Source organism: Kitasatospora papulosa (assembly GCF_000717245.1).
GTDB classification, from domain to species: Bacteria; Actinomycetota; Actinomycetes; order Streptomycetales; family Streptomycetaceae; genus Streptomyces; species Streptomyces papulosus.
In genome coordinates this window covers 1-111,586 of record NZ_JNYQ01000006.1, presented here as the reverse complement: position 1 = coordinate 111,586, position 111,586 = coordinate 1, and the positions used below count along the sequence as shown (strand labels likewise).

Sequence of the window (111,586 nt, the reverse complement as noted above, 5' to 3'; positions counted from 1 at the left end):
AGGACAAGTTCTTCCAGGCGCTGGGCGGTGTCCTGCTCGTCGCGCTCGGGGCCGCCGCCGCGTTCTTCCTGATCACCATGCCGCTCACCGGCTTCCTGGCCCTCTACCTCCGCGCCGCGGCGATCGCCCCGCTGATCGGCTGGCTGCTCGCCAAGCGCGTCGCGGAGGCCTCCGTCAAGGACCTGCGGGCCCGTTGGGAAGGGCTCCTCTCGGGCGGGGGCGTCAGCGCGAAGATCCCCGAGGCCGTGCCCAAGAACCCCAACGAGACCGCGCGCGAGGCGCTGCGCCAGGGCCTGGAGAAGCTCTCCGCCGAGCAGCAGTCCAACTCGGTCTTCTACGCGGGCCCCAAGGGCATCCTCGGGATGGGGACCCGTTGGGGCAGCTGGCAGCTCGCCGAGGAACTCACCCCGCAGGATCCTTCCAAGGAGATCCACCAGTTCCGCAGCTGGGACGTCGTGCGGGCCATCCACGACCAGCTGAAGATGCTGGAGCGCGGTCCGCTGAACACCGGCGGGTTCCCCACTCCGTCCGTGAAGCACTGGATCGTCTCCCCGGTCGGCGAGAACGCGGGTTCCGTCTCCCGGCCCGAGGGTGAGGACGTCGCCACCTTCCAGGTCAAGCCCCACGAGATACAGCGCATCTGCAACCACCAGCAGTTCGGCAGCGGCGACCGTCACTACCTGGGTGTGCAGTTCACCCTCTGGGACGGCCAGCTGGTGATCACGATGCTGATCACCGTCACCGTGCTCCACGAGACGCTGCGCATCGAGGTCACGGGACACGCTCTGGGCCCGGTCCACGGTCTCTTCCTGACCAAGCCGGAGGCACCGACGAAGACGGTCAAGAAGGCCGTCCGCTTCTGGGAGACCCGGAGCATCTCGCTGCCGATCGTCAAGGCGAGCGAGGTCGTCCGGCTGGCGTTGCGCGCACCCCTCACCTGGTACCCGCCGCTGCTGGACTACCTGGGCGGCAAGATCGTCCTGCCCGAGCCCTTCGGACTGCGCCACGCCTGGGCGGCCAAGCCCTGGGGCCACCGCTTCATGGCCGACGACGCCATGCGGACGGCCACCCCGGTCCTGCGGGTGGTCCACTCCGCGACGATGCGGGTCCTGAAGGAGCACGGTGTCGACACCGAGCGCTTCGACAACCGTTCCATGGTCCTCAGCGGCCAGGTCCAGGACCCCTCCCCGAAGAAGGCCGACGTCTACGACGCGTGAGGTGGCCAGCCGGCCTTCCCCGGGCCCGGCGGCGCGCCCGGGGCCGGTCCCCGGGCGCTACAGCGGTGGGTTGCCGTGCTTGCGGGGTGCCGCCTCGGCGGTCTTGGTCCGCAGCACGGTGAGGGCCGCTGCCAGGGTCTCCCGGGTGGCGGCGGGGTCGATGACGTCGTCCACCAGCCCACGTTCCGCCGCGTAGTAGGGGTGCATGAGTTCGGCCCGGTACTCCTTCACCAGCCGGACACGGGCCTCGTCCGGGTCCTCCGCCTCGGCGATCTGCCTCCGGAAGATGACGTTGGCCGCGCCCTCGGCACCCATCACGGCGATCTCGTTGGTGGGCCACGCGAAGGTGAGGTCGGCGCCGATGGACTGCGAGTTCATGACGATGTACGCGCCTCCGTACGCCTTGCGCAGGATGACGGTGATCCTGGGGACCGTGGCGTCGCAGTAGGCGTAGAGCAGCTTGGCGCCGTGCCGGATGATTCCGTCGTGCTCCTGGCCGACGCCGGGCAGGAACCCCGGGACGTCCACCAGGGTCACCAGGGGGATGTTGAACGTGTCGCACATCTGGACGAACCGCGCCGCCTTCTCGGACGCCTTGATGTCAAGCACCCCGGCCAGCGACAGCGGCTGGTTCGCGACGACACCCACGACCTCCCCGGCCAGTCTGATCAGGACGCACAGGATGTTGGGGGCCCAGCGCTCGTGGACCTCCAGCACCTCTTCGTCGTCCGCCAGTTCGGCGATCACCTCGCGCATGTCGTACGCTCTGCTGCCCTCGGCGGGAACCAGGTCCAGCAGCCTCGGCGAGCGCCGTCCGGCCGGGTCGCCGGTCTCGGCACGGGGCGGGCGTTCCCGGTTGTTCGCCGGCAGCAGTCCGAGCAGGTAGCGGACCTCGACGAGGCAGGACTCCTCGTCGTCGTAGGCGAAGTGACAGACCCCGGAGGTCTCCGCGTGGACGTCCGCGCCGCCGAGGCCGCTCAGGGTGACCTCCTCACCGGTGACCGCCCTCACCACGTCCGGACCCGTGATGAACATCTGGGACGTCCCCCGCACCATGAACACGAAGTCGGTGAGCGCGGGGCTGTACGCGGCGCCGCCCGCACACGGTCCGAGCATGACGCTGATCTGCGGGATCACCCCCGAGGCGCGGGTGTTGCGCCGGAAGATCCCGCCGTAGCCCGCGAGCGCCGAGACGCCCTCCTGGATGCGGGCACCGGCCCCGTCGTTCAGGGAGACCAGGGGCGCTCCCGCCGCGAGGGCCATGTCCATGATCTTGTGGATCTTCGCCGCGAGGGCCTCGCCGAGCGCGCCCCCGAACATGCGGAAGTCGTGTGCGTACACGAAGACGGTCCGCCCCTCGACCTCCCCCCAGCCGGTGATCACCCCGTCCGTGTACGGGCGGTTCGTCTCCAGGCCGAAGCCGGTGGCCCGGTGCCGGCGGAACCGCTCCACCTCCTGGAAGGTGCCCGGGTCCAGCAGGAGGTCGATGCGCTCCCGGGCGGTCAGTTTGCCGCGGGCGTGCTGGGCCCCGGTCGCCTTCTCGCCCGGCCCGGCGTGCACCTGGGCGCGCAGGGCGCCGAGTTCACCGACGCGGCGGCGCATGCCGGAGGCGGCGGGCGGGGCGGGTAACGGTCCGGCTGTCGGCGCCGGGGAGTCCGTGGTCGTCATCGGGTCGGCCTTTCTGCTCTGCGGGGTCGGTCCGGCCGGTGGCGGCCCGCCGGGACGGAGGGGCACCGGTCAGGCGCTGTGCGCGGTCAGGAAAGAGCGGGCGGCGGCCAGGTCGTCACGGGTACGGGACGCGTCGGCCGGGCCGGCGGGCAGGAGCGGAAGGACCCTGCTGCGCCCGGCCAGTACCGCGGGGTGGCGCCGGGCGAGGGCGGACAGCCCCCGGCCGGGCCCGCATTCGACGAGCTGCCGCCCCGGGCCGCCCAGCAGGTGGTCCAGCGCCGGCCAGAACCTCACCTGCGCCACCGGATGGGAGGACCACCAGGCAGGGTCCGCGGCCTGGCGCGCGGTGAGCGGGGCGGCGGTGTAACCGGAGATCAGCGGGAGGGCGGGTGGCCGGGCACGGACCGCCGCGAAGGCCGGTTCCGCCCGGGCGGCGAGTGGGGCGAGCACCGGACTGTGGAAGGGCGTCGAGGACGGCACGGTCCGGCAGACGAGCCCCTGCTCGCGCAACTCCCGGGTGACCTGGCCCAGGTGCGGTTCGGGGCCGGCCAGGATCGTCTGGCGGGGCGCGTTGTGCGCTCCCACCACGACGTCGTCGCGGAGGTAGGGCGTCAGCGCGTCGGGGGCGGCCGCCACCGCGACCATCCCGCCGGCCGGGCCGTCGGCGAGGCGGGTCACACGGTCCCACATCAGACGCGCGGCGTCGGCGAGGGTGAACACGTCGGCCAGGACGGCCGCCGCCATCTCGCCGACGCTGTGGCCGAGCAGCACCGCCGGGCGGACCCCCCATGACTCCACGGTCCGGCCGAGGGCGTAGTCGATCGTGAACAGCAGGATCTGAGACCGGGTGACATGGTCCATCGGTACGCCGGGCCGCTCCCCCAGCCAGTCGTCGCGTACGTGGGTGCCCGGGGCGCCGAGAGCGTCGAACACCTCGTCCGCCGCACCGGTGAAGACCTCGTCGTGCCCGTAGAGTCCGGTGGCCATGCCGGGGTGCTGGGCTCCCTGACCAGGCAGCAGGAGCGCGACGGGCAGCGGCTCGGCGGCGGGCGCCGGCGTCGGGTTCGTCATCGTTTCCCCTCCCGCGTACCGCGAAGGGCGGTCCGCGGGGCCGATCCTCGCCGTGCCCGCTACAGGCACGCTCGACCGCGGATCGAGGTCCTCCAGCAGTCCTCGATCGGCGGTCGAGAAGCGGGCCGGACGATCTGAGGGGCGCCCGTGGGTGCGGGCCCGGAGAGGATGTCCATGAGGTGCGATCAGCTCTACGTCGCCGGTCTCGGCACCTGGCTGCCGCCCGCCGAGCCGGTGGCCGAGGCGGTGGCCCGGGGTGATGTGGACGAGGCCGCGGCACGGCGGAGCGGCATGCGGTCGGTGACGGTGTGCCAGGACGACGCGCCGGCCCCCGCGGAGATGGCGGTACGGGCCGCGGGCCTCGCTCTGCGGCGCGCGGGAACGGACGGCTCGGACGTGCGGATGCTGCTGCACGCCAGTCTGTACGACCAGGGCAACGCCCTGTGGGGCACCGCGTCGTACGTCCAGCGGCGGTCCGTCCGCGCCGGCTGCCCGGCGCTGGAGGTGCGCCAGGTGTCCAACGGGGGCATGGCGGCCCTGCTGCTGGCGTCCGCGGTGCTGGCCCAGGGGGGCGGGGAGGTGCTGCTCACCACCGCCGACCGGTTCTGTCCGCCGGGCTTCGACCGGTGGCGCAGCGACCCGGGGACGGTCTACGCCGACGGCGGGACGGCGATGCTGCTGTCGGCGGGGGGCGGCTTCGCGCGGGTGCGTTCGCTGGCCGTGGTCTCGGACCCCGAACTGGAGGGGATGCACCGGGAGGGCGACCCCTTCGGCGAGGCCCGGACCGCGCCGGCGGGTGTCCTGGACCTGGAGGCGCACAAGAAGCGGTACGTGGCCCGGGCCGGGATGTCGTTCAGTGTGGCGCGGGTGACCGCGGGGCAGCGGGACGCCGTCAAGGAGGCGCTGGCCGACGCGGGGGTCGAGGCCGCGGACATCTCCCGGTGGGTGCTGCCGCATTTCGGGCGCCGCCGGCTGGAGACCAACTGCCTGCGTCCGCTGGGGATCGGGGCCGACCGGACGACCTGGGAATTCAGCAGCCGGGTGGGACACCTGGGCGCGGGTGACCAGACGGCCGGGCTGGAGCATCTGGTCCGCTCGGGCGCGCTCGGGCCGGGCGGCCTCTGTGTCCTGATGGGCGTGGGCGCCGGATTCACCTGGTCGTGCGCGGTGGTGGAGATCCTGCGCGTGCCCGGCTGGACGGCGTGAACGGGCGCTGAGCCGGAGCCGGGAAGCGCCGCGGCCCGTCGCGGCGGAGGGACGGCACCCTTCCGCCGCGACGGGCCGGCACGCGTCAGCTCTGGTCGATCGTCCGCATGAAGTGCGCGGGGTAGCGCAGTCCGGCGGTGGCACCGGCGGGGAAGAGGCCGGAGAGCCGGGCGACCTCGTCCTCGGTCAGCCGCACGTCGGCGGCCGAGACGTTCTGCTCCAGGTGGGAGACGCGCCGGGTGCCGGGGATCGGCACGACGTCGCCGCCCTGGGCCAGCACCCACGCCAGCGCGAGCTGGGTGAGGCTGACGCCCTTCTCCTTCGCCATGTCCTCGACCGTGCGCACCAGGTCGCGGTTGTGGTCGAAGTTCTCGCTCTGGAAGCGCGGGTGGTTGCGGCGCTGGTCGTCCTCGGCCAGGTCCTCGGCGCTGTCGAAGGCGCCCGTGAGGAATCCGCGGCCGAGCGGGCTGTACGCCACGAAGCCGGTGCCGAGCTCACGGCAGGCGGGCAGGATCTCCGCCTCGACGTGCCGCTCCCACAGCGAGTACTCGGTCTGCAGGGCGGCGATCGGGTGGACCGCGTTCGCCCTCCGCAGGGTGCGTGCGGAGACCTCGCAGAGCCCGATGTGCCGGACCTTGCCCTCGGCGACGAGCTCGCCGAGGGCTCCGACGGTCTCCTCGACGTCGACCTTGGGGTCGAGGCGGGCGAGGTAGTACAGGTCGATGTGGTCCAGCCCCATGCGCTGCAGGGACGCCTCGCAGGCCTCGCGGACGTACGCGGGGCTGCCGTCGACGAACGGCGGGCCGGCCGCCGGGCGCCGCATGCCGAACTTCGTGGCGACCACGGCCTCGTCGCGGCGTCCCTCGAGTGCCGTGGCGACGATCTTCTCGGCGGTGCCCGGCCCGTAGAAGTCGGCCGTGTCGATCAGGGTGACCCCGAGGTCCAGCGCCCGGCGGACCGTGGCGACTGCCTCGTCCGTGTCCGCCGTGCCGTACGCGCCGGCCATGCCCATGCAGCCGAGGCCGAGGGCCGAGACGCCGAGGCCGGCGGCGCCGAGCTTCCTGTTCTCCATGAATGCCTTTCCATAGCCCGCCCGATGCGGGCGGTGCGAAGGGAACCGGCGCCGAATGCGCCGCGAGGGACGCGAGTTGGAGCTCGCGCCGGTCAAAATATAGCCGACTAACTAATGACCTGACAGGCGATCGCACGGCACGCCGGACGACGCCCCCGGACGTCGGCCGGTGTTCACTCGTCGAGCAGCGCCACCACCCTCGACCAGCCCGCTCCGGCTCCGGCGATCTTCACGGGGAGGCAGCTGACGGTGAACCCGGTCGACACCGGCAGGTCCTGGAGGTTGGCGAGCCGTTCGAGCTGGCAGTACTCCTCACGGCGCCCGGCGAAGTGGGCGGGCCACAGGACCGCCTTGTCCCCCGTGCGGTGGAACTCGCGGATGATGTGGGTGAACGGCGCGTCGAGGCTGAAGGCGTCGGTGCCGATGACCCGCACCCCCAGTTCGAGCAGCAGGCGGGTGGCCGGCCCGTCCAGGCCGGTGAACTCGGTGAAGTACTCCGGTTTGCCGAGGTTCCGGTCGGCACCGGTGTGCAGCAGCACCACGTCCATCGGCCGGGGCCGGCGCCCCACCCGCTCGAACTCCCGCTCCAGATGGGCGACTCCGGCTGTTCCCGTACCCACGTCCCGGAGGTCGAGGACCATTCCGGGCCGTACGAACCAGTCCAGCGGCATCCGGTCGATGGTCCGGGGCGTGTGTGACCCTTCCGCGGGACCGTAGTGCGCGGGGGCGTCGACGTGCGTCCCGGTGTGGGCGGTGAGCGTCAGGTAGTCGTTGGTGAGGAAGGCGCCGTCCGGGAAGACCTCGGGATCCAGCTCCAGCCCGAAGTGCTCCTTCATCTCGTCCCGTACGTGCACGGCGGCCTGGTGGGCGTCGAGCACGCGGTGCACCACCTCGTCCGGTTCCCAGAACGACGCGTCGACGGGTGAGGACAGATCGATGATCCTCATGCTCCGGCCGCCTCTCCGCGCAGGGGTTCCGCCTCGCCGAACAGATCCGAGCGCACGGTGATCGGCCGGGCGCCGAACGCGATGGCACGGAGGATCTTCCCGTAGAGCGGGGTGTGCGCGAGGGCGCGCGCCGCCAGGGGCCGTACCGCCCCGGCCAGCCGGCTCCCGCCCCCGAGCATGGCCTTGCTCTGTCTGGCCTGGAGGGTGAAGACGGCGTCGATGTCCTTCCTGCGCTCGGGCACCCAGCGCGAGAGCGCGGACTCGCCGAAGTCACCGCTGTCCAGGGCGTCCATCAGGACCGGGTGCAGCAGTGCGGCGTCCTGCAGGGCGAGGTTGATCCCCTGCGCCCCGATCGGACTGTGGGTGTGCGCGCTGTCCCCGACCAGGACCAGTCCGTCGTCCGCCCACCGGTCCGCGTAGCCGGAGAAGACGTCGAGCAGGGTCAGGTCGTTGAGCGTCTTCACCTGGTCGAGGACCTGCTCGGCGTAGTCGGGCACCGCGTGCGCGATCCGTGAGCGCAGCGACTCGACTCCCTCCTCGGCCAGCCGCCGGTACCCGTTGTGGGGCAGGGTCCATCCGATCTGCACGCAGTCGGGGTACGAGTCGTAGATGAGCACCGGTGTCCCTCCGGTGCGGTGCACCCGCACCGAGCGGTCCGTCCTGCCCCCGGCCGGAACCCTGAACCACAGGATGTCGTGGGCGAAGGCGTCCAGCCGGTGCTGTTCGATGCCCGCCAGCCGGCGGGTCCTGGAGTAGCGGCCGTCCGCGGCGACGGTGACCGGGGCGGTGATCCGGCGGCGGTCGTCACCCCGGCCGCACACCACGCCGGTGACGGCGCCCCCCTCCCGTACGAGTTCCCGGATGCCGCAGCCCTCCAGGTAGGTGAACTCCGGGTACCGGGAGCAGGCCTCGAACAGCTCGGTCAGCAGGTGCCGTTGGGGCAGGCTGAGCAGGAAGCCGTAGGGCGGTGGAAGGGTGCCGTAGTCGATGTCCATCAGCAGGCGCTCGTTCTCGACCAGCTGGAACCGGCCGAGCTCGTACCCGCCGCGCGCGCGTGCCCCGTCGAGCACCCCGAGACGGTCGAGCAGGGTCATGGCGCCGGGCTGGAGGATCTCGCCGCGGTACTCGCGCTCGAAGGAGCGGGTGCGGTCCAGGACCGTGACCCGGGCGCCCGAACGCAGCATCAGCAGGGCCAGGGTGAGACCAGCCGGGCCGGCCCCGACCACGCAGATGTCGGTGGTGATGTCCATGTCCGCCTCCTCAGGCACGCAGGCCGAGACCGCCGTCGGCCACGACGACCTGTCCCTGGATCCAGGCGGCCTCCGGTGCGCACAGCAGGGCGATCACGTCGGCCACGTCCTCCGGCCGGGTGAGACGCCCGTTTGGGGTGCGGGAGGCCAGCAGGCCGGCGATGGCGGGGTTGGAGGTGTGCTCCCCCTTGTCGAGGAGATGGGTGGAGACGGCGTTGACGGTGATCCCGAACGGCGCGAGGTCGACGGCCAGGTAGCGCACCAGGTTCTCCAGGGCCGCCTTGGCGACACCGGTCGCCAGGTAGTGCGGGATCACCTCGAACGCCCCGTTGCCGGAGACCGCGACGACCCTGCCGCCCTCCGGCATGAGCTTGGCGACGGTGGCGGCGCCGTGCAGCAGGGGGTTCAGGGCGAGGGCGATCTCGTCGAAGAGGGGGGCGACCTCCGGGGCCACGGGAAGCATCGGGTGCATGGTCGCGGCGTTGTGCACGAGGATGTCCAGCTGTCCGTGATCGTCCCGGATCCTGTCGAGGAGCCCCTCGAGGAAGTCCGCCGAGCGGATGTCCCCCTTGACGGGGGTCGTACTGCCCGGGAGGCCGGCCGCCGCCTCGACCGCGTCGGCGGCGGCGGCGTCGTCGTGGGCGTAGTTGAGGTAGACGTGGCAGCCGTCCGTGCGCAGCCGGTGCGCGACGGCTCGGCCGAGGCCGCGGGAGGCTCCGGTGACCAGGGCGATCCGGCCGGGCGGGAGGAGGCCCGGATGCCTCTCGGGACGAGGACTGTGGTGCGTGAGGGGCGCGTTCATGCTGTGTGACCGCCTTCGTGTGGTCAGGGCCGCCCGCCGTTGACCACCTGGAGGTGGCCGGTGACGGGGCTGGACAGGTCGGAGGCGAGTGCGACGACGCAACCCGCCACTTCGTCGGGGGTGTTGGGCGCGACGCCGGGCCCCAGCGGGCCGGCGTGCGCGACGCCGGGCTCCTGCACGGGGCCGGGTGCGACGCAGTTGACCCGGACGCCCTGGCCCGCCAGGTCGTGGGCCAGAGCCAGCGTCAGGCCCGCCACCCCCGCCTTCGCGGCGCAGAGGTGGGCGGCGGCCGGCCGGCCGCGGACCCCGGCGAGCGAGGACAGCAGCACCACCCTGGCCCGGCCGGACGCGACGAGCAGCGGGAGGGCGGTGGCGACCAGCGTGTGCACCGCCACCAGGTCGGTCTCCAGCACGGCGCGGAACTCCTCGGCCGTCAGGTCGGCCGCGGACCGGGGCAGTCCGTCGTACCCGGTCACGCAGTTCACCAGGACGTTCAGCCGTTCCACGCCGGCCGCCGCGAGTCCCGCGCGCAGCGCCCGCGGCGCGTCGGGTGAGGTGAGGTCCGCGGTCAGCGGGTGCGCGCGGACGCCGTACCCGGCGGTGAGGGCGTCGGCGAGGGTCTTGGTGCCCCCGTCGCTCCGGCCGTGCACCAGCACCTCGGCCCCCCGTGCGGCGAAGGCGCGGGCGACCGCGCCGCCGACCCTGCCGGTCGCCCCGGCCACCAGGACCGGGACGCCCGCCAGGCCCAGCGGGTCAGCGCTCAACGTGCGACACCACGGTGTGCAGCTGGGGGGTCGCCTTGGCGACGCCCGCGAGTTGCCGGATGTGGTCCTGGAAGCCCTCGGACCGGACGACCTCGATGTGCGCGGCGGCATCCTCCCAGCGCGCGATGTTGATGTAGGTGTTCGGGTTGGTCATGGAGCGGACCAGGGTGTGGTCGATGAAGCCCGGCTGCTCGCGCATGTACACCGAGCTGGCCTCGAAGACCTTCTCGAACTCCTCGGGTGCCGAGGTCAGGATGAACTCGTTGATCAGGATCACCATCGGGGAACCTCCGTCGAGTCGTGCGTGGAAGGAAGCCCGCAGTTCGCGCCGCGGGATCTTGCCGTTGGGGGTACGGGGGATCCGAGCGACCACGTCGTGGCTGCGGATCCGCTTGTAGTAGGGCAGGCGGGCGTTGAGCCGGCCGAGTGCCTCCTCCGCCTCCCCCGGGGAGTCCGGGTCGGCGAGGACGAGGAGCGCGTGGGCGACCGCGCCGGACACCGGGTCCGGCCTGTCGAGGACGACGCTGTCGGCGACCGCGGGGTCCTCGGCCAGCAGCGCCTCGATCTCGCTCGGTGCCACGAGCCAGTTGTCGCACTTGAAGACGTCCTTGATCCGGTCGGTGAGATGCAGCCGGCCGTCCCCGTCGATGCGGCCGACGTCACCGGTGGCCAGCCAGCCGTCGGCGTCGACGGCCGGGCCGTGCGCCGGATCGAGGTATCCGCGCATCACCTGCGGCCCCCTGACCTGGATCTCCCCGTGCTCCCCGGGCGGCAGTCCGGAGCCGTCCTCCAGCGAGACCGCACGGTGCTCCGTCCCTTCGACGGGTCTGCCGACCGATCCGGGCAGGTGGTCGCCCGGCCGGTCGAAGTGGGTCAGCGGGGACGCCTCCGCGAGCCCGTACCCCTGGACCACGGGAACGCCGAAGTGCCGGGAGAGGGTGCCGGCGAGGGCAGGTGCCAGGGCGGAACCCCCGGAGGCGATCATCACGGCGTCCGGCAGGCGCATTCCGGAGAGCCGGGGGTGCGCCGCCAACCGGGCCAGCCGGGCGGGCAGCGAGTAGACGAACGCGGCACCGCACGCACGGGCCCGTTCCATCGCGTGGGCGGGGTCGGCCTCCGGCACCAGCACCTGGGTCGCCCCGGCGGCCAGCGCGGAGTTCATGTGCATGGGGTGGTAGCTGGGGAAGTGCACGAGGGTGACGGAGCCGGCCTCCAGCCCGTGCGCCCGCGCGGTCTGCACGGCGTTGACCGTCACGTTGCGGTGGCTGAGCACCACGGCCTTCGGCAGTCCCGTGGTGCCGCTGGTGAAGTGCAGCGCGGCCGGGGCCTCCGGGTCGGCGTGCCACTCGGGCACCCCGGGCACCGCGCTCTCCAGCAGCCCGGCGAGGCGGGGCGCTCCGGGGGCGGCGTCGGCGGGCTCCTCCCCCAGCACGGCGACGAGCTCCAGCCCGGGCAGCCCGTGCCGCACCCGGTCCAACCGGTCGTACAGCCCCGCTCCCACCAGCGCGGCCCGCGCCCCGGACGCCTCCAGCACGTACTGCAGTTGCTGCTCGCGCAGCAGCGGGATCACCATCAGCGCCTGGTTACCGCTGCGCAGGGCGCCGTGGTAGGCGACCACCACGTCGGGGTGCAGGTCTGCTCCGATCGCCACGACCGCTCCCCCGCCGCCGAAGCGTTCCCGCAGGACGGCGGCGCACCGGTCCACGGCGGCGTCGAGCTCCGCGTAGGTGACCGTACGGCTGCCGAGGACGAGCGCGGGCCGGTCCCCGCGGCGCTGCGCGGCGGCGCGCAGCAGCAGGTCGGCGCGGGCGGGGAGCCCGTCCAGGAGGTCAGGCACCGGACGTCCCCTCGGCGAAGGCCTTGGCCTGCCTCAGCGTGGCGGAGCTGTTGCGGCCCAGGGCGTCCCGGACGAAGGCCCGGGCCTGCCGCACGTCGGCGTCCGGACCGAGCACCTGGGCCACGGCGGCCGTCTCCAGGACAACGGTGTGCTCCGCGACGACCGTGACGCCCCGGTCGTCCTCCGTCAGGAGCCAGCTGCCGGTGTGCACCCGGAGCAGGGCGGGAGTGACGAGCTGCTTGTAGTGGATGCTGCGGGACGCCCGGCAGATACGGACGGACCGGGTGGTGTGGGACGACCCGTCCGCGGTCCGGGTGTCCATCTCCAGGATCTGCACACCGGGCAGGTCCTCGGTCAGACGCACCCGCGCCACGTGCGGCAGGCGCTGCTCCCAGCGTTCCGCGCGGTCCAGGAAGCCGTAGACCTCGGCGGCGGTGCTCTCGATGTGCAGGCTGTCGCGGAAGGTGAAGGCCGTCTCCAGGCCCGCCTCCTTCTCCCGCGCCGCCTCGGCGAGGGCGCCCAGTTCGGCACGGCTGTTGCCGTCGACCGCCTTCTCCAGCCAGCCGAGCGTCTCGGCGTCGTCCCCGACGGCCGCGTACGTGTGGGTGAGGACCACCTCGCTGCCGGCGTCCGCGGGGCTGACGATCCACTCCCCGCCCATGGCGGCGACGGGACTCTGCGGGCGGTCCTGCCCGAAGGAGATGCGCCGGCGTACGGGGTCGACGAGGCGGCGGGACGTCCAGGTGCGTACGCCGCCGTTGGCGGTGGCCCACAGCTGGAGCCGTTCCGGGCCGCCTTCGTCCGGAGCCCGCTCCAGGAACCGGGCGTGCACGGTGGGCGGGAAGATCAGCGGCCATCTCTCGACATCCGCGAGCAGGGCGAAGACGACGTCCGGCGCCGCCGGCACGGTGACGGTGTGCGCCACGTCGACACGTGCGGGGTCGCCGGGGCGCTCGCCCGGTGTGCGCGTCGAGGGACTGCCGACGACGTCCGGGCCGGTGGGCGGGGTGGTGGTGCGGGGGCTGGTCTGGGACACGGGTGTGCACCTTCCGAAGGGGGCGGCGGGGGTCAGTGGCTGCCGAGACCGCCGCAGACGTTGAGCGCCTGCGCGGTGACGGCGTCCGCGGCGGGCGACACGAGGTAGCCGACCATGGCCGCCACCTCCTCGGGCGTGGTGTAGCGGCCGAGCGGGATCTTGGCCTCGAAGCGTTCGCGGACCTGTTCCTCGCCGGTGTCCCAGGCCTCGGCGTACGCCTTGCGCACCCGCTCGGCCATGGGTGTCTCCACGTAGCCGGGGCAGACCGCGTTGACGGTGGTTCCCGAGGAGGCGAGTTCCAGCCCGACGGCCTTGGTCATGCCGATCACGCCGGCTTTGGACGCGGAGTACGGGGCTGCCAGGACGACCCCCTGCTTGCCCCCGGTGGACGCGATGTTGATGATCCGTCCGCGCGGCCGCTCCAGCATCCCGCCGGCCGCCAGCACCTCCCGGGTCACCAGGAAGACACTGTTGAGGTTGGTGTCGACGACGTCGTACCAGATCTCGTCGGGGAGCTGGGCGGTGACTCCGCCGCCGTTGCGGCCGGCGTTGTTGACCAGGACGTCGACCGGTCCGAACGCCGCGACGGCGGTGGCGACCAGGTCGGCCACCTCCGCGCGGGACCGGACGTCGCAGGCCGCGCCGTCCGCCTCGTAGCCGTGGTCGCGCAGTTCCTCGACCGTCGCGGCCACGTCGTCCGCGGAGCGGGCGCACAGGAACACGCGGAGTCCGGAGGCGGCCAGGGCGCGGGCGACCGCGAGTCCGATTCCACTGGTGGCGCCCGTGATCAGGGCCGTACGCGGGTCCGCCGGGGTGCTGGGGGCGCTGGCAGGCATCTCACTCCTCGTTCCTGGCCGCTGTGCGGCGTCTCGTGGCACGGGCCGGAGGCGTGGGCCCGTGTCCGGCGTCGCCAGAGAGGCTTGCCGGGCACGGTCGAGTCCGGCTCGAACACGGCTGGAGCGTCCGGGACGTCACCACCGGCCCGTGGACTGGCCCTCAAGTGCTTCTCCAGCCGCCGCTCCTACGTTGTGCAGGTCTTGGCGACTGCCGGGGCCCGTGGGGGCCCTGAAAGAGGAGTGACGATGGAATTTCCTGCCGACCAGCCGATGCGGGTGCAGGCCACCCAGGAGGTCGTCGACTACGTGGTCGCGAGCGGCATCGCACCGCTGCCCGCCCACCACGAGCTGGTGGCGCGCACCGAGAAGGAGACCGGCGACAAGGCCGGCATGCGGATCGCCCCCGAACAGGGGGCTCTCATCACGCTGCTGGCCAGGACGGTCGGAGCGCGGCGGGCGGTCGAGGTGGGCACCTTCACCGGCTACTCGTCGCTCTCCATCGCCCGGGCGCTGCCGGCCGACGGGCACCTGCTCTGCTGCGACACCAGCGAGGAGTGGACGCGCATAGCCCGGGACGGCTGGGAGTCCGCGGGGCTGGCCGGTCTGATCGAGCTGCGCCTCGGCCCGGCCCTGGAGACCCTGCGGGCGCTGCCCGTCGATGAGGACATCGACTTCTCGTTCGTGGACGCGGACAAGACCGGTTACGCGGCGTACTTCGAGGAACTGGTGGTCAGGACCCGGCCGGGGGGCCTGATCGTCTTCGACAACGTCCTGTACGGCGGCCGTGTGCTCGGTGACGAGCCGGTGACCGGAAACGCCGCCGCCTTGCGCGAGTTCAACCCCGCGCTCGCCGCCGACCCCAGGGTAGATGTGGTCATGCTGCCGCTCGCCGACGGTCTGACCATCGCGCGCAAGCGCTGATCCGGTGCCCTCCCGCCCGTCCCGCTCGCTCCGGGCCGCCGTGGCGGGGAGGTCACCGTACGCGGGGGCGCGTCCCGCGGGCCGGTTTCCGGCCTCGGCGCGCCCCCTGCCGTAGTCCTTCGCTCAACACGAGGAGTGGAATGTCAGGCAGAAAGTCGCTCTCCCGTCGGCGGTTCCTCACCGGCGTCGCGGCAGGTACGGCGCTCGGGGCGCTGCCGCTGCGGTCCGCCGTGGCGTCCGCCGCGGAGCCCGTGGAGATCCTCATCATCGGCAGTGGGTACGCGGGCAGCGTCGCCGCCCTCCGGTTCGCCCAGGCGGGCCTGCACTCGGTGGTCCTCGAACGAGGCAGGCGCTGGCCGGTCACGGCGCAGGGCGGTACGTTCGCCACCCCCGCGGCGCCTGACGGCCGGGCGTCCTGGCTCAACTCCTGGAGTCCGTTCGTCCCCCAGCAGCTCGACGTCTACCCGGGTGTGCTCGAGGCCTTCCGCGCCGACGGCGTCATCGCTCTCGCCGGCGCGGGTGTCGGCGGTGGCTCCCTGGTCAACAACGCGGTGATGCTCAAGCCGTCCGAGGCGGCGTTCAACCGGGCGTTCGGCACCGACATCGACTTCGACGAGATGAGCGAGCGCTGGTACGCGCGGGCCCGCTCCCTGATCGGTCCGGCCCCGATGCCGGACGACGTCTACGCCTCGTCGCACTACACGGCCGCCCGTTCCTTCACCGCCGAGACCGCGGCGGCGGGCCTGGCCCCGTTCCGGGCGGACATGGCCGTCGACTGGCAGGCGGTGCGGGAGGAGCAGGCGGGCACCCGTGAGGCGTCGCTGATCATCGCCCGTTCCATCTGGGGTGCCAACAGCGGGGCCAAGCGCAGTGTCGACCGGACCGTCCTGGCCGCCGCCGAGGCGACCGGCCGGGTGTCGGTGGAGACACTGACGCGGGTGGTGGACGTGGTGCCCTCGGGCGGCCGCTACGTGGTGCGGTGCGAACGCATCGACGACACGGGGGCCGTGGTGGCCCGGCCCGACTACAGCGCGAAGCGCGTGTTCTTCGCCGCCGGTTCGCTGGGGACCAGCCGGCTGCTGGTGGCCGCGCGGGGACGCGGCAGCCTGCCCGCGCTCCGCGCCTCCGTCGGCAAGGGCTGGGGCACCAACAGCGACCGGCAGACGGTGCGGGTGGGGATGCCCTGGAACAACTCCACGCAGGGAGGACCGTCCGGCATCGTCGCCCAGGACCTCGACAACCCGTACGAACCGGTGACGATGATCAACTTCCCGTGGCCGGTGCCGCCCGCGGACGGGACCGGAGCGCTCGGCGCCCTGGCCATGACCACGTGCGCCGCGGACGGGTTCTTCAGCTACGACGCGGCGACCGACGGGGTCTCCCTGACCTGGCCGGCCACGGGAGCCTCGGCCGTACGCGCCACCCAGGCGGTGACGGCCACCGTGAACCGCATCAACGCCGCCAACCCCGGTACCTCGACCCTGCGCGTGAACGCCGACACCACGTCGCACACGCTCGGTGGAGCGGTCCTCGGCAAGGCGTGCAGGCTGGACGGCCGGCTGTACGGGTACGACAACCTGCACGTCATCGACAGCTCGCTGATACCCGGCACGATGGCGACGGTTCCCCCCGCCCTGACCGTCACCGCTCTCGCCGACCGCTGCGTGCACAAGGCGCTGGACCGCATGCTGAACTGACGCCGGGCCCCACGCCCTTCCCCGCTCCGGCAGGGAAGGGCGGACCACCCGCGGACCCCTCCGGGAGATCCGCCGGCCACCGTCTAGCAGCACCTCATGAACAGTGCAAGCGCCTTCAGGACAATTCGCGCCGAGCCTCGACGCGTCCATTCGACAGTACCCACGGCCCGTCTGGGTAGCGTTCGGGTGCATCACAGGCACTACACACAAAGCGGCCAGGTCGCACCGGTACTCGGGGGAGTCCGTCATGACCACGGCAATGCAGATCTTGGGGGGAAATGATGGACATTTCCGTCGTCATACTGGGGATCCTGGATTTACGGTTCGGTGACATCGTTTGCGTTCCCAGCGCACCGAAACCGAAGAAGGTGCTGGCACTTCTCCTCATCTACCGCAACCAGATCGTCCCCGTCTCCGCGCTGGTGGAGGAGCTGTGGGGCAACCGCCCGCCGGCCAGCGCCAGGACGACGCTCCAGACGTACATACTGACGCTCCGCAAACTGCTGCAGGCCGCCGCACCCTCGGCGGGGGAACTGCTGGTGACGGCGGGTCCCGGATACATGCTCCGGATCCCCGACGACGCCGTCGACCTGCACCGCTTCGGCCGGCTCGCCAAAGAGGGGCGCGAGGCCATCAGCAGGGGGGACGACGAGACGGGCGTGGTGCTCCTCTCGCAGGCCCTCGACCTCTACCGCGGGCAGGTGCTCGCGGACGTGGACACGGGCCAACGCGTCACGGCCCACGTCACCCGGCTCGAGGAGCTGCGGCTGACCACTCTGGGGCTCTGCATCGACGCCGAGATGAGGCTCGGCCGGCACCAGGAACTCCTGGACGGGCTGGCCGCGCTGACCGCCCATCACCGCTTCCACGAGAACCTGCACGCCCAGTACATGAGGGCACTGTGGCGGTCGGGGCGCCGCTCGTGCGCCCTGGACGTGTACCAGCGGCTCCGACGCGCCCTGGCCGAGGAACTCGGCATGGAGCCCGCCTGGTTCCTCCAGCAGCTCCAGCGCGCCATACTCTCGTCGGCCTCGCCGCAGCCCCAGATGCTGGCGGGCGGAATGCCGTACGAGACGGCCGGCTGAGCCCGGCCGGGCGGCCTTGACGGTCCGCGGGGCCCCGGGAGGGGCCCCGCGGCATGCCGTCAGGCCAGGTCGTCGCGGCTGACCTGCCGGTGCCGGACCAGCCAGGCGTCTCCGTCGCGCACCAGCACGTCCTCGCACACGGTGCTGCGGTGCAGCGCCGGGGTCCCGCCGAGGTGGGTGGCGACGACCAGGGCGTAGCAGCGGGCCACGACGCTTCCGTCGGGCCTGGGGTCCACCGTCAGCATGCCGAGCCAGTGCCGGTGCGTGACGCCCTGCTCGGCGAGCGCGGCGCGGGCCTTCGCGCTGCTCGCGGCGAGCGCGGGGCGGCCCTCCGCCCGGTCGTGGCCGCCGTGCAGGAGGAAGACTCCGTCCTCGGTGAACGTCCGCGCCCAGTCGTCGGTCCTGCCGTCGTCGAGGGCCTGCATCTGCCGTGCGTAGAAATGGGTGATCTCGCCGTGGAGCCCGGCGGTGCCGGGTCGGGCCGGGTCGAGCGGTGCCGTGCCGGTGTGCGGCATCGGACCTCCTTCGCGCTGTAGGGGCCACCAGCGTGCTCGGCCGGTCTGGAAGGCGGCTGGAGCCCCGCTGGAGCGCCGGGCGCTCAGTCCGCGCGGCTTCCGCCGGTGGCGTCCGGGCCGGTGCCGGTCCCGTCCGCACCCGGTCCGTCCGCGGGGAGGGACGTCTCGTAGAGCCGCAGCAGCAGCGACATGAACTGCTCCCGTTCCGGCTGCGTGAAGGGCGCGAGTAGATCCCGCTCCAGCTCGGCGAGCGCGGCGGTGACCAGCGGCCACGTCCGCCGCCCGAGCGGCGTCAGCCACACCCGGCTGCGCCGGGCGTCCTGCTCGTCGGGGGTGCGGCGCACCATCCCGGCCGCCTCCATGCGCTTGACCGCCTGGGTCGCCGTCGGTGCCTCCACCCTGACGCGCCGGGCGAGGTCTCCGACCGTGCTCCCGTCCTGCTCCCAGAGACAGCGCATGAAGAACTGCTGACCGACGTGGAGTCCGAAGTCGTTGAGCAGACGTTCGGACCGGAGGCGGGTGGAACGCCCGGCCAGGGCGAACAGGGTGCTGAAGTCCCCGAGGGACACGGCGGGCCGAACAGCCATGCGGAAGTGACCTTCGCGGGTTGCGGGCGGTGTACGGGCGGGCTCACGACACGACGGACCGCACGCCCCCCGGGATGATACGCGGCCCGGAATCCCGGGCCGCTTCCCGGTTCCACCGGTTCCCAAGCCCCCCTCCAGCGGCGCGGCCAAGGATGATCCGCGTCCCTCCACGGGGGATGCGTCACGCCACCGGCCGAGTACGGGAAAGGGTCGATCAGATGGACAGCGCACAGCGTGCGACGGGGGCCGCCCAGCACAGGGCGGAGACCGCGCAGAATCTACCGGACCACTGGAAACCATCTGTTTTCGCTTGGTGCAGATCCGGCCATTCCGTGGACGTGCCGAGGTGAACCGCAGGGTCGCCGTCACCGGAATCGGCGTGGTCGCACCCGGCGGCACCGGGACGAAGGAGTTCTGGTCACTGATCACTTCCGGCCGGACCGCGACGGGCCCCCTGACGGCCTTCGACGCGACGCCCTACCGTTCGCGCATCGCCGCGCAGTGCGCCTTCGACCCGCTGGCCGCCGGCTTCTCCGCGCGTGAGGTCCGCAGACTGGACCGCGCGGCCCTGTTCGCCGTGGCCTGCGCCCGGGAGGCGCTCGCGGACGCCGGGCTCGCGTCCGGCACTTCCCCGGTGCCCGAGCGGACCGGTGTGTCCCTGGGCACCGCGGTCGGCTGCACGACGAGCCTGGAGAACGAGTACGCCGTCGTCAGCGACGGCGGCCGCGACTGGCTCGTGGACCACCGCCACGCCGTGCCGCAGCTGGTGGACTACCTCGTCCCCAGCAGCCTGGCCCGGGAGGTGGCGTGGGCGGCGGACGCCCTCGGCCCCGCCGCGGTGATCTCGGCCGGCTGCACGTCCGGGCTCGACGCCGTGGGGCACGCCTGCGAGATCATCCGCGAGGGCACCGCCGACGTCATGCTCACCGGCGGGACCGACGCGCCGATCTCCCCCATCACCGTCGCCTCCTTCGACGCCATCAGGGCGACCTCCGCGCGCAACGACGACCCGGCGACCGCCTCGCGGCCGTTCGACCGCACCCGGGACGGCTTCGTCCTCGGTGAGGGCGCCGCCGTGCTGGTGCTGGAGGAGTGGTCGCACGCCGTGGGCCGGGGTGCGCACGTCTACGCCGAGATAGGCGGTCACGCCTCGCGCGGCAACGCCTACCACATGACGGGTCTGCGGCCGGACGGCCGGGAGATGGCGGAGGCGATCACCCGGGCCCTCGACGAGGCCCGGCTGGACCCGACCGCGGTCGACTACGTCAACGCGCACGGCTCCGGAACGCTGCAGAACGACCGGCACGAGTCGGCCGCCTTCCTGCGCGCGCTCGGCGAGCACGCCCGGGGCATTCCCGTCAGCTCCATCAAGTCGATGATCGGCCACTCGCTCGGCGCGATCGGGGCCATAGAGATCGCGGCGTGCGCCCTCGCCCTGGAGCACGGAGTCGTGCCTCCCACCGCCAACCTCCACGAACCGGACCCCGACTGCCCGCTGGACTACGTGCCGGTCACCGCCAGGGAGCAGCGCCTGGACGCCGTCCTCACGGTGGGCAGCGGTTTCGGCGGCTTCCAGAGCGCCATGGTGCTCACCCGGCCCGAAGGGACACGCCGATGACCGCCCCCGCACCCGCGTCCACGGCACCCGGAACCCGGCGGGGCACAGCCCTGGTGACCGGCCTCGACGTGCGGGCGGCCAACGGGGACGGCACCGAGGAGTTCTGGCGGAGCCTGCTGGAGGGACGCGGCGGCATCGGCCCGATCACCCGCTTCGACGCCTCCGGCTACCCGAGCCGGCTGGCCGGCGAGATCGCACGCGACCCCGGCGAGGACCTGCCCGGCCGCCTGCTGCCCCAGACCGACCGCGTCACACAGCTCGCGCTGGCCTGTGCCGCCGAGGTGCTGAGGGACTCGGGCCTGGACCCGGCCGGGGCGCCGGAGTACGGGATCGGGGTGGTCACCGCCAATGCCGCCGGCGGGTTCGAGTTCGGTCAGCGGGAGCTGGAGAACCTGTGGGCGAAAGGCCCCCTGTACGTCAGCGCCTACCAGTCGTTCGCCTGGTTCTACGCCGTCAACACCGGCCAGATCTCCATCCGGCACGGCCTGCGCGGCCCCAGCGGCGTCCTGGTCACCGGCCAGTCCGGCGGCCTGGACGCGGTGGGCCACGCGCGCCGCATGCTGCGCAAGGGCACCCCGGCGGTGCTCACCGGGGCGATGGAGTCGGCGCTGTGCCCCTGGGGGCACGTGGCGGAGCTGACCGGCGGCCGGCTGAGTACCGCCGACCGGTCCGAGGACGCCTGCCTGCCTTTCGGGGAGCGCGCCGCCGGTCATGTCGTCGCGGAGGGCGGCGCGCTGCTGATGCTGGAGGACGAGGCCTCGGCTCACGCCAGAGGAGGCATCCGCCCGTACGGCGAGGTGGCGGGTTACGCGGCCTGCTTCGACCCTCCCCCGGGCTCGGGGCGGCCCACGGGCCCGGCGCGGGCCGCGCGCGCGGCGCTGGCCGACGCGGGAGTGGAACCGGCGGACATCGGCGCGGTGTTCGCCGAGGGAGCCGCGGTTCCGGATCTCGACGCGCAGGAGGCCGGGGCGATCGCCGGGGTCTTCGGGCCGGACGCCGTGCCGGTCACCGCGATCACCTCCCGCACCGGACGCCCGGGGGCCGGCGCCTCCGCGCTCGACCTCGCGGCGGCGCTGCTCGCGGTCCGTGACGGGCTGATCCCCCCGACCGCCGACGTCGGCCGGGTCCCGGCGGCGTACCGGATCGACCTCGTGACCGGCCGGCCCCGGCCGATGGCCGGCGACGCGGCACTGGTGCTGGCGCGTGGGTACGGCGGCTTCAACAGCGCCGTGGTCGTGCGCCGGTGCGGACCGACACCCCGATGACCCATCCCTGGACAAATCCCCAGTGAAAGGTGACCACCATGAAGGGCTTCACCCTCGCCGACCTGAAGCGCGTGATGCGGGAATGCGCCGGGGAGGACGAGAACGTCGACCTGGACGGCGACATCCTGGACGCGCCGTTCGAGAACCTCGGCTACGACTCGCTCGCGCTGCTCGAGACGGCGACCCGGATCGAGCGGGAGCTCGGTGTGCGCATGCCGGAGGAGGTGCTGAGCGGGGCCAGGACGCCCCGGCTCCTGCTGGACGCCGTGGCATCCGCCCGCTGACCGCTGCCGGTGGCCGCCGTCAGGAGCGGCGGTCACCGGCTCGGCGAACCGACCCGAAGGTGAGCAACCATGACCGACAGACCCCTCGTCCTCGTCACCGGGGCCACCGGGGCCCAGGGCGGGTCCGTCGCCCGCCACCTCCTGCGGTCCGGCCGCTGGACGGTGCGGGCCGTGACCCGCGACCCCCGGTCGGCGGCCGCCGCCGCGCTCACGGCACGGGGCGCCGACGTCGTCGCCTGCGACCTGACCGACCCCGGCCAGGTGCGCCGGTCGGTCGCCGGCGTCGACGCGGCGTTCCTGGTCACGGACTACTGGTCCCTGAAGGAGCGTGAGTACGAGGTGGCCCGCCGGACGGCGGACGCCGTCCTCGCCGCGGGCGCCGGGACGCTGGTGCACAGCAGTCTGCCCGAGGCGCACCGCCGCAGCGGCGGCGTGCTGGCCCTCCCGCACCACTACGGCAAGGCGCGGCTGGAGGAGGAGCTGCGCGCGGGCGGCTCGCCCGTCGTCACCGTCCATCTGTCCACCTACTACGAGAACTGGCCGGCGCGCCGGCTGCGCAGACAGGAGGACGGCACGTTCGCGTTCACGCTGCCCCACGGGGGCACCCCGCTGCCCGCCGTGTCCGTCGCCGATCTCGGCCCGCTGGTCGGGGCGGTGCTCGACGCGGGACCCGCACTCCACGGGGACGTGGTCAAGGCCGTGGGCGATCTGCTGCCGCCCGCCGCCTACGCCGCCGCGCTGACCCGGTCGCTCGGTGTCCCGGTCGCCTACCGGGACGTGCCCTACGAGACCTACCGGGAGCTGCCGTTGCCGCACGCCCGCGCCGTCGCGGACATGCTGGAGTTCACCAGGCGCCACCCGGACGTCACCGCCGCGGACGTGGCGCGTGCCCGGGGCCTCCACCCGGGGATGCGGACCTTCGAGTCCTGGGCGGACTCCGCGCCGGAACAGTTCGCCCGCCTGCTGCGGTGAGGAGGGCCCGGATGTGCCCGTCGGGAAGACCGTTCGCCCTGCGCCTGTTGCGTGCGCTCCGCCGCTCGCTGACGGCTTACGGGGCGCCGTACGCGGGGGTGGACCCCTGGAGCACGGACACCGGGGCGTGCGGGCCGCCCCCGGAGGGGAGCGGGCCCGGTGCGGCCCACCCGGAGCGGGTGCGGCCGGACATACCGCTCACACCGTCCGAGCGGGCCCATGCCAGGGAACTGGGCTCCCCCTGAGTCCGCCGGTGTCCGGGGCGGCGGGCACCGTCGCCCCGGAGGAGGTCAGCCGGCCGGCAGCTCGGCCGGCCAGACACCGGCCAGCATCGACCGGGTGTCCCCGAGCAGCTGCGGGAGCACCTTGGTGTGTCCGACGACCGGCATGAAGTTGGTGTCCCCGCCCCAACGGGGCACCACGTGCTGGTGGAGGTGGGCGGCGATGCCGGCGCCCGCCTCGGCGCCCTGGTTCATCCCGATGTTGAAGCCGTGCGCACCCGAGGCGGCCCGCAGCGCGACCATGGCCCGCTTGGTGAAGTCGGCCAGCTCGGCGGTCTCCGGGCCGTCCAGCTCCGTGTAGTCGGCGACGTGCCGGTACGGCACCACCATCAGGTGCCCGCCGTTGTACGGGTACAGGTTGAGCACGGCGTAGACCTTCTCGCCGCGGGCGACGACGAGCCCGTCCTCGTCGGACTTCGACGGAATCTCGCAGAACGGACAGCCGTCGCCGGCTCCCGGGCCGCTCGGCTTGCTCTCACCCTGGATGTAGGCCATCCGGTGGGGCGTCCACAGGCGCTGGAACGCGTCGGGCGTCCCCACTCCGATCTGCTGTTCCGGCTCACTCGTCATGCCCGTCAGCATATTGCGTCGCTCCCGGCGCGCGTGTCGCCGGGGGCGAGCCCGCCGGCGCACCGGGATGCTGGCGCCATGAGCGACCGCGCCACGGCCCCCGTCCCCCCTCGGCTCCAGGAGTGGGAGCAGCGCACGGAGGTACCGCTCTTCGTCGCGGGCCTGGTCTTCCTCGTCGGCTACGCGTTCCGCGTCCTCGCCCCGCCCGACACCGGCGCCGTACGCGACCTCGCCCTCGCCCTGGTCTGCGCGACCTGGCTGGCCTTCGTCGTGGACTACGGGGTGCGGTTCCGTCTGAGCGGGCTGGGGCGGCGCTTCGTGCGCGCCCACTGGCTGGACACGGTGGTCCTGCTGCTGCCGCTGCTGCGCCCGCTGCGTCTGGTGCAGGTCTACACGGCGGTCCAGAAGCGCCGGGAGCAGCCCCGGCTGAGCCTGTACGCGCGGGTGATGTCGTATGCGAGCCTCACGGCCGTCCTCCTCGGCGTCTCCGCCGCGCTGGCGGTCTACCACCAGGAGCACGACGCCCCGGGCGCCTCGATCCGTACCTTCGGCGACTCGGTGTGGTGGGCGTGCGCGACGCTCACGACGGTGGGCTACGGGGACGCGGTCCCGGTCACCTTCGGCGGCCGGGTCGTCGCGGTGGGCCTGATGGCCTGCGGGCTGGCCCTGCTGGGGGCGGTGACGGGGTCGTTCTCCTCGTGGCTGGTCCAGGTGTTCCGGCGGGAGGACGAGTAGAGGCCCCCGGGGGACGCGCAGCGCTCCCCGGGGGCCTCCCGCACGGCTCGGATCAGACCTGGACGCGGTCCCCCACGGCCTTCGCGATCTTGGCGATGGCCTCGTCGACCGGGATGCCGTTCTCCTGGGAACCGTCGCGGTAGCGGAAGGAGACGGCGCCGTTGGCCATGTCCTCGTCGCCCGCGATGATCATGAACGGCACCTTCTGCTTCTGCTGGTTGCGGATCTTCTTCTGCATCCGGTCCGAGGAGGCGTCCACGTCGACCCGCAGCCCCTGCTTGCGCGCCTTGGCGGCGAACTCCTGGAGGTAGGGGATGTGGGTGTCGCCGATCGGGATGCCGACCGCCTGCACCGGGGCCAGCCACACGGGGAAGGCGCCCGCGTAATGCTCGAGCAGCACCGCGAAGAAGCGCTCGATGGAGCCGAACAGCGCGCGGTGGATCATGACCGGACGCTGCTTCGTGCCGTCCGGGCCGGTGTACTCCAGGTCGAAGCGCTCCGGCAGGTTGAAGTCGAGCTGCACGGTCGACATCTGCCAGGTGCGGCCGATGGCGTCCTTGCACTGCACGGAGATCTTCGGACCGTAGAACGCGGCGCCGCCCGGGTCCGGGACGAGCGGGAGGCCCTGCTTCTCGGCGACCTGGCGCAGCGTCTCGGTGGCCTCCTCCCAGATCTCGTCGGAGCCGACGAACTTCTCCGGGTCCTTGGTGGAGAGCTCCAGGTAGAAGTCGGTCAGACCGTAGTCGCGCAGGAGGTTCAGGACGAAGGTGAGCGTCCTGTCGAGCTCCTCCGCCATCTGCTCCTTGGTGCAGTAGATGTGCGCGTCGTCCTGGGTGAAGCCGCGCGAGCGGGTCAGCCCGTGCACGACGCCCGACTTCTCGTAGCGGTAGACCGTGCCGAACTCGAAGAGGCGGAGCGGGAGCTCACGGTAGGAGCGGCCGCGCGCGTCGAAGATCAGGTTGTGCATCGGGCAGTTCATCGGCTTGAGGTAGTAGTCCACCCCGTCGTCGAGCTGCATGGGCGGGTACATGCCGTCGGCGTACCAGTCCAGGTGGCCGGACTTCTCGAAGAGCTTGCCCTTGGTCGCGTGAGGGCTGTAGACGAACTCGTAGCCCTCCTCCTCGTGGCGGCGCCGCGAGTAGTCCTCCATGGCCCGGCGGATGACGCCGCCCTTGGGGTGGAAGACGGCGAGGCCGGGGCCGATCTCGTCGGGGAAGGAGAAGAGGTCCAGCTCGTTTCCGAGCTTGCGGTGGTCGCGCTTGGCGGCCTCCTCGAGGAACTCCAGGTGCGCCTTCAGCTCGTCCTTGGTCGGCCACGCGGTGCCGTAGATGCGCTGGAGCATCGGGTTCTTCTCGCTGCCCCGCCAGTACGCCGCGGCGTTCCGCATCAGCTTGAAGGCGGGGATGAACCGGGTGGTGGGCAGGTGCGGACCCCGGCAGAGGTCCTTCCAGCACAGGTCACCGGTCTTGGCGTCCAGGTTGTCGTAGATGGTCAGCTCGCCGCCGCCCACCTCGACGTCCGCGCCGTCGTCGGAGGACGCGGAACCCTTGATCCCGATGAGCTCCAGCTTGTACGGCTCGTCGGCGAGCTCCTCACGGGCCGCCTCGTCGGTGACGACCCGGCGGGAGAACCGCTGCCCTCGCTTCTGGATCTCCTGCATCTTCTTCTCGATGGCCTTGAGGTCCTCGGGCGTGAACGGCTTCTCGACGTCGAAGTCGTAGTAGAAGCCGTCCTTGACCGGCGGGCCGATGCCCAGCTTGGCCTCGGGGTGCAGTTCCTGCACGGCCTGCGCCATGACGTGCGCGGTCGAGTGCCGCAGGATGTTCAGGCCGTCCTCGGAGGAGATCTCGACGGGTTCGACGACCTCGCCGTCCTTGAGCTCGTACGCGAGGTCGCGCAGCTCGCCTCCGACCCGTGCGGCGACGACGGTGCGCTGCCCGGGGAAGAGCTCGGCGGCCGTCGTGCCCGTCGTCACCACGTGCTCTTCCCGCTCGGAATCGCGTTGGATGATCACACGGACGTCTGACACCGGTCTCTCCTGACTGAGGGGGTGCGCCGCCTTCCTCTTGCGCGCGCAAGAGGAATCGTACCGAGCCGGGGGGCCTCGACGCGAAAGGGATACCGCGGCTAGCCCTCCTCCCCCGTACAGGCCTCCTCGAAGAAGTCGACGTTCTCCTGGAGCGACTTCATCATCCGGTCCCGTTCGGCCTCGTCGACCTGGACCGGTGTCACCTGTGAGGCACCACCGAGACGGCGGAACCCGCCGCGGTTCTCCAGCCTGCCCTCCACGCTGAGCGGAAGCCCGACCAGATGGGCGTGGGCCGCGATCCGGTAGGCCTCCTCGTCGAGCTCGATCCGGACGTGCGCGACCTCCGCCCCGGCCAGCACCCGCAGCCGCACGACACCCGGGCCGCGCGGCCCCGAGCGGCGCAGCCGCACGACCGCGCCCGTGAGCCGCACCGGCACCGCCGGTTCGTCCCGCAGGTAACGCGCTCCGGCCAGCCTGAGGGCGGGCAGGTCACCGGGCGAGAACTCGACGGGCTCGGGGCCGGCCGGGCAGCCCTCCGGGGTGCCGGCGGCGGGGGCCCAGGCCAGGGTGATCCTGACGCCCTCCGCTCCCCGGACAAGCGCCACCACCGCCTCGGTGAGCTCACGGCTGACCCCTGCGGCGACGGCGGTGTCGAACGCCTCCATGCCCCCGGTGGCCCGCTGGTAGTCGACGGCTTCCCGGGCCGCGTGCAGCGCCGCGTACAGCTGCACGGCGACGGCGCGTCCCGCGGCCACGGGAACGAACGCGGTGAGGCCGCGGCCGTCGGTGGTGGACCCCACGAGGGTTCCGTCCAGTGCGCTCCGCGCCTTCCTGCGGTGCCGTGCGCCGTGGTACCCGGCCCGGCCCCGGACGGCGAGCGAGCCGGCGAGGAGGATCTGGCGGGCGGCCGCGCGCAAACGGTCGGCGTCGGTCCACCCGACGGCTCCCGCGGTTCCCTCCGGGACGTCGCGCCACCAGTGGATCTCGTCGCTGGGCACGGTGAGGGCGACCAGGATGTCGCGCGCGGAGGGGGCCGCGCTGCGGGTGAGCGCGGTGAGCGCCTCGGCGAGCAGGTCCTCGCTGTCGGGGAGGGTCACGGTGTCCGGCACGAGCAGGCTGGTCCCGGTGGCGGCCGGGCCCGGCGGGGTCCAGCGGCTGTAGCGGCCCTGCGCGCCTCCGCGGCGGTGCCAGCCGTGGCGGCGCAGCAGCACGCCGAGGACGCGCGGGTCCACGCGTGCGGGGTCGGGGGCCGGTCCGGGGCCGGGGCCGTCGGCGTACGGGTGTGCGCGGCTGCCCGCCGGGGCCGTCCCTCCGGCCGGGTCGTCCGTCGACCGGTGCATCAGGGTCTCCCTCCCGCTCCGACCCGGGCCATGATCCCGCACAGTGCGCGGTCGTCGAAGATCCGCGAGGTCGGGATCCGCACGGTGGTCCGGTGCCGGCCCGTCACCGGGTGGCCGGCCAGATTCGTCCAGTAGCAGCAGTACCGCAGGTCCAGCCCGTCGTGTCCGGCCCGCAGCCAGTCGTCCTGGCTGCGGGGCACGAGCATCACGACGAGGATCTTGTGCACCGACACGGGGGTTCTCGCCAGCTTCACCAGATGGGCGTTGTCGAGGGTGAAGGAGAACGTGGCGCCGGGTGGGTTCGGGGCGATCTGGTAGGTGCACTTGAGCTGCACCTTGACGGTCACCTCGTCGTCGACGGTGTGGCCGGGGGCTCCGTGGCTGACGTGCCAGTCGATGCCGTTGTCGGGAAAGGGCTGCGAGAGCGAGCAGCCCGCCGCGGCGGCGACGGCGTGGAGGTAGCCCACCTGGAGGGTCTCCATGCAGGCGGTGGTGGCGAGTGTGCCGCGCACCGGTGGCGTGTTCCGCTGCTGCGGCGGCGTTCCCCCGTGGTCCTCGGTGCGGGCGGGACTCCCTGGGTTCGGCTGCGCGAGCGCCATGGCTCCGTGCCTTCCGGGCTGTGCCGACCGGTCGCCCGGTCTCCGCTGGCGGGCTGGTCAACTTCCTTGCCCGTCACTTGTGTTGTCACCGCAGGAGCCCGCCCGTAAACGGCGTATCAGGCATAGGGTGCGGGTATCACCGAACCGGGCGGAGGAATCCCGCCATCTGCCGCGCACGCGCGAGGAGTTCGGGGATGACGCATTGGTTCGAGGGGCCGCTGGCGGCTTTTGACACCGAGACGACAGGTGTGGACGTCGAGGAGGACCGGATCGTTTCGGCCGCCCTCGTCGTCCAGGACGCGGCGGGCGGACGGCTTCGCGTCACCCGCTGGCTGGTCAATCCGGGGATCCCGGTGCCGCCCGGCGCCACCGAGATCCACGGTCTGACGGACGACCATCTGCAGCGCAACGGCCGGTGGCCCGCACCGGTCGTCGAGGAGATAGCCAGGTCGCTGGCGGAGCAGTGCGCGACGGGGCGGCCGCTGGTCGTGATGAACGCGCCGTTCGACCTGACGCTGCTGGACCGGGAGCTGAGGCGCCACCGGGCCTCGTCACTGGCCGGCTACCTGGGGAAGAAGCCGCTCTGCGTGCTGGATCCGCGGGTGCTGGACAAGCACCTGGACCGCTACCGCAAGGGCCGCCGCACCCTGACGGACCTGTGCGAGCTGTACGGGGTCACCCTGGACGGCGCGCACGACGCGTCGGCCGACGCCGCGGCGTCCCTCGAACTGGTGCGGGCGGTGGGACGGCGGTTCTCGGCCCGGCTGGAGCGGCTGTCACCGGCGGAGGTCCACTCGCTGCAGGCGGTGTGGCACGCGGCTCAGGCCCGCGGGCTGCAGGCGTGGTTCGAGAAGAACGGTGCGCCGGAGGCGGTGGACCCGGCGTGGCCGCTGCGTCCGGAGCTGCCCGCGGCCGCCTGATCCGGACCGGGTACGCGAAAGCCGGCCCGTCGATGACACTGACGGACCGGCTTTTCCCGGGTGGGCGATACTGGGTTCGAACCAGTGACCTCTTCGGTGTGAACGAAGCGCTCTCCCACTGAGCTAATCGCCCGGGAACGGGTTGAACCATACAGGGATCGGAGCCCTGGGTTCAAACTCCTACTCAGGTGCGGAACTGAGTAGGTGAGCGCATGCCGCCGGGTGTGTCCGCCGCCACACTCCCCTACATGAGACATGTGCCGCCGCCCGCCGAGGAATTGGCCCTCCTCGATCATGAACTGGCCCGGCTGGACGCCCGCCGGCTCCAGTTGCTGAGCCGTCGCGCCTGGCTCCTGAGCGTCCTGCGCGCACCGGCCGCTCCGCCGCAGCCTCCCCGGGCACCGTCCCCCCGGCCCTACGCCCGGACCGCACAGGCGCCCGTACGCACGCCCGCGCGCGGCACGCAGAACGTCCTGCTGGTGCTCGGCGGTCTGCTGCTGGCGGTCGCCGCGATCGCCTTCACTCTCTTCAGCTGGGGTGAGATGGGCATCGCCGGCCGTTCGGCGGTGCTGGCGGTGGTGACGGCGGGTGCGCTGGTGGCGCCCGCGCTGCTGCTGGGCCGCGGGCTCCCCTCGACGGCGGAGGCGGTGGCCGTCCTGGCGTTGCTGCTGACGGTGCTGGACGCGATCGCGCTGCACGCGGTCGCGGCGCCGGGGACCGACGGCATCGCCTTCTCGGCGGTGGCGTCGGCGGTCCTGGTGGCGGTGTGGACCCTGTACGGGTCGCTGCTCGGCCGGCTGCGGACGCCGTTGCCCTCGGCCGTGGTGGCGGGGCAGTTCCCGCTGGTGTTCACCGCGTGGGCCGTGGAGGCCTCCGCGACCGGCTTCGCCTGGGCGCTCCTGGTGACGGCGGCGGCGGACGTCGCGGTGGCCTCGTGGGGCCGCGGGCCCGCCGTCCGGGTCACGGCGTACACGGGTGCGGTGCTGACGGGGCTGATCTCCCTGGCTCTGGGGCTGGTGCTGTCCGTGTCGGCCGACGGGGTGTCCGGGGCCGTGGGCCCGGGCGCGCTGCTGACGGCCGGAGCGGTGGTGGCGGTGGCAGGGGCCTGGCGCGCGCCCGGGGTGACGGCCGTGCTCGGGGGTGTCGTGGGGGGCCTCGCGGCAGTGGCCGCGGTGGGCGGCGTGCCGGCTGCGGCGCTGCCGTGGCACTGGGCGGTCCTGGTGTACCTGCTGTGCGGCGCGGCCCTGTCCGCCGTGCTGCGTCCGGCATTCCCGCGGCCCGTCATGTGGGGAGTCCTGGGCGCGTCGGCCTCGGTGGTGGCGGGCGCGGTGCTGTGGGCGGCGCCCGTGGTCGCCGCCGCACTGCTGGGTCCCGCGTCCGTGCCGGCCGGCGTGTGGTCCGGGGCACCGGGCGGTTTCCGGGACGCGGTGGGACCGGCGGTGCCGTGGTCGGGGTCGGTTTCCGCCCCGGTGGTGCTGGCGGTGGCGGCGGGACTGGCGGCGGCGCTCCACCTCGGGTGGCCGCGAGTCCTCCCGGAGAAGGGTTGGCGCGTCGCGGCGGCCGCCGGCACGGCGGTCCTGGGCTGGGGCGCGGTGCTCGCGCTGCTCGCGGTGACGGATGCGCCGTACGCGGTCGCCGTGGGCGTGGAGCTCGTACTGGTCGCGGTGCTGACGGCCCTGGCCGCACGTCGCGCGGCCGACGCGCTCGCGGTGACCTGTGTGGTGTGCGCGCTGGTCGGGGCCCTGGGTGTGGGACTGCTGGCGCTGGCCGCCGAGCCGGCGACACACGCCGTGTCCGTGGCGCTGGTGCTGCTGTTCGCCGCGTCGGCGGCCGTCGCCCGGGTGCCCGCCGTGCGTTCGGTGCTCGCCTGCGCCTCGGTGCTGTGCGGGGTCGCCGTCACCTGCGCGGCGGGGGCGTCCCTGGGATGGAGCGCCCCGCACACCGCGCCGCTGGTGCTGCTGGTGACGGCGGCGACGGTGCTGCTGGGGGCGCGGCTGAAGGAGCCCGAGGTCGCGCTCCCGGCCGAACTCGCCGGGGCGTTCGCCGCGGTGGTCGCGCTGGGCCTCTCGGTGACGGACGGGCCGTTCCTGGCGCTGGTGCTGGGGCTGTGCGGGGTGTTGGCGTCGGCCACGGCGCTGCGGCCGGAGCGCCGGAGCGTGGCGGGAGGACTCGCCGCCGCGCTGTTCGTGACTGCCGCCTGGGTGCGCCTGGCGGCTTCCGGGGTGACCGACCCCGAGGCGTACACGCTGCCGGTGTCGGTGGCCGCGTTCGCGGTGGGGCACGTGCGGCGGCGCCGGAATCCCGCCACCTCGTCCTGGGTGTCCTACGGTCCGGCCCTGGCGATGACGATGGTGCCGAGCCTCGTGGTGGCCTGGGGCGACCCGCACTGGCTGCGCCCCCTGCTGCTGGGGGTCGCGGCGCTGGCCGTCACCCTGGCCGGCGCCCGGCTACGGCTCCAGGCGCCCCTGGTCCTGGGCGGTTCGGTCCTGGCGCTGGACGGCCTGCACGAGCTGGCCCCGCATGTGGTGCAGGTCTTCGACGCCCTCCCGCGCTGGGCGCCCCCGGCGCTCGCCGGGCTGCTGCTGCTCGCGGTCGGTGCGACCTACGAGCAGCGGCTGCGTGACGCGCGCCGGGTGCGGGAGAGCTTCGGACGGATGCGTTAGAGCCAGGGCGTCACGGCATCCTGTCGCCGACGAGCGCGAGGTTCTGGATGGCCGCCAGGCCGTACAGGGCCGTGGTGTTGGTGCTGACCCAGGCCGCCTCACTGCCCGGTACGGGCCCGGTCGGCCCGTCGACCTTCCGGGTGTTCCAGTCGGTGCTCTCCTTGTAGTCCCAGGTGTCGGCGCTGCCGTAGAACTGCTTCCACGCCCGGGTGGCCAGGGTGACGTCCCCCGTCCGCACGGCGGCGTAGGCGTCCAGGCGCGAGTGGCCCTGGAACAGCAGGAGCGTGCCGAAGTTGCTGCCGTAGCGGGCGGCCTGCTCGGCCTTGGTCGCGTTGAAGTAGCGGCAGTAGTCGATCCAGGCGGCCTCGAACGCCGGCATGTCGATCATGTCGATGAGTTCGGCGTTCAGCTCGACCAGACCGAACATGGCCGACAGGTGGGAGACGCCGACCTCGGGCTCCTCGGCGATCGCGAACGTGCCGGTGTCGAGGTCGTAGAGCCCTACGCCCTGCACGAAACCGTTGGGCTGGGCGGCGATGGTCTCCATGGTCGACAGGACGCGGCTCCTGGCCTTCTCCCACTTGGGCCCGCGCCGCTCCCACTCGGTGAGCCAGGCGGAGACGAGGCCGCTCCAGTCCGTGCCGAAGCCGATCGACAGCGCGTGGCGGTCCGGGGTGTAGGGCTCGGTGCGGATCTTGCGGATCGGGTCGAGGGCCAGGAAGGTCTCGTCGGAGTCGACGTTGGCGTGCATGAGGTCACCGACCCGTTCGTCGGCGGTGAGGAAGTAGAACATGCGCCGGTAGGTGGTGTTGGCGATGCGCTGCTGCTTGGCGCTGTCGGCGTAGTGCTGGACACCGTGGCGGGTGCCGAGTCCGGCCCATGTGCCCAGGTGGTAGACGTCGACCTCACCGGTGTGCCGGGTCATGGCCTCGGCGAAGCGGTAGATGTCCGCGCGTCCGGAGCGCATGTAGGCGTACCAGAGCCAGAGGTCGGGCGAGAGTTCGGAGTTGTCCCAGGCGTAGCCGCCCACGTCGTAGCACCACTGGTGACGGGTCGGGTCGTAGGTGTGCATGATGTCGCCGTAGTCCCAGAAGCCGTACCAACGGCGCATCTCCACTTGGTCCTTGTAGTAGGTGAAGAGGAAGTCCAGGTGGTCCTCGATCCTCGACCTGGCGGCGGTGGAGCGGTCGGGTTCGGCGAACAGGCCGCCGAAGACCTTGGCGTTGACGAGCTGCTTCGGCGGGGCGGCGAGCTGGGGCGGGGTGCGTACGGCTTCGACCTGCCGGGCGAGCGTCTCGGGGGCCGGCGTCGACGCGTTGGCCCAGAAGAGGAGTTCGCTGGTCCGCGCGATGCCGTACGGGGTACCGAAGCCCGGTTCGTAGTCCTCGTAGGTGATGTTGAGGCCTTCGAGCTGTTCGGGATAGGTCTCCTGTCCCATGCCGTGGTGGTAGAAGCGCAGGTCCATGGGCTGGGCCTCGGGGGACCAGAGCCAGAGGGTGACCTCGGCCTCGTCGGTGTGGGCGTCACGGATGTCGAGCTGGGCGGGGTGTTTCTCCCAGAAGTCGCGGAGCCCGAAGGAGAATCCCCCGCTCGCTCCCCCGACGTACCCGAATCCCGATGCCCTCCGGCCACCGCCCGCGCCGATCCAGCCGTGCCCCCTCCTGGTGCGCTTGCGGAGCCCGAAGCCGTCGGCGGACAGCTGGGAGAGGGTGTAGTCGCCCCATTCGGGTATGTACGGAAGCCGGGTGGTGACCCGCTGGTCCCAGGTGGCGGGGTCGGGGAGCTTCCGGCCCGCGAACTGCGCCTCGCGCACCGCCGCCCCGGGGTCGCGGCGCAGCCCGGTGACGCCCTTCACGGCCTCGCGCAGCAGGCCGGTGCCGTCACCGCCGATGCGGATGTGCCGGTCGTAGGCCTCGTCGCGCAGGGGCACGGCGAAGCGGACCCCGAGGCCCCGCACGAAGTCACCGCTCGCCTTGCCGGGCTCGACGGTGCCGTCGTAGGTGATGGTGTGCACCATCCGGAAGGAGTCGGCGCCGGCGTAGAAGTAGAGGCGTACGGAGAACGGCATCCAGGACCGTGAGCCCTTGCGGTGCCTGCCGTCGATACGGACGACGGCCCGGACGGGCCCGTCCTGTTCGACCACGGTCTCCTCGACGACGCTCTCGAAGCGTTCGTACTTCTCGGTGCCCTGGTCGCCGTCCTCGATCTCGCCCTGGCGCACGAGGACGAGCCGGCCGTTCCGGGCGATCTCGGTCGAGCCGCGGGTGACGGTCTTGACGAGGGCGGAGCCGTTCGTGCCGAGCCTGGCGGTGATCACTCCGGTGGAGACGGTGACGGTGCCGCCCGCGCGGACCGCTGTGACCCGTTTCGCGGGCGCGGCGGGGGCGCCGGCGGTGAGCGAGAACGTCTGGGCGGTGGCCTCGGGGCCGACCGCGTGCGCGGTCCACTTGAGCGAGCCGTCGGGCCAGTAGCCGATCGGCCAGGTCTGGACGGGGACGTCCTCGCCGTCCTCCGTTGCCAGGGAGAACGTCTGGTCCCCGGGGTACTGCCCCTTGGGCCAGGGAACGCCGAGCGTGGAGCCGGGGGCCGCTCCGAGGCCGCCGGACTCCAGCCAGGTCAGGGCGACCGGTTCGTCGGTGTGCTCCGCGCTCCGGGTGGCCGCCGACGCGGGGGTGGCGCCGGGGGTCCAGCCGATCTGTGCGGCCGCGCCGGCTGCTGCCGCGGCCTTGAGGAGCGTTCTGCGGGGCATCCTGGACATGGTTGTGCCTCTCTCCGTGCGGGATTCGGGACAGGAATCGGACAGGGACGGGACGTACCGGAGCCGGTGGGTCCGTGCGAGGGGTGCGGTCAGCGGGAGAGCCCGCGTGCCCGCACCGCGGTGGCCGCGGCGGCGACGGCCCCGACGACGGGGACGGCCAGTGGCAGGACCAGCGAACCGGAGAGCACGACGACGGCCATCCCGCAGACGAGCAGGAGCGAGCCGGCCGGGTCGCGGACCGTGTGCCGCGCGGCCTCGGCGAGGAGGGTGCGCCAGAGGGCGCCGGGCTCCCAGCACGAGGCCGCGCGGACCACGGCGACGAGGTACCCGATCATGGCCAGGATGCCGACGGCGCCCACGAACGGCCCGCCGGGCAGTCCGGCCCGGACGGCCGCCAGATCGAGAGCGAGCAGAGCCGCCGCCGCCCATACGGACGCACCGGCGACCCATCCGCCCCGGGCGGCCGCCCGGAGGTCCCGGGCGAACTCGCGCAGGCCGCCCTGCTCACCGTCGAGGTGCCGGCGCAGGTGCCGGGTCCCCGCGGCGAAGGCCGCGGGGAAGGTGACCAGGGGCAGGGCGGCGACGGCGATCCAGACGCCGGTGAGCAGGCATTCGGAGAACAGGGCGAAGCGGTCCATGAAGCGCGGACGCCTGTCCGGGGTACGGGTCCTCGTCGCCACGGCGCGTCAGCCCTTCAGGCCCGAGGTGGCCATGCCGTCGATCAGGTACCGCTGGAAGGCCACGAAGAAGGCCAGCACCGGGAGGAGGGCCACCAGCGACATGGCGATCATGCCGCCGTAGTCCGCCACCGCGTCCTGGTCGATGAACATCTTCAGCCCCATGGAGACGGTGTACTTGTCCGGCTCGTTCAGGTACAGCAGGGGGCCCATGAAGTCGTTCCAGGCGTTGATGAACGTGAAGATCGCGCTGGTGACGAGCGCGGGACGGCAGAGCGGCATGACGATGGACCAGTAGGTCCTGAGATGCCCGCAGCCGTCCAGCCGGGCGGCCTCGTCGAGTTCCTTGGGCAGTCCGCGCATGAACTGCACCATCAGGAAGACGAAGAAGGCGTCGGTGGCCAGGTACTTGCCGATCAGCAGCGGGGTGAAGGTGTTGATCAGCTCCAGCTTCTGGAACAGGACGTACTGCGGGATGATCAGTACGTGGTACGGCAGCAGGAGGGTGCCGATCATGACGGCGAACATGATGTTGCGGCCGGCGAAGCGCACCTTCGCGAAGGCGTAGGCGGTCAGCGAGCACGACAGCACCACGCCCACGACGGAACCGACCGCTATGTAGGCCGAGTTCAGGAAGAACGTCGAGACCGGGATGTCGGCGATGCCCTCGGTGAGCCGGGTGTAGTTGTCACCGATCGGGTCGGCCGGGAACAGGTCCAGGGCGCCGATGATGTCCGCGCTGGGCTTGAACGAGGCACCGATCGTCCACGCCACCGGGTAGAGGACCACGGCGAGGACGACGAGCGCGCCGAGGTGCCAGGCGAGCGCGCCGGGTCCCCGGCGGCGTACGGCTGCGTACAGGAGACTCATCGGCCGCCCTCCTCGTAGTGCACCCAGCGCTTCTGGGACCGGAACAGCACGGCGGTGACCAGGCCCACGGCGACCAGCAGCAGCCATCCCATGGCCGAGGCGAAGCCCATGCGGCTGTTCACGAAGCCTTGTTCGTACAGGTAACAGGTGTAGACGAGCGTCGCGTCGGCCGGTCCGCAGCTGCCGTTGCTGACGATGTAGGCCGAGCCGAAGATCTGGAACGAGTGGATGGTCTCCAGCAGGACGTTGAAGAACAGGACCGGAGAGATCATCGGAAGGGTGATGTGGAAGAACTTCCGCCGGCGGCCGGCTCCGTCCATCTCGGCCGCCTCGTACAGTTCCTGCGGGACCTGTTTGAGGCCGGCGAGGAAGATGACCATCGGAGCGCCGAACTGCCAGACGGTGAGGGCGATCAGTGCGTAGATGATCATCTCGGGGTCGCCGATCCAGCCGCCGGCCTCGAAACCGAGCACCTTCTGCGTGCGGTCGACGATCGCGTCGTCCGAGAACAGCGCGCGCCAGACGATGGCCGCCGAGACGCTCGCACCGATCAGGGACGGTGCGTAGAAGGCCGCCCGGTAGAAGGACTGGCCCCACCGCTTCTGCGCCAGCAGCATGGCGACGGCGAGCGCGGCGGCCAGCTTGACCGGGGTGCCGATCAGTACGTACCAGGAGGTGACCTTCACCGACTGGCGCCAGCGCGGATCGGCGAACATGTCGGTGAAGTTCCGCAGGCCGATCCAGCGTGGCGCCTCGAACAGGTTGTACTCGGTGAACGACAGGTACAGCGAGAACACCATGGGGCCGGCGATCAGGAACAGGAAGCCCGCGATCCAGGGCGACATGAACAGGTAGCCGGCCAGGTTCTCGCCGCGGCCGGTCCCCTTCGCACCGTTCGGAGGAGGGCCGTCCCCCGGGCCGCTCCGCTCGGGGACGGAGCGGCCGTCCCAGGGGGCCACGGCGCCCGGGGAGATCTGGATGTGAGTCACCGCAGCCCCTCTCAGTTCGCGGCGAGGGCGGTCTTCGCCTCGGAGAAGAACTGCTTCACGGAGTCCTTCGGCGAGGTCTTGCCCAGCGCCAGGTCGGCGCCGATGCGCAGGAAGGCCGCCTCGATGACGTCCGCGCCCGCCGGGTGCGGGGTGATGGGCTCGAGGACGCCCGCGTCGGCGATCGAGGTCTCGTACGCGGCGATGGCCTTGCTGGGGGCGTCGGTCGGCTGGAAGGCCTCGAACTGCGCGGTGGTGGCGGGAACGCCGCGGTCGTATCCCATGATCCGCGCGACCTCGGGGTCGTGGGTCATGAAGCTGATGAAGGTGGCCACCTCGGCGGGGTGCTCGGTGCGGGCGGTTCCGCTCAGCATGAGCGACCCGAGGTACTGGCCGGTCTTCTTCCCGTCGGTGCTCGGGATGGGCGCGAGGCCGTAGCTGCTGCTGCCCTCCGCGCTGTAGCGGACGGAGAAGTTGTCCCAGGTGAACTCGCCGGCGGAGAGGCCCTTGGCGGTCGCCGAGGCGGGCTTGATCTGCTCGACCTTGCCGGGGTCGGCGTAGAGTCCCGCCTCGACCCGCTCGAGGGCCTCGGTCCAGTACGGCAGCAGTTCGGCCTCGCCGAAGCCCATGCCGTCCTCGGTGAAGAAGGCCTTGCCGTTCTGGCGCAGGATCAGGTCGTACAGGTACATCACGCCGTACGGTCCGGCGTCACCGGCGATCTTCTGGCCGTCCTTGATCTTCCGGAGGGCGGCGTACCAGTCGTCCCAGGTCCAGCCGGCCTCGGGTGTGATCCCTGCCTTCTCGTACACCTTCTCGTCGATGACCAGGGCCATCGAGTTGCTGCCGACCGGCACGCCGAGGAGCTTGCCGTCGATCTCGGCGAACTTCTCCAGCCCGGAGCGGAAGCCGCCGAGGTCGAGGTTGCCCTTCTCCGCCTGGGGGCCGAGGTCGAGGAGGACGTTCTTCGCCTCGTACTTGCGCAGGAAGGTGACGGCGTTCTGGATGACGTCCGGGGGGTTGCCGCCCGCCGCCTGCGTGTTGAACTTCTTCCAGAAGTCCGGGTACTGCTGGAAGTCCGTCTTGACCTTGATCTTCGGGTGCTTCTTCTCGAAGAGGCCGACGCACTGCTGGACCTTCTTGGCTCGGTCGTCCGCTCCCCACCACGCGTGACGGATGGTGACCGGACCACCGGAACCGCCGCTGCCCGAACCGCAACCGGCCGCGGTCAGCCCGAGACCGGCCGCCGAGAGGCCGGCCAGCTTCAGCAGCTGCCGCCTGTCCATGCCGTTGTTACGAGACATAGCTCGCCCCCACCGTTCGCATTGAATCGTTTTAGAAAGCGCTTGCCGGGCAAAAGTATGGAGCGGCAGGGGGCGCGTCAACGGTTAGGACGAAATTTCGGTGGCGTGACGACGGGCCGAACGGTCGGCGGAGATCACGGTGCGGGACACGGCACGGAAACGCCTAGGGCCCGGAAGCTTCTGAGAAGCTTCCGGGCCCTAGGACCGGGGTGGGCGATACTGGGTTCGAACCAGTGACCTCTTCGGTGTGAACGAAGCGCTCTCCCACTGAGCTAATCGCCCCGGCGCACCGCAAACATTACCCCATGTCAGGGGTGCCGCCGGACCACCTCCGGGTCACTGATCGATCTTCCAAGGCATCACGATGCCGAACTTCCAGACGTAGATCCCGACCAGCACCGCGATGATCACGAGCCCCACCGTGGTGAGGATGATGTTGCGGCGCCTGACCTTGGGATCGAGGGCGCGCTGCGCCGCCTCGGTGACCTTGCGCCGGGTCCAGCGCAGGACCAGCTGCGCCCAGACGAACTCCGTCGCCCAGATCGCCATGCCGCCGAAGATCACCAGCCACCCCGGGCCGGGCAGCGGCAGCATCACGATGCCCGCCCCGACCACGGCGAGGCCGACGACGAAGATCCCGACCTGCCAGCTCAGATGGAGAACCCTCGAACCCTTGATGAACCCGGGCGCCCGTGAGCCCAGCTCACGCTCCGCCGTGTTCCCGTCCCCCGCAGCGGACCCCGGGGCCACCGTCGCGGCGACCTCTTTCCGCTCGTCACTCTCCGCGTTCATGAAGCCCAACCTACCGGAACGTCGATCGTCACCGGAATGGACGCATGACGCAAAGTTACACACCGCTGGACGAGGGACCTGAAGCATCACAAATAGGTCAGAGGGGTTTACAACGCCACCGTAGGTGGCATGTCGATTTCGCCGACGTGCGAATCCCCGAGCGCACACTGAGCGAAAGGCCCTGGCGCTTATGAACACCACGGTCAGCTGCGAGCTGCACCTGCGCCTCGTTGTGTCGAGCGAGTCCTCACTGCCTGTACCCGCGGGCCTGCGGTATGACACGGCCGATCCCTATGCCGTGCACGCCACCTTCCACACCGGAGCGGAGGAGACGGTCGAATGGGTTTTCGCCCGTGACCTCCTTGCCGAAGGGCTGCACCGGCCCACCGGCACCGGAGACGTCCGCGTCTGGCCATCTCGAAGTCACGGCCAAGGCGTCGTCTGCATCGCACTGAGCTCCCCGGAGGGAGAAGCCCTGCTGGAGGCCCCGGCAAGGGCCCTGGAGTCGTTCCTTAAGAGGACCGACGCCGCGGTACCGCCCGGCACCGAGCATCGTCACTTCGACCTCGACACGGAGCTCTCACACATCCTGGCCGAGAGCTGAGCCAGGCCGAGAGCTGCGGGACGCCGTCCGACTCGGGGAGACGGCGTCACGCGGACAACCTCATAGGGCAGACACCGGCGCCGTCGCCGCGGAACCCACCGCGGCGGCGGCGCGGGTGTGCCGCCGGGCGGGACATGGGCTCCTGCCCGGCCGGCCCTCACGGGGCGCCGCACCGCTGACGGCGACGGCCGCGAGCGGCGTCGCCACATCCGCACCACCCATCTCTTGCGCCCCACGCCTCCCGCCCGACGGCCCCTGGAGCCGCCAGGCGGCCCTCCAGGCGCCGGCGGGTGCGGGAGAGGTCTCGACGGCCCCGCCGGGCCCGCACCGGGCCCTGAGCGCCTCCGCCGAGCCAGTAGAGTCAGCCGGCATCGGCGGACGCCCGTCCGCCGGAGGCCAGGGAGCGAAACGTGCTGATCCCTCACGACACCCGGATCGCCCTCGACGTGGTGGTCGATCTGGTGAACACCGCATCCGAGGAGGGTTCGGGCGACGGACTCGCGGACCTCACGGCGTTGTACGCCTTCGCGGAGCGCCACCACATCAGCGGCGTGGGAGCCCTCGGCGACAAGGACCTGCGGGCCGTGCTGGACGTCCGGAGCCGCTTCGCCGAGATATTCGCGGCACCCGACGCCCGCACCGCCGCCGACCTGGTCAACGCTCTGGTGGCCGCCGCCGGCACCACGCCGCAGCTCACGAACCACGACGGCTACGACTGGCACATCCACTACTTCGCGCCGGACGCCTCCGTCGCGGACCACCTCGCGGCCGACTGCGGGATGGCCCTGGCCTTCATCGTCGTGGCGGGAGAGCAGGACCGGCTGCGGCACTGCGAGGCTCCGGACTGCCGGGACGCCTTCGTCGACCTGTCGCGCAACCGCTCCCGCCGCTACTGCTCCAGCCGCACCTGCGGCAACCGGCTCCACGTCGCCGCCTACCGTGCCAGGCGCCGGGAAGCGGCGGGCTGACCGGCTTCGCGCCTCGTGGCGGCGGTACGCCGCCGGGAGGGGGCCGGCCCTGCGGGGCGGCCGGCGTCCGGGCCCGGCGTCCACCCGCGGGAAGCCGGCCGCTCGTCGGAGGCCGGCCGCTCACAGGAGGAAGAGATCGTGCAGGGCGGCCATCAGCAACAGGCCGCCGACCACCGTCAGGAAGATCATCAGCGGCGGCTGGGAAAGCGCGAAGAGGCAGCCACGGGGCTCTTCGGCAGGGGATGCGGGGGCGTCGCCCCGGGAGGTGTCCACCATCTCGTAGCGATCATGACGCAGAGTCGCCCCTGTTGGCGATCAACAGACCCCTTCGCAGGGGTAGTTCACCCGCTCCGGGTTGTACGGATTCGCTCCCCCGTCCGAAGTCCCCGCACACGTTCGCCCCGCACACCCCTCACCGGCCGCTTGGGCCTGTCGCACCGCTCGGTCAGACACGCGCACGGGGCTCACGCGTCGGGCCCGCGCGTCAGGCCCGCGACGTCAGCGCGGGGCGGCGCTGGAGGCGCGTACGACGAGTTCCGGCTGGAGGACCACACTCCGGTGCCGGTGGCCGCCGTTCTCGTCGTCCGCCTCCTCCAGGAGGAGCTCCGCCGCCATCCTGCCCATCACCACGGCGGGCTGCCGGACCGAGGTGAGGGGCACGGCCGCGGCCGCGGCGAACTCGATGTCGTCGTAGCCGACGATGGCGACGTCCTGCGGCACCCGCACACCGGCCGCGTACAGCGACTGCAGCACACCGAGCGCCAGCAGGTCGTTGGCGCAGAACACCGCGGTCGGCCGGGGGACGAGGCCGAGCAGCCTGGCCCCCGCGTCGCGGCCCGCCGCCACGTCCAGACGGTCGGAGGGGATCTCCACGAGTGCCTCGGGGCCGAGGCCCGCCTCGGCGAGGGCCGCGAGGGCGCCTTCACGGCGGTCCCGGATCTGGTGGAGGTCGCCGGGCCCGCTCACATAGGCGACGGAACGGTGGCCCGCCTGGACGAGGTGCCCGACGGCGAGCGTCCCGCCCCGCACGTCGTCCACGGAGACGGCACAGCTGTCGGTGGACGCCGCCACACGGTCGACCAGCACGTACGGGATCCGGTGGCGCGCGAAGGCCTCGAGGTTGCCACCGCCGGCGTCGGCCGGGGTGATCAGCACCCCGCAGACCCGCTGCTCGGCGAACAGCCCGAGGTAGTCGGCCTCCTCCTCCGGGCTCTGGCCGCTGTTGCAGACCATCACGCCGAGACCGGCGTCGCGGGCCGCACGCTCGGCGCCGCGGGCGATGTCGACGAAGAACGGATTGCCCATGTCCAGCACGAGCAGCGCCATGATGCGGCTGCGTCCCGCCCTGAGCTGCCGGGCGGACTCGCTGCGCACGTATCCCAGGTCCTCGATCGCCGCGAGCACACGGGCCCGGGTGTCGGGAAGCACCGCCTCGGGGCGGTTGATCACATTGGAGACCGTGCCCACCGAGACTCCGGCCTGCCGGGCCACGTCCTTGATCCCTGCCACACGCCCCACTTGCCCTGCCCCACTGATGCTTGTCGCCGCCGCGCACCGGCGCCGGGCCGCTGGCCCGTCCACCGACGCGCGACGTGGTCCGCGCACATGGTGCCGCCCGGACCGAGCCCCGTAGGATTGAATTGTTTCAATCCTTTTGCGACGCTAACCGGACCTCCGGGATACCGTCAAGATCAGCGCGGCGCGACCCGAATATACCGAGCCAGGGGACCCGGGCGGGGGCTTCGGTGAGCCGATCCGCCATGAATCGATTCACCCTCCGGACACCACCCCGCTTCCGCACGAGGCGCCGCAGCGGCGCGGTCCCGAGCCCTCCGTCAGATCCCGTGCTTCTTCAGGATGGCCTCGATGTCGCTGAAGTCGTCGCCCGGCGCGGCCCCCTGCCCCTTCTCGGGCCGCCCCTGCCTCTGCGGGGCCGTCGCTCCGGCCGCGGAGGCGGGTGAGGGTGACGACGCGGCCGGCGCCACCGCGGCCCTGCTTCCGGCCGCCCTCGCCGCCTTGCGCTCCTTGCGGGTCGAACCGCTGCGCCGCTCCACGGCGCGCGTGGTCATGAAGAGCAGCCAGGCCGCGGCCAGCAGGCCGAAGCCGATCCAGACGCTCGGCTTGAAGGCGATGTCCGACACCCACTGGACGACACCCGTCATCACCAGACCGACGGGCACCAGGGAGTAGGCGAGGATGCGGGTCGCCGTCAGGAACCGCTTCCGGTAGGCGGTGATCGCGGCGATGCCGAGGCCGGCCGCCGACACCGCGGAACAGATGGTCTCGGCAAGCATCGGAACCTCCAGCGATCGGGACACGTCCCTTCCATCCTGCACCGGTCACCGCCCCGGGAGCCACGGTGCCGGGCCACATCAGGGACTTTTCAGGGCCGCACTCCTCCCCAGGTCCCGATTGGGAGGCGCCGGTACGGCCTGGAAGACTGGCCGCATGAGCGATTCCTCCTCCGCAGCGCCGGTCGTCCTCGACGTCTGGTGCGAGCTCGAGTGCCCCGACTGCCACCTGGCCCTCTCCGACGTCCACGCGCTGCGCGCACGCTACGGCGACCGGCTGGAGGTCCGGCTGCGTCACTTCCCGCTGGAGAAGCACAAGCACGCGTACGCGGCGGCGCAGGCCGCCGAGGAGGCCGTCGTCCAGGGCAAGGGCTGGCCGTACATCGAGGCCGTACTGGCACGGACCGCCGAGCTGGCCCGTTCGGGCGAGCCCCTGCTGATCGAGGTGGCGGCCGAACTGGGCCTGGACGCCGAGGAGTTCGACACCGCGCTCATCGACGGCCGGCACCTGCTCATCGTGGACGCGGACCAGGCCGAGGGCAAGGCGATCGGCGTCACCGGCACCCCGACCTATGTGATCGGGGACGAGCGACTGGACGGCGGGAAGAGCCAGGAGGGGCTGCGGGAGCGCATCGAGGAGATCGCCGACCGGCTGCTCGCCGGCCAGGGCTGACCGGCGAGCCCCGCTCCGCTACAGCGCCTTGGCCAGGTTGTACTGCGTCACCTCGTAGCCGAGCGACTCGTACAGGCGCAGCGCCGGGGTGTTGGAGGCGAAGACGTGCAGGCCGAGCAGTCCGAGGCCGGCGTCGAGCGTGACGTCCTCGGCCAGGTGCATCAGCGCCCGCCCGTAGCCGCGCCCCCGGTGCTCCTCCCGCACCTCGACGTCGAAGACGTAGCCGAGGTCCTGGCCTTCCGGCTCCTCGCGCCGTGCCACCCAGACGTGGCCGACGACGGCGCCGTCGTGGACGAGGACGTGGAAGTACATGCCGGGGGTGGCCAGCCCGTCCGGCAGGTTCGCGGCGTGGTCCGTCTCGGACTTGCGCCGGGCCTGCTCCTGAGGCACACCGCGCTCCATCCAGCTCCGCGCGTACGTCCCGACGCTGACGGCCGCCCACGCGTCGAACTCCCTCTGCGTCATCCGGCGCCCGGTGACCCCGGGAGGCAGCGCGGGAGCCGTTCGCCGGAGGGTCTTCAGCATGTTCCGGCTGCGCTCGGTGTAGCCGAGCACGGCCGCCAGGGACCGGGCGGCGCCGTTGTCCGCGGGGGCAACCAGGCGGACCTGGGTGCACCCCCAGCCGCGGAGCACCTCCTCGGCCGCGAGGGCGGCGATGGTGCCGCGCCCGCGCCGGCGGTGCGCCTCGTCGATCCCGAGCGACCGGAGTATGCCCGCCGACGGGCCGAACGCCGGGTCGGTGGAGATGCCGACGGCTCCCACGGGCCGCCCGTTGTCGCACACGTCGTACGTGCGTGCCCGCGCGCCGTCGGCGCCTTGCTGGACCGGCCCGGCCGGCCGGATGGTCGTGGTCATCAGGGTGTTCTATCCGCTGGGCGGCGGGCCGTCACCCTCTTTACGGGATCCGTTCCCCCGGGCCGGCCCGCCTCACGGGTCGAGATCACCCGCCGCACGCTCCTCGAAGACCCGCATGGCCTTCGCCGTCACGGGTCCGGGAGCGCCGGGCAGCTCCCGTCCGTCGACCCGGTGGACGGCCTGGATGTCGCGGAGTGTGGAGGTCAGGAAGATCTCGTCGGCCCGTTCGAGCACGTCGAGCGGAAGCTCGGTCTCCTGGGCGCCCGTCCACTCCAGCGTCAGCGCACGGGTGATGCCGGCGAGGCACCCCGAGGCGATCGGCGGGGTGTGGATCCGGCCGTCGAGTACGACGAAGACGTTGGAGCCGGTGCCCTCGCAGAGCTGTCCGACGGTGTTCGGGAAGATCGCCTCGGAGGCACCGTGCTCGTGGGCGCGCGCGAGGGCGACGACGTTCTCCGCGTAGGAGGTGGTCTTGAGGCCCGTCACGGCGCCGCGCTCGTTGCGCGTCCAGGGGACGGTGACGACGGCGGTGCTGTCGGGCCGACGGGTCGTCCCGCCCAGGGCGACGACCAGGCTGGGCGCGGCGTCGCCGCGGTCGGAGCCGAGGGGCGAGAGGCCGCCGGTGTAGGTGATCCGCAGCCGTCCGAGCTCCACGGGGCCGGCCTCGACGACGGCCGTCACCGCACGGCGGACGACGTCGTGGTCGGGTTCGGCCAGGCCCAGCCCCCTGGCCGAGCGGGTCAGCCGCTCGAGGTGACGGGTGAGGGCGAAGGGCCGGCCGTCGGCGACCCGGACCGTCTCGAAGACGCCGTCCCCCACGGTCAGCCCGTGGTCGAGCACGGACAGCCGGGCGTCGTCGGCGTCCCGCAGCCCGCCGTTGACCCAGATCCTCATGACGCGGTCCTTCCTGTTGCCTGGTGGGCGCCCGCCTGGTGGGCCCCCGACGCTACAGCGAGCAGCCTCGCGGCCTTGAGCTCGGTCTCCGCCCACTCCCGCTCCGGGTCCGAACCCCAGGTGATGCCGGCCCCGGTACCGAAGCGGAGGAGGGGCGAGGGCCCCGTGCGGTCGATCCAGAAGGTCCGTATGCCGACGGCCAGCTCCGCGGCGCCCCGGTCGGCGTCCACCCAGCCGACCGCTCCGCAGTAGGGACCGCGCGGGGCCGTCTCCAGCGCCTCGATGATCCCGAGCGCGCTGGACTTGGGCGCGCCCGTGACGGAGCCGGGCGGGAACGCGGCGGTGAGCAGCTCGGGCCACCCGGCACCGTCGGCGAGCCGCCCGCGCACGGTGGAGACGAGGTGGACCAGTCCGGGATGCTTCTCCACGGTACAGAGACCGGGGACGCTCACGCTGCCGGGCACGCAGACCCTGCCCATGTCGTTGCGGACCAGGTCCACGATCATCACGTTCTCCGCGTGGTCCTTCTCCAGCAGGTCGTCCTCGGTGCGTCCGGTCCCCTTGATCGGTCCGGACTCCACGGTCCGGCCGTCACGCGCCAGGAAGAGTTCGGGGGAGGCCGTCGCGACCTCCACGCCGTGCTCCGGGAGCCGGAGCGTGCCGGCGTAGGGGGCCGGGTTGCCACGGGCCAGCAGCGCGGTGAGGGCGTCCACGTCGGCCCGGGGGCCAGGCAGCGGCGCGGACAGGACACGGCAGAGGTTGGCCTGGTAGACCTCGCCGGCCGCGATGTGTTCACGGATCCGTCGTACGCCCGCCGTGTAGGCGGCCTTGTCGAGTGAGGACGTCCACTCCTCGGGAGAGGGGCCCTGCCAGGCGCCGGGTACCGGGAGGGGCACCTCCTCGGCACGCACGGTGTCGAAGCGGGCACAGACGAGACGGCCCTCGAAGTCGGCACACACCGCCCAGAAGCCGGATGATTCGAGGGCGGCCGGATCGCTGGTGACGTCCCGCAGACCGGTGGCGACGAGGCCACCGAAGCGGGCGAGAGGGGTGAGGTCGCGCACGTGACCGAGTCTAGGACGGCACCCGGTGACCTGCGGCGGGCGGCGCTGCCGCAGCACGCTGCGCAAACGCGTTTTTGTGCTGGCCCGGGAATCCGCTAGAGTTCAACACGTCGCCGGGAAGCGCAAGCCGACCGGGAAAGACAAGCGGACGTAGCTCAGTTGGTAGAGCGCAACCTTGCCAAGGTTGAGGTCGCCAGTTCGAACCTGGTCGTCCGCTCGCAGAAGGTGGGGGATCTTCCCGAACCCCCATCCCTGGTGGAGTGGCCGAGAGGCGAGGCAACGGCCTGCAAAGCCGTCTACACGGGTTCAAATCCCGTCTCCACCTCCAAGGACGATTAGCTCAGCGGGAGAGCACTTCCCTGACACGGAAGGGGTCACTGGTTCAATCCCAGTATCGTCCACCGGTCCGCAAGGATCCCCGCGCGATTAGCTCAGCGGGAGAGCGCTTCCCTGACACGGAAGAGGTCACTGGTTCAATCCCAGTATCGCGCACGCAGTACACGCAGGGTCACCCTGCGCGATTAGCTCAGCGGGAGAGCGCTTCCCTGACACGGAAGAGGTCACTGGTTCAATCCCAGTATCGCGCACCATCCGGAACCCCCGGTCGTCTCGACGACCGGGGGTTCTGTCGTGCGCGGAGCCGGGTCTCAGCCGGTGAAGAGCTGGGTGGCCTTACGGGCGAGCTCGTACAGTCCGTAGGCGAACGGGACGGCGACCCAGAGCCAGACGAACACCATGAGTGGCTTACGACTGCTGGTGGACACGGGGGCTCCCTTCCGGTGCCTCGTGGAAGCGTGCGTGGACCGGGCGGATGCATTCGTTGGCGACGAAGCCGACGACCAGCAGCCCGATCATGATGGTGAGCGAGGTCGTGTAGAGGCTGGGGCCGCTGTGCCCCGCCCGCTCCCCCGCGTCCGCGACCCGGTTGACGATGAGCGGGCCGAGTACCCCCGCCGTGGACCACGCGGTCAGCAGCCGGCCGTGGATGGCTCCCACCTGGTACGTCCCGAAGAGGTCCCGCAGGTAGGCGGGAGCGGTCGCGAAGCCTCCGCCGTAGAAGGAGAGGATCACGAGCGCGCAGCAGATGAAGAGCGGCTTGGAGTCGTTGCCCAGCTGGGCGATGACCACGTACATGAGGGCGCCGACGCCGAGATAGACCCGGTACATGTTCTTGCGGCCGATCAGGTCCGAGGTGGAGGACCACAGGAGGCGACCGCCCATGTTGGCCAGGGAGAGCAGGGCGACGAAGCCCGCCGCCGCGGAGACCGAGACCGGGGTGGAGGTGTCCGTGAAGAAGTCCTGGATCATCGGCACGGCCTTCTCCAGGATGCCGATGCCCGCGGTGACGTTCATGCAGAGGACCACCCACAGGCACCAGAACTGCGGGGTGCGCAGGGCGTTGCGGGCGGAGACCTGGGCGTTCGTGACGAGCCTGCGGGTCTCCTGCTTCGGTTCCCAGCCGTCGGGGAGCCAGCCGTCGGCCGGCACCCGCACGAGGAGGACGCCGAGTGCCATGAAGGCCGCGTAGACGACTCCGTGGACGAGGAAGGCCGTGGCGATGCCGGAACGGTCGGTGCCGAAGCTCTCCAGCATCCCGGTCGACCAGGGTGAGGCGATGAGGGCGCCGCCGCCGAATCCCATGATGGCGATGCCGGTGGCCATGCCGGGCCGGTCGGGGAACCACTTGATGAGGGTGGAGACGGGCGAGATGTAGCCGATGCCGAGGCCTATGCCGCCGATGAAGCCGTAGCCGAGGACGACCAGCCAGTACTGGCCGGTCGCGGCGCCGAGCGAGGCGACGAGGAAACCGGAGGAGAAACAGACGAGCGAGACGAACATCGCCCAGCGGGGGCCGTTGCGTTCGACGAGGGTGCCGCCGAACGCGGCGGAGAGGCCGAGCATGACGATGCCCAGCTGGAACGGAAGAGCACTGGCGGTACCCGAAAGGCCGAGAGCGGATTCGAGCGGGGGCTTGAACACGCTCCAGGCGTAGGCCTGTCCGATGGAGAGGTGCACGGCGAGCGCGGCGGGCGGCACGAGCCAACGGCTCCACCCCGGGGGCGCGACAGTTCGGGACCTGTCGAGGAAGTTCATGCACCCGCACTCTAGGCACCGGCTCCGGCGATGACTAGATCACGAACGGAAGTCCGTCGACCGTATGCAATGCGGGTCCGGGCACGGAACCCGGACCCGCCCTGCGGGCGAACCGGTTCAGGACACGGGATCAGGAACTGAACAGCATCCTGCCGAAGCTCTTCTGGCGGTGGTGGCCGCCGTAGTGACCGCCCTGGTGCGGCGCGCCCCAGGCGGGGGCCGGCGCGGCGGGGTAGGCCTGCGGGGCGGGCGGCGCCGGCGGGGCCTGCTGCGCCCACTGCGACTCCAGCCGGGTCAGGGACTCCAGCTCGCCGTAGTCGAGGAATATCCCCCGGCAGCCGCTGCACTGCTCGATCTGGACACCGTTGCGGTTGTAGGTGTGCATCTGGGCATGACACTTGGGGCACTGGATCATCGAATCGGCTCCTCAGTCGCGAGACGTCGCCGGATGCATGCCCGGCGGCGGTCGCTTCACCCTACGACGGGGGTTCGGACACCAACTCGGGCGGGAGGGAGGCAATGCGGACACATGCATCGATCATCAACTGTTCCACCTCATCCGGACTACGCTCTTCCGCCGCGGACTTGGCCAGGGCGAGCGCGGCGGTCTGCACCGTGAGCGCCCGCGCCACGACGTCCAGCTCCGGCCACGGGTCCCCGTCGGCGCGCACGGCCGGGCCACCGGCGGCCCGGTAGGCGTCGAGGAAGCGCAGCCAGATCCCTGGCGGCAGCAGCCCCGCCGCGTACCAGGCGGCGGGCCGTGCCAGGTCCCAGGCGGGGTCGCCGAGGCCCGCGTCGTCCATGTCGATCAGCAGCCAGGGGCCCTGGGGTGCGGGGTGCCGGACGAGCTGGCCGAGGTGCAGATCGCCGTGGCAGAGGTAGCCGTCGCGGTGCGGGGGTACCGGGTTCTCGGCGCGGGCCCAGCCCGGCAGCCCTCGCCAGGCGGCCAGCACCGGGGCCGTGCACGGGCCCCCGGGTACGGCCCGGCACATCCGCGCGACGGCCCGGGCGGCTTTGACCGGTCCGCGCATCGGCGGGAGCGGACGGGGCGGCGGCGTGCGGTGCAGACGGGCCAGGAGGACGGCGGCTTCCTCCCAGGGGGCCGCGTCGGGGTCGGAGGGGTCCACGGGCCGCCCGTACGGCCAGAGGCTGACCGTGCGGTCCCCGGCGCCGGCGGGCGGCACGTCCGGGGCGGGGAGCGGCGGGAGCAGGATTCCGGCGAGCGGGGGTGAGGCGGCCAGGGACAGCCGGGCCATGAGGGCGCGGGTGTCGGAGTCCGCGGCGTGCGCCTTGGCGACGACCGGACCGCTGCGGACCACCGTGCCGTCGTTCCGGTCGGCGAGCACCTGGGGCGGGGGGCAGGAGCACGCGGTCGTTGCGGGGTGCGCGCTGCCGTGCGCGAGGTCGCCCAGGGCGCGTACGACAGGAGTGGTGGTCATCGGCTCTGCTCCCGCGGGTGATCGGCCGGCCGCGCGGCAGGCCCCGGCGGTGATCGTACGCGGCCACCACGGAAAGGGGCCGGACAGCGCGATGTCCGGCCAGCTCCCCAGCTGGCCGGACAAACGCTGCCGTCCGCCGCACCCCCGTCCCCACGGGGCTGTTGGCCGGATGTCCCGGTCCGGACCGCTCTTCCGGACCCGGGGCGCCGCTCAGCGCCCCAGCATCACGCCCACGGACGACGCCTGTGTGACCACTGCGTCCCAGCCGCCGAACAGGACGACCAGCAGGGCCGCCAGAGGAAGGACCATGGCTGTGGCCACCAGCGGGTGGCGCGTGCCGGACGGGCGTGCGCCGAGCGAGGCGTACGCCCTGCGTCCCTGCGCGCGGATGATGGTCCGCGCGGCCGTGTCCGCCATGGTTCCTCTCCTGACCTGTCGTGGAGCGGCGGGCGTCCGGCCTCGGGGGACGAGTTCCGCACCCGCCGCTCGATTCCAAGACTAGGGAGACGGGGACCGTTCGGCGTCATGCCCGCGTACCGAATGGCTGGCCTCCCGGAGGATGAGTAGGCCGCCTTCGGCGTACTCCCCTGGGTGGAGAAGTGGCGGTGGTTACGGCACCCAGCACCTAGGGGTGGGCGTAGATCTCCCTGGTATCCGGGAGATCGGTGGGGCGGCACGGGAAGCGGCGGAGGGACGGCCGCTTCCCGTGGCCTGCGGGGAGCGGCCGTTCCTTCACCGGGCCGTCGGTCCTGCCGCCCTTCAGCCGGACGGGTGAGGGGTGCGCGTGGAGTTGCCGGCCCGGTCACCGGGCAGGTCCACCGGCCGGCGATCCACGCGGCGGAGGCGTCTACGCGTCGGGGCCACCCGCCGGAGGACGCTCGGAGGCGTCCTCCCGGGGGACCGGCTGTTCGACCAGGGCGAGCACCCGGGTCGCCATGAAGCGGGCGGTACGGACAACTGATCCACTTCGGGTGACTTCACTCACTTCCACCACACCCCGGCGGACGGCTGTCTCCACCCGGCGGCCTGCCCTGGAGGCCACCACCTCGTACGTCCTGGTCGTGTCACCCGCGTCCACGACTATTTCCACACGATCGCCCTTCATCGATCCAATCCCCCTTCTGCGACGGTCCTTTGAGATCTCGCACGGGCCACGGAACCTGGATCACCGGCTCCCTGACCACTCGTCGATCCTCCCACCGGGCACTGACAATCGATGCGCCGACGAGGGCGCGGCCTCTGAGCGCGCCGCGCGCCGGGTACGTAAGCTGTGCCTCGTCAGGCGGACCGGCAGCGGGGATGGGCAGACGATGGCGATGATGCGGCTCCGGCGCGAGGATCCGCGTGTCGTCGGATCGTTCAGGCTGCACCGGCGGCTCGGCGCGGGTGGCATGGGCGTCGTCTACCTGGGTTCCGACCGCAGGGGCCAGCGGGTGGCGCTCAAGGTGATCAGGCCGGACCTGGCGGAGGATCAGGAGTTCCGCTCCCGCTTCGCACGCGAGGTGTCGGCCGCCCGGAGGATCCGCGGCGGCTGTACGGCCCGTCTGGTGGCCGCCGACCTGGAAGCGGACCGCCCCTGGTTCGCGACGCAGTACGTGCCCGGCCCCTCTCTCCACGACAAGGTCGCCGAGGAGGGTCCGCTCCCGGCCGCCGAGGTGGCCTCGATCGGGGCCGCCCTGTCGGAGGGGCTGGTGGCGGTGCACGAGGCCGGTGTCGTCCACCGGGACCTGAAGCCGTCGAACATCCTCCTCTCCCCCAAGGGCCCCCGGATCATCGACTTCGGTATCGCCTGGGCGACCGGGGCCAGCACCCTCACCCATGTCGGGACAGCCGTCGGTTCACCCGGCTTCCTGGCGCCCGAGCAGGTGCGCGGCGCGGCGGTGACGCCCGCGACGGACGTCTTCTCGCTGGGCGCCACCCTGGCCTACGCGGCGACGGCCGACTCACCCTTCGGGCACGGCAGTTCCGAGGTGATGCTCTACCGGGTGGTCCACGAGGAACCGCATCTGTTCGACGTGCACGACGCGCTCGCCCCGCTCGTACGGGCGTGTCTGGCGAAGGATCCGGAGGAGCGGCCGAGCACGCTGCAGCTTTCCATGCGGCTCAAGGAGATCGCCGCACGCGAGGCGCAGGGACTGCAGGAGCGGCGGCCACCCGCGCAGCGGAGCGAGCAGGAGCTGGACCGGCCGACCGGCCGGCTGGAAGGCCAGTACACCGAACAGTCGACCCGGCGCACGGCGGGGAGCTCCTCCCGGCCGTCGCGGTCCCCGGGGCGGCGCTCCACCTCGTCCCGCCCGGCCCCTCGTACCGGCGGCTCGCAGTCGCGGGCCCCGCGCAGTGGGTCGCGCTCCGGCCAGCTGCCGCCGGGGCAGGGGACGAACGGCCGGCAGGCCTCCCGGTCCGGCGTCCGGACGACGTCGGCGGGGAAGGCCGGCAAGCGGCGGCCCGCCAATCCCCGGCTGCTGCGCCAGCGGCTCGTCGTCTTCGTCGTGGTGACGCTGCTGGTCGCGCTGGGGATCGCGGCCGCACAGGGCTGCCAGGGCCCCGCACGCGGGCTGGGCGGCACCCAGTCGGACACGTACGACGGGGCCGCGGTGCGGCCGGTGGAGGCGTCCGCCCCCTGACCGGGCTCGTTTCCGCGTCGTCTCCCGGGTGTCGGACCGTCATCCTTGCGATGTAGGCGCCCGATGCAGGCGGGTCCCCGCGGGACGGTCCCCGAGGAGGACCCCCAGGATCCGGACGGCGGCGACAATGAACCGGTGACGAACGTGCGTACGGCGCTGGAGCGGTTTCGGGCTCCGGTCCGCGAGGCGGTCCTCGACGCCGGGGCCCGGACCGGCCCGCCGCTGCGGCTCAGCCGCCGGGCGCGGCAGTTCGACGTGCTGGTGGCTCTGGTGATCGGTGTCAGCACCGTCTACTACGGCATCGACAACGTGGACAACGTCGTGCTGCGTGAGATCGCACCCGGTGTGGAGGTCGCCGTCCCTCGCCCGTCCGGCACCGGTGGCCTGGCCCTGATGGTGACGCTCGCGGCCGTCGCTTCGGGCGCCCTGGCGCTGCGTCGCCGCCATCCGCTCGCCGTGCTCTGTGTCGTGACGGCCGCGACGCTGGCCACCCCGCAGAGCCGTCCTGCGGCTCACGTTCTACGCGTTCGTCGTGGCCGTCTACAGCGCCGCCGTGTACAGCCCGTACCGGGTGGCGACCCTGGCGGCGCTTCCGGTGTCGGTCGCCCTGGTCGGCACCGCGGGGAACTCGGTGACACCGATCGTCCCGAACGAGTACATCGCCCTGCTCATCCTGGTCCCGATGGCCGGGGCCGCGGTCGGGCTGCGCACCTGGAAGCTCAGGACCGACGAGGGCCGCACCCGGCTCCTCGCCCTGGAACGCGAACAGGCCGAGGCGCTGCGCGGGGCCGTCGAGCACGAACGGGCCAGGATCGCGCGCGAGTTGCACGACGTCGTCACGCACCATGTCAGCGTGATGATCATTCAGGCGGGTGCCGCCCGCACGATCATGGAGAGATCGCCCGGGCAGGCCGGCGAGGCGCTGCTCGCCGTCGAGGCGGGCGGCCGCGCCGCCATGACCGAGCTGCGGCACGTCATGGGCCTGCTCACCATGGACGCCGAGGGCGGGCGGACGGACGGGGCCGAGGCGGGCGAGGAGCTGTCCCCGCAGCCCGGCCTGGACCAGTTGGGCACGCTCGTCGGACGGGTCCGGGACGCCGGACTGCCCGTCGACCTGACGGTGACGGGCCGGCCCCGCGCCGTCCCGTCCGGCATCGGGCTCGCGGCCTACCGTGTGGTCCAGGAGGCCCTGACCAACACCGTGAAGCACGCGTCCGGTGCCGGCGCCTCGGTGACGGTCGAGTACGCACCGAAACGGCTCCGGGTGGAGGTCACCGACACCGGCGGAGGCGCGGGCGCGGGTGCCGGGAACGGCAGGGGCCTGATCGGTCTGCGTGAGCGTCTCACCGTCTACGGGGGGACCCTGAGCACCGGCCCGTGCCCCGCCGGCGGCTACCGTGTGGAAGCGCTGATCCCTCTGGAGGCACTGTGACCGAGCAGCCGCCGCGCGTGCTCCTGGCCGATGACCAGACATTGGTCCGCACCGGGTTCCGGATGATCCTGGGTGCCGACGGCATCGACGTCGTCGGCGAGGCGGGCAACGGGGCCGAAGCGGTCGAGGTGGCCCGGCGCGTGCGTCCCGACGTGGTCCTGATGGACATCCGGATGCCGGAGATGGACGGACTGGAGGCCACCCGCCGCATCCTCGCCGGTTCCCGGCCCGCGGAACCCGTCCGAGCGGGTGGGACTCCGCTCCCCGGCGAACCCCGGGTCGTCATCCTGACCACCTTCGACCTCGACCGGTACGTCTACGCGGCCCTGTCGGCCGGGGCCAGCGGCTTCCTCCTCAAGGACGTCACCCCCGAGCACCTGGCCTCGGCCGTCCGCACGGTCCGTACGGGTGACGCCCTCCTCGCGCCCGCGATCACCCGCCGCCTCGTGCAGCGCTTCGCCCGGCACGGCGGCGACACCGCGGACCTCCACCGTGACCTGGCCTCGCTCACCCCGCGCGAACTGGAGGTCCTGGGCCTGCTGGCCCGTGGCCTGAGCAACGCCGAACTCGCCGCGCGCCTCCATCTGGCCGAGACCACCGTCAAGACCCACGTCGCCCGTGTCCTCGCCAAGCTCGGACTCCGTGACCGCGTCCAGGCCGTCATCGTCGCCTACGAGACGGGGCTGGTCGGCGTCGGCGGCCACCGGGAGGCCCCGGAGTCCGCCTGACGCGCACGGGCCGTCGACGGCCTCACCGGCACGATGGCCCCGGGTGACGGGGCGCGTGCGTCAGGCGGAGCCGGCCCGGGTCGCGTAGAAGGCGACGGCGGAGGCGGCGGCGACGTTGAGCGAGTCGACTCCGGCGTCCATCGGGATCCGCACGTGGGCGTCGGCCGCCGCGAGTGCGCGGGGGGTGAGGCCGTCGCCCTCGGTACCGAAGACGAGTGCCAGCTTCTCGTACCGCCGTGCGACGAGTTCGTCGAGGGTGATCGACCGGTCGCTGAGACACAGCGCGGCCGTGGTGAAGCCGGCCTGTCGCAGCAGGGCGAGATCCTCCGGCCAGGACGTCAGGCGCGTCCACGGGACGTGGAAGACGGACCCCATGGACACCTTCACCGCCCGCCGGTAGAGCGGGTCGGCACAGCGCGGGGTGAGCAGGACGGCGTCGACCCCGAGTGCGGCCGCGTTGCGGAAGGCCGCTCCGAGATTGGCGTGGTCGACGATGTCCTCGAACACGGCGACCCGCCGTACGTCCCCCGTTCCCGGGGACAGCAGCGCGCCGGTGTCGGGGAGCGGCTTGCGCTGCATGGAGGCGAGGGCCCCGCGGTGCACGTGGTAGCCGGTGACGCGCTCCGCGAGGGCCGGTGTGACCGCGTAGACCGGTGCGGTGGTCTCCTCGATCACCTCGCGCATGACGTCGATCCACTTGGCCGAGAGCAGCATGGACCGCATCTCGTACCCGGCGTCACGGGCACGCCGGATCACCTTCTCGCCCTCGGCGATGAAGAGGCCTTCGGCGGGTTCCCGCCGTCGCCGGAGCTCGACGTCGGTCAGGCCGGTGTAGTCGGCCAGGCGGGGGTCGTCCGGGTCGTCGACGGTGATGGGTTCAGCCACGGGGTGCTACTGCCTTGTCGGGTGGGGAGGGCGTACGGCGGCGGGGGCGCGGGATACGGCGGCCGGTGCGGATCAGCCTTCGAGCGGCTCCGCGTCGAGCGGCCCGGCGGGTTCCGGGCCGGTGCCCACGCCCACGACCTCACCGATGACGATGACGGCCGGGGGCCGCACGTCCTCCGCGACGACCCGCTCACCGACGTCGGCGAGGGTGGCGTCGACCCGGCGCTGGGCGGCGGTGGTGCCTTCCTGGACGAGGGCGACGGGTGTCTCGGGGGACTTCCCGTGAGCGATGAGGGCCCGGGAGATGGCACCTATCTTGTCGACGGCCATCAGCAGGACCAGGGTTCCGCGCAGTTGCGCGAGGGCCTTCCAGTCGACCAGTGAGCGCGGGTCCTCGGGTGCCACGTGGCCGCTGACCACGGTGAACTCGTGCGCGACGCCCCGGTGGGTGACCGGGATCCCGGCCGCTCCCGGGACGGAGATCGAGCTGGAGATACCGGGGACGACGGTGCAGGCGATGCCCTCGGCGGCCAGGGCCTGCGCCTCCTCCATGCCCCGGCCGAAGACGAACGGGTCGCCGCCCTTGAGCCGGACCACGGACTTGCCGGCCTTGGCGTGGTCGATCAGCGCCTGGTTGATCGCCTCCTGCGCCATGTAGCGCCCGTACGGGATCTTCGCCGCGTCGATCACCTCGACGTGCGGCGGGAGTTCGTCGAGGAGGTCGCGGGGACCGAGCCGGTCGGCGATGACGACGTCGGCCTCGGCCAGGAGGCGGCGGCCGCGGACCGTGATCAGGTCGGGGTCGCCGGGCCCGCCGCCGACCAGCGCGACGCCGGGGGCCCGGGTCCGGTGGTGCGGGGCGGCGAGGGTGCCGTCGCGCAGCCCCTCCACGATCGCGTCGCGGACCGCGGCGGAGTGCCGGGGGTCGCGGCCGTGCGAGGTGGTGGTGAGGACGGCGATGGTGATGCCCTCGCTGCGGCCGGTGGCGGGGGTCCAGGCGGTCGCGGCCTCGGCGTCGTCGCTGCGGACGCACCAGGTACGGGTGCGCTCCGCCTCGGCGGACGCGGCGTCGTTGGCGGCCGCGTCGGACGACGCGACGAGGGCGTACCAGGTGTCCGTGAGGTCGCCGTCCTGATAGCGGCGGCGCTCCCACCGGATCTCACCGGCGTCGGCCATCGCCTCGACGGACGCGGTCGCGGACGGGGACACCAGGGTGATGTCGGCCCCGGTCGCGATGAGGGCGGGCAGCCGGCGCTGCGCGACCTGGCCGCCGCCGACGATGACGACGCGGCGCCCGTTCAGGCGCAGTCCGACGGGATAGGCGGGGTGCTCGTCGTACTCGGCCATGCTCGTGCGGGCTCCTCGTGCAGGGTGCGGTGTGCTGCGGGCCGCTGCGGCGGTGGAGCGGCGGTGACGGGGACGGGGTGAGGCGGTGACGCGTGGGACCACGATACGGGGTGGTGGGCGCGGTGGCCGGGGCGGTACGGCAGGCTCGCGGCCGGCCTCCGGCGCGCCCTGGCACCCGTCCCGGCCTTCGCGGGCGGGGCGGGCCGGCGAGCGGCCGTCCGTCGCCGGCCGGCACGGGATACGCCGGGACCGGGCCGGACGGCAGGGCGCCCTGACCGCCCGGGACTGCCCTTGTGGGGCCCGGGGTGGGCGGAACGGTGCCCGGACGGGCCGGTCGGGCTCGTCCGGGCACGGTGCCGGCTACTTCTCCGTGACACCCGCGGAGTCGAAGGTGGCCACGTCGTGCATCGCGCGGGCCGCGCTCTGCACGATGGGGAGCGCGAGCAGCGCGCCCGTACCCTCGCCGAGGCGGAGGTCAAGGTCGACCAGCGGGCGCAGACCGAGCTTGTTCAGGGCGGCGACATGACCGGGCTCCGCGCTGCGGTGGCCCGCGATGCACGCGGCGAGCGCCTCCGGGGCGATCGCCCGGGCGACCAGCGCGGCCGCACCGGCGCTCACGCCGTCCAGGATCACCGGCGTGCGGAGTGAGGCGCCGCCCAGCAGGAAGCCGGCCATGGCGGCGTGCTCCAGGCCGCCGACCGCGGCCAGCACCCCGATCGGGTCCGTCGGGTCGGGCTGGTGCAGTTCCAGGGCGCGACGGACGACGTCGACCTTGCGGGCGTGCATCTCGTCGTTGATCCCGGTACCGCGGCCGGTGACCTCCGCCGGGTCCATGCCGGTGTAGACACAGATCAACGCGGCTGACGCGGTGGTGTTGGCGATGCCCATCTCACCGGTGAGCAGGCCCTTGTTGCCTGCCGCCACCAGGTCGCGGGCGGTCTCGATACCCACCTCGATCGCCGCGAGCACCTCCTCGCGGGTGAGCGCGGGACCGGTGGTGAAGTCGGCCGTTCCGGGCCGGACCTTCCTGGGCAGCAGGCCGGGCGTCGCGGGGAGTTCGGCGGCGACACCGACGTCGACGATGCAGACCTCGGCGCCGACCTGGGCGGCGAAGGCGTTGCAGACGGCGCCGCCCCCGAGGAAGTTGGCCACCATCTGGCCGGTGACCTCCTGCGGCCACGCCGTGACGCCCTGGGCGTGGACCCCGTGGTCACCGGCGAAGATCGCGACGGCGGCGGGCTCCGGCACGGGCGGCGGGCAGAGCCGGGAGAGCCCGGACAGCTGGGCGGAGATGATCTCCAGCATGCCGAGCGCTCCGGCGGGCTTCGTCATCCGCTTCTGGCGTTCCCACGCCTCGCCGAGCGCCTTGGCGTCCAGGGGACGGATGCCCGCGATGGTCTCCTGGAGGAGGTTGTGCGGCTCCTCGCCGGGCAGGGCGCGCCGGCCGTACGTCTCCTCGTGCACCACCCAGGACAGCGGACGGCGCTTGGACCAGCCCGCCTGCAACAGCTCGGGCTCCTCGGGGAACTCGTCGACGTATCCCACACAGAGGTAGGCGACGACCTCGAGGTGCTCGGGCAGGCCGAGCGCGCGGACCATCTCCCGCTCGTCGAAGAAGCTGACCCAGCCGACGCCGAGGCCCTCGGCGCGGGCGGCGAGCCAGAGGTTCTCGACGGCGAGCGCCGAGGAGTACGGGGCCATCTGCGGCTGGGTGTGCCGGCCGAGGGTGTGGCGGCCGCCGCGGGTGGGGTCGGCGGTGACGACGATGTTCACCGGGGTGTCGAGGATGGCCTCGATCTTCAGTTCCTTGAACTGCTTGGCCCGGGCCTTGGGCAGCGACTTGGCGTACGCCTCCCGCTGCCGCTGTGCCAGTTCGTGCATGGAGCGTCGCGTCTCCGCGGAGCGGATGACGACGAAGTCCCAGGGCTGCGAGTGTCCGACGCTCGGCGCGGTGTGGGCCGCCTCCAGGACACGGAGGAGGACCTCGTGCGGGATGGGGTCGCTGCGGAAGCCGTTGCGGATGTCCCGCCGTTCCCGCATCACCCGCAGGACGGCTTCACGCTCGGCGTCGTCGTAACCGGGGGCGGGAGGGGATGCGGGAGCCGCTTCGGCTTCGGTCCCGGGCCGGGCTTCGGACGGTGCGTCGGCGGCCTGGGGCTCGTCCGCGGCCTGGGGCTCGTCGGCGGCCTGGGGCTCGTCGGCGGCCGCCGCGAGCGGTGGCTCCTCGGGAGTTTCCTCGGCGGGGGCCTGGGCCGCCTCGGCCGGAAGGGCCTCCGGGACCGTGGGCTCCACGGCCGGGACCTCGGTGGGCGGTACCTCGGCCGCCGGGGCCTCCGCCTCGACGGCGCGGGCCTCCGGAACCACGGCCTCCGGCGCCTCTGCCGCGAAGGGCTCGGCCTCCGGGGTCTCGATGATCTCGGGTCCGCTGTCGGGCTCCGGCTCGCCGAGGGTCTGAGGTCCGGCCGGCGGCACGGCGACGGGCTGAGGGGCCTGCGCGGCCTCGGCGACGGGATCGGGGGCCTGCACGGCCTCGGGGGCGGCCTCGGGCTGGATGTCGGGCTTGGTCTCCGGCTGCCGGCCACCGGCCGGTTCCACGGCTTCGGGGGCCGGTTCCGCGGCCTGGGGGACCTCGGGCGCGGCCGCTGCGGGCTCCGCCACGGCGGGTACGGACTCCTGCGCGAGGCCGGCCACCTGCTCGGGCTCGGTCACGGGGGCGGCGACCGCCTCGACCACGGGAGCGGGCTCGACGGGAGCGGCCTCGGCCACGGGGGGCTCTGCGGGCAGGGCCTGTTCCGGGCTCCCGGCGGGCGCCTCGGCCGGGGCCTCGACGGGAACGTCCACCGCGGCCTCGGCGGGAGCATCGACCGGCGCGTCGGCCGGGACCTCGGTCACGGCCTCCGACGCGGGCTCGGCGGGGGTCTCCGGAGCCACGGCGGCCTCCGGCTGCGGGGCGACCGTTTCTGCGGACGCGACCGGCTCGGCAGGTGCGACAGGCTCGGCGGGCGCGACGGGTTCGACAGGTACGACGAGCTCGACCGGCGCGGCGGGCGCGGCCTGCTCCTCCGGTGCGACGGGCACCTCGGCGGCCTCCACCGGGGAGGGCTCCACCGCGGGCTCGGCAACCGCCACGGGCTCCGCCACGACGGCGGGCTCGGCGACCGCGGCCGGCTCGGGAACGCCTGCCGGTTCGGGGGCCGCCGCCTCCGGGGCCGACGGCTCGGGCACGGTGGCCGGCTCCGGGGCCGCCACGGGCTCGGGCGGGCCCCAGGCCGGTACGCCCTGGGGCGGGATCTCCCCCAGCTGCGGGCCCGGCAGCGCGGGTCCGTCGGCCGGGGCGTCGAAGTACTCGGGGCCGGTCGTCGGCGGCCCGGCGTGCCGTGCCGGCACGGGGTTCTGCGGGCCGGCCGGTCCACGGTCCGCGAGCGAGCGGACCACCCCACCGGTCTGCGGCCCCGCGTAGGAGGGCGCCCCGGTGGACGCGGGCCCCCGGTGGAGCGGACGGCGGGCGGCGGGCGCCGCGGCGACCGGGACCTGTACGGGCGGGTGCGCGGGGATCCGCACGCCGTTGACGTCGGTCACGCCGGCACCGTGCGTGCCGTTGACGGCATGGCCCTGCGCGGGGACCTGCTCCGGCGCGCCCGCCGGAGCGGCCGGGGCGTCGCTCCAGGCGCCCTGGGAGGCGGGCATCAGCAGGAGGTCGTCGTCCTCGGCTGTGTGCTCGGAGGGTTCGAGGTAGGTGTAGGCGTCCGGGGCGGGGACGCCCGGCTGCTCCACCATGCCTGCGTTCTCCGGCAGTCCCTCGCCCGGGATCTGGCCGGTGTCAGTCATGCGTACCCCTCGCCCATCGTCAGTGCTCCTTCGCCCTTCGCCCGGGATGCCCGAACCACGGCACGCCGGTGCTCGTCAACGAGAACGAGCGGGCTCCCCGCGCGGCACGAAACGCGCGCGGAGGTGTACATTCTCGCGGCCGTTCGCCGCCGCGACAGACAGTTCTGCCTCGGCTCGCTGTGGACTACGCCACGTTGCGCGTCCCCCCGGTTGCGCTATACCACACCGCGGACCAATACAGTCCACTTTTCCGGACATTGACGAACGAACCATCGAACAGCCGGGCGCGGTACAACAATCGGTCAGCTTACCCCGCACTCCCCCGCGAACACTTCAGGGGGCGAGGTCGGAACGCACCGCGGAGAGCAGGAAGACGACGGAGCGTTCGCGCTCCGCCCAGTCGGAGGTGTCCAGCTCCATGGACTGGAGCAGCGCGCACTCGACGGTGTATCCGTTCGACGCGAGGGCCGCTCCCAGCGCCTCGGCCTCGTCACGGTTCGAGGCATGGGTGACGATACGTTCCGGCCGCCGGTCGGCGACCGCCGTGACCACGCGGGCCCCGCCCCCGCCGATCCGTACGACGTCGGGCTCCGGCAGGCGTTCCAGGACGTGTGGCGCCGTGCCCTCGACGACCTGGACGGCCACCTGGAAGGTGCGGGCGGCGGCCGCCGTGCGCGCGCACGCGTCGGGGTCGCTGTCCACGGCGAGCACGGCCGCGCCGAAGCGGGCCGCCTCCACGGCCAGGGCGCCGCCGCCGCATCCGATGTCCCAGACCAGGTCACCGGTGCGGGGGCCGAGGCGGGCCAACTGGGCCGCGCGCAGGCCGGGCGACTCCCCCTCGCCGGACTCCCGGGTGTCGCCGTAGGCCGAGGCGGGCAGGGCCCAGCCACGGACGCCCTCGGGGTTCACCGGGCGGCGGCCGGCGATCCAGGCGCCGGTGGCGGCCGTCTCGGGGCCCCCTCCGATCACGATGACGACATTGGGGTCGCGCCAGGTGTGGTCGGCTGTCTTGTCCGAGGTCAGGACGGTGACCCGCTCGCGTACGGTGCCGAGTTCCTCGCAGATCACGAAGGTGCGGTGGACTCCGTCGAGCAGCAGGGCGAGCTCGACGGGGCCCGCGCCGGGTGACGTCAGTACGGCCACCTTGTGGTGGGCGCGGATGACGTTGACCGCGCGGCGCAGGGTGCGCGGATGCGCGACGACGATCTGCGCGTCGTCCCAGGGCATGCCGGCACGGGCGAAGGCGGTGGCGACGGAGGAGACGGCGGGGACGACCTCGACCTCGAGTCCGTGCTCCGGTTTGCGCAGGGTGCGTACGACACCGAAGAAGCCGGGGTCGCCGTCGGCCAGGACCACGGCGCTGCCGCGGTGGCCGGCGATCCTCCGGGCGGCCAGGTCGACGCTGCCGAGGCGGATGCGTTCCGCGCGCTCGGGAACGTCGGCGAGCGCCAGGTGGTGGCCGGCGCCGGCGACGAGCGTGGCGGCCGAGAGCGCCGCCGTGGCGGCTCTTGTCAGTGGCGAGCCGTCCCAGCCGATCACCGTGACCCGGTCGGCCATCGTCGTCAGTCTCCAGGGGTGTGGGCGGGCGGGCGCTCCGCGCGGGACGGGCGGAGCAAGGGTGAGCGTATCCGGTCCGTACCAACGGCCCGCCAGGGGCTCCCGGAGTGCGGGAGCGAGGTCAGTTCCAGTCGTTGTACTGGCCGTAGCCGCCCGCTTCGGCCAGCTGCTCGGCGACGCCCTCCAGGTCCTCGGGGAGCAGCCCCCACACGATGAGGTCGGTCCTGATGTCGGTCCATCCGCCGTCCTCGGTGGCGGTCCGGGCTATCCGGGCGTTGCGCAGGACGCCCTCACTGATGCAGCCCAGTTTCTGGGCGACCTGCTGGGAGGCCGTGTTCCCCGCGGGGGTGCGCAGCTCGATCCGCTCGAAGCCCTGGTCGCGGAAGAGCCACTCGGCGAGGGCCAGCACGGACTCGGTGGCGTATCCCTCGCCGCGGGCCCAGGGCGCGGTGATGTAGCGGGCCTCGGTGGCCAGGGTGCGCCGGTCGGTGTTGAGCAGCCGCACCGAGCCGACGAGGCGCTGGGTGAGGAACTCCGTGACGGCGAAGACGATGCCGTTGCCCTGGGTCCGTTCGGCGGGGGCGATCCTGCGGACCCACCGTTCCGCGTCGACCTGGGTGTAGGGGTGCGGTGCGTCGGTCCAGGCGGTGACCAGTTCGTCGTTCATCATCTCGATGTACGCGGGGACGTCCGCCATGTCGAAGGGGCGCAGCACCAACCTGTCCGTGCTGATGGAGATGGACGGGAAGGTGGTAGTCATGCGCAGCTCCATGCCGAAGACCGTGTAAAGCCACCAGCATGCAGCATCGGACGGTGGACGCGCATGACCGGGTCCAAAGGGCGGAGCCCCGCACACCCTGGTGCGGGTGGGCGGGGCTCCGGGGGCAAGTGGTGCCTCTGCGTCAGGACTTGGCGGGCTGGCCGAAGGCGGGGACGATCGAGCCCTTGTAGGTGTCCTCGATGTACTTCTTGACCTCGTCGGAGTTCAGGAGCTTCGCGAGCTTCTGGACGCGCGGGTCCTCCTCGTTGCCCTCCTTGACGGCCAGGAAGTTGGCGTACGGGTTGCCTTCGGCCTTCTCCAGCGCCAGGGAGTCCTGGCCGGGCTCCAGGTCGGCCTCGATGGCGTAGTTGCCGTTGATGACGGCGGCGTCGACGTCGCCCAGGGCGCGGGGCACGGTCGCGGCCTCGATCTCCTTGAACTCCAGGCCCTTCTTGTCCGTGATGTCGCTCAGCTTGGCGTTGGTGCCGACGCCGTCCTTGACGGTGATCAGCCCGTTCTCGGCGAGCAGCTGGAGCGCACGGCCCTCGTTGGTGGTGTCGTTCGGGACGGCGATCGTCTGGCCGGCCTTGATGTCCTTGATGTCCTTGACCTTCTTGGAGTAGAGGCCGAGGGGCTCGAGGTGGACGTCGACCACCGGGACGATGTGGGTCTTGTTCTTCTTGTTGAAGTCGTCCAGGTAGGGCTTGTGCTGGAAGAAGTTGGCGTCGACCTGGCCGTTCTCGGTGGCGGTGTTCGGCAGGACGTAGTCCGTGAACTCCTTGACCTCCAGCTTGAGGCCGGCCTCGTCCGCCAGGTTCTTCTTGACGAAGTTGAGGATGTCGGCGTGCGGCGTCGGGGACGCGGCGACGACGAGCGCCTTGGAGGTGTCCGTCTTGGCGCCGGTCTCGCCCTTGGCGGCCGGGTCGGAGTCCGTACCGCAGGCGCTGAGCCCGAGGGCGAGTGCGGCCGTGGCCGCGGCGGCAGCGGTGATCTTGATGTTCTTACGCACGAAGAGTGCCTCTTTCCGGTGGTGACGGTGGTGCGCCCGGACAAGGAGTTCGGGCTTCGGGGAGGAGAAGGTCAGGAGGTGGTGCGGCCCCGGCGGGCCAGCAGGCGTACGGCTACGTCACCGATCAGCTGGACCACGGTCACGATGACGACGAGCAGCACGACGGTGATGAGCATGAACTGGTTGTCGAAGCGCTGGAATCCGTAGGTGACGGCCTTGGACCCGAGCCCTTCGCCGCCGACCGCGCCGGCCATGGCGGAGTAGCCGATGAGCACGATGACGGTGGTGGTGACGCCGGAGACGAGCGAGGGAAGGGCCTGCGGCAGCAGGACCTTGCGCACGATCGTGGGGACGGAGCCGCCCATCGACTGGACGGCTTCGACGAGTCCGTGGTCGACCTCGCGCACCGCGGTCTCCACGAGCCGCGCGAAGAACGGGATGGCGCCGATGGCGAGCGGCACGATCATGGCGGAGGGGCCGATGAAGGTGCCGACGACCCAGGTCGTGAAGGGGATCAACGCGATCAGCAGGATGATGAAGGGCAGGGAGCGGCCGATGTTCACGACGACGCCGACGACCTTGTTCACCACGGTGTTCTGCAGCAGTCCGCCCTTGTCGGTGAGGACGAGCAGGATGCCGAGCGGGAGACCGCCGACGACGGTGACGAGCGTGGACCAGAGCACCATGTAGAGGGTGTCGACGGTGCCCTGCGAGAGCAGCGGCTGCATTTCGGACCAGGTCACTTCGCGACCTCCTCGGTGATCGCGGCGGGGGTCTGGGCGGGGATCTCGGCGGTGGCGGGTCCGCCGTCGACGATCTCGGCCTGGAGGCCCTGCTCGCGCAGGAAGCCGATCGGCACGACGTTCTCCTCGAAGCGGCCGGGCAGTTCGATGCGCATGCGTCCGATCTGCTTGCCCCCGACGGTGTCCATCGCGGCTCCGAGGATCGAGATGTCGATGTTGTACGTGCGGGAGAGCTGCGAGATCACCGGGCGTGCGGCGGTCTCGCCGTGGAAGGTGACGTCGACGACGGTGGCCCCGGGGCCGGAGGCGGTGCCGCCGACCGGGAAGAGCTCGTGGGCCAGTTCGGAACCGGGGGTGGCCAGCAGTGCGCCGACGGTGCCGGATTCGACGACCCGGCCCTTCTTCATCAGCGCGGCGGAGTCGCAGACGGTCTTGACGACGTCCATCTCGTGCGTGATGAGCAGGACGGTGAGGCCGAGCTCCTGGTTGAGGTCGCGCAGCAGCTGGAGGATGGAGCGGGTGGTCTCGGGGTCGAGTGCGGAGGTCGCCTCGTCGGAGAGGAGCACCTTCGGATCACCCGCGAGGGCGCGGGCGATGCCGACGCGCTGCTTCTGGCCTCCGGACAGCTGGCCGGGGTAGGACTTCGCCTTGTCGGCGAGGCCGACGAGGTCGAGGAGTTCGAGCGCCTTGCGGGTACGTGCCTGTCCGGAGATGCCGAGGATCTCCAGGGGGAGCTCGACGTTGTCGCGGACGGTGCGCGAGTCCAGCAGGTTGAAGTGCTGGAAGACCATGCCGATGCGGCTGCGTGCCCGGCGGAGCTCCTTGCCGGCGCGACGACCGCGTCCCGCGAGGGCCGTGAGGTCCTGGCCGTCGACCGTCACGGTTCCCGAGGTGGGTCGTTCGAGGAGGTTGACGCAGCGGATGAGGGAGGACTTGCCGGCGCCGCTCTGTCCGATGACGCCGTAGACCTCGCCCTCGCGGACGTGCAGGTCCACGCCGTCGAGGGCGGTGACCTCTCGGCCGCGTGACTGGTAGACCTTCGTGAGGCCCGAAGTGGTGATCACAGGGTTTCCGTCACTGTCGAGTGCGCGGCGCGGTGTCCGCCGGGCACGGGGCATTCGTCTGGTGAGACTGTTCTCAGTGTTCGACCGGTGGGAGTCTCGGCACGGCCCGGCTCCGGCGGGTACGCAGGGCGCGGGGCATGCCCGGGCCGGCTCGATCCGCTGGGTGCGGACGGCACGGGCTCGGTCTCGCTTCGGGGCGCGAGGCTCAGGCGGGGGCCCTCAGAAGGCGCGCATTCGACACATACAACGAGCACCGGGCGTCAGGATCGCCTCGGTCGCAGGGCTGCGGTAGCTCGTCGTGGTCATGGCCCAAGTAAAACAGACGTAACGTTCCGGCGAGCCGTGCTGTCCGCATAGCGGACAGCACGGCCTTGTGTGCACCCGGTGCCGCAGCCCTCCGCCTGACCACTCTGACCTGCGGAAACGCGCCCCGGTCCGGCGGCCGTGCCGACGGGGGCGCGAGCATGCTGTGCGCGCCCTGTGGCCAAGGCCACGATTCGTGGGACGCCCGCACGCGCCCGCCTCACGTCCCGGGCCCGCACGCGGCCGCTCCCCCCGTCCGTAATACCCTCGGTCCATGCTCGACGCCCTGACGGTCGCGGTCGCCGTGACCGCGCTCGCCCTCGCCGCCTGGTGCGGATTCGCCGCCTACCGGGACCAGCCCACGAAGGACTGGCACTTCATCGGCATGGCCGTGGTGTCCGTACTGGCTCTGGCGCAGCTGGTCGTGGGGATCGTGCAGCTGGCCCGGGGCGAGCGGCCCGACCAGGGCATGACGATCTTCATCGCCTATCTCATCGGCGCCGCCGCGGCCGTGCCCGCGGCGGGATTCCTGTCGCTGACGGAACGGACCCGCTGGGGTTCGGTGACGGTGGCGGCCGGCGCGGTCGTCCTCGCCGTCCTCGAAGTGCGGCTCTACGACATCTGGGGAAACTGACCATGAGCGACACCGACCGCACCGGGGCCCCCGCCCCGCAGCACGAGACCCCGGACCGGCAGCAGCGGTTCGAGCTCGGGTCCGGCCCCGGCCGGGTACTGGTCTGGTTCTACGGCGTGTTCACCGTGGCCGCCGCGTCCCGCTCGATCGTCGAGATGATCCTGGACTTCGGCAAGGCGCCGCTCGCGTACGTCCTCTCCGCCGTCGCCGCCGTCGTCTACGGCTTCATCACGTACTCGCTGGTGCGGGGCGGGGAGAAGGCGCGGAAGGCGGCGCTGATGTGCTGCGCCGCCGAGCTCGCGGGTGTGCTGGTCGTCGGCACCTGGACGCGGTTGGAGCCGTCCGCCTTCCCCGACAGCACGGTCTGGTCGGAGTTCGGCATGGGCTACCTGTTCATCCCGGTGATCCTGCCGGTCACCGGGATGATCTGGCTGCGCCGCGCGCGTAACGCCTGACTGCGGGCGTCAGCGGGGTAATTCAGGCGCTGGTGACGTACGCGGGCGCGTCGGCGTCCTTCTCCAGCAGGACGAGGCGGACGCCGTCGCCTCCGGTGGCGTTGCCCACCCGGGCGTAGCCCGCCTTGCGGTAGAGACGCAGGTTCCCCTCGCTGCGCTCCCCCGTGTGAAGGCGGAAGCGGGTGGCCGAACGGCGGGCCGTCAGACCGGACTCGGCGGCACGCAGCAGGCGGGTGCCCAGGCCGTGGTTGCGGAGCCGGGGGTGGACGCAGAGCTTGCCGATCCGGCCGGTGCCGTCCGTGTCGGTGAAGCCGCGCACGGAGCCGACGACCTCGTCGCCGAGGCGCGCCACGAACACCAGGTCCGCGCCCACTTCCTCCCGTACGGAGTCGAGGGACTGGACGAGCGGATCGATCCGGTAGTTGCCGTAGAGCTCCGCCTCGCTCTGGAAGCAGAGGTACTGGAGTCTGAAGATCTGCTCGACGTCCTGTGCTGTCGCCGCCGAGATGGTCACGCTCATGCCCATGTGTGCATGCCTCCCGCTCACCTGCTCCGCCGGTTGTCTACCGCTCCATTCCCCGCGGTTCAGGAGCTACAACCTCCGCCGCGAGCATTCTGCGCAGACATCCAAGGCATCGGGAACGCATCGGACCCAAACTGCCCTGTGACATACCCAACTCCCCTGCGATTTCGCGGTAGGTGGGGTCGTGGGCGGCCAGCATCGCGGCGAGCAGGCGCGGGCATCGTCCGGGGAGCCGTCCCACCGCGGTGCGCAGCGTGCGGCGTTCGTCGGCTCCCACGGCGATCCGTTCGGGACAGCCGGCCCAGTCGCCCGGGGCCTCACCCGCGGTGAAGGCGCGCTCGCGACGCACCCGGCGGCGGGCGACGCGCGCCTCCGCGCGGACGGCGGTGCGGACCCAGCGGACGGGGTCCTCGGGCACCTCGGGGCCGGGCCGGCGCTCCAGCAGCCTGACCCAGACCGCCTGTTCGAGGTCCGCGGCCTCGGTCCCGGCGGCCTGGGCCTCGGCCGCCGCTTCCGCCCGTACCAGGGCGTTCAGGGCCAGGACGGCCTCCCCCGCCGCCGCCCCCACGTCCGGGACGGCGGCGGGGGCGGTGGCGGGGGAGGCGCAGGTGGCGGGAGGAGCATGATCGAGAGGAGTCATGCCCCGTCAACGCACGTCGGGCGGGGCCGGTTGCCGCGCTCGGCGAGCTCCACCCGACCGGGGCATGCGGGCCGGACGGCTGACGCCCCCGGCCCGGACCCGGGCCCCTCAGTCCTTGGCGAAGTCGGCGGCCGCGAGCAGCGCGGTGTCGGGGTTGTCGGAGAAGATCCCGTCGATACCCGCCGCGAAGTACACCCGCAGGGCTCCGAACACGTCGCCGTAGGCGTTCGGGTCCGTGCCGCGCCGGAAGTCCGCGGGCAGGAAGGTGTTCTCGTTGCGCATCGTGTACGGGTGCAGGACGAGGCCCCGCGCGTGCGCGTCCGCGACCAGGGTGGTGGGGGTGGTGAGCCGCCCGGCGCCGTCCCGGGGGATGACCAGGTCCAGCGTGGGGCCGATGCCCTGCGCGAAGCCGGCGATCCACTTGAGCCCGGCGGGCCGGACCAGATCGGCGACCGTGCGGGGGTCGCCGGACTCGACGAAGTCCCAGGGGCGCTCCTTCGGGCCCGACAGCAGGACGACACGGGGCGTGGCCACCAGCTTCGCCAGCCGCTGCATGGAGCTCGGCTCGAAGGACTGGAGGATCAGGGCGGAGCTCGCCCGGTGACGGCCGTAGCGGCGCAGCAGCTTGGCGAGCGGCTCCTCCAGGCCGAGCCCGAGGCCCCTGAAGTAGGTGGGGTGCTTGGTCTCGGCGTAGAGCCAGACGGTCCTGCCACGCCTGCGGCCCTCCTCGTCCGCCCAGCGCAGGACCTCTTCGAACGTCGGGATCGTCCAGCGCCCGTCGTAAACGGTGTTCTCCTGGCGGTTGCCGGGGATCCGTTCCTTGGCGCGGAGCGTCTTCAGCTCGGCGAGGGTGAAGTCCTCGGTGAACCAGCCGGTGAGCGACACCCCGTCGACCCGCTTGGTGGTCTTCCGGCTCGCGAACTCGGGGTGCTCGGCGACGTCCGTGGTGCCGGTGATGTCGTTCTCGTGCCGGCAGACGAGGTGGCCGTCCTTGGTCGGCACCAGGTCCTGCTCGACGATGTGCGCGCCCATGTCCAGGGCCAGCCGGTAGGAGCCGAGTGTGTGTTCGGGCCGGTAGCCGCTGGCGCCCCGGTGGCCGATGACGGTGGGCACGGGGAGGTCGCGGTAGGAGCCGTGCCCGCCGCCCCGTCCGGCGGGCGCGCCACGCCCGGCGGCGTGCGCGGTGCCGGAGATTCCGAGAGCCGTCGTACCGAGGACGGCGGCCCCCAGGAGGGTCCGCCGACCGGGTGCAGTCTGCGCGCGCTCTGTCATGAATGCTCCTCGCATGTGATGTCCGGCACCTTCCGGGGAGGCTTGATCGTAGGCAGCTACGCCATCGGTGGGGCGGCCCGTGGACGAACATGGCGGAAACACACGTCAACACTGCGTATCGGCCCGGTGAACCCGATGTGCGGAGATGCGGTACCCGCGAGTATCGTCCTCACCTGCACAGACCTTCACGCATTCACGCCCCGGCCGCCCGGCCACGACACCGGAGGAAGCGTTGTCCCGACTCACGGTCATCAAGGCAGTGCTCGGACCGATCCTGCGCCTGCTCTTCCGGCCTCAGGTGGAAGGCGTGGAGAACATCCCGGGCACCGGGCCGGTGATCCTCGCGGGCAACCACCTGACGTTCATCGACTCCATGATCATGCCGATCTGCTGCGACCGGCCGGTGTTCTACATCGGCAAGGACGAGTACGTCACCGGCAAGGGCCTCAAGGGCCGGCTGATGGCGTGGTTCTTCACGGGCTGCGGAATGATCCCGGTCGACCGGGACGGTGGCCGCGGCGGTGTCGCGGCGCTGATGACCGGCCGCCGGGTGCTGGAGGAGGGACAGGCCTTCGCCATCTACCCCGAGGGCACCCGCTCCCCCGACGGCCGCCTCTACCGGGGCCGTACGGGGATCGCCCGGCTGACCCTGATGACCGGTGCGCCGGTCGTGCCGTTCGCGATGATCGGCACGGACAAGCTGCAGCCCGGCGGCGCCGGCCTCCCCCGGCCGGGCAAGGTGACGGTCCGCTTCGGCGAGCCGCTGGAGTTCTCGCGTTACGAGGGCATGGACCGCGACCGCTACGTCCTGCGGGCCGTCACGGACTCCGTGATGGCCGAGGTGATGCGGCTGTCCGGCCAGGAGTACGTCGACATGTACGCAACGAAGGCCAAGGCCGCCTGAGCCTGACAGGCGCATCCGGACGAGGGACCCCGCGCGACCGCGCCGGGTCCCTCACTCGTCGGGGATGATCCCCTCCTCCAGCTTCTGGTCGCGCAGCAGGTACCAGGCCGAGACGGCGGTGGCCAGCAGGACGACGGCACCGACCGCCGCCGACACCCGCAGCCCGTTCACGAAGGCCTCCTGCGCCGCGACGACGAGTTCGCCCCCCTGCTGCGCGGGCAGGTGCTCCGCCGTCTCCACGGCCCCGCCCAGGGACTCGTGGGCCGCCCTCGCCGCGGCGTCCGGGACGCCCTCGGGGGTCCCGAAACCCTTGTAGACGCCCGTCACGATGGACCCGAGCAGCGCGATGCCGAGGGCGGCGCCGAGTTCGTACGCCGTCTCGGACACCGCCGAGGCGGAGCCCGCCTGCTCCTTCGGGACGCTGGAGAGGATGACGTCGGAGGTGACGGTGAAGGCGAATCCCGCGCCGACGCCGACCACCAGGAGCAGCACCCCGATCAGGGGGTAGCCGGTCTCCTTGTGGATCACCGTGACCACGGCGAGCGACACGCCGATCGCCCCGAGCCCGAGGGCGACGACGGAGCGTACGGAGTAACGGCGTGCCACTCTTCCCGCCAGGAGCCCGGCGGTCACCGCGCCGACGGCCGCGGGCAGTTCGGCGAGCCCCGCCTCGAGCGGGCCCCGCCCCTGGACCAGTTGCAGGAACTGGGAGAGGAAGAAGACGATCCCGGACAGGCCGAGGATGGTCAGCAGATCGGCGAGGACCGCGCCGGAGAACCCCCGGTGGTGGAAGAGCCGCATGTCCAGCAGGGGCGCGGGGAGCCTCAGCTGACGGCGCACGAACCAGGTGAGGGCCAGCAGGCCCCCGACGGCCGCCACGGCGTTCTCCGCGCTCACACCGTGTGCGGCGGCCTCCTTGATGGCGTACACGACGCCGACCATGCCGACCAGGGAGAGCCCCACACTGGGCAGGTCCCAGGGGCCGGGCGCCGGGTTCTTCGACTCGGGGATCATCTTGATGCCGACGGCGACGAGCACCGCCATGACGGGAAGGTTGATCAGGAAGACCGAACCCCACCAGAAGTGCTCCAGCAGGAGCCCTCCCACCACCGGCCCGACGGCCGCGCCCGCCGAGGCCATGGCTCCCCAGATGCCGACGGCGAGGCTGCGTTCGCGCGGGTCGTGGAAGAGGTTGCGGATCAGGGCGAGGGTCGACGGCATCAGCGTGGCACCCGCGACACCGAGCAGGGCCCTGGCCACGATCATCATCTCGGGGCTCGACGCGTAGGCGTTGAGCACCGAGACCGCCCCGAAGGCGGTGGCGCCGGTCAGCAGCAGCTTCTTGCGGCCGATGCGGTCGCCGAGGCTGCCCATCGAGACGAGCAGGCCGGCGATGACGAAGGAGTAGACGTCGCCGATCCAGAGCAGCTGGGTGCCCGTCGGTTCGAGGTCCTCGCTGAGGAACGGGGTGGCCAGACCGAGGACGGTGGCGTCCACGGCGACCAGCAGCACCGCCAGGACGAGGACCGTGAGGGCGATCCACCGCCCCGGATGGTGCTCGTCGCCCGTGACGCCCGCCCTGGAGAAGGTGCTGCTCATTTCTCCACGCTCCGGCGTGCTCCGCCGAGGAGCAACTCGACGATCATGTACGGGAAGTCCTGTGCGGCGACCCGGCCGTCCTGGACGGCCCACGCGCAGCTCCCGATCAGGCCGTACAGCGCCTCGGTCAGCCAGGCAGGGGTGAGGTCGATCCGGATCTCCCCGCGTTCCTGGCCACGGCGGAAGAAGGCGGCGACCCGGGCGTCGAGGCGGTTCCACCCCTCGTTGACGTCGTCGCCCTCGAAGAGCTGGTTCTCGGTGACGAGGAAGGACAGCAGTCCGGCGGCCGGCTGGACCGCCGCGACGAAACGCCGCAGCCCGTCCTCGGCGCTCCCCTCGTCGAGCCCGGCGGTGTCCAGGGCGGCCTCGAATTCCTGGATGCCCAGGTCCTCCAGCGCTCCGACCAGCGCGTCCCGCCCGGCGAAGTGCCGGTGCAGGGTGGCACGGCCGATGCCCGCGGCTCTGGCGACCTCGTCCATGGTCGCCGTGGACTTGCGGGTCAGCAGCGCCGCGGCACTGCGCAGCACCTGCTCGCGATCAAGAGTCATGAGACGACAGTAACCCATTTGAGACATCAACGTCCCATCGACTCGGTTCAGGCGAGCACCACCCGTCCGGGGCTGGGGGTGCACCATGGCGGCATGAAGCCGCTGCTGCTGATCGACATCGACGGTCCGCTCAATCCGTACGCGGCTCTCGCCCGCAGCACGCCGCCCGAGGGATACCGGATCCACCCGATGCGGCCGACGGGGTGGAAGGACGGAGTACCACTGCCGGTCCTGCTCAGTCCCGGCCACGGCGAGGAGCTGCTCGCCCTCGCCGCCCGGTACGAGCTCGTCTGGGCGACCACCTGGAAGGACGAGGCAAACGAGTGGGTCGGGCCCCGGCTCGGGCTGCCCCCTCTGCCGTTCATCGACTGGCCCGCGATGCACGGGGCGACAGCCGACGGGACGTACTGGAAGACGCGGTACGTCGTCGACTACGCGGACGGCAGGCCGTTCGCCTGGGTGGACGACGAGATCTCCGCTCCCGACACGGACTACGTCGCCGCGCACCATCCGGGCCGGGCCCTGCTCCGGCGGATCGACCCCTGGGTGGGCCTTCTGCGGGAGGACTTCGACGCCCTCGCCGGCTGGGCGGCGTGAAGCGGCGCCGGCCCGGTCCCCCATGCGGCCGGGTCGCTCGGACGGCCCGGCCGCTCAGCTCCAGGGCAGCGAGGCGCGGTGCCGCCAGTACGCCTCCGGCTCCTCCACCAGGGCCGCCAGCCGGTCCAGCCGGTCCGGGTCCAGGTCGAGCAGCGGGGCGTGCAGGTTCGCCGCCAGTTGGGTGACGGTGGCCGCGCCGGACAGGACGACTCCGGCCCACGGCTGACGGAGGACCAGCGCCAGGGCCACGGCGTCGGCGTCCAGTCCGGCCTCCGCGCCGATCTCGCGCACGACGGCGGGCGCCTCGGTCCCGGCGAGCCGGCCGTTGGCCATGGCCTCCTTGACGATCACGGTGACGCCGGCGTCGTGCGCCTCGGCGAGCGCGGCGCCGGCGGAGGTCTCCAGGGCGTTGAACGTGGCCTGGACGGTACGGAACAGGGGTTCGCCGTCCACGGTCACGGCGAGGGCGGCCCGGATGGCGTCGGCCTGGCCCGGGCCGCTGGCGGAGAAGCCGACGGTGGTGCCCGTGGCGGCCAGCTCGGCGAGACGCGCGTGGAGGTCCTTGTCGGCGAGCACCGGGCTGTCGGCGGTGACGGAGTGGACCTGGTACAGATCGAGCCGGTCGCCGAGCAGCTCCGCCGTCTCGGCGTACTGGCGCTCGAAGGTGGCGAGCGAGTGGTCCTTGACCTCGTGCTCCTCGGCGTCCACCCGCCAGTCACCGGTGTAGGTGTAGCCCCACTTGCTGCCGACGACCACGTCCGTCACCTCGGGACGGGCGGTCAGCCACCCGGCGAGGAACTCCTCGGCGCGGCCGTAGGAACGGGCGGCGTCGAAGTAGCGGACACCCTGGGCGTAGGCCGCGTCCAGGAGTTCGTGGGTGCGGGCGCGCAGGGCGTCCACCCCGCGGTCGCCGGGCAGATCGCGGTCCCGGTGCGGGGTGATGTAGCCGGGCCTGCCGACGGCGGCCAGGCCGAGCCCGATGTGGGAGGTCGGGGTGGTCGCTCGGTTCAGGCGGGCGAAGGGCATCGCGGGCTCCTCTGGGTCGGTTCCGAACGCCTTCCCGTCAACGTAGCCCGCGATGCCCGCGAATCACCCGCGCGCGGTCGCCCAGGCGTGCTGCGTCACCAGGTCGGCCTTCACCTCGGCCAGCTGGACCGCGACGGCCGAGGGGGCCGTCCCGCCGCGCCCGTCGCGGGAGGCGAGTGCGCCGGGCACGTTCAGGACGGTGCGGACCTCCGGGGTGAGGTGCGCGGAGATCTTCGCGAACTGCTCGTCCGTCAGCTCGTCGAGCTCGATGCCCTCCTGCTCGCACACCTTCACGCACTCACCGGCGACCTCGTGCGCCACCCGGAAGGGGACGCCCTGCTTGACGAGCCATTCGGCGATGTCCGTGGCGAGCGAGAAGCCGGCCGGGGCCAGCTCCTCCATGCGCTCCCGGTTTACCGTGAGCGTGGCCATCATCCCGGTGAAGGCGGGCAGCAGGATCTCCAGCTGGTCGCAGGAGTCGAAGACCGGCTCCTTGTCCTCCTGGAGGTCGCGGTTGTACGCGAGCGGGAGGGCCTTCAGCGTCGCCATCAGGCCCGTCAGGTTGCCGATGAGGCGGCCGGACTTGCCCCGGGCCAGCTCGGCGATGTCCGGGTTCTTCTTCTGCGGCATGATCGAGGAGCCGGTGGAGAAGGCGTCGTGGAGGGTGACGAAGGAGAACTCCTTCGTGTTCCAGATGATGATCTCCTCGGCGATCCGGGAGAGGTTCACGCCGATCATCGCGGTGATGAAGGCGAACTCGGCGACGAAGTCACGGGACGCGGTGCCGTCGATCGAGTTGGCGACGGAGCCGCGCTCGAAGCCGAGGTCCGCGGCCACCGCCTCCGGGTCGAGGCCCAGGGAGGAGCCGGCCAGCGCGCCGGAGCCGTACGGGGAGACGGCGGTCCGCTCGTCCCACTGTCGCAGCCGCTCGGCGTCCCGGGAGAGGGACTGCGCGTGCGCCAGGACGTGATGGGCGAAGAGGACGGGCTGGGCGTGCTGGAGGTGCGTGCGGCCGGGCATGGCGACGTCGGGGTGCGCCTCGGCCAGCCCCACCAGGGCGTCCTGGAGCTCGGCCACCAGTCCGCCGATGATCCGGGCGTGGTCGCGCAGGTACATGCGGAAGAGCGTGGCCACCTGGTCGTTGCGGGACCGGCCGGCGCGCAGCTTCCCGCCGAGGTCCGGACCGAGACGTTCCAGGAGCCCGCGCTCCAGTGCGGTGTGGACGTCCTCGTCGGCGATGGTGCCGGTGAAGGAGCCGTCGGCGACGGCGGCTTCGAGCGAGTCCAGGCCCTCGGTCATCCGGGCCAGCTCGTCGTCGGTGAGCAGTCCCGCCTTGGTGAGCACACGCGCGTGGGCGCGGGAGCCGGCGATGTCGTAGGGGGCGAGCCGCCAGTCGAAGTGGACGGACGCGGACAGCTTGGCCAGCGCTTCGGCCGGGCCGTCGGCGAAACGGCCGCCCCAGAGGCGTACGTCGCTGTTTCCGGTGCCGTTGCTCACTGCGTGCTCCTCGGGAGTGCAAGGGATGTGCGTCCGCCTCACGGCGTGATGGCATAACTATGCAAGGGGCCGCATGTTTTGTCAAAGCAACGGGCCGCGGCGCCGGCTGCCACCACGCCCGCCACGGGGTGAGTCCCTGGGCCGTACGGAGCAGGCGCGGTGGGGGCGTGCCGCCGGGCCCCGTACGGTCCGGAGCATGCGCAGACTCCTGGTGACCGCGTCGGTCCTGCTGGCCCTGGCCGGTTCGCTCGCGGCGCGGCCCGCCGGGCCCCCGCCCCTTCCGGAGCGGCTGGCCGACACGGGCGGCGGTACGCAGCTGATCACCGCCCAGGCCCCGCGCGCGGACTCCACCACCGGCACGCTCACCTGGTGGGACCGGCGCGGCGGCGGCTGGGTGGCGGCGGGGTCGGCGCCCGCCCGCTTCGGGGCGAACGGCCTGACCGAGGGCGCCACGCGTGTCCAGGGCACGAACACCACGCCCACCGGCCTGTACGACCTGCCGTACGCCTTCGGCATCGAGGCGGCCGCGCCGGGAACCCGCCATCCCTACCGGCGGGTCGGCGAAGGCTCGTGGTGGTGCCAGGACAACCTGTCACGCTCCTACAACCGTTGGGTCGACCCGCGTCCCGCCGACTGCCGCCCCGAGGAGGCCGAACACCTCGTCGGCTACTCCACCCAGTACGCCCGTGCGCTCGTCATCGGCTTCAACTACCACCGGCCGGTGCGGGGCAGGGGCGCCGGGATCTTCCTGCACGTCGACGGCAAAGGGGCGACCGCCGGCTGCGTGTCCGTGCCGGCGGCCGCCATGAACCGCGTCCTGCGCTGGGCCGACCCGGCCCGCCGCCCGCACATCGCGATCGGGACGGCGTCCGGACGGACCGCGATCACCCGCTACTGAACTCCGCGGTCGTTCTGGGCCAGCCGCAGCAGGTGGTCGGCGAGGGCCTGGCCACCGTTCGGGTCACGGCTGATCAGCATCAGCGTGTCGTCCCCCGCGATCGTGCCCAGGATCGCCCGGAGTTCGGCCTGGTCGATGGCCGAGGCGAGGAACTGCGCGGCGCCCGGCGGCGTACGCAGCACCACCAGGTTGGCCGAGGCCTCCGCGGAGATGAGCAGCTCGGCGGAGAGTCTGCGCATCCGCTCCTCCTTCGCCGAGCCCCCGAGCGGCGCCTGCGGGGTGCGGAAACCGCCCTCGCTCGGCACGGCGTAGATCAGCTCGCCGCCGGTGTTGCGGATCTTCACCGCTCCGAGCTCGTCCAGGTCGCGGCTGAGCGTCGCCTGGGTGACGCTCAGGCCGTCGTCGGACAGCAGCCTGGCCAGCTGGCTCTGCGAGCGCACGGGCTGGCGGTTCAGGATGTCCACGATCCTGCGGTGGCGCGCCGTGCGTGTCTGTGGCACCGACGGCCCGCCGTGCTCGGTTTCCTGCGCCTCGGTCATCGTCGTCGCCTCATTCTCCGGATCGTCACTCCCCGGATCGTCCGTCCCCGTAAGCCGTGTCGAGAGCTCCCGGCAGAATCCGCAGGAACGCGTCCACCTCGGCGTCACCGATGATCAGCGGCGGCATGAGCCGTACGACGTCGGGGGCGGGTGCGTTCACCAGGAGTCCGGCTCCCTGGGCCGCCTGCTGCACCTTCTGCGCGAGGGGCCCGGTGAGCACGATACCCAGCAGCAGTCCGGAGCCGCGGACGTGGGAGACCAGCGGGTGCCCGAGGCTCTCGACACCGTCCCGGATCCGCTCGCCGAGCCGCTTCACGGTGTCCAGGGTGCCGTCGGCCGCGAGGGTGTCCAGCACGGCCAGACCGGCGGCGCAGGCGACGGGGTTGCCGCCGAACGTCGTGCCGTGCTGACCGGGCTTCAGCAGGTCGGCCGCGGGGCCGAACGCGACGGTGGCGCCGATCGGCAGCCCGCCGCCGAGGCCCTTCGCCAGGGTGACCACGTCGGGCTCGACGCCCTGGTGGGCCTGGTGCTCGAACCAGTGGCCGCAGCGCCCGATCCCGGTCTGCACCTCGTCCAGGACGAGCAGCGTGCCGGTGGCCCGGGTGATCTCCCTGGCCGCCTCCAGATAGCCCTTGGGCGGGACGACGACGCCGTTCTCGCCCTGCATCGGCTCGATGACCAGCAGCGCGGTGTCGGTGGTCACGGCGGCCCGGAGCGCCTCGACGTCTCCGTACGGCACGTGCGTGACCTCGCCCGGCAACGGCAGGAACGGGGTGCGCTTGGCGGGCTGGCCGGTGAGCGCGAGGCTGCCCATGGTCCGGCCGTGGAAGCCGCCGTCGGTGGCGACCATGTGCGTCCGGCCGGTCAGTCGGCCGATCTTGAAGGCCGCCTCGTTGGCCTCGGCGCCGGAGTTGGAGAAGAAGACCCTGCCCGTGCGCCCGAAGAGCTGCAGCAGCCGCTCGGCGAGCGCGATGGGGGGCTCGGCGGTGTAGAGGTTGGAGACGTGGCCGAGGGTGGCGATCTGGGTGGAGACGGCCTCGACCACCGCGGGATGGGCGTGGCCGAGCGCGTTGACCGCGATCCCGCCGACGAAGTCGAGGTACTCGGTGCCCTCGGCGTCCCAGACCCGGGGGCCCTCGCCGCGCACCAGCGGCAGTTGCGGGGTGCCGTAGTTGTCCATCAGTGCGCCCTGCCAGCGCTGCGCGAACTCCTGGTTGCTCATGACTCCCCCTCAGCGCCGAACCGGGCGGCGGCTGTTGCGTCGGGCACGACCATCGTGCCGATTCCTTCGTCGGTGAAGATCTCCAGCAGGATCGAGTGCTGGACCCTGCCGTCGATGACACGGGCGGTCTCCACACCGTTGCGTACGGCGTGGAGGCAGCCCTGCATCTTGGGCACCATGCCGCTGGAGAGGTCGGGCAGCAGCTTCTCCAGCTGGGTGGCGGTGAGGCGGCTGATGACGTCGTCGCTGTTGGGCCAGTCCTCGTAGAGGCCCTCGACGTCGGTGAGGACCATCAGCGTCTCGGCGTTCAGCGCGGCGGCGAGTGCGGCCGCCGCGGTGTCGGCGTTGACGTTGTAGACGTGGTTGTCCTCCGCCGAGCGTGCGATGGAGGAGATGACCGGGATCCGGCCGTCGTCCAGCAGCGCCTGGATCGCTCCCGTGTCGATGTCGGTGATCTCCCCGACCCGGCCGATGTCCACGGCCTCGCCGTCTATCACGGGCCGGTGCTGGACGGCGGTGATCGTGTGCGCGTCCTCGCCGGTCATACCGACGGCGAGCGGGCCGTGCTGGTTGAGCAGCCCGACGAGCTCACGCTGGACCTGCCCCGCCAGGACCATGCGGACGACGTCCATGGCCTCGGGCGTGGTGACGCGCAGCCCTGCCTTGAACTCGCTGACCAGGCCCTGCTTGTCGAGCTGGGCACTGATCTGCGGGCCGCCGCCGTGCACCACGACGGGCTTCAGCCCGGCGTGCCGCAGGAAGACGACGTCCTGGGCGAAGGCGGCCTTCAGCTCCTCGTCGACCATGGCGTTGCCGCCGAACTTGATGACGACGGTTCTGCCGTGGTGCCGGGTGAGCCAGGGCAGCGCCTCGATGAGGATCTGCGCCTTCGGCAGCGCGGTGTGCTTCCTCGCGGCGCTCATGAGCTGTACGCGCTGTTCTCGTGGACGTACTCGGCGGTCAGGTCGTTGGCCCAGATGACGGCGGACTCCGCCCCGGCCGCGAGGTCCGCGGTGATCCTGACCTCCCGGTAGCGCATGTCGACCAGTTCCCGGTCCTCGCCGACGCTGCCGTTCTTGCACACCCAGACGTCGTTGATGGCGACGTTCAGCTGGTCGGGCTCGAAGGCGGCCTTCGTGGTGCCGATCGCGGAGAGGACGCGGCCCCAGTTGGGGTCCTCGCCGTGGATGGCGCACTTGAGGAGGTTGTTGCGGGCGATGCTCCGGCCGACCTCGACGGCGTCGTCCTCGGTCGCGGCGTTGACCACCTCGATCCGGATGTCCTTGGACGCGCCCTCGGCGTCGCCGATGAGCTGGCGGGCGAGGTCGGCGCAGACGCGCTGCACGGCCTGGTCGAACTCGGCCCGGCCCGGGGAGATGCCGCTCGCCCCGGAGGCCAGCAGCAGCACGGTGTCGTTGGTCGACATGCAGCCGTCGGAGTCGACGCGGTCGAAGGTGGTACGGGTCGCGGCGCGCAGGGACGCGTCGAGCACGGGGGCTTCGACATCGGCGTCGGTGGTGAGGACGACCAGCATGGTGGCGAGGCCGGGGGCGAGCATGCCCGCGCCCTTGGCCATACCGCCGACGGTCCAGCCGCCGTGGGTGACCACGCTCGTCTTGTGGACGGTGTCGGTGGTCTTGATCGCGATGGCGGCCTTCTCGCCGCCGTGCGGGGTTAGTTGGGCGACCGCCTTGTCGATGCCGGGGAGGAGCTTGTCCATGGGCAGCGGCAGGCCGATCAGGCCGGTGGAGGCGACGGCGACCGTGCCGGCGCCGTGTCCGCCCGTCTCGTCGTATCCGGCGCTGTTGAGGGAGTCGGCCGCCTTCTCGGCGGTCGCGTGGGTGTCCTGGAAGCCCTGGGGTCCCGTACAGGCGTTGGCGCCACCGGAGTTGAGTACCACAGCGGTCACCTCACCGCTCTTGAGCACCTGCTCCGACCAGAGGACGGGGGCCGCCTTGACGCGGTTGGAGGTGAAGACTCCCGCGGCGGCGCAGCGCGGCCCCTGGTTGACCACGACGGCCAGGTCCGGGCCGCCGCTCTCCTTGATTCCGGCGGCGATGCCCGCCGCCGAGAACCCCTGTGCTGCCGTGACGCTCACGGTGCGACTCCGATCGTGGAAAGACCTGTGTCCTCGGGAAGCCCGAGGGCGATGTTCATGCTCTGCAGGGCGCCTCCGGCGGTGCCCTTGGCGAGGTTGTCGATGGCGCTGATCACGACGATCCGGCCGGCCGCCTCGTCGTGGGCGACCTGGATCTGCACGGCGTTGGACCCGTACACCGCCGCGGTGGAGGGCCACTGCCCCTCGGGCAGCAGGTCGACGAACGGCTCGTCGGCGAAGGCCTTCTCGTACGCCGTGCGGAGCTGCTCGGCGCCCACCCCGGGCTTCGCCTTGGCGCTGCACGTGGCGAGGATGCCGCGGGGCATGGGCGCGAGGGTCGGTGTGAAGGACACGGAGACGGGCTCACCGGCCGCGGCCCCGAGGTTCTGGATCATCTCGGGGGTGTGCCGGTGGACGCCGCCGACGCCGTAGGGCGTCATGTTGCCCATGACCTCGGAGCCGAGCAGGTGCGGCTTGGCCGCCTTGCCCGCGCCGGAGGTGCCGGACGCCGCGACGACGACGGCCTCGGGCTCGGCGAGGCCGGCCGCGTAGGCCGGGAAGAGCGCGAGGGAGACGGCGGTCGGGTAGCAGCCGGGCACGGCGATGCGCTTGGTGCCCGCCAGTGCGGCGCGGGCACCGGGCAGTTCGGGCAGGCCGTAGGGCCAGGTGCCGGCGTGCGGCGAGCCGTAGAACTTCTCCCAGTCCGCCGGGTCCGCGAGGCGGAAGTCGGCACCCATGTCGACGACGAGCACCTCGTCACCGAGCTGCTCCGCCACGGCGGCGGACTGCCCGTGCGGCAGGGCCAGGAAGACGACGTCGTGCCCGCCGAGCACCTCTGCCGTGGTCGGCCGGAGAACCCGGTCCGCGAGGGGCCGCAGGTGCGGCTGCAGGGCGCCGAGCGGCTCCCCGGCGTTGGAGTGGGCGGTGAGGGCCCCGATCTCGACCTGTGGGTGGGAGAGGAGCAGGCGGAGCAGCTCCCCGCCGGCGTATCCGCTCGCTCCTGCCACTGCCGCACGTACCACCATCGGACATTCCTCCTCATCGATGGCATGACTATACGCAGCTATGCAGTTTTATGCAAAGATCGGTTACCGTGATCGGCTGGAACGCGGCCCCCCGCGCGGGGCGGACGCCGTGGTGACCGCGGGGCGGTCCCAGGCGGTGCGGTGCCGCCGTGACCTGTCCGGGCCCGCAGACCGTATCGACGGCAGGACCGCGTCCGCCCGCCTGCGTCAGCTCGGCGAGGACGGCCTGCGGGGCACGGTCGACCGGCTGGGCGGCCGGGCCGGAGGCCACCTTTTCGGCGTACCCCACGACCCTGACGCCACAGGGGGCTCGGGTCGCGGCGGGGACGTGTTCGTCCGGCGCGGACACGGACGTCGGGCGCACGGTTCGCCCCCTGCGCATGGGCGCGGACGGAGGAATTCCGGTTACATGGCCCGGGGACCGCCGGGGTCTCCGGCGCGGACGACGCGGAGAAGGGCTGGAAGGCCATGGGCGAGATCGTCGACGAGATCAGCCGTGTACACCGGGAGGTCGGCACGCGCCGCGTGGCGTCGGAACTGGCCGGCACGGTGCTGCTGCGGCGCGCCTTCGACGCCGAGGTCGCCGAGGTCTGGAGCGCGGTGACGTCCCCGGAGCGGATCGCCCGGTGGTTCCTTCCGGTGACCGGCGAGTTCCGGGCCGGCGGGAGCTACCAGCTCGAGGGGAACGCGGGCGGCGAGATCCTGGAGTGCCTGCCCCGGGAGCGCCTCCGCGTGTCCTGGCTGTTCGGTCCCGACCCCGCCTTCAGCGAGGTCGAGGTGCGCCTCGCGCCCGAGGAGGGCGGGGGGACGGTGTTCGAGCTGGAGCACGTGTCCGTCGTCCCGGAGGAGTTCCGGAGCCAGTACGGGCCGGGAGCGGTCGGGGTCGGCTGGGACCTGGCTCTTCTGGGGCTCGGGTGGCATCTGGCGGGTGGCGGGCTCAGTCCGGAGGACGCCGTGGAGTGGGAGGCGTCACCCGAGGCGAAGGCCTTCGTCGCGCGTTCGGGCGAGGAGTGGGGCCGTGCGTTCGCCGCCTCCGGAGCGGACCCGGAGACCGTGACCGCGACGACGGTGGCGACGGTCGCGTTCTATACGGGCGAATAGTCCGCCCGCCGACGGCCCTGCCAGGCTCTCCTGCCGCAGGACCGCGTCCGGAACCCGGGCCGCCCGTCCTGATGCCCTGGCGGAACACGTCCCGCGCGGAAGGGCGTGAAGGGCATCAGGAGAGCGCGGGCGCGTCAGTCGCGGTCGGCCTGCTCGGCACGGGCGGCGTTGCGCTCCTTGATGCGGACCGCTTCCTTGCGGACGTCGGCCTGGGTGGCGCGCTCCTTCTGGAGCCACTCGGGGCTCTCCTGCTTCAGCGCGTCGATCTGCTCGGTCGTGAGCGGCTCCGTGACACCGCCGCGCGCGAGGCCGGCGATGGAGACGCCCAGCTTCGAGGCGACCACCGGGCGGGGATGCGGGCCGTTGCGGCGCAGCTCCTGCAGCCACTCGGGCGGGTCGGACTGCAGCGCGTTCAGCTCGGCGCGCGAGACGACGCCCTCCTGGAACTCGGCGGGGGTGGCTTCGAGGTACACACCCAGCTTCTTCGCCGCGGTGGCGGGCTTCATCGTCTGGGTGGTCTGGTGCGACGTCATGGTGTCCAGGGTATCGAGCATGTGCGGCGCCTCCGACCACGGCCGGTAACCTGGCGGGGTGACAGGCTCGGAAGTACCCCCCGCGTTCCGGCTCGCCTACGTCCCGGGCGTGACCCCGACCAAGTGGGTGCGGATCTGGAACGAGCGGCTGCCCGGTACCCCGCTGACCCTCGTCGGCGTCCCCGCGGCCGATGCGGCCGGTCTGCTGCGCGACGGCGGCGCGGACGCCGGTTTCGTGCGGCTGCCCGTCGACCGTACGGACCTCAGCGCGATCCCCCTCTACACCGAGACGACGGTCGTCGTGATCCCCAAGGACCACGCCGCGTTCTCCGTCGAGGAGATGTCGGTGGAGGACCTCGCCGACGAGATCGTGCTCCATCCCCTGGACGACACCCTCGACTGGGAGCGCCCGCCCGGCCGGCCCGCGTTCGAACGGCCCGCGACGACAGCGGACGCCGTCGAGCTGGTGGCGGCGGGCGTGGGACTGCTCGTCGTCCCGCAGTCGCTGGCCCGGCTGCACCACCGCAAGGACCTCACCTACCGGCCGCTGACCGGCGTCCCCGAGTCGCGGATCGCGCTGTCGTGGCCGGAGGAGAAGACCACCGACCTGGTGGAGGAGTTCATCGGGATCGTCCGGGGCCGGACCGTCAACAGCACCCGGGGCCGTCCCCCGACACCGCCGCAGCCCAAGGCCGGGCGCGCCGGGAAGAAGAGCGGCGCCGCACGCAAACCGGCCGCGGGCAAGACCTCCCGGGGCGGGTCCGGCGGTTCCGGCAGGGCCGCCGGTTCCAAGAACCCCAAGGGCGGCGTGAAGCGAGGGAAGCCCCGCCGCCGGCCGTAGCGGGCCGGATGCCCCCTACCCGGAGTACTTCGGGACTACGCGGAGGGCGCACTCCTGAGCGGGACGCCGACCACACGGACCGCTCCCTACCTTCGGTACCGGATTCGCGGACCACGATCCGGTACGGAAGGACTTCCCATGGCGCCCCGCCCGTGGAGCTCACCGAGGTGCCCGGCGCCGGCGTCCGGGTCCTCGTGCTGACCACCTTCGACCTGGACGAGTACGTGTACGAGGCGCTGCGCGCGGGTGCATCCGGGTTCCTGCTGAAGGACGCCTCCGCCGCCGAACTCGCCCAGGCGGTCCGGTGGTGGCCGCAGGGGACGCGCTGCTCGCCCCGAACATCACCAAGCGGCTGATCGCCGAGTTCTCCCGGGTCAGCTCCGGCCCCCGGCCCCCGGGCAGGGAGCGCGTCGGCGTGATCGCGCAGGGCCTGTCGAACGGGGAGATCGCGGTACGTCCGGTGGTGGCGGAGCAGACCGTGAAGACCCATGTGAGCCGGACGCCGGTCAGACTGGGCCTGCGCGACCGGACGCAGGCCGCCGTGTACGCGTACGAGTCGGGGCTGGTGCGCCCGGCCGGCTACCGACCGCGGTTCACAGGGCGCCGTACACCGCGTCGACCAGAGCCATCTTGCGCGGGTCGTCGGCGATGGCCGGGCCCATGCGGTTCATGACGTAGCCGAGGGCGATCTTGGCCTCCGGATCGGCGAGACCGCAGGAGCCGCCCGCCCCGTCATGGCCCACAGCACGCGGGTTGGGGCCGTACGAGCCGTTCGGCCCGCTCAGCCAGAGGCCCAGTCCCAGCTCGGTCTCGTGGGTGAAGCCCGCTCCCAGCACCAGGTCCCGGCAGCTGCCCTGTCCCTCACGCACCCGCTCGGCGGCCTCCTCGGACAGGATCCGCCTTCCGTCGAGGGTGCCCCGCCCGGCGAGGATGCCGTAGAGGGCGGCGACCCCGCGGGCGGTGCCGTGGCCGTTGGCCGCGGGGATCTCGGCGGCCCGCCACTGCGGGGTGTTGGCCGCGGCCGTGCCGGTGCCCGGGTTCAGCAGGGAGGCGATGGCCACCGGCTCCATCCGGGCGAACAGGGCGGCCTGTGCACGGGAGACGTCCTTCGGCTGGACGAGTTCGGCGACCCGGTCGGCGTCCTTCTCCGGCAGGCCCACCGTGAAGTCGATCCCGAGCGGCCCGGTGACCTCCTGACGCAGGAACTCCCCGGGCAGCAGACCGGTGATCCGGCGTACGACCTCGCCGACGAGGAAGCCGTACGTGATCGCGTGGTACCCGGAGCGGGTGCCGGGCTCCCACCAGGGCGCGGTGGCCGCGAGGCGGGCGGTGGTGAGCTCCCAGTCGTAGAGCTCGGCCAGGGTGTGCGGGTCACGCAGGCCGGCGACGCCCGAGCGGTGCGAGAGCAGGTGGCGCACGCGCACGGACTCCTTGCCCTGGGCGGCGAATTCGGGCCAGTAGGCGGCGACCGGGGCGTCGAGGTCCAGGAGCCCGCGGTCGGCGAGGATGTGGGCGCAGAGCGCGGTCGGGCCCTTCGTCGTGGACCAGACGTTGACCACGGTGTCGCGTTCCCAGGGCCGGGTCCGCGCCCCGTCGGCCCAGCCGCCCCAGAGGTCCACCACCGGGTGCCCGTCGAGCAGGACGGTGACCGCCGCGCCCAGCTCGTCGCGCTCGGCGAAGTTCGCCGCGAACGCGTCGCGCACCGCCCCGAACCGGTCGTCGCAGTGGCCTCGGATGTGCGGCACGGGCTCTCTCCTCGTCTCGGTGCCAGGCACCATACCGACTGGTCGGACCGGCGGGAAGGCACCGCACGTCCCGTTCCTTCGACCGGGTGACCGGGTCAGCGCGGGACGGCTTCGAGGCTGAGGCTCCACCGGCCGGGCAGTCCGGTGATCGTCACGGCGGAGAGCGGCCGGACGTCGACGTTCCAGTACGTCGACGGCGGGGCCTTGAGGGCGTAGACCAGGGCCGCGCGGACGACGGCGGGTTCGGCGACGGCGACGACGGCGCCGTCCAGGACCGGCCTGGTGTCGAGCCAGCCGCCGACCCGGGCGATGAAGGCGAGCAGGGATTCGCCGCCGTGCGGGGCGGAGCGCGGATCGGCGAGCCAGGCGTCCACACCGGCCGGTTCGCGCGCGGCGACCTCGGAGAGGGTCAGCCCCCGCCAGCGGCCCATGTCGCAGTCGCGCAGCGCGGGCTGGACGAGCGGGGCGAAGCCGAGGGCGTCCCCGGTGGCGCGGCTGCGGGGCGTCGGTGAGCAGTAGCGCAACTCGGCGCCGCCGAGCCGGACCAGGGTGTGCGCGACGAGCTGGATCTCGCGCCAGCCCTCGTGGTCGAGCGGCCGGTCGTCGTCGAAACGCTCGGCGAGGAGGGCGGAGCTGCGTGCTGCGGCGACCAGGGACACCCGAACACTCATGGGCGCGATCGTGGGGCCGGCCGCCCCGCCGGTCAAGGGGGCGGGACGGAAAGCGCGTTCGTCCGGTCTCAGCCCGTCCGCAGGGACATCCACATGCCGGGCTCGGGGAGTGGCGTGAAACCGAGCTTCGCGTACACCCCGTGGGCGTCCTTGGTCGCGAGCAGGAACCTGCGTACGCCCAGCGGGGCCAGCCGGTCCCGGACGGTGGTGACGAGCCGGGTGCCGAGGCCGTGGCCTCGGGCCGCCGGGTCGACGTACACATCGCATATCCACGCGAACGAGGCGTGGTCGGTCACGACGCGGGCGTAGGCGGCCTGCTCTCCCGAATCCACCTCGTAGGCACCGAAGTTGAGCGATCCCGCGATCATGCGCTCCTGGTGCTCCCGGGTGCGCCCCAGGGCCCAGTAGGCGTCCGTGGACAGCCAGCGGTGGACGCGGGCCACGTCCAGCCGCGCGGGGTCGTCGGAGATCTCGTGGTGGTGCCGGGCGGTCTCGTCGTCGTTCACCCGGGGAGGCTATCGCTCCGCCCGGGCAGGTCGTCGACCGCTGTGCGCAGTCTGCGCACCCCCTCGGCGATCTCGGCGGCTCCCGACACGGCCGCGAAGCTCAGCCTGATGTGCGCGGCGGGCGGCTCGGCGCAGTGGTAGGGGCGGCCGGGCGCGACGGCCACCCCGGCCCGCAGGGCGGCGGCGACGAGGGCGGGTTCGCCCGCCACCGGACCGGGCAGCCTGAGCCAGATACTGCCGCCGCCCGACGGCACGTGCGGCAGGGCGAGTTCGGGGAGCCCGCTCCGCACCGCCGCCGTCATCGCGGTGCGACGACTGCCGAGCTCCGCGGCCACGGTACGCAGATGACGCTCCCAGGACGGGGAGCCGACGAGTTCGAGCGCCGCCTCCTGGACCGGACGCGGGACGAAGAAGCTGTCGACGACCTGGATGGCACGCAGCCGTTCGAGGACGGGGCCACGGGCGGCCAGGGCGCCGACACGCAGGCTCGGTGACGTGATCTTGGTGAGGGAACGGACATGGACGACGACACCGTGCGGATCGTGGGCCGCCAGGGGCTCGGGCTGAGGGCCGGCGTCCGCGTGGACGAGACGGCGCGCGAAGTCGTCCTCGACGACGAAGGCGCCCGCCACCCGGGCGGCCCGTACGACCCGCGCCCGTCGGTCAGGGGCGAGCACGGCGCCCGTGGGGTTCTGGAAGAGCGGCTGACAGACGAAGACCCTGGCCCCGGTGGCCCGGAAGGCTGCCTCCAGCAGGTCGGGGCGGACCCCGTCGGCGTCCACCGGCACGGGGACCGGTCGCAGACCCGTGGCGCGGGCGGCGGCGAGCATGCCCGGATAGGTGGGCGATTCCACGAGGACGGGGGCTCCCGGCGGGGCGAGCGCGCGCAGCGCGGTGGCCAGGGCGCTCTGGCCACCGGCGGTGATCAGGACGTCGGCCCCGGTGAGCGTGGAGCCGATCTCCCGGGCGAACCAGGCGCGCAGCTCGGGCAGCCCGTCGGTGGGCGGCCTCCCCCATGCCCCCGGCCGGCGTCCGGCCCGGGCCAGGGCGGCGGCCAGGGCGCGCTCGGGCTGGAGACCGGGATGGAGGTAGCCGCCGTTGAACTCGATCACCCCGGGCGGCGGCGCGGCGAGGGTGACCAGCACACCCGAGGCGTCGACGGTACGCGGCACGACCTCGGGGCCGCCGTCGCCGCTGAGCGAGACCTCCTGCCAGGAGGTGTCGCCCGGGGCGGGAACCGGGGCGTCCGTCTCGGCCCGGAAGGCTCCCGAACCGGGCCGGGTGACGACCAGGCCTTCGGAGGCGAGCTGCGAGACGGCCCGGGAGACGGTCACCGGGCTCACCTTGAAACGCTCGACGAGCGCGCGACTCGACGGCAGCTTCTCACCCGGAGAGTAGCGGTTCAGCTCACTCCGCAGGGATTTCACCAGTTCACCTACGCTGCTACGCTCATGCATGACAGCACAGAATAGCGCTACTGCGGGCACCGCGATAGCGGTCGACACCGGCCGGCCCTCAGCGCGGCGCCGCGGCCCCGGGAGCGGGGTCGTCCTCGCCGGGCTCGGCGTCCTCGCCTTCTCCCTGACCTTTCCCTCGACGGTGTGGGGCCTGGAGAGCTTCGGCCCCTGGTCGCTGGTCGCGCTGCGCAGTGTGCTCGCCGCGCTGATCGCGGGATGCGCCCTGCTCGCGGGCCGGGTGCCGGTGCCGGAGCGCCGCCACTGGGCCGGCCTGGCGGTCGTCGCCGGTGGCGTGGTGGTGGGCTTCCCGCTGCTGACCTCGCTGGCTCTCCGGACCTCCACCAGCTCGCACGCGGCCGTCGTGGTCGGACTGCTGCCGCTGACGACCGCCCTCCTCTCGGCGCTTCGTACCGGATCGCGCCCGCCTCGCGCCTTCTGGGCCGCCGCGCTGGCGGGGGCGGCCGTCGTGATCGCCTTCACGGTCCAGCAGAGCGGAGGGGAGCTCTCCGGCGGCGATCTGTACCTCTTCGGGGCCCTGCTGGTCTGCGCGGCGGGATACACCGAGGGCGGCAGGCTCGCCGGGGTGATGCCCGGCTGGCAGGTGATCGGCTGGGCCCTCGTCCTCACCCTGCCGCTCGCGGTGGCCGGCCCGCTGGTGGCACTGCCGTTCGAGCCGGTGCGTCTCACGGCGCACGGGATCATCGGGCTGGTGTGGGTGGCCGCCGGATCGACCTTCCTGGGGCTGTACGTCTGGTACCGGGGCATGGCGGAGATCGGGGTCCCGCGGGCCAGTCAGCTCCAGCTGGCGCAGCCGCTGCTCACCCTGGTCTGGTCGTTCCTCGTCCTCGGCGAGGAGGTGTCCGGGGCGGCGCCGGTGGCGGCGGTGGCGGTCCTGGTGTGCATCGCCGTCACCCAGCGCGCGGGAAGCCGCGGCATCCGCCGCACGGGAGCCGATAGCCGCGTCGGGTCATAGACTTGTCGACATGGACCGCCACCCGTGAGGAGGTCACTCCCGATGGAGGCACACGCGGGCGACCGGCTGCTGACGCACGGCAGGACCGTGGGACGGCACGACGAGGTCGCAGAGATCGTCGAGGTGCTCGGTGACGGGGGCGAACCCCCGTACCGCCTGCGCTTCGAGGACGGGCACGAATCGATCAGGTCCCCGGGCCCCGACAGCGTCGTTCAGCACACGGCCCCCGAGGACCGGAACAGGTAGAGCGCGCGTGCGCCGGGGGCACGAGTGGCCCCCGGCACACGCGTCCGGCCCCGGACCGCCGCGGCCCGGGCATCGGGGCGGGCCCGGTGCCCGGCGCGGACGGCCGGGCCGCGGGACGACCCGCGGACGACCGGGTCAGCGGGGTGCTCGGGCGCGGACCTGGTAGTGGTCGGCCACGACCCGGGCCATGGCCCCGATCGGGTCGGCCTTGACCTGCTTCGCCGAGAAGTAGACGTGGCCGCCCACCTCCGGGTGGCCGGCGGCGAGGTCGAGGTGGCGGGACAGTTCGGCCGGATCCTGCCAGGCCGCAGGTTGGGCCGGGTCGCCCGCCTTGTACAGCGCCTCCCCGACGTACAGGCCGACGCCGGTCCCCCGGACCGCCGCGGCCCACCAGGACACCAGCTTCGCGTAGTCGGCCGCCGCGAAGCCGATGTGCCAGTAGATCTGCGGGCAGATGTAGTCGATCCACCCCTCCTTCACCCACTTCCGGGTGTCGGCGTGCAGGTCGTCGTACGTCTGCACGCCGGCGGCGGTGTCGGAGCCCAGCGGGTCGGTCGACGCGTTGCGCCACACCGCGAAGGGGCTGATCCCGAAGCGGACGCCGCTCCTGACCTCCTTGATCCGCTCGGCCGTCTCGCGCACCAGCCGGTCGGTGTTGTCCCGGCGCCAGGCCGCCCTGCTCGCGAAGTCCTGGCCGTACGTCTCGTACGCGTCGTCGTCGTCGAAGACCTGGCCCGCCACCGGATAGGGGTAGAAGTAGTCGTCCCAGTGCACCGCGTCGACGGGGTAGCGGCTCACCGCGTCGAGCATCGCGTCCTGGACGAACTTCCTGACCTCCGGCAGGCCCGGGTTGTAGTACAGCTTCCCGCCGTACGGCAGGACCCAGTCCGGGTGCAGCCGCGCGGGATGGGAGGCCACCAGCCGGGACGGGTCGGTGTGGTTCGCGACCCGGTACGGGTTGAACCACGCGTGCAGCTCCAGACCGCGCGCGTGCGCCTCGGCGACCGCCGTGCCCAGCGGGTCCCAGCCCGGGTCCTTGCCCTGCACGCCGGTGAGGCACTGGGCCCAGGGCTCGTACGACGAGGGCCACAGGGCGTCGGCGCTCGGCCGGACCTGGAGGACCACGGCGTTCAGCCGGAGCGCGACCGCGCGGTCCAGGTGGGCGATCAGCTCCGCCTTCTGCGCCGCGGCGCTCAGCCCCGGTGCAGACGGCCAGTCCAGGTTGGCGACCGTCGCGATCCACACGCCGCGCATCTCGCCCCCCTCGGCCCTGCCGCCCCGGTGCGGCCGGGCGGGGGGCCCGTGCGCCGCGACGGCCTCACCCGCCGTCATCATCGCGGCCACCGCGCCCGCCGCGCCCCACATCAATGACCTCCGGCCCATACGACGCATCTGTGTACCTTTCGTTTCCCGGTTCCCGTGTGTCACGTCGGCTGTGCGTGACGCAGATCATGCCCGTCCGCGGACCGCACGACCCGCAGCTCCGGTGAACCGGATCGCGGAGTAACGTCGTGGGGTCGAGGCGGGCACCGGAATCAAACGGGAACTGCCGCACGAAGATCAGCGAAAGGCACGAGGTGACGGACTCTATGGCCGACATTGCACGCGTCGGAGTGGTCGGCTGTGGCCAAATGGGCGCAGGCATCGCGGAGGTGTGCGCCCGCAGCGGCCTCGAGGTCAAGGTGGCCGAGACCACCGGCGAGGCTCTGGAGATAGGGCGTACGCGGCTGCACAACTCCCTCTCCAAGGCCGCCGAGCGCGGCAAGATCACCGTGGAGGAGCGCGACGAGACCCTCGCCCGCCTCAGCTTCACCACCGACCTCGGTGAGTTCGCCGACCGCGATCTGGTGATCGAGGCCGTCGTGGAGAACGAGCAGGTCAAGACCGAGATCTTCCAGGTGCTCGACCAGGTCGTGACCCGCCCGGACGCGATCCTCGCCTCCAACACCTCCTCCATCCCGCTGGTGAAGCTGGCCGTCGCGACCTCCCGGCCCGACCAGGTCATCGGCATCCACTTCTTCAACCCGGCCCCGGTGCAGCGGCTCGTCGAGCTGATCCCGGCGCTGACGACGTCCGACGAGACCATAAAGCGCGCCGAAGCCGTCGTGCAGAACGTGCTGGACAAGCATGCGATCCGCGCCCAGGACCGTTCGGGCTTCGTCGTCAACGCCCTGCTGATCCCGTATCTCCTCTCGGCGATCCGGATGTTCGAGTCGGGCATCGCCAGCCGTGAGGACATCGACAACGGCATGGAGATGGGCTGCGCCCACCCGATGGGCCCGCTCAAGCTCGCCGACCTGATCGGCCTGGACACCGTGGCCTCGGTCGCCGACTCCATGTACGCGGAGTACAAGGAGCCCCTGTACGCCGCTCCCCCGCTGCTCCAGCGCATGGTCGACGCGGGCCGGCTGGGCCGCAAGACGGGGTCGGGGTTCTACCCGTACGACTGACCGCCTGTCGGCGGGCCCGGCGCTCATACGGCCGGGCCCGTCGTGGGCACGTTCTCCCAGGTCAGGACCGTGTGCGGCCCCGAAGAGCCTTGTCTCCTACCGCCGGCCCTCGACGCCGTGCCGGAGCGCCACGGAGCAACGGCGTGGATGCGCGGGCCCGACGTCCTGGGCCTTTCAGCACTGTCCCAGCCTTCCGTGCTTGTACAGCGAAAACTCCCTCGGATGTCCCTCAGACAGAGCTGAAAGTCCCTGAAATGTCCCTGGCGACTCGTAGCCTGACCTACGCATTACTAGCTTGATTCTGTCGGGGATCTTGGAGCGGTCGAGGTCAGGTGCCCAGGATTCGCCGGGATTAAACAGGCCATGACGACCGTCCGGAAGAAGGCGTACGTGATCCTTGACGGCACCGTGCTGCCGATCGACCGTATCGCCGCCGACCGGCCGTACTACTCGGGGAAGAAGAAGCACCACGGGATGAACGTGCAAGTCCTCGCCGATCCGGCCGGCCGCCTGGTCTGGGCCTCGGACGCATTGCCGGGAGCCACGCACGACCTGACCGCGGCGCGGGTCCACGGCATTCCCGCCGCCCTCGCCGAAAACGACGTCAAGTGCTGGGTTGACAAGGCGTACCAGGGTGCCGGCCCTGCGATCCGTGTCCCGATCCGGGGCAAGCACCTTGCGCGGCTGGCGACGACGTCACAACCGCGATCACACCAAGATCCGCAGCCTCGGCGAACGCGCCATGGCCATCCTCAAGTACTGGCGGCTCCTGCGAAAACTTCGCTGCAGCACCACCCGGATCAACGCCCTCGTCCGAGCCGTCGTCGCTCTCGAACTCGCCACCTGATCAAGATGGAAAAGACCCATTCACCCCGTCAGCAGCCTCCCGCCCTCCATCCCGAACCTATCCACCACCAAGAACGCCTTGCCCAGCTCGTTGAGCGTCAGCTCAAGTCGGTAGAAATCAACCTCGCCACCACCATTGCGGTACGGCCGGATACGTTCTGTATCTAGACCCCGCTTCCACTCCTCGAACGGCACCGCCGCGAAGACCTCATACTCATCGTCCCAAATACAGCAGTCTGCTCTGTACTGGTCGTACTCCGTCCCGTCGTACGTCTCCGGGTGCACGTGGGCGTCAGCCCACGCAAACAGCTTCGGCACCACCTCGGCGTAGCTGGCGAGGCCAAGGAACACGCCCCAACTGGCCAGCTTCTCGGGTTCCTTGCCGTCCTCGTTGTCTATGCCTAGACCAATGTCACCTCGTCCTGAGCCCTTGTTGACCCACTCCTCCATGTCGACCACCAGCCGCTTGCCGCTGGCCAACAGCTCCATCCACGGCTTGGCCAGCTGCAGTTCACGGATACGCAGCTCGTACGGATCGCCCTCGGCAGCCTCCCGCAGGGTCTTTCGGGCGCTCGCATCCAGCACCTGGGCTTCCGGCACCAGCAGTTTCCAGCCGTCAGTGGATGTCTCCTGGAGCGTCTGGCGGTTCACTAACTGCCAGTGGCAGCGCTTCGTCTCCGGGTGGTACAGCACCACGGCCACCGGCAGCGAGTGGTTGAGCCAGTAGGCCACGTGCTCGCCGTCCGGCCGGAACCACCAACCCTCTGTCGCCGCCTCCCGGAACCAACTCATCCCGCTCTTGATCTGCAGGGCCAGGAGTCGGCCACGGACGCCCTCGCCGTCGACAACCTCGGCATGCGCGTCAATGCCGTAGTCCTCGGTGGGCTGCTCGCGGAACAGCCACTCCAGCTCGTCCTCGACGGCGAGCTTGGTGCGGGTCACCCCGATAGTGGCGACCTTGGCGGATGGTTTACGGCGCATCACGGCTCCATCTTCTGCTGGAATGGGCTCGGCAACCGTTGCACCAGAAGCTGCCGTCATCGTCTTCAATCTCGTACTCCTTACTTGGCAGCTTCTCGTACAGCCCCTCCCGCTCCTGCAGTCGCGTCGGTACCGCGCCAGTTTCGATGACAGCTGGCACCGCATGCCCGTACTGTTCGCCAAGTAAGTGCGTACACCACGCGCTGCATGCCCCACACTGCAGTCACCCCGCCAGTACACCGTGCCTGCAGGGCACGCATGCCAGCGGGAGAACCCCGCGCGGTGAGAAGCACGTCCCCCACAAAATCTAGCCGCAAGCGGCACTGTGGGCAGAGGTAGGCAGATGATGCGAGCGTACGACCAGTGGCATGAAGTGCTGTCAGAAGAGTTCTTCGGTGCCGACCATGCGTTGCAGAGCACAGTTCTGTACGTCGACGACGAGGTAGAGCGTGAACTCGCCGAGCGGAACGGCATCGATGCACCGCTAGCCCAGGCGGTCGCGGACGAGATGTACTGGGAAGGATCGGACCGGGCTCTCCTCTGGCGGGTTATCAGCCAATGTCGGGCATGGACGACCAAAGGTCGCGTCGGCGCTCCGCCGAGCCTCCCGGTGCTCGCCGCGTCCGTACTAGCAGCCACCCGCATGGCGACCTCGGATGGCATGCTCCGCACGAACTTCCGCGGACGCTGGTACCAATTGTTCGGCGTTCCCCAAGAGAGTCACAAGGCGAATCGTCTGAACAAGGCACTGGATGATGTGGCGGCAATGTGGGAGGAGCTGGACTCCTGGCTCGAGGAGGCTGGTGGACTGTACGGGGCCAGTACGGTAAGTACTGACGAGCTCTACTGGCGTGTCGGGTACCCGGTCTCGCAGGCACTCGTCCGCAGATCAGACCGTCAAGCACTCACGCGCTTTTTCGCAACGACGAGACTCCGCCCCCGCAACTCGACGGAGGTTCCGGGCCGGGAACTCCTTAGGCGCCTCACCGCGTGGAGTGCCGGGCGAGACCGGCGTCTTTCACCGCGAATGATGGAAGAACTGCAATTCGCCTCTGGAAGCGGGAACTTCGAGAAGGGCGATCCGCTCATCGTCTCGCTCTTGGAACGGCTCGCGCACGCCTGGGACGGGACCCTTCATGAGCCCGATCGGAAGCAGCGGCGGCGGGCACTAGGTTTGCGTCTCGCTGTGACGGACCGCGGACGGCGCCTGGAATGGCTCGCTGATGCTGCAGAGGGCGTCGAGGAGACCACAGTTCACATCCACGATGGCCGATCCTTCACCCTGCGTACCGATTACGGCAATGTGTACTCCGGGCTGGAGTCGATGCAGCCATCAGAGGCACAGCTCCGTCTCGGTGTGCACCTTCAAGGCGACGACCTCGTTATCGAGTGGGTGCCGCAAGATGTCGTTCTGCTTCGAATGCACTCCGATCTCGGCGAGTGGGTGAGCACGGAGTACTTCGAGCCAGGTGAGCAGCACTGGATCCTCGCCTCCTCATCCGCGGCAGGGCAAGTTCGTTCCATGCTAAGAGCAATGGGTACCCAGACTGTCCGGGAGGCGTCTGTGCCCGGAATCGCAGGGTGGCGGAGCTTCAAAGGCGTCCGGGCTGCCGATGGCGTAGCGTTCACGAGCACCCTGGACTCTGGAGGCGAACACATCCATGTCCTGCAGCCGCAAGTACGGCAGCACACAAAACTCATAGGCGGACTGCGTATTGCCCGCGAGTACCGTGCCGGGTCCGGCGTTGCAGGGCACTACCTCCGAGGAGGCGAGCCAGACCTCCTCCTTCCTGCCTCCTACTCCCCTGACGGTACGGTCGAGATCGCGCTCGACGGGCAGACGTCGAAACTGCGGGCAGACCCCCGGGTTCCGTTTCCTCTCAACTGCCTTCAACTCGAGGAGGGGCCGCACGAGGTAGGCACCTCGTCGAGCAGCCAGGTCTTTACCGTGCATGACGGGTTTCACGAGAGGCTGCCGGAGGGGACCGGGGGCCTTGGCTTCAAGTACGACGGAACCGCCGCTCCCCGTGTCAGCGACACGGGGAGCGCAGATGCCTGGGTCAGAGGCGCTGCTGCCCCGGCTCACACCGCTCTGCCTCGCACGGTCATCGTGAAGCGCGAAGTCCTGGAGGCGTTCTTTCTTGACCCGTACGGCGGCGTTGTCCCAGTGCACAGCCAGCAAACCCCGCCGTGGGTCTTGAAGCGGCTGCCTGAGGCAGCTGCGAGCCGGGTGCTGGAGGCGGAGGCCCCAGACGGGGCAGTGTGGTTTGTCTACCGCACCCCGCAGCGCTGGTGGGTGCGGGCAGTGGCACCCAGTGCGACCCTTCCCGCACCCAAACCATCCGGGGAGGACTACCGGTGGGCATACGCCATCCTCAGTGCCGGAGGTAAATGCAGCGAAGCTGGCTGGTCCGCATACGTACACGCTGCCGAGGCATTTATTGGGACACGCGATCGGGACGCAGAATGAACAAGCCGGGCAATCTGCTGCTCCGATGGCTCAGCGAAGAGGGGGCAGGCGACCTCGGTGAGGTCAAGCAAGGCCTGTGGTGGCTCGGGGCCAAAACGTGCCCCAAGATCGGTACAGGTGCTCCCGGTCGGTGGCTGCGCGACGCTGTGTCATTGGCCTACCTCGACATCGACTGGAGCGGACGGCGATGGTCGGCTGCCCCGCCTGTGCTCACACCTCTGCCGAGGGCCCAAGGGCTCGCCGTTCTCACAGGCAGCCGCACTGCTGCCTTCGAACGGCGCCTGGACGCGCTCCTGCAGGATGGTTTCGTGGAGCTGTACCGCGCGTCAGCGGAACGGCCTCCTCGCGACATCCCCCTCCCAGACTCGCTCGTCGTCCGATTCGGTGAAGAGGGCGAACTCGCGGAACTGGCAGCAGATCTGGGTGCCGTCCTCTCTCCTTGCTTCGCCTACCAGGGCGCATCCCTGCTTCCGTCCTCAGCTCTGGTGGAACGGACCTCGGCGCCAGAATACGGGGCGCCTCTGGAGCAATATGATTTCGAGCACTGCCGGTACCTCCCGGTTCGCCGCCCGCAGCACGACGGTCTTTACCGGCTGAAGCGGAGGGACAGCAAGCAGGTCTGCCAGGTCCTCCGCTCCGGGGATTGGTACGAGACCACGCACGAGCACGGCGTCTACGCGGTCCTCGCCAACCAGAACAGCGCCGCCGACGTTCTGCGGTGGCTTCCGGAGAAGACTTGCGGCAGGAAGCACATCGGCACCCTTTTCGTGGATTGGGGATATCCCCTGCCGGATTTGCACCGTAGGGTCGCCGCGATGTGCTCAGGGCTCGCCCCGCGAATCAACGAAGGGGCCCAGAACCTCGCGTACGACAACGTCCCCAAAATCGTAGCTATGAAGATCGCAGACTCCCTCGGACAGGTACTCGGAGACAGCAGTGAATGACGCAACGGCCGCGCAGCCCGAAGTAGAGGCCCCTGAGCTAGACGTCATCGGGTCTTTCGAGCATCTCAAGGATGCTCTCTTCCGCTATTACGACACGCCTTTCGGGCTCGCCAACGATCAGCTCCAGAAGGAGCGGCGACGGCTCTTCGACCGCGATGGCGGGGCATGGCGGCGCCCGCTGATCGAAGTCCGGCCGCAGTACGTCTCGGCAGGGGTCAGCATCTCTGAATCGGTCCGCGAAGCAGGTGCGCACCCACACCTCGCTGAACTGGCAGAACTGGGCCTACTCAAAGGCGTTCCTTCCTTGTACGAGCACCAGCACCGTGCTCTCATCGCAGCTGTGCGGGAGCAGCGTGATGTAGTTGTCACCGCCGGCACGGGGTCCGGCAAGACAGAGTCGTTCATCCTCCCTATCCTTGCCGACCTCGTACGCGAATCCGAGGCGTGGCCGGTTTCCTCCCTTCCTGCTAACCGCTGGTGGGCATCGCCCGCAGGTGGATTCCAAGCCCAGCGCGCCGGTGAGCAGGGCCGCCATGCCGCAGTGCGCGCCCTGGTGCTCTACCCCATGAATGCGCTCGTCGACGACCAGATGATGCGCCTCCGCAAGGCCCTGGACAGCGACTGCGTCCGCGAGTGGCTCGCACAGCGCCGTCCCGGCCACCGCTTCTACTTCGGCCGCTACACCGGTGCAACCCCGGTTCCAGGCGACATCGGCTCGGCGGCAGGCATCCGGACCCTCCGAAAGGAGTTCGCTGCGACCGAGGAGAGGTCACGCCAGGCTCAGGTTTCTGAAGGAGACGGCCGGTACTTCATCCCACGGCTTGATGGTGCAGAAATGCGCTCCCGTTGGGACATGCTCCAGGCTCCCCCGGACATCATGATCACCAATTACAGCATGCTGAACGTCATGCTAATGCGGTCCCGCGAAGCAGCCGTCTTCGACAAGACCCGCCGCTGGCTCGAGGAAGTTCCCGATGCCCGCTTCACCCTGGTCGTTGACGAACTCCACATGTACCGCGGCACGGCGGGTACAGAGATCGCTTATTTGCTGCGAAACCTCCGCCACCGCTTGGGTCTCGAAGGGAGGCCGGACAAGTTCCGGGTCATGGCAGCATCTGCCTCTCTCGAAGCTCCCCGGGATCTCGACTTCCTCCAGGAGTTCTTCGGCATCGAGCGCGACCGCTTCGAAGTGCTCGGGGGCAGACTGGTCCTGCCCTCAGAAACCACTGCCGACATCTCCACCCATGCTTCCGCGTTCAAGCAGCTCGGAGCGGATCCCGACCCTGCTGCGGCAGACACCCTGCTCACCAAGTCGGGCGCCGGCAACGCACTCACCAATGCGCTGCGGGAAGGCGACCGCCTCACTTCTGATTTCGACAGTGCAGTAGCCGCCCGGCTTTTCCCAACTGTGCCGAGCGATGAGCAGGAAGCGGCCATGACCGGTGTCCTGGCTGCACTGCGACGCACGAAACTACCTGGGATGCCGCGGCTCCGCGCACACCTGTTTTTCCGCAACATCCCCGGCGTCTGGGCCTGTTCTGATCCGGCCTGCCCCGAAAATCCAGAGCAGGCCTACGAGGACAGGACCGTCGGGAAGCTGTACTCCCGTCCGACCCCCCGCTGCGACTGCGGCGCCAGGGTCCTCGAACTGCTCTACTGCCAGAACTGCGGCGACGTCCTCCTGGGAGGATATGCCCCTGAATCCGCTTTCAAGAGGCGCAGGGGCAAGCCGTTCGAAGCCGGGCTCCTCGCCGACCTCCCCGATCTCAACTCCCTTCCCAATGGCGCGTCCCTCGGCCCTAGCGCCGCGAACTACATCGTCTACTGGCCTCGGAAGCAGGACCCTGCCACGGACAAGCTGGAATGGGAATCCAGCTCCGACAAGGGCGCGATGAGCGCCGGTTTCGAGTTCAAACGCAGTTCCTATGACCCCCGCACCGGCATGTTGCGCAACCACCGAAACCACACCGGGTGGTCCTTCCATGTCAGCGTGCCGGAATCGAAACGCGGGCGCGCCCGCCTCAAGCTCGAAGACCTTCCGGCTGCACCGACCCAGTGCCCGGGTTGCGGAGACAACTGGGAGCTCCGACGTCTCGGCCGCGAAAGCCTCAGCTTGAGCGACCCGCGACGCCTCCGTACCCCTGTACGGTCCATGCGCACTGGCTTCGAGAAGGTCAACCAGGTACTCACTACCGGTGTCCTGTCCCAGCTGCCGGTACCCCAGGCCGTTGTCTTCTCCGACAGCCGCCAGGACGCGGCCAAACTGTCCGCCGGCCTCGGGCTGCGCCACTACCAGGACCTTCTGCGCCTCCTCCTTGCCGAAGAACTTGTTGAGCAGGGTCGCCCGGCGGACGACCTCGCCACTATCCAAGGGTTCTTCAAACGGACAACCTCACCGGCTCCGGCTGATAAGGCAGCTGCCCAGGCGGCGCGCGCACGCCTCCGTACTCGGGATCCTGAGACATACGACGCATGGGAGAAGCTCCAGAAGCCGAGTCCCGCTGACAATCTCGACCTCGCCGACGACCCCGGTCCCGAAGCCGAGGCGGAGTTGTACGCGCTCCTCAGCCGTGTACCGAGCCTGGACAGCCATACCGCCACCGTTGCCGAACAACTAGTCCACCTCGGTGTCAATCCCGGCGGGACGAGTGCCTCATTGCAGAAGACCCGCTACCAGGCAGGATCTCCTGCACTGCCCTGGTCGTCGCTGTACCGGTGGCCCGACAGTCCCAGCGGCAAGGTGCGCGATGAATCGGGCAGCATCCTCAGCGAACGGCAGCGGGATCTCCGCGACGAGATCCGGGAGTCCCTCAGTGGGGAACTCCTGATGGGCTTGTTCGGCAGTGCTGGAAGGGACTTCGAATCACTCGGCCTCGGCTGGCTCACTCTGGCAACGGACCAAGCGCCTTTGGAAGCCCCTCGAGCCTCGAGTGTCGCTCTCGTCCGCGGCAGCCTGCGGGTCCTCGGCCACATGCGCCGGTTCGCCGGCCTCCGCACCCCTTCCGACACGCCTCCACGCCCCCTGCGCAACTATTGGTGCAAGATCGCTGATGCCTCAGGGCTCTCCGAGGACGACGTGCAGCGGCTCGCCGAGCAGGCTTGGGGACAAGCCGTGATCAAATACGTCATCCAACCTGAGCAGGTCTCCCTCCGCCATAACGAAGGCCTGTCCTGGCCGTGCAGCAGGTGCCACCGCCGCCATCTCCACTCCGGCACCGGCATCTGTACAAAGTGCGGAGGGCAGCTGCCCGCAGAGGCTTCTCCCCTCAGCCCGCTGGACGATGACTACTACGCGTGGATGGCCAAGCACAAAGTCGGCAAGTTCCGCCTCAACACCGCGGAACTCACCGGCCAGACGGACCGCATCGAGGCCCAGAGCCGCCAAGCCCGATTCCAGGGGGTCTTCCTCGACGACACGGAGAACTCCCGCCCCGACACCCTCGACGTCCTCTCGGTGACCACGACCATGGAGGCTGGCGTCGATATCGGACCGCTATCCGTCGTACTTATGGCCAACATGCCCCCCACCCGATTCAACTACCAGCAACGCGTGGGCCGAGCCGGCCGACGCGACACGCCCGTAGCGCTGGCGCTGACGGTATGCCGCGGCCGCAGCCACGATGAGCACTACTTCCAAGACCCTAAGCGCATCACCGACGCACCCACTCCGCCCCCTTATCTCTCCACTGAGATGAAAGAAATCTACCAGCGCGTCCTCGCCGCCGAAATTCTGCGCAGGGCCTTCGAATCAGTACGCGCTTCCGCCCCGGACGACGCCACCCTCGACCCCACACGCAATGTCCACGGCCAGTTCGGGTTGGCCCGGGACTGGCTGGCCGTGCGTCATGCGGTCGAAGCATGGATCGCTGCCGAGGCCGGGCAGATTCGCGATCTCGCCGCTTCGCTGGCCAGCCTCACACGCGGCGGAGACTCTGCGGCCTCGGCCCTCCAGTGGATCGCGAAGAACCTCGTTCAGGACGTCACGGCCATCGCAGAGGGCCCCCGAGGGCACCGCGACCTCAGCCAGAGGTTGGCCGAGGCGGGGGTCCTCCCCATGTTCGGCTTTCCGACCTCGGTCCGATACCTCTACACGAAGAAGCCGAACGAGTCCTACCCCTGGCCGCCTGCCGGGGTCGTCGACCGCTCCCTCGACATCGCCATCGCCCAGTTCGCTCCCGGCGCCGAGACGGTGAAGGACGGCAGGGTCCATACCGCAGTCGGCATCGTCGCCTACGAACCGGGTGGTAGGACGCCGAGAGCTGTAGCCGAGCCCCTGGGCGAGGCGCAGCAGATCGGTATCTGCCGCGCCTGCGGGCACCTGGCCGAGGACGTGAAACCGCCATCCCCAGCCGACGGCGAGGAGCAGAATCCGCCCTGCCGTGCCTGCGGTGCATCGGACGGCTCGTATAGGGAGATCTCGCTTCACGAGCCCGCCGGCTTCTTCACGGGTGGCAAAGCGCGTGACTTCGACGGAAACTTCGCCTGGCGTGCCCGGTCGCTCTCTCCCCAGACAGCTGCCGACATGGAGTCGGGAGCCCCTCAGCGGATTACCCAGGCAGGCATGGTCGTCCATGCTGGCAAGGGCCGCCGCTATGCCGTGAACGACAATGGCGGACGCCTTTTCCACTTCTCTCCAGTCAAAGCAACCGGCCAGTGGTCCGGGGCCTTTGTAGAGGCGGAGGCCACCGTTTACGCCCCCTGGCTGGCATCGGACACCGGGACGGCAGACAGCGGTACTCTCAGCACAGCCATCGGCGCTGTCCAGCACACTGATCTCTTCCTGCTCGGCCCCGCCGCAGGCGAGCTCCCCGAGTACGGACTGCGCCTCAATCTCGCCTCTGTTCCACAGGCGACGGGCTTCCCGGATGACCGGTCAGGCCGCCGCGCTGCCTGGTACTCGCTCGCTGCCCTTCTCCGCGTCGCCGCCGGCGACATCCTGCAGGTCCAACCGAACGAGATTGCAGCAGGCATCCACGGCGCCAGCTCGGCAACCAGCCGGGCCCGGACATTCGCGTTCCTCTCCGACACCCTCGACAACGGCGCCGGCTACTGCACCCACCTCGCCGAGCCTGAGGTCTTCCAAAAGCTACTGGCTTCCGCCAACCGCATGATCGGGAAGTTCCGTACGGGCAGCCATGGCAGCGAATGCCGCGGCTCGTGCTACGAGTGCCTCCGGGACTACACCAACATGGCCTACCACTCACTCCTCGATTGGCGCCTCGCCTGCGATCTCCTCGGCATTCTCTCCGGCCGAGACCTCGGGAGCGACATCCAGCCACGCCAGGCTGGTCTCCTCCTGGAGAACTGGGCTAGCGACTTCCCGGAGGACGACGCAGAGTTCGTACCAGACCTCGGCGGGGCAGGGCCCGCGGTCCTCTTCGAGGAGCGGTTGTGGGTCGCAGCGAAGAGCCCCTTCGAGACAGCTGAGGAAGGCATGGAGTCTCAGCGGATCTCTGCTGTCAGAGCAGCCGCGTCTGCGAACGGTCGGGGTGTACGGGAAGTGGTCTTCATCGATGACTTCCTCCTCGACAAGGCTCCCGCCCAGGTCACTGCTTTGATCGCCGGATTCGACGGCGCCTGAGCTCCGGGCTCCTTCTTCCGCGGCTCTCCCGCTGATTGCTTCTCCTCAGGATCAAAGCAGCAGCGAAGTCCCTGGCCATCGCCCCTCCTCCTGAAGGGCGGTGGCCAGGGGCTGCCTATACCCGCCCCAGGCGTCGGCAGTGCACCGCACGCCCCGGCCCAGTGCCACTGGCCTCTCCGCTACGGCCCTATCTCGTGACTGTCTGCAGCCAGGCCCGGACTGCCTCCGGCGTGGTGTACCCGCGCGACCGGAGAAGCTCGACGATGTCCTTGCCGCATATGAGCACGACAGGGTGCCGGTCCTCACGCACTTCTTGGTAAGTCTGGCGGTTGAAGAAGGAGGTGGTGACGAAGACACCGAACTGACGGTTTCGGAGGCGGGAGATGAGTCGGGACATCTCACGAACGCCCACAGAATTCTTCGGGCCGTAGCACTTGGCTTCCAGAGCGAACTCAACCGGGACCGGGTCGGCGGCAGGGCCGAGGAGGTATTCACCGATCGCATCCCGCCCCCCGTCCCGGCTGGGCGGGGTCAGCTCCGTGCGGCCGGTCGCTGGCGCCATCATGCGCCACAGCTCAAGCGCGCAGGCCTCGAAGTCGTGGTAGCGGTCGCAGTAGAAGTCTGTGATCTCCTTCAGGATGCCCAGGCCTACCGCATCAGACACCTGGTCTGCAGGTCTCCTGATGACCGTGGTCGCGGGGGCGGTGAGCGCGTCATAGCGCCTTGCCTCAACCCAGTCGGTCCACACCTTCGGTGCGTGCCTGCCCACCCTCCCTCCGGCTAGAAGCTCATCGATCCATGCACGACTGATCACCGCCGCATCAAGAACAGTGAACACTGACCGGTAGTTCTGAAACCTCGCCCTCCCTGTGCTCCGCCAGATCGCGACCAAGTCTTCGTCGGCTGCGACGCCCTCACCACCGGGCGCGAGGAGACCGCGGAACCGGACACTCCTCCCGATCCCCCCGTTCTTTTCAAAGAGGAAGAACGGGGGGACTGCCGCCCGCTCCTGCGCCGTACCGTGCGCCGCTTCGAAGCACTTTCTGAGCAGCAGGTTGCCCTTCCTACTGGTCTCGTGCAGTTCGTGGCCGGGCTTCCGGTTGTCGCCGTAGTAGACGAACTGCCCGGTCTGAACGTCGAGCTCGTCGGGCCAGTCGGGGTTGTTCCCTGACGTGTAGAGCACGGCGACGCGCACGGTGTCCCGCTGCGGGGATCCTGCGTACCGGAAGCCGCCCTGGTTGCCGACCGGCACGATCTTGCCGATGGGATCGTCGGCAGTGGTCCCAGCAGTCCCCCCGGCATACACAGCGTCAACGATGAGGTCGGCCTGCTGAAGCCGGTCGAATGGGACTGGGTCCGGACCAAGGTCACTCATGGCCGCCACACTAGAAGGAACCACTGACAGTCCCCACTGGGCCCCCGCCCCTCGGGCTGGATCACTGGCCTCGGATGCCAATCAGCGGATCAAGTCCAGGTCGACCGCATGAAGTCCGCCCACTGCTATTCCTCCCTGCTCGGCCCACGATGGGGTCTGCCGCACGAACGGTGGGGCAGGTCAACCTGTCACCCAGCTCTGCATCAGACCCTCCACACTGAGCGGCGCATACGCGAACTCCGTGAACTCGGGCTGCGCATCGACTCAGTGAAGCGTGACGGCGTTGGCTGCTACTTGCTAACGTCACTCGATCTCGACCCTGACCAGACAAAGGCTCTCGTTATCAAGGCGATCAAGAAGCCCTCAGTGCTCGAGGCAGAGCAGGAAAAGTTGATCGCTGCTCTCGACGCGTGATCAGCTGACCGCGCAGGCCTCCTGCCCTGCGCGGTCAGCTGATCTTTGAACGGTGCTGACTGAAGAGATCATGGCGCTGATGGTCGTCCTGACCCACAAACGCCTTGAACTCGCCGATGGTGTAGGCGTCGGCCCCGTTGGAACGCGTCACAGTCGTCATCTCGAAGTCGTGCTTGAGGTGGTTGAGGTGCCGCTCCACCGTCGGGAGGTCCATGGCAGTGCCCGCGGCCGAGAGCTTCGTGATGATTTGGTCGACTGACAGCGCCCGTGTACTGCTGCGCAGCAGTTTGTATACGGGGTCGGTGACGACATCTGCAGTTTCCACGAGATCGTGGGGCTCGCCCTCCATCTTCAGGGCGTTGTAGATCGATTTGCCGAGTGCTTTAGCGACGGGAGGCGGGAACGCGTTGCCGATCTGGCGGTACACGCTGGTCTTCCGTCCGTGGAACCTCCAGCGGAAGTCGTCCTCCTTATCGGAGACCTCGCTATCCGCGTCCTGCCAGCCCTGGATGCGGGCGACCATGGCCGTGGTGAGCTTCGGGCGCGGGAGGCCCTCGATGATAGGGGGCCCGGCTGCAGTGGGCGCCTCGTCTGCTACGCCCATCGCGTCGACGCCCCTCTCCGCCCACGCGCGCTTGGCACGCGTGGGGCCCAGGTCGGCTCCGCCGTGCTTCTTCGACCCTCCGACGATAGTGGGCGCAATGCCGGTAGCTCGTTGGGCCCACTCCTTAGCGCCCGTCCAGCCGTTCTCCGCCATGAGGTCCTCAAGGAGCTCCCCGACGGACATGGCCTTCTCAGGGTTGGGCTCAGGCCAATGGAAGTAAGGTGCGTACTCCTCCTGCAACGCCACCAGGACGAAGCGGGGGCGCAGCTGGGAGACGCCGAAATGGTCCGCCTGGAGGAGCTTCCAGTCCGTGATGTACCCGTACTCCTTGAGCCGGTCGAGGACGTGCTGGCGATAGCCCGTGAAGCGGTTGGCGCTGAGTCCGCGCACGTTCTCCAGCAGCAATGCCTTCGGCCGCACCTTGCCGCAGAGCTCGATGGCCCAGGCGAAAAGATCGCGCTCATCGCTTGAGCCCAGCTGCTTACCTGCGATGCTGAAGGGGGGGCAGGGCACTCCGCCGGCGAGAAGGTCCAGGTCCTCCGCATCGATGACCGGGTTCCAGACAGCAGGGTCCGCGACGTCGCCGACCTTTACGGAGTCGCGCGCCTCATCTTCGCTGTATCCGAGGAACTCCACAAGATTGCGGCGCAGCGTCTCGGCAGCCTTGTCGTCGAGCTCGATGGCGAGGCGGTGGCGGAAACCTGCCCGCTCCAGCCCGAGGGTCTGGCCGCCCGCGCCCGCACAGATCTCGACGACCTCAAGCGGCTTCTCAGCCTTGACAGCCGACATTTCGATCTCCCTCCAGGCACGCCAGGCTCTCCAGCGCAGAACCGGCGGCGCCGCTGCAACCACCGTCATGAACACGGGCATCCGGTAGCACAGGCTCCGCGCCAGCACCATAGTCGCAGGTGGTGGCCCAGGGGTGCTTCTCGGCCTCTGCGAATCGGACAAGGCTGGAAGTGTACGCGGCAGCAGTGACGGCTCGCAGGATGATCATTAAACGCGATGGGCCTTCAGTGCTGGTCAGGCGTCCAGTGCATTGCGGACTTCCTCCTGCGCTTCGCTAGGAAGACGGCGGTAGGCATTCCACGCCCGCTCAAGCGCTGTCGAGCCGCGGCGGCCCCGCTCGGCCCACCGGGCCAGCCGCCGCTGATCTGCTGGGTCCAGGTTCTTGATCTCGGCGAGGGCTTCATCGGCGCGTACCACCTGGCCGCCGCCACCAGCACGGCATCGCTTGCATTCCGTGACGAGGAGCTCCTCCTCGCTGCCGTCGAGGAGAACAGAGGTACGCCGGGTGACCGAAAGCACTGCCGTCTGGTTCGAGTCATCCAGGTAAGGTTCTGCACCGCCGATACCGCACACCGTGCACATGTAGTCGTCGCGAGACAGAACGGCCTGGATCTGCTTGGCCGTGATCGCCTTCCGGGGCGCGGCTGCCCTGCGGGCCGCTGGATCCCACACCGGAACCCCGGCTTCCACGAAACGCTGGTCCTCGGCCATGAGCGAGGCGTCCTCAGTGTTCGTGTGGATGACCCACCCGTAGGGCCGGAGGTCTCGCAGGCGGCGGTCTGCCTGCGAGACGCCGGGGAACGCGTCGCGCAGCTGCTCTTTGGTGAAGGTATTGCCCTCACCGACCTCCTGGACGAGCCACAGCGCTCCCCTGATCATGGTTCCGCCCTTGAGCGCCGGGTCGTTCCAGGCGGGGAGCGTCACGTCTGCTCCGTTCCTCGGGTCGTCAGACGTGCAAGTCTGGATGATCACCCGTCCCGTTGTCAGTGACTCCTGCCATTATTCCTGACAAGCGCGTACGGCTGCTTACCCACCTAGGAGAGGCCTGGCTATGGCTGTGAAGTTCGGTGTTCCGCCCGAGGGCGAGCGGATCCGGTCCATGGTCGAGGAGCGGCTGAGGCAGGCCATGGCTGAGAACGGCGCCAAGGTCACGGTGGAGTGGCGCGGCGAGCAGAAGCACCTGAGCGTGATCTCCATGCCGGTGGACCTCCTCTACCTCAACCCGGACACCCACCGCATCCGCGCGCAGCGCACGCTGGACCCCGAACAGAACCAGGTACTCGAAGAGGAACCCTGGAGCGAGGATGCGCAGGACTACCTCGCTCTCCTCCTCAGTCGGAGCCCTGCGAATCCGACGCAGACGGACCCCGACTTCACTGCGCTGCAAGACGAGCTGGACGACTTCGGGCAGAAGGAGCCCGGCATCATCAGCCCCGACGGAATCCTCGTCGACGGGAATACCCGCTGCGCGGCCCTCCGCAAGATCGGGATCAAGGACATCCGCGTGGGGGTCCTGCCTGCGGACACGTCGCGGCGCGACATCAACAACGTCGAGCTCGCCCTCCAGCTCCGGAAGGACAAGCGGCGCGAATACTCCTACATCAACCGCCTCATCGCGATCGAAGAGGAACTGGCCCACGGACGCCGCCCGGAGGACGTGGCACGGGACTTCAACATCAAGACCACCACACTCCGCCAGGACCGGTGGGTCTACGAGCTCGTCAACGACGCCATCGACCGCAGCAAGGACCCGGCCACCGGCGTCGGGCTGCGCCTGGTCGACTTCGAAGACCACCAGGAGAAGCTCCGCGAGCTGCAGCGCGACTACACCAAGCTCGCGAAGACGGACCCGGACGGAGCCGAGCAGCTGAAGGAGTCCCGGCTCGCGATGGTCGTCCTGAACTACCCGAAGACCTCGGTCCGCCTCGCTGAAGCCGACTTCCACACCCGTTTCCTCGACGAGCGGCTGCCGGCCGACCTGCGCCCCGCCGCGCAGGATTCCGCCGCAGTGTCCATCCCCGGCCTTCCGGGCGTCGCGGTCCAGGACGGCACCGCGGTGGTGAAGGCGACCCGGGCCCTCACAGACAACCTGCTCAAGGCCAAGGCCGCGGCCCTCGCCGGCGCCAAGCTCACGCCCGCGGAGGTCACGCAGGCCGCTGCGAAGATCAAGTCGGCCCGCGGCACGTTCGACGTCGCAGTGAAGATGGCAGGCCAGAACGCCCAGCTGCAGAAGCGGAAGATCGCGGTGCCCGAGCGCCTGACGGACGCCGCCGACTACGTGAACCAGTGCGCAGCGGAGTTCGCCGAGGCGAAGGCGAAGCGTGCCCTCGACGAGGACTCCTTCGACGACGCACTGCTCACCCTCCGTGCGAGTCTCGCGCGCCTGGCCAAGCAAGCGGGCCGCACGTTCAGCTCGCCGGGGGACGGCGTCGAATGGCTGCTCAACGCCACCCGGGAGAGCTGATGGGAATGCCCGCAACCGCTCCGAGCCTGGAGATCGGCTTCGGTGACAGCGTGGCGAAGGCCCGCTTGCGGGCCGGCGCCGGGCATGAGGCAGACCTGCGCCGTCTCGCCCTCCGCTTCCGCAGCAGCGTACAGCGCTCTCCCGTGAGCATGGACGTCGACATCGACGACCTCCTGACGAACCTCGTGGCGCTTACGGCATGGCCCGCGCAGACGAGCGTCTCGTGGGACCCGCAACTGGCCGCGCTTGCGACGGACTCCGCAGTCGACGCCCAGACGGTGTCCGAGCGCCTCGACCCGGCGGCCGGAGGGGCAGACGAAGTACACGAGGACGAGGTCGACGCGCTTCTCGGCCCCGGGTGGACCGCGGACCTCACTTCGTTCCAGCGTCGAGACATCGCCAAGCTCCTCTCGCTGCGCCACGGGGCCAACTTCTCCGTCCCCGGGGCCGGCAAGACGCGCGTCGGACTCGCCGTCTTCCAGGCGCTGCGCACGACCAAGGGCGTCGAGCGCCTGCTGATCGTCGGCCCGAAGTCCTGCTACGAGTCGTGGCAGTACGAGAACGAGCAGTGCCTCAGCGAGCCGCTGCGCATGGAGGTGCTGTCCCGGGACACCGACCCGGCAGCGGACGTGCTCATCGTCAACTACGAGCGCCTCAGCCAGTCCGTCGAAGAACTCGGCCAGTGGCTGACCATCCGGCCCTCCGTGCTCCTCCTCGACGAGGCGCACCGGATGAAACTCGGCGCGGAGGGAACGTACGGGGCAGCCTGCCTCGCCCTGGGCCCGCGGGCACGCCACCGCCTGATCCTGACAGGCACCCCGGCTCCCAACGGAGTCAAGGACATCGAGAACCTCTTCGGTTTCGTATGGCCCGGGTACGGGCGCCAGAAGGTGACGCAGGCCGTGGCCGGCGGCGACCTCGCCAAGGCCAGCCAGGTGCTGCGACCGCTGTTCACCCGCACGACCAAGCACGAACTGGGGTTGCCCCCGGTGACGACGACCCTCCGCACGCTTCCGATGCCCCCGCTGCACCACGAGGTGTACGAAGCCCTCATCGGCCGGTTCTCCGCCCGGGCCGCCGGATCGGAAGGCGACTTCCAGACCCTCGGCAAGATCATCGTCTATATGCTGATGGCGGCCACCAGCCCGGCCCTGCTCGCTGTCGGCACAACCCGCTACGAACCGCTGACGTACCAGGTCCCGCCTCTGGCCGTGCCCGAGGGCAGCCCGCTCTTCGACCTGATGCGGGACCTCCCCAGCTACGAGATGTCCCCGAAGTACCGCGAGGTCCTGGCCATCGTCGCGAGGAACGCGGCCCAGGGCCGCAAGACCCTGGTGTGGTCCACGTTCATCCGCAGCCTGAACACCCTGGAGCGGGTCCTTAGGGAGTTCCGGCCGGCGATGGTCCACGGAGGCACGGAGGACCGCGAAGCAGAGATCGAGCGCTTCCGGAAGGATCCCGACTGCATGGTGCTGCTGTCCAACCCGGCCACGCTCGGCGAGGGCATCAGCCTGCACCACGACTGCCACGACGCGGTCTACGTCGACCGCGACTTCGCCGCCGGGCGCTTCCTGCAGAGCCTCGACCGGATCCACCGCCTCGGCCTCGCGCCCGAAGCGGAGACCCGCATCACCGTGCTCGCCTCCGAAGGGAGCATCGACGAGGTCGTCGAGCAGCGGCTGAGCGACAAGCTGCTCTTCATGGGGCGCATCCTCGACGACCCCGCAGTCCAGGAGCTCGCAGACCTCGACGAGGAGCCATCCGTCGGCGGCGGCCTCGACCAGAGGGACCTCCAGGCGCTGATGGGCCACCTCCGTGGCCGTCCCGCCTAGCCCCGTCCTGCGCGCCGCCCTGCGGTGGCTGGAACGGCTCCCAGACTCCAGCCCCGCACGGTGCCGCGCACTCTTCACCAACCACGCCGACTTCAGCGACCTCACCCCCACTCAGTACGAGGCGGCCTACACATGGCTCGGCGAGACCGGCCTGCTCGCGGACCTGGACAGCATCGCCGCAGCGAGCGAGCGCCTCTTCCGCGCCGCCCTGGCCTCCAGCGGCGCGCCGTGGCTCCAAGACGCCGACGTCCTCGTACGCGGCCCGGAGGAGCTCCCCGAGGACGCCCTGCGGGCCGCCGATGCCCTGGGTATCTCTGAGAACCAGGCGTACGAGCAGGTCAGTGCGGTCTGGGGCAAGGTCGATACGGAGGCGCGGGCCCTCATCGGCAGCGCCGGCGAGCTGGCCCTCATCGAGCTCCTAGCCGAGGCCACTGACGTCCGCATCGAACACGTCGCCGCATACTCCGACGGCTTCGGGTACGACATCGCCGTCCACGCGAGGCGGCACCCGCTGCATATCGAGGCGAAGAGCACGGTGCGACGCGGACGGCTGGCCTTCTATCTGTCCCGCCATGAGTACGAGACCATGCGCCGCGACCCGGCATGGCAACTCGTAGCCGTACACCTCACGCAGGACCACAAGATCGCTGCGGTCGCATCCGTCTCTGCCGAGTGGATCAGCGCCCAAGTTCCGCAGGACGGGGGCCCTTTCGGGCGGTGGGAGGCGTGTCGTCTCGACGTACCTCCTGAAGCGGTCGTCCCAGGCATCCCGCGGCTGGCCCCTTTGCTCGGGGCAGGGACGGCCAGAGCAGTGCTTCGAGGCGGCGTGAGCGGCTGAAGGCGGGAGTGCTGTGCTAGGGCCTGTCTTCAAAGGCTGTTGATGGGGCATCATGTGACGCATGGTGCGGCGACACGAGCTCTCGGATGAAGAGTGGGATGTTCTGTCGGGGCTG

Annotated in this window: 99 protein-coding genes, 7 tRNA genes and 3 pseudogenes (1 of these 109 cut by a window edge); 43 read left to right on the top strand and 66 right to left on the bottom strand. The window is 71.3% G+C overall.

All coding sequences use genetic code 11. The annotated features are described in order from the left end of the window. On the top strand, positions 1-1,217 hold the 3' portion of the coding sequence (locus IA22_RS0119370; protein WP_030124293.1) for a hypothetical protein. Its footprint begins 454 nt before the window's first position; 1,217 of the gene's 1,671 nt are visible here — the last part of the coding sequence; the start codon falls outside the window, past its left edge; its stop codon occupies positions 1,215-1,217. 57 nt (positions 1,218-1,274) lie between these two features. On the opposite strand, the gene IA22_RS0119365 is transcribed toward IA22_RS0119370, so the two are convergent. Both IA22_RS0119365 and IA22_RS0119360 read right to left on the bottom strand, forming a co-directional pair. Continuing rightward, entirely contained in the window at positions 1,275-2,819 is a 1,545-nt protein-coding gene (locus tag IA22_RS0119365) for an acyl-CoA carboxylase subunit beta (RefSeq protein WP_106973257.1), read from the bottom strand. Positions 2,820-2,954: 135 nt separating this feature from the next. Then, positions 2,955-3,956, bottom strand: a complete 1,002-nt coding sequence (locus tag IA22_RS0119360) for an acyltransferase domain-containing protein (protein WP_014157336.1) — start codon at positions 3,954-3,956, stop codon at positions 2,955-2,957. Between the two features lie 174 nt (positions 3,957-4,130). Between IA22_RS0119360 and IA22_RS0119355 the strand changes: the two genes are divergently transcribed. Further along, entirely contained in the window at positions 4,131-5,162 is a 1,032-nt protein-coding gene (locus IA22_RS0119355; protein WP_014157335.1) for a ketoacyl-ACP synthase III family protein, read from the top strand. A gap of 85 nt (positions 5,163-5,247) precedes the next feature. Here the strand turns inward: IA22_RS0119355 and IA22_RS0119350 are convergent, their stop codons facing one another. From IA22_RS0119350 to IA22_RS0119315, 8 genes are all read right to left on the bottom strand, one after another. Beyond that, positions 5,248-6,234: an aldo/keto reductase gene (locus IA22_RS0119350; RefSeq protein ID WP_014157334.1), complete on the bottom strand. Its 987-nt coding sequence runs from the start codon at positions 6,232-6,234 to the stop codon at positions 5,248-5,250. A gap of 173 nt (positions 6,235-6,407) precedes the next feature. Next, complete coding sequence (locus IA22_RS0119345) at positions 6,408-7,181, bottom strand: cyclase family protein (protein WP_014157333.1); 774 nt, start codon at positions 7,179-7,181, stop codon at positions 6,408-6,410. Further along, positions 7,178-8,431 (bottom strand): FAD-dependent monooxygenase, encoded by a 1,254-nt coding sequence (locus tag IA22_RS0119340; protein WP_014157332.1) that lies wholly within the window; start codon positions 8,429-8,431, stop codon positions 7,178-7,180. The genes IA22_RS0119345 and IA22_RS0119340 overlap by 4 nt, the downstream gene beginning before the upstream one ends. Positions 8,432-8,441: 10 nt before the next feature. Further along, positions 8,442-9,233, bottom strand: a complete 792-nt coding sequence (locus IA22_RS0119335) for an SDR family oxidoreductase (RefSeq protein WP_014157331.1) — start codon at positions 9,231-9,233, stop codon at positions 8,442-8,444. Between the two features lie 23 nt (positions 9,234-9,256). After that, positions 9,257-9,997, bottom strand: a complete 741-nt coding sequence (locus tag IA22_RS0119330) for an SDR family NAD(P)-dependent oxidoreductase (RefSeq protein WP_014157330.1) — start codon at positions 9,995-9,997, stop codon at positions 9,257-9,259. After that, positions 9,987-11,834, bottom strand: coding sequence for an AMP-binding protein (locus tag IA22_RS0119325; protein WP_030124291.1), 1,848 nt, complete (start codon positions 11,832-11,834; stop codon positions 9,987-9,989). Before IA22_RS0119325 ends, IA22_RS0119330 begins: the two co-directional genes overlap by 11 nt. Next, positions 11,827-12,870: an aromatase/cyclase gene (locus IA22_RS0119320; protein ID WP_038272619.1), complete on the bottom strand. Its 1,044-nt coding sequence runs from the start codon at positions 12,868-12,870 to the stop codon at positions 11,827-11,829. Before IA22_RS0119320 ends, IA22_RS0119325 begins: the two co-directional genes overlap by 8 nt. 32 nt (positions 12,871-12,902) lie before the next feature. Then, positions 12,903-13,706 carry an SDR family NAD(P)-dependent oxidoreductase gene (locus tag IA22_RS0119315; RefSeq protein WP_014157327.1) on the bottom strand — a complete coding sequence of 268 codons (804 nt, stop codon included), beginning with the start codon at positions 13,704-13,706 and terminating at the stop codon, positions 12,903-12,905. Between the two features lie 246 nt (positions 13,707-13,952). Here IA22_RS0119315 and IA22_RS0119310 point away from each other — a divergent pair, with 246 nt between their 5' ends. The 3 genes from IA22_RS0119310 (at position 13,953) to IA22_RS0119300 (ending at position 17,409) form a co-directional block, all read left to right on the top strand. Further along, on the top strand, positions 13,953-14,627 hold the full coding sequence (locus IA22_RS0119310) for an O-methyltransferase (protein WP_030124289.1): 675 nt from the start codon (positions 13,953-13,955) through the stop codon (positions 14,625-14,627). Between the two features lie 140 nt (positions 14,628-14,767). Further along, positions 14,768-16,324: a GMC family oxidoreductase N-terminal domain-containing protein gene (locus IA22_RS0119305; RefSeq protein WP_015576413.1), complete on the top strand. Its 1,557-nt coding sequence runs from the start codon at positions 14,768-14,770 to the stop codon at positions 16,322-16,324. Positions 16,325-16,602: 278 nt separating this feature from the next. Then, positions 16,603-17,409, top strand: coding sequence for an AfsR/SARP family transcriptional regulator (locus tag IA22_RS0119300; RefSeq protein ID WP_030124288.1), 807 nt, complete (start codon positions 16,603-16,605; stop codon positions 17,407-17,409). A gap of 59 nt (positions 17,410-17,468) precedes the next feature. Here IA22_RS0119300 and IA22_RS0119295 read toward each other — a convergent pair whose 3' ends face one another. Further along, positions 17,469-17,924 carry a nuclear transport factor 2 family protein gene (locus IA22_RS0119295; RefSeq protein WP_014157323.1) on the bottom strand — a complete coding sequence of 152 codons (456 nt, stop codon included), beginning with the start codon at positions 17,922-17,924 and terminating at the stop codon, positions 17,469-17,471. Positions 17,925-18,007: 83 nt separating this feature from the next. Further along, the gene (locus IA22_RS0119290) at positions 18,008-18,511 is read right to left on the bottom strand and encodes a MarR family winged helix-turn-helix transcriptional regulator (RefSeq protein WP_030124287.1); all 504 of its coding nucleotides are present in this window, start codon (positions 18,509-18,511) and stop codon (positions 18,008-18,010) included. Between the two features lie 346 nt (positions 18,512-18,857). Here IA22_RS0119290 and IA22_RS0119285 point away from each other — a divergent pair, with 346 nt between their 5' ends. From IA22_RS0119285 to IA22_RS38270, 5 genes are all read left to right on the top strand, one after another. Then, on the top strand, positions 18,858-20,129 hold the full coding sequence (locus tag IA22_RS0119285) for a beta-ketoacyl-[acyl-carrier-protein] synthase family protein (RefSeq protein WP_030124286.1): 1,272 nt from the start codon (positions 18,858-18,860) through the stop codon (positions 20,127-20,129). Then, complete coding sequence (locus IA22_RS0119280) at positions 20,126-21,394, top strand: beta-ketoacyl synthase N-terminal-like domain-containing protein (RefSeq protein ID WP_030124285.1); 1,269 nt, start codon at positions 20,126-20,128, stop codon at positions 21,392-21,394. The genes IA22_RS0119285 and IA22_RS0119280 overlap by 4 nt, the downstream gene beginning before the upstream one ends. Positions 21,395-21,432: 38 nt before the next feature. Further along, complete coding sequence (locus IA22_RS0119275; protein ID WP_014157319.1) at positions 21,433-21,678, top strand: acyl carrier protein; 246 nt, start codon at positions 21,433-21,435, stop codon at positions 21,676-21,678. A gap of 69 nt (positions 21,679-21,747) precedes the next feature. Beyond that, a complete protein-coding gene (locus IA22_RS0119270) occupies positions 21,748-22,650 on the top strand; it encodes an NmrA family NAD(P)-binding protein (protein WP_030124284.1) in 903 nt (300 codons plus the stop codon). A gap of 11 nt (positions 22,651-22,661) precedes the next feature. After that, positions 22,662-22,895 carry a DUF6059 family protein gene (locus IA22_RS38270; RefSeq protein WP_220093425.1) on the top strand — a complete coding sequence of 78 codons (234 nt, stop codon included), beginning with the start codon at positions 22,662-22,664 and terminating at the stop codon, positions 22,893-22,895. Positions 22,896-22,940: 45 nt separating this feature from the next. Here IA22_RS38270 and IA22_RS0119265 read toward each other — a convergent pair whose 3' ends face one another. Next, positions 22,941-23,513 carry an HIT family protein gene (locus IA22_RS0119265; protein WP_030124283.1) on the bottom strand — a complete coding sequence of 191 codons (573 nt, stop codon included), beginning with the start codon at positions 23,511-23,513 and terminating at the stop codon, positions 22,941-22,943. A 66-nt stretch (positions 23,514-23,579) separates the two neighbouring features. Here IA22_RS0119265 and IA22_RS0119260 point away from each other — a divergent pair, with 66 nt between their 5' ends. Beyond that, positions 23,580-24,236, top strand: a complete 657-nt coding sequence (locus IA22_RS0119260) for a potassium channel family protein (RefSeq protein WP_014157315.1) — start codon at positions 23,580-23,582, stop codon at positions 24,234-24,236. 52 nt (positions 24,237-24,288) lie between these two features. Here the strand turns inward: IA22_RS0119260 and thrS are convergent, their stop codons facing one another. The 3 genes from thrS to IA22_RS0119245 form a co-directional block, all read right to left on the bottom strand. After that, complete coding sequence (gene thrS, locus IA22_RS0119255) at positions 24,289-26,265, bottom strand: threonine--tRNA ligase (protein ID WP_030124282.1); 1,977 nt, start codon at positions 26,263-26,265, stop codon at positions 24,289-24,291. A gap of 98 nt (positions 26,266-26,363) precedes the next feature. Beyond that, positions 26,364-27,605 carry a hypothetical protein gene (locus IA22_RS0119250; protein ID WP_015576419.1) on the bottom strand — a complete coding sequence of 414 codons (1,242 nt, stop codon included), beginning with the start codon at positions 27,603-27,605 and terminating at the stop codon, positions 26,364-26,366. Further along, positions 27,605-28,204 (bottom strand): DUF4365 domain-containing protein, encoded by a 600-nt coding sequence (locus IA22_RS0119245; protein ID WP_030124281.1) that lies wholly within the window; start codon positions 28,202-28,204, stop codon positions 27,605-27,607. The genes IA22_RS0119250 and IA22_RS0119245 overlap by 1 nt, the downstream gene beginning before the upstream one ends. A 194-nt stretch (positions 28,205-28,398) precedes the next feature. Between IA22_RS0119245 and IA22_RS0119240 the strand changes: the two genes are divergently transcribed. Next, positions 28,399-29,124, top strand: a complete 726-nt coding sequence (locus IA22_RS0119240; RefSeq protein WP_030124280.1) for a 3'-5' exonuclease — start codon at positions 28,399-28,401, stop codon at positions 29,122-29,124. Between the two features lie 61 nt (positions 29,125-29,185). Here IA22_RS0119240 and IA22_RS0119235 read toward each other — a convergent pair. Beyond that, a tRNA-Val gene (locus tag IA22_RS0119235) sits at positions 29,186-29,257 on the bottom strand. 115 nt (positions 29,258-29,372) lie between these two features. Between IA22_RS0119235 and IA22_RS0119230 the strand changes: the two genes are divergently transcribed. Continuing rightward, positions 29,373-31,787: an SCO7613 C-terminal domain-containing membrane protein gene (locus IA22_RS0119230; protein ID WP_030124279.1), complete on the top strand. Its 2,415-nt coding sequence runs from the start codon at positions 29,373-29,375 to the stop codon at positions 31,785-31,787. A gap of 10 nt (positions 31,788-31,797) precedes the next feature. On the opposite strand, the gene IA22_RS0119225 is transcribed toward IA22_RS0119230, so the two are convergent. The 7 genes from IA22_RS0119225 to IA22_RS0119195 all read right to left on the bottom strand — a co-directional run bounded on the left by IA22_RS0119225 (position 31,798) and on the right by IA22_RS0119195 (position 39,171). Further along, on the bottom strand, positions 31,798-34,545 hold the full coding sequence (locus IA22_RS0119225) for an exo-rhamnogalacturonan lyase family protein (RefSeq protein WP_030124278.1): 2,748 nt from the start codon (positions 34,543-34,545) through the stop codon (positions 31,798-31,800). A gap of 89 nt (positions 34,546-34,634) precedes the next feature. Beyond that, positions 34,635-35,183, bottom strand: coding sequence for a hypothetical protein (locus tag IA22_RS0119220; protein ID WP_051694816.1), 549 nt, complete (start codon positions 35,181-35,183; stop codon positions 34,635-34,637). Positions 35,184-35,231: 48 nt separating this feature from the next. Next, the gene (locus IA22_RS0119215) at positions 35,232-36,092 is read right to left on the bottom strand and encodes a carbohydrate ABC transporter permease (RefSeq protein WP_014157307.1); all 861 of its coding nucleotides are present in this window, start codon (positions 36,090-36,092) and stop codon (positions 35,232-35,234) included. After that, the gene (locus IA22_RS0119210) at positions 36,089-37,081 is read right to left on the bottom strand and encodes a carbohydrate ABC transporter permease (protein WP_030124276.1); all 993 of its coding nucleotides are present in this window, start codon (positions 37,079-37,081) and stop codon (positions 36,089-36,091) included. Before IA22_RS0119210 ends, IA22_RS0119215 begins: the two co-directional genes overlap by 4 nt. Before the next feature lie 11 nt (positions 37,082-37,092). After that, positions 37,093-38,379, bottom strand: coding sequence for an ABC transporter substrate-binding protein (locus IA22_RS0119205; RefSeq protein ID WP_030124275.1), 1,287 nt, complete (start codon positions 38,377-38,379; stop codon positions 37,093-37,095). A gap of 210 nt (positions 38,380-38,589) precedes the next feature. Further along, a tRNA-Val gene (locus IA22_RS0119200) sits at positions 38,590-38,661 on the bottom strand. A gap of 54 nt (positions 38,662-38,715) precedes the next feature. Beyond that, positions 38,716-39,171: a TIGR02611 family protein gene (locus IA22_RS0119195; RefSeq protein ID WP_014157304.1), complete on the bottom strand. Its 456-nt coding sequence runs from the start codon at positions 39,169-39,171 to the stop codon at positions 38,716-38,718. 190 nt (positions 39,172-39,361) lie between these two features. Here IA22_RS0119195 and IA22_RS0119190 point away from each other — a divergent pair, with 190 nt between their 5' ends. Further along, positions 39,362-39,775: an SsgA family sporulation/cell division regulator gene (locus tag IA22_RS0119190; protein WP_003959770.1), complete on the top strand. Its 414-nt coding sequence runs from the start codon at positions 39,362-39,364 to the stop codon at positions 39,773-39,775. Positions 39,776-40,185: 410 nt separating this feature from the next. Continuing rightward, positions 40,186-40,743, top strand: a complete 558-nt coding sequence (locus IA22_RS0119185) for a CGNR zinc finger domain-containing protein (protein ID WP_030124274.1) — start codon at positions 40,186-40,188, stop codon at positions 40,741-40,743. A 120-nt stretch (positions 40,744-40,863) separates the two neighbouring features. Here the strand turns inward: IA22_RS0119185 and IA22_RS37150 are convergent, their stop codons facing one another. From IA22_RS37150 to IA22_RS0119170, 3 genes are all read right to left on the bottom strand, one after another. Continuing rightward, positions 40,864-41,019: a hypothetical protein gene (locus tag IA22_RS37150; protein WP_014157302.1), complete on the bottom strand. Its 156-nt coding sequence runs from the start codon at positions 41,017-41,019 to the stop codon at positions 40,864-40,866. A 222-nt stretch (positions 41,020-41,241) separates the two neighbouring features. Continuing rightward, positions 41,242-42,261 (bottom strand): LacI family DNA-binding transcriptional regulator, encoded by a 1,020-nt coding sequence (locus IA22_RS0119175; RefSeq protein ID WP_030124273.1) that lies wholly within the window; start codon positions 42,259-42,261, stop codon positions 41,242-41,244. 317 nt (positions 42,262-42,578) lie between these two features. Beyond that, the gene (locus IA22_RS0119170; protein WP_014157300.1) at positions 42,579-43,037 is read right to left on the bottom strand and encodes a hypothetical protein; all 459 of its coding nucleotides are present in this window, start codon (positions 43,035-43,037) and stop codon (positions 42,579-42,581) included. Positions 43,038-43,191: 154 nt separating this feature from the next. Between IA22_RS0119170 and IA22_RS0119165 the strand changes: the two genes are divergently transcribed. Then, positions 43,192-43,707: a DsbA family protein gene (locus IA22_RS0119165; protein ID WP_014157299.1), complete on the top strand. Its 516-nt coding sequence runs from the start codon at positions 43,192-43,194 to the stop codon at positions 43,705-43,707. Positions 43,708-43,725: 18 nt separating this feature from the next. On the opposite strand, the gene IA22_RS0119160 is transcribed toward IA22_RS0119165, so the two are convergent. The 3 genes from IA22_RS0119160 to IA22_RS0119150 all read right to left on the bottom strand — a co-directional run bounded on the left by IA22_RS0119160 (position 43,726) and on the right by IA22_RS0119150 (position 46,520). Further along, entirely contained in the window at positions 43,726-44,562 is an 837-nt protein-coding gene (locus tag IA22_RS0119160) for a GNAT family N-acetyltransferase (RefSeq protein WP_014157298.1), read from the bottom strand. 72 nt (positions 44,563-44,634) lie between these two features. Continuing rightward, the gene (locus IA22_RS0119155) at positions 44,635-45,456 is read right to left on the bottom strand and encodes an aminotransferase class IV (protein ID WP_030124272.1); all 822 of its coding nucleotides are present in this window, start codon (positions 45,454-45,456) and stop codon (positions 44,635-44,637) included. Then, a complete protein-coding gene (locus IA22_RS0119150; protein WP_015576432.1) occupies positions 45,453-46,520 on the bottom strand; it encodes a chorismate-binding protein in 1,068 nt (355 codons plus the stop codon). The genes IA22_RS0119155 and IA22_RS0119150 overlap by 4 nt, the downstream gene beginning before the upstream one ends. A gap of 144 nt (positions 46,521-46,664) precedes the next feature. On the opposite strand from IA22_RS0119150, the gene IA22_RS0119145 reads away from it, so the two are divergent. The 5 genes from IA22_RS0119145 to IA22_RS0119125 all read left to right on the top strand — a co-directional run bounded on the left by IA22_RS0119145 (position 46,665) and on the right by IA22_RS0119125 (position 47,110). Beyond that, positions 46,665-46,737: transfer RNA gene (locus tag IA22_RS0119145), tRNA-Gly, on the top strand. Between the two features lie 37 nt (positions 46,738-46,774). Continuing rightward, positions 46,775-46,848: transfer RNA gene (locus IA22_RS0119140), tRNA-Cys, on the top strand. Position 46,849: 1 nt separating this feature from the next. Further along, positions 46,850-46,921 (top strand) — tRNA-Val (locus IA22_RS0119135). Between the two features lie 19 nt (positions 46,922-46,940). After that, positions 46,941-47,012 (top strand) — tRNA-Val (locus tag IA22_RS0119130). Positions 47,013-47,035: 23 nt separating this feature from the next. Further along, a tRNA-Val gene (locus IA22_RS0119125) sits at positions 47,036-47,110 on the top strand. 57 nt (positions 47,111-47,167) lie between these two features. Here the strand turns inward: IA22_RS0119125 and IA22_RS38265 are convergent. The 6 genes from IA22_RS38265 to IA22_RS0119095 form a co-directional block, all read right to left on the bottom strand. Further along, a complete protein-coding gene (locus tag IA22_RS38265; protein WP_413251899.1) occupies positions 47,168-47,257 on the bottom strand; it encodes an MFS transporter small subunit in 90 nt (29 codons plus the stop codon). 7 nt (positions 47,258-47,264) lie between these two features. Further along, positions 47,265-48,614, bottom strand: a complete 1,350-nt coding sequence (locus IA22_RS0119115) for an L-lactate MFS transporter (protein ID WP_014157294.1) — start codon at positions 48,612-48,614, stop codon at positions 47,265-47,267. Between the two features lie 130 nt (positions 48,615-48,744). Next, positions 48,745-49,029, bottom strand: a complete 285-nt coding sequence (locus IA22_RS0119110) for a TFIIB-type zinc ribbon-containing protein (RefSeq protein WP_014157293.1) — start codon at positions 49,027-49,029, stop codon at positions 48,745-48,747. A 61-nt stretch (positions 49,030-49,090) separates the two neighbouring features. Further along, positions 49,091-50,053 (bottom strand): phosphotransferase family protein, encoded by a 963-nt coding sequence (locus tag IA22_RS0119105; protein ID WP_030124271.1) that lies wholly within the window; start codon positions 50,051-50,053, stop codon positions 49,091-49,093. Positions 50,054-50,263: 210 nt separating this feature from the next. Then, a complete protein-coding gene (locus IA22_RS0119100; protein WP_015576436.1) occupies positions 50,264-50,470 on the bottom strand; it encodes a hypothetical protein in 207 nt (68 codons plus the stop codon). 430 nt (positions 50,471-50,900) lie between these two features. Then, positions 50,901-51,158: a hypothetical protein gene (locus IA22_RS0119095; protein ID WP_014157290.1), complete on the bottom strand. Its 258-nt coding sequence runs from the start codon at positions 51,156-51,158 to the stop codon at positions 50,901-50,903. 205 nt (positions 51,159-51,363) lie between these two features. Between IA22_RS0119095 and IA22_RS0119090 the strand changes: the two genes are divergently transcribed. The 3 genes and pseudogenes from IA22_RS0119090 to IA22_RS0119080 all read left to right on the top strand — a co-directional run bounded on the left by IA22_RS0119090 (position 51,364) and on the right by IA22_RS0119080 (position 54,837). Further along, positions 51,364-52,677, top strand: a complete 1,314-nt coding sequence (locus IA22_RS0119090) for a serine/threonine-protein kinase (protein WP_030124270.1) — start codon at positions 51,364-51,366, stop codon at positions 52,675-52,677. Positions 52,678-52,740: 63 nt separating this feature from the next. Further along, positions 52,741-54,109 (top strand): annotated as a pseudogene (locus IA22_RS34160) (sensor histidine kinase). Positions 54,110-54,171: 62 nt separating this feature from the next. Beyond that, on the top strand, positions 54,172-54,837 hold the full coding sequence (locus IA22_RS0119080; RefSeq protein ID WP_239987816.1) for a LuxR C-terminal-related transcriptional regulator: 666 nt from the start codon (positions 54,172-54,174) through the stop codon (positions 54,835-54,837). 60 nt (positions 54,838-54,897) lie between these two features. Here the strand turns inward: IA22_RS0119080 and IA22_RS0119075 are convergent, their stop codons facing one another. The 8 genes from IA22_RS0119075 to IA22_RS0119040 all read right to left on the bottom strand — a co-directional run bounded on the left by IA22_RS0119075 (position 54,898) and on the right by IA22_RS0119040 (position 66,030). After that, entirely contained in the window at positions 54,898-55,722 is an 825-nt protein-coding gene (locus IA22_RS0119075; protein WP_030124268.1) for a TrmH family RNA methyltransferase, read from the bottom strand. 72 nt (positions 55,723-55,794) lie between these two features. After that, on the bottom strand, positions 55,795-57,069 hold the full coding sequence (gene cobA, locus IA22_RS0119070) for a uroporphyrinogen-III C-methyltransferase (protein WP_030124267.1): 1,275 nt from the start codon (positions 57,067-57,069) through the stop codon (positions 55,795-55,797). Positions 57,070-57,429: 360 nt separating this feature from the next. Further along, a complete protein-coding gene (cobT, locus tag IA22_RS0119065; RefSeq protein ID WP_030124266.1) occupies positions 57,430-60,897 on the bottom strand; it encodes a nicotinate-nucleotide--dimethylbenzimidazole phosphoribosyltransferase in 3,468 nt (1,155 codons plus the stop codon). Positions 60,898-61,230: 333 nt separating this feature from the next. Beyond that, a complete protein-coding gene (cbiE, locus tag IA22_RS0119060) occupies positions 61,231-62,454 on the bottom strand; it encodes a precorrin-6y C5,15-methyltransferase (decarboxylating) subunit CbiE (protein ID WP_015576445.1) in 1,224 nt (407 codons plus the stop codon). A 121-nt stretch (positions 62,455-62,575) separates the two neighbouring features. Then, positions 62,576-63,214, bottom strand: a complete 639-nt coding sequence (locus IA22_RS0119055) for a GNAT family N-acetyltransferase (RefSeq protein ID WP_015576446.1) — start codon at positions 63,212-63,214, stop codon at positions 62,576-62,578. A gap of 142 nt (positions 63,215-63,356) precedes the next feature. Next, the gene (locus IA22_RS0119050; RefSeq protein ID WP_030124264.1) at positions 63,357-64,223 is read right to left on the bottom strand and encodes a MetQ/NlpA family ABC transporter substrate-binding protein; all 867 of its coding nucleotides are present in this window, start codon (positions 64,221-64,223) and stop codon (positions 63,357-63,359) included. A gap of 71 nt (positions 64,224-64,294) precedes the next feature. Beyond that, the gene (locus tag IA22_RS0119045) at positions 64,295-64,966 is read right to left on the bottom strand and encodes a methionine ABC transporter permease (RefSeq protein ID WP_014157281.1); all 672 of its coding nucleotides are present in this window, start codon (positions 64,964-64,966) and stop codon (positions 64,295-64,297) included. Then, entirely contained in the window at positions 64,963-66,030 is a 1,068-nt protein-coding gene (locus IA22_RS0119040) for a methionine ABC transporter ATP-binding protein (RefSeq protein ID WP_014157280.1), read from the bottom strand. Before IA22_RS0119040 ends, IA22_RS0119045 begins: the two co-directional genes overlap by 4 nt. 577 nt (positions 66,031-66,607) lie before the next feature. On the opposite strand from IA22_RS0119040, the gene IA22_RS0119035 reads away from it, so the two are divergent. Together IA22_RS0119035 and IA22_RS0119030 are read left to right on the top strand one after the other, a co-directional pair. Next, complete coding sequence (locus IA22_RS0119035; RefSeq protein WP_015576448.1) at positions 66,608-66,967, top strand: hypothetical protein; 360 nt, start codon at positions 66,608-66,610, stop codon at positions 66,965-66,967. A 2-nt stretch (positions 66,968-66,969) separates the two neighbouring features. Continuing rightward, positions 66,970-67,422 carry a hypothetical protein gene (locus IA22_RS0119030; RefSeq protein WP_030124263.1) on the top strand — a complete coding sequence of 151 codons (453 nt, stop codon included), beginning with the start codon at positions 66,970-66,972 and terminating at the stop codon, positions 67,420-67,422. 22 nt (positions 67,423-67,444) lie between these two features. Here IA22_RS0119030 and IA22_RS0119025 read toward each other — a convergent pair whose 3' ends face one another. The 3 genes from IA22_RS0119025 to IA22_RS0119015 all read right to left on the bottom strand — a co-directional run bounded on the left by IA22_RS0119025 (position 67,445) and on the right by IA22_RS0119015 (position 69,857). Further along, a complete protein-coding gene (locus IA22_RS0119025) occupies positions 67,445-67,948 on the bottom strand; it encodes a GNAT family N-acetyltransferase (RefSeq protein ID WP_030124262.1) in 504 nt (167 codons plus the stop codon). 37 nt (positions 67,949-67,985) lie between these two features. Continuing rightward, complete coding sequence (locus tag IA22_RS0119020) at positions 67,986-68,585, bottom strand: sigma-70 family RNA polymerase sigma factor (RefSeq protein ID WP_030124261.1); 600 nt, start codon at positions 68,583-68,585, stop codon at positions 67,986-67,988. Between the two features lie 108 nt (positions 68,586-68,693). Then, the gene (locus IA22_RS0119015; protein ID WP_030124260.1) at positions 68,694-69,857 is read right to left on the bottom strand and encodes a glycerophosphodiester phosphodiesterase; all 1,164 of its coding nucleotides are present in this window, start codon (positions 69,855-69,857) and stop codon (positions 68,694-68,696) included. A gap of 232 nt (positions 69,858-70,089) precedes the next feature. Between IA22_RS0119015 and IA22_RS0119010 the strand changes: the two genes are divergently transcribed. Further along, the gene (locus IA22_RS0119010; protein ID WP_014157274.1) at positions 70,090-70,761 is read left to right on the top strand and encodes a lysophospholipid acyltransferase family protein; all 672 of its coding nucleotides are present in this window, start codon (positions 70,090-70,092) and stop codon (positions 70,759-70,761) included. A 51-nt stretch (positions 70,762-70,812) separates the two neighbouring features. Here IA22_RS0119010 and IA22_RS0119005 read toward each other — a convergent pair whose 3' ends face one another. After that, positions 70,813-72,360 carry an MFS transporter gene (locus IA22_RS0119005; RefSeq protein WP_015576453.1) on the bottom strand — a complete coding sequence of 516 codons (1,548 nt, stop codon included), beginning with the start codon at positions 72,358-72,360 and terminating at the stop codon, positions 70,813-70,815. After that, a complete protein-coding gene (locus IA22_RS0119000; RefSeq protein ID WP_030124259.1) occupies positions 72,357-72,908 on the bottom strand; it encodes a TetR/AcrR family transcriptional regulator in 552 nt (183 codons plus the stop codon). The genes IA22_RS0119005 and IA22_RS0119000 overlap by 4 nt, the downstream gene beginning before the upstream one ends. A 93-nt stretch (positions 72,909-73,001) precedes the next feature. Between IA22_RS0119000 and IA22_RS0118995 the strand changes: the two genes are divergently transcribed. Then, positions 73,002-73,505 (top strand): HAD domain-containing protein, encoded by a 504-nt coding sequence (locus tag IA22_RS0118995; protein ID WP_014157271.1) that lies wholly within the window; start codon positions 73,002-73,004, stop codon positions 73,503-73,505. A gap of 54 nt (positions 73,506-73,559) precedes the next feature. Here the strand turns inward: IA22_RS0118995 and IA22_RS0118990 are convergent, their stop codons facing one another. After that, a complete protein-coding gene (locus IA22_RS0118990) occupies positions 73,560-74,531 on the bottom strand; it encodes an aldo/keto reductase (RefSeq protein WP_015576455.1) in 972 nt (323 codons plus the stop codon). Between the two features lie 63 nt (positions 74,532-74,594). After that, positions 74,595-76,028, bottom strand: coding sequence for an argininosuccinate lyase (gene argH / locus IA22_RS0118985; RefSeq protein ID WP_030124258.1), 1,434 nt, complete (start codon positions 76,026-76,028; stop codon positions 74,595-74,597). A 196-nt stretch (positions 76,029-76,224) separates the two neighbouring features. On the opposite strand from argH, the gene IA22_RS0118980 reads away from it, so the two are divergent. Further along, on the top strand, positions 76,225-76,926 hold the full coding sequence (locus IA22_RS0118980) for a L,D-transpeptidase family protein (RefSeq protein WP_014157268.1): 702 nt from the start codon (positions 76,225-76,227) through the stop codon (positions 76,924-76,926). Here the strand turns inward: IA22_RS0118980 and IA22_RS0118975 are convergent. From IA22_RS0118975 to argC, 5 genes are read right to left on the bottom strand one after another with little or no spacing between them, the layout of a single operon-like run. Next, the gene (locus tag IA22_RS0118975) at positions 76,920-77,465 is read right to left on the bottom strand and encodes an arginine repressor (RefSeq protein ID WP_014157267.1); all 546 of its coding nucleotides are present in this window, start codon (positions 77,463-77,465) and stop codon (positions 76,920-76,922) included. The genes IA22_RS0118980 and IA22_RS0118975 overlap by 7 nt on opposite strands. Before the next feature lie 25 nt (positions 77,466-77,490). After that, positions 77,491-78,687, bottom strand: a complete 1,197-nt coding sequence (locus tag IA22_RS0118970) for an acetylornithine transaminase (protein WP_030124257.1) — start codon at positions 78,685-78,687, stop codon at positions 77,491-77,493. Then, complete coding sequence (gene argB, locus IA22_RS0118965; protein WP_014157265.1) at positions 78,684-79,610, bottom strand: acetylglutamate kinase; 927 nt, start codon at positions 79,608-79,610, stop codon at positions 78,684-78,686. The genes IA22_RS0118970 and argB overlap by 4 nt, the downstream gene beginning before the upstream one ends. Continuing rightward, on the bottom strand, positions 79,607-80,785 hold the full coding sequence (argJ, locus tag IA22_RS0118960) for a bifunctional glutamate N-acetyltransferase/amino-acid acetyltransferase ArgJ (protein WP_030124256.1): 1,179 nt from the start codon (positions 80,783-80,785) through the stop codon (positions 79,607-79,609). The genes argB and argJ overlap by 4 nt, the downstream gene beginning before the upstream one ends. Then, positions 80,782-81,810: an N-acetyl-gamma-glutamyl-phosphate reductase gene (gene argC / locus IA22_RS0118955; protein WP_030124255.1), complete on the bottom strand. Its 1,029-nt coding sequence runs from the start codon at positions 81,808-81,810 to the stop codon at positions 80,782-80,784. Before argC ends, argJ begins: the two co-directional genes overlap by 4 nt. Positions 81,811-82,278: 468 nt before the next feature. Between argC and IA22_RS0118950 the strand changes: the two genes are divergently transcribed. Continuing rightward, positions 82,279-82,911 carry an SRPBCC family protein gene (locus IA22_RS0118950; protein ID WP_030124254.1) on the top strand — a complete coding sequence of 211 codons (633 nt, stop codon included), beginning with the start codon at positions 82,279-82,281 and terminating at the stop codon, positions 82,909-82,911. Positions 82,912-83,045: 134 nt separating this feature from the next. Here the strand turns inward: IA22_RS0118950 and IA22_RS0118945 are convergent, their stop codons facing one another. Continuing rightward, a complete protein-coding gene (locus tag IA22_RS0118945) occupies positions 83,046-83,444 on the bottom strand; it encodes a DUF5997 family protein (RefSeq protein ID WP_030124253.1) in 399 nt (132 codons plus the stop codon). A gap of 58 nt (positions 83,445-83,502) precedes the next feature. Between IA22_RS0118945 and IA22_RS0118940 the strand changes: the two genes are divergently transcribed. Both IA22_RS0118940 and IA22_RS35300 read left to right on the top strand, forming a co-directional pair. After that, entirely contained in the window at positions 83,503-84,285 is a 783-nt protein-coding gene (locus tag IA22_RS0118940; protein ID WP_015576460.1) for a LysR family substrate-binding domain-containing protein, read from the top strand. A 158-nt stretch (positions 84,286-84,443) separates the two neighbouring features. Then, positions 84,444-84,868 (top strand): annotated as a pseudogene (locus tag IA22_RS35300) (LuxR C-terminal-related transcriptional regulator); the annotation flags it as partial. A gap of 10 nt (positions 84,869-84,878) precedes the next feature. Here IA22_RS35300 and IA22_RS0118930 read toward each other — a convergent pair. From IA22_RS0118930 to IA22_RS0118915, 4 genes are all read right to left on the bottom strand, one after another. Beyond that, positions 84,879-86,030, bottom strand: coding sequence for an EstA family serine hydrolase (locus IA22_RS0118930; protein ID WP_030124252.1), 1,152 nt, complete (start codon positions 86,028-86,030; stop codon positions 84,879-84,881). 95 nt (positions 86,031-86,125) lie between these two features. Further along, complete coding sequence (locus IA22_RS0118925; RefSeq protein ID WP_030124251.1) at positions 86,126-86,701, bottom strand: histidine phosphatase family protein; 576 nt, start codon at positions 86,699-86,701, stop codon at positions 86,126-86,128. Between the two features lie 68 nt (positions 86,702-86,769). Then, positions 86,770-87,207: a GNAT family N-acetyltransferase gene (locus IA22_RS0118920; protein ID WP_030124250.1), complete on the bottom strand. Its 438-nt coding sequence runs from the start codon at positions 87,205-87,207 to the stop codon at positions 86,770-86,772. After that, positions 87,204-88,664 (bottom strand): aminotransferase-like domain-containing protein, encoded by a 1,461-nt coding sequence (locus IA22_RS0118915; protein ID WP_030124249.1) that lies wholly within the window; start codon positions 88,662-88,664, stop codon positions 87,204-87,206. Before IA22_RS0118915 ends, IA22_RS0118920 begins: the two co-directional genes overlap by 4 nt. Here IA22_RS0118915 and IA22_RS0118910 point away from each other — a divergent pair. Together IA22_RS0118910 and IA22_RS0118905 are read left to right on the top strand one after the other, a co-directional pair. After that, positions 88,663-89,637: a DMT family transporter gene (locus tag IA22_RS0118910; RefSeq protein WP_030124248.1), complete on the top strand. Its 975-nt coding sequence runs from the start codon at positions 88,663-88,665 to the stop codon at positions 89,635-89,637. The genes IA22_RS0118915 and IA22_RS0118910 overlap by 2 nt on opposite strands. 42 nt (positions 89,638-89,679) lie before the next feature. After that, the gene (locus IA22_RS0118905) at positions 89,680-89,883 is read left to right on the top strand and encodes a DUF1918 domain-containing protein (RefSeq protein WP_014157254.1); all 204 of its coding nucleotides are present in this window, start codon (positions 89,680-89,682) and stop codon (positions 89,881-89,883) included. A gap of 135 nt (positions 89,884-90,018) precedes the next feature. On the opposite strand, the gene IA22_RS0118900 is transcribed toward IA22_RS0118905, so the two are convergent. Beyond that, positions 90,019-91,275 carry a glycoside hydrolase family 10-like protein gene (locus IA22_RS0118900; protein WP_030124247.1) on the bottom strand — a complete coding sequence of 419 codons (1,257 nt, stop codon included), beginning with the start codon at positions 91,273-91,275 and terminating at the stop codon, positions 90,019-90,021. Positions 91,276-91,472: 197 nt separating this feature from the next. Between IA22_RS0118900 and IA22_RS0118895 the strand changes: the two genes are divergently transcribed. From IA22_RS0118895 to IA22_RS38255, 3 genes and pseudogenes are all read left to right on the top strand, one after another. Continuing rightward, positions 91,473-92,333 (top strand): 3-hydroxybutyryl-CoA dehydrogenase, encoded by an 861-nt coding sequence (locus IA22_RS0118895; protein ID WP_030124246.1) that lies wholly within the window; start codon positions 91,473-91,475, stop codon positions 92,331-92,333. Positions 92,334-92,696: 363 nt separating this feature from the next. Then, positions 92,697-93,038: pseudogene (locus IA22_RS38260) on the top strand (transposase family protein); the annotation flags it as partial. Then, a complete protein-coding gene (locus IA22_RS38255; RefSeq protein WP_363102660.1) occupies positions 92,986-93,180 on the top strand; it encodes a hypothetical protein in 195 nt (64 codons plus the stop codon). The pseudogene IA22_RS38260 and the gene IA22_RS38255, both read left to right, overlap by 53 nt. 20 nt (positions 93,181-93,200) lie before the next feature. Here the strand turns inward: IA22_RS38255 and IA22_RS35290 are convergent, their stop codons facing one another. Then, a complete protein-coding gene (locus tag IA22_RS35290) occupies positions 93,201-94,220 on the bottom strand; it encodes a DUF4365 domain-containing protein (RefSeq protein ID WP_245229588.1) in 1,020 nt (339 codons plus the stop codon). A gap of 283 nt (positions 94,221-94,503) precedes the next feature. Between IA22_RS35290 and IA22_RS0118880 the strand changes: the two genes are divergently transcribed. Genes IA22_RS0118880 through IA22_RS0118870 form a run of 3 tightly spaced genes read left to right on the top strand, consistent with a single transcriptional unit; the run spans position 94,504 to position 103,155 of the window. Next, on the top strand, positions 94,504-96,630 hold the full coding sequence (locus tag IA22_RS0118880) for a hypothetical protein (RefSeq protein ID WP_030124244.1): 2,127 nt from the start codon (positions 94,504-94,506) through the stop codon (positions 96,628-96,630). Further along, positions 96,627-97,574 (top strand): hypothetical protein, encoded by a 948-nt coding sequence (locus tag IA22_RS0118875; RefSeq protein WP_157840932.1) that lies wholly within the window; start codon positions 96,627-96,629, stop codon positions 97,572-97,574. Before IA22_RS0118880 ends, IA22_RS0118875 begins: the two co-directional genes overlap by 4 nt. Then, a complete protein-coding gene (locus tag IA22_RS0118870; RefSeq protein ID WP_030124242.1) occupies positions 97,567-103,155 on the top strand; it encodes a DEAD/DEAH box helicase in 5,589 nt (1,862 codons plus the stop codon). The genes IA22_RS0118875 and IA22_RS0118870 overlap by 8 nt, the downstream gene beginning before the upstream one ends. Positions 103,156-103,342: 187 nt before the next feature. Here the strand turns inward: IA22_RS0118870 and IA22_RS0118865 are convergent, their stop codons facing one another. The 3 genes from IA22_RS0118865 to IA22_RS0118855 form a co-directional block, all read right to left on the bottom strand. Continuing rightward, complete coding sequence (locus IA22_RS0118865) at positions 103,343-104,530, bottom strand: restriction endonuclease (protein ID WP_038272605.1); 1,188 nt, start codon at positions 104,528-104,530, stop codon at positions 103,343-103,345. 448 nt (positions 104,531-104,978) lie between these two features. Further along, positions 104,979-106,337 carry a DNA (cytosine-5-)-methyltransferase gene (dcm, locus tag IA22_RS0118860; RefSeq protein WP_030124240.1) on the bottom strand — a complete coding sequence of 453 codons (1,359 nt, stop codon included), beginning with the start codon at positions 106,335-106,337 and terminating at the stop codon, positions 104,979-104,981. A 234-nt stretch (positions 106,338-106,571) separates the two neighbouring features. Then, entirely contained in the window at positions 106,572-107,261 is a 690-nt protein-coding gene (locus IA22_RS0118855; RefSeq protein ID WP_030124239.1) for a hypothetical protein, read from the bottom strand. A gap of 127 nt (positions 107,262-107,388) precedes the next feature. On the opposite strand from IA22_RS0118855, the gene IA22_RS0118850 reads away from it, so the two are divergent. From IA22_RS0118850 to IA22_RS0118840, 3 genes are read left to right on the top strand one after another with little or no spacing between them, the layout of a single operon-like run. Then, entirely contained in the window at positions 107,389-108,801 is a 1,413-nt protein-coding gene (locus tag IA22_RS0118850) for a ParB/RepB/Spo0J family partition protein (RefSeq protein WP_030124238.1), read from the top strand. After that, entirely contained in the window at positions 108,801-110,633 is a 1,833-nt protein-coding gene (locus tag IA22_RS0118845; protein WP_386324349.1) for a DEAD/DEAH box helicase, read from the top strand. The genes IA22_RS0118850 and IA22_RS0118845 overlap by 1 nt, the downstream gene beginning before the upstream one ends. Beyond that, positions 110,617-111,471: a protein NO VEIN domain-containing protein gene (locus IA22_RS0118840; protein WP_030124236.1), complete on the top strand. Its 855-nt coding sequence runs from the start codon at positions 110,617-110,619 to the stop codon at positions 111,469-111,471. The genes IA22_RS0118845 and IA22_RS0118840 overlap by 17 nt, the downstream gene beginning before the upstream one ends. The last annotated feature ends 115 nt before the right edge of the window (positions 111,472-111,586 follow it).

What these genes read in the sequence shown, in the direction of transcription:
- IA22_RS0119115 (WP_014157294.1), bottom strand. Translation starts at nt 48,614, where the DNA reads ATGAACTTCCTCGACAGGTCCCGAACTGTCGCGCCCCCGGGGTGGAGC.
- IA22_RS0119170 (WP_014157300.1), bottom strand. Translation starts at nt 43,037, where the DNA reads ATGCTTGCCGAGACCATCTGTTCCGCGGTGTCGGCGGCCGGCCTCGGC.
- IA22_RS0119225 (WP_030124278.1), bottom strand. Translation starts at nt 34,545, where the DNA reads ATGTCCAGGATGCCCCGCAGAACGCTCCTCAAGGCCGCGGCAGCAGCC.
- IA22_RS0119080 (WP_239987816.1), top strand. Translation starts at nt 54,172, where the DNA reads ATGATCCTGGGTGCCGACGGCATCGACGTCGTCGGCGAGGCGGGCAAC.
- IA22_RS0118995 (WP_014157271.1), top strand. Translation starts at nt 73,002, where the DNA reads ATGAAGCCGCTGCTGCTGATCGACATCGACGGTCCGCTCAATCCGTAC.
- IA22_RS0118910 (WP_030124248.1), top strand. Translation starts at nt 88,663, where the DNA reads ATGACAGCACAGAATAGCGCTACTGCGGGCACCGCGATAGCGGTCGAC.
- IA22_RS0118880 (WP_030124244.1), top strand. Translation starts at nt 94,504, where the DNA reads ATGATGCGAGCGTACGACCAGTGGCATGAAGTGCTGTCAGAAGAGTTC.
- dcm (WP_030124240.1), bottom strand. Translation starts at nt 106,337, where the DNA reads ATGTCGGCTGTCAAGGCTGAGAAGCCGCTTGAGGTCGTCGAGATCTGT.
- IA22_RS0119305 (WP_015576413.1), top strand. Translation starts at nt 14,768, where the DNA reads ATGTCAGGCAGAAAGTCGCTCTCCCGTCGGCGGTTCCTCACCGGCGTC.
- IA22_RS0119345 (WP_014157333.1), bottom strand. Translation starts at nt 7,181, where the DNA reads ATGAGGATCATCGATCTGTCCTCACCCGTCGACGCGTCGTTCTGGGAA.
- IA22_RS0118980 (WP_014157268.1), top strand. Translation starts at nt 76,225, where the DNA reads ATGCGCAGACTCCTGGTGACCGCGTCGGTCCTGCTGGCCCTGGCCGGT.
- IA22_RS0119035 (WP_015576448.1), top strand. Translation starts at nt 66,608, where the DNA reads ATGCTCGACGCCCTGACGGTCGCGGTCGCCGTGACCGCGCTCGCCCTC.
- IA22_RS0119215 (WP_014157307.1), bottom strand. Translation starts at nt 36,092, where the DNA reads ATGAGTCTCCTGTACGCAGCCGTACGCCGCCGGGGACCCGGCGCGCTC.
- IA22_RS0119300 (WP_030124288.1), top strand. Translation starts at nt 16,603, where the DNA reads ATGATGGACATTTCCGTCGTCATACTGGGGATCCTGGATTTACGGTTC.
- IA22_RS0118865 (WP_038272605.1), bottom strand. Translation starts at nt 104,530, where the DNA reads ATGAGTGACCTTGGTCCGGACCCAGTCCCATTCGACCGGCTTCAGCAG.
- IA22_RS0119295 (WP_014157323.1), bottom strand. Translation starts at nt 17,924, where the DNA reads ATGCCGCACACCGGCACGGCACCGCTCGACCCGGCCCGACCCGGCACC.
- IA22_RS0119310 (WP_030124289.1), top strand. Translation starts at nt 13,953, where the DNA reads ATGGAATTTCCTGCCGACCAGCCGATGCGGGTGCAGGCCACCCAGGAG.
- IA22_RS0119110 (WP_014157293.1), bottom strand. Translation starts at nt 49,029, where the DNA reads ATGATCCAGTGCCCCAAGTGTCATGCCCAGATGCACACCTACAACCGC.
- IA22_RS0118945 (WP_030124253.1), bottom strand. Translation starts at nt 83,444, where the DNA reads ATGACGTCGCACCAGACCACCCAGACGATGAAGCCCGCCACCGCGGCG.
- IA22_RS0119205 (WP_030124275.1), bottom strand. Translation starts at nt 38,379, where the DNA reads ATGTCTCGTAACAACGGCATGGACAGGCGGCAGCTGCTGAAGCTGGCC.
- IA22_RS0119365 (WP_106973257.1), bottom strand. Translation starts at nt 2,819, where the DNA reads ATGCGCCGCCGCGTCGGTGAACTCGGCGCCCTGCGCGCCCAGGTGCAC.
- cbiE (WP_015576445.1), bottom strand. Translation starts at nt 62,454, where the DNA reads ATGGCCGACCGGGTCACGGTGATCGGCTGGGACGGCTCGCCACTGACA.
- IA22_RS0119290 (WP_030124287.1), bottom strand. Translation starts at nt 18,511, where the DNA reads ATGGCTGTTCGGCCCGCCGTGTCCCTCGGGGACTTCAGCACCCTGTTC.
- IA22_RS0118990 (WP_015576455.1), bottom strand. Translation starts at nt 74,531, where the DNA reads ATGCCCTTCGCCCGCCTGAACCGAGCGACCACCCCGACCTCCCACATC.
- IA22_RS0119000 (WP_030124259.1), bottom strand. Translation starts at nt 72,908, where the DNA reads ATGACTCTTGATCGCGAGCAGGTGCTGCGCAGTGCCGCGGCGCTGCTG.
- IA22_RS0119195 (WP_014157304.1), bottom strand. Translation starts at nt 39,171, where the DNA reads ATGAACGCGGAGAGTGACGAGCGGAAAGAGGTCGCCGCGACGGTGGCC.
- IA22_RS0119270 (WP_030124284.1), top strand. Translation starts at nt 21,748, where the DNA reads ATGACCGACAGACCCCTCGTCCTCGTCACCGGGGCCACCGGGGCCCAG.
- argC (WP_030124255.1), bottom strand. Translation starts at nt 81,810, where the DNA reads ATGGTGGTACGTGCGGCAGTGGCAGGAGCGAGCGGATACGCCGGCGGG.
- IA22_RS0118970 (WP_030124257.1), bottom strand. Translation starts at nt 78,687, where the DNA reads ATGAGCAACCAGGAGTTCGCGCAGCGCTGGCAGGGCGCACTGATGGAC.
- IA22_RS0119340 (WP_014157332.1), bottom strand. Translation starts at nt 8,431, where the DNA reads ATGGACATCACCACCGACATCTGCGTGGTCGGGGCCGGCCCGGCTGGT.
- IA22_RS0118850 (WP_030124238.1), top strand. Translation starts at nt 107,389, where the DNA reads ATGGCTGTGAAGTTCGGTGTTCCGCCCGAGGGCGAGCGGATCCGGTCC.
- IA22_RS0119105 (WP_030124271.1), bottom strand. Translation starts at nt 50,053, where the DNA reads ATGACCACCACTCCTGTCGTACGCGCCCTGGGCGACCTCGCGCACGGC.
- IA22_RS0119230 (WP_030124279.1), top strand. Translation starts at nt 29,373, where the DNA reads ATGAGACATGTGCCGCCGCCCGCCGAGGAATTGGCCCTCCTCGATCAT.
- IA22_RS0119100 (WP_015576436.1), bottom strand. Translation starts at nt 50,470, where the DNA reads ATGGCGGACACGGCCGCGCGGACCATCATCCGCGCGCAGGGACGCAGG.
- IA22_RS0119055 (WP_015576446.1), bottom strand. Translation starts at nt 63,214, where the DNA reads ATGACTACCACCTTCCCGTCCATCTCCATCAGCACGGACAGGTTGGTG.
- IA22_RS0118900 (WP_030124247.1), bottom strand. Translation starts at nt 91,275, where the DNA reads ATGCGTCGTATGGGCCGGAGGTCATTGATGTGGGGCGCGGCGGGCGCG.
- IA22_RS0119020 (WP_030124261.1), bottom strand. Translation starts at nt 68,585, where the DNA reads ATGACTCCTCTCGATCATGCTCCTCCCGCCACCTGCGCCTCCCCCGCC.
- IA22_RS0119090 (WP_030124270.1), top strand. Translation starts at nt 51,364, where the DNA reads ATGGCGATGATGCGGCTCCGGCGCGAGGATCCGCGTGTCGTCGGATCG.
- IA22_RS0119335 (WP_014157331.1), bottom strand. Translation starts at nt 9,233, where the DNA reads ATGAACGCGCCCCTCACGCACCACAGTCCTCGTCCCGAGAGGCATCCG.
- IA22_RS0118895 (WP_030124246.1), top strand. Translation starts at nt 91,473, where the DNA reads ATGGCCGACATTGCACGCGTCGGAGTGGTCGGCTGTGGCCAAATGGGC.
- IA22_RS0119030 (WP_030124263.1), top strand. Translation starts at nt 66,970, where the DNA reads ATGAGCGACACCGACCGCACCGGGGCCCCCGCCCCGCAGCACGAGACC.
- IA22_RS0118915 (WP_030124249.1), bottom strand. Translation starts at nt 88,664, where the DNA reads ATGCATGAGCGTAGCAGCGTAGGTGAACTGGTGAAATCCCTGCGGAGT.
- argB (WP_014157265.1), bottom strand. Translation starts at nt 79,610, where the DNA reads ATGAGCGCCGCGAGGAAGCACACCGCGCTGCCGAAGGCGCAGATCCTC.
- IA22_RS0119190 (WP_003959770.1), top strand. Translation starts at nt 39,362, where the DNA reads ATGAACACCACGGTCAGCTGCGAGCTGCACCTGCGCCTCGTTGTGTCG.
- IA22_RS0119360 (WP_014157336.1), bottom strand. Translation starts at nt 3,956, where the DNA reads ATGACGAACCCGACGCCGGCGCCCGCCGCCGAGCCGCTGCCCGTCGCG.
- IA22_RS37150 (WP_014157302.1), bottom strand. Translation starts at nt 41,019, where the DNA reads ATGGTGGACACCTCCCGGGGCGACGCCCCCGCATCCCCTGCCGAAGAG.
- IA22_RS0119160 (WP_014157298.1), bottom strand. Translation starts at nt 44,562, where the DNA reads ATGACCACGACCATCCGGCCGGCCGGGCCGGTCCAGCAAGGCGCCGAC.
- IA22_RS0119095 (WP_014157290.1), bottom strand. Translation starts at nt 51,158, where the DNA reads ATGAAGGGCGATCGTGTGGAAATAGTCGTGGACGCGGGTGACACGACC.
- IA22_RS0119165 (WP_014157299.1), top strand. Translation starts at nt 43,192, where the DNA reads ATGAGCGATTCCTCCTCCGCAGCGCCGGTCGTCCTCGACGTCTGGTGC.
- IA22_RS0118845 (WP_386324349.1), top strand. Translation starts at nt 108,801, where the DNA reads ATGGGAATGCCCGCAACCGCTCCGAGCCTGGAGATCGGCTTCGGTGAC.
- IA22_RS0118925 (WP_030124251.1), bottom strand. Translation starts at nt 86,701, where the DNA reads ATGAGTGTTCGGGTGTCCCTGGTCGCCGCAGCACGCAGCTCCGCCCTC.
- IA22_RS0119250 (WP_015576419.1), bottom strand. Translation starts at nt 27,605, where the DNA reads ATGCACCGGTCGACGGACGACCCGGCCGGAGGGACGGCCCCGGCGGGC.
- IA22_RS0119260 (WP_014157315.1), top strand. Translation starts at nt 23,580, where the DNA reads ATGAGCGACCGCGCCACGGCCCCCGTCCCCCCTCGGCTCCAGGAGTGG.
- IA22_RS38265 (WP_413251899.1), bottom strand. Translation starts at nt 47,257, where the DNA reads ATGGTGTTCGTCTGGCTCTGGGTCGCCGTCCCGTTCGCCTACGGACTG.
- IA22_RS0119355 (WP_014157335.1), top strand. Translation starts at nt 4,131, where the DNA reads ATGAGGTGCGATCAGCTCTACGTCGCCGGTCTCGGCACCTGGCTGCCG.
- IA22_RS0119240 (WP_030124280.1), top strand. Translation starts at nt 28,399, where the DNA reads ATGACGCATTGGTTCGAGGGGCCGCTGGCGGCTTTTGACACCGAGACG.
- IA22_RS0119025 (WP_030124262.1), bottom strand. Translation starts at nt 67,948, where the DNA reads ATGGGCATGAGCGTGACCATCTCGGCGGCGACAGCACAGGACGTCGAG.
- IA22_RS0119155 (WP_030124272.1), bottom strand. Translation starts at nt 45,456, where the DNA reads ATGAGGATCTGGGTCAACGGCGGGCTGCGGGACGCCGACGACGCCCGG.
- IA22_RS0118950 (WP_030124254.1), top strand. Translation starts at nt 82,279, where the DNA reads ATGGGCGAGATCGTCGACGAGATCAGCCGTGTACACCGGGAGGTCGGC.
- IA22_RS0118905 (WP_014157254.1), top strand. Translation starts at nt 89,680, where the DNA reads ATGGAGGCACACGCGGGCGACCGGCTGCTGACGCACGGCAGGACCGTG.
- IA22_RS38270 (WP_220093425.1), top strand. Translation starts at nt 22,662, where the DNA reads ATGTGCCCGTCGGGAAGACCGTTCGCCCTGCGCCTGTTGCGTGCGCTC.
- IA22_RS0119350 (WP_014157334.1), bottom strand. Translation starts at nt 6,234, where the DNA reads ATGGAGAACAGGAAGCTCGGCGCCGCCGGCCTCGGCGTCTCGGCCCTC.
- IA22_RS0119005 (WP_015576453.1), bottom strand. Translation starts at nt 72,360, where the DNA reads ATGAGCAGCACCTTCTCCAGGGCGGGCGTCACGGGCGACGAGCACCAT.
- IA22_RS0118875 (WP_157840932.1), top strand. Translation starts at nt 96,627, where the DNA reads ATGAACAAGCCGGGCAATCTGCTGCTCCGATGGCTCAGCGAAGAGGGG.
- IA22_RS0119245 (WP_030124281.1), bottom strand. Translation starts at nt 28,204, where the DNA reads ATGGCGCTCGCGCAGCCGAACCCAGGGAGTCCCGCCCGCACCGAGGAC.
- IA22_RS0119275 (WP_014157319.1), top strand. Translation starts at nt 21,433, where the DNA reads ATGAAGGGCTTCACCCTCGCCGACCTGAAGCGCGTGATGCGGGAATGC.
- IA22_RS0119315 (WP_014157327.1), bottom strand. Translation starts at nt 13,706, where the DNA reads ATGCCTGCCAGCGCCCCCAGCACCCCGGCGGACCCGCGTACGGCCCTG.
- IA22_RS35290 (WP_245229588.1), bottom strand. Translation starts at nt 94,220, where the DNA reads ATGACGGCAGCTTCTGGTGCAACGGTTGCCGAGCCCATTCCAGCAGAA.
- IA22_RS0119220 (WP_051694816.1), bottom strand. Translation starts at nt 35,183, where the DNA reads ATGGACCGCTTCGCCCTGTTCTCCGAATGCCTGCTCACCGGCGTCTGG.
- IA22_RS0119280 (WP_030124285.1), top strand. Translation starts at nt 20,126, where the DNA reads ATGACCGCCCCCGCACCCGCGTCCACGGCACCCGGAACCCGGCGGGGC.
- IA22_RS0119265 (WP_030124283.1), bottom strand. Translation starts at nt 23,513, where the DNA reads ATGCTGACGGGCATGACGAGTGAGCCGGAACAGCAGATCGGAGTGGGG.
- cobA (WP_030124267.1), bottom strand. Translation starts at nt 57,069, where the DNA reads ATGGCCGAGTACGACGAGCACCCCGCCTATCCCGTCGGACTGCGCCTG.
- IA22_RS0119015 (WP_030124260.1), bottom strand. Translation starts at nt 69,857, where the DNA reads ATGACAGAGCGCGCGCAGACTGCACCCGGTCGGCGGACCCTCCTGGGG.
- cobT (WP_030124266.1), bottom strand. Translation starts at nt 60,897, where the DNA reads ATGACTGACACCGGCCAGATCCCGGGCGAGGGACTGCCGGAGAACGCA.
- IA22_RS0118975 (WP_014157267.1), bottom strand. Translation starts at nt 77,465, where the DNA reads ATGACCGAGGCGCAGGAAACCGAGCACGGCGGGCCGTCGGTGCCACAG.